Raw genomic sequence first — 114,513 nt, 5'->3', positions numbered from 1 at the left:
GCGACCACGGCCCTTTGTTCACCTGCAATTACCCTGGGAAACCCTGCATCCCGAGCTGGCCCAGTGGCTGCGTCAGCGCTCGCTGGCTGACGCCGAAAGCAGTAACAACCTGCCCCATGACCTGCCGGCGCCAGCGCCTTTTCCACAGTTGGCCGCACAAGCCCTGCACCTCAGCGCTGTGGATAAGTTACCTGCGCATCCCCTGGAACCTGCCCGCCACCGCCTCAACGTCGATGTACCCGGCCGCAAGTGGCAACAGATCGAAGCGTTCGGCGCCGCCCTGCAGTTTGCTGAAACACCCATGCACTGGCTGGACTGGTGCGCCGGCAAAGGTCACCTCGGCCGACGCCTGCTGCAACCTGGCCAACAACTGACCTGCCTGGAATACGACCCAGCCTTGATCGCCTCCGGCCAAGCCTTAAGCGACCACCACGGTTTGCCCGTCACCCATCGCCTGCAAGACGTGATGGCCGATGTGTCGATCGGCCCGGAATACACCCCTATCGCCCTGCATGCCTGCGGCGACCTGCACGTACGCTTGCTGCAATTGGCCAGCGCTGCCGGCTGCAAACAACTGGCATTGGCGCCTTGCTGCTACAACCGCATCAACGCCGACACCTACCAAGCACTGTCCGGCGCAGGCCGCGCATCGGCCTTGCAGTTGTCGATCGACGACTTGGGCCTGCCGCTGAGCGAGACCGTCACCGCAGGCAAACGGGTGCGCCAGCAACGAGACACCTCCATGGCCCGGCGCCTGGGCTTTGATCAGTTGCAACGGCAATTGCGCAACTGCGACGAATACTTGCCCACGCCGTCCCTGCCTGCCAGTTGGCTGGATAAACCCTTCGCCGACTATTGCCGAGAGCTGGCTGGCCTCAAGGGCTTATCCACAGGTGAGCAGGATTGGCTGGCGCTGGAGGCACACGGTTGGCGCCGCCTGGCCGAAGTCCGCAATCTAGAGTTGGTACGGGGTCTGTTTCGGCGGCCGCTGGAAATGTGGCTGGTGCTGGATCGGGCCTTATTCCTGTCAGAGCAAGGCTATAAGGTCGAGATAGGCAGCTTCTGTGAACCGGCGCTGACTCCGCGCAACTTGATGGTGCTGGCCGAGCGCGATTAGGGGGCAAATTTTCCTACGCGTGCCCTGTGGATAACTCTGTTGATGAATTCTTTACAGAAGCTGTAGCAATCAACGCTACAGGCCAAAAGCCACGCTGGTCATTTTTTGTTCACAAAATAAAACGCACACAAAACAGGCAGTTGCAGCACATTGAGAACGGCTCCACAAAATGGCTGTTTCGTGACAGTCGCAACCAACCGATTGTGCATAAGCATCTGGCGTTAAGCGTATAAACCGCGCTTTATGCGTTTCTTCTCGACGCTTTCAACAGCAGGCAAATTTCGTTGAGATCGTCACTGGCCATCCGCTTCGTCACGCTGTCCAGCGGGTCGGCAGCAAACGCCAACGCCTCGTTGATCGCCATATCGCGATGAACCTCCAACGGCGCTTTTCCCAGGCGTAGTTTGAACGCGTCGACCATGTCCAGGCTAAAAGCATTGCTCTCATCCAGTTGGTTGACCACCACATGCACACTGGGTGGGCGCTCGCCCTCAAGGTGCGGGGCCAGCAATAGATCCAGAGGGTCCAGCGTGCCAAGGCACGCAGCATCAGCTTGTACGATGACCAACACCACATCGGCAACGCTCAGGGCTTGATGAAAATAGACGTTATTACCGGCGGGCGTATCGATGATCACCGTGTGCTGCTCGCTCAAGCCCAAAGACGAGAGACGCCGCGCCAGCCAGATAGGCTCATGCTTGAGCCAGCGCTCCAGGCTTTCCTGCTGCTGGACGTCGGTATCGCCGAAGGTAATCACCTGGCAACCGGCAAAGCCCTGTTGTTGCAACGGGCTCCATTGCCCATGCTCCAGGCTGGTGCGCCCAATACCGGGCAATGTCGAACTGACGCCGAAGTGACGATGCAAGGCATTTTGCGGGTCCAGATCCAGCGCCACCACCGATTCGCCATGGCGCTGCAAACCGCTGCTCAAGGCCGTGACCAAGGTGCTACGCCCAACACCGCCATTCATCGACACCAGCGCCACGACTTTAGGGCGCAGCACGACGGTATCAGTGGATTGGGATTGTGGGTGGGCGCCTTCGTCGCCAGGAACGCTGCCAAAAAAGTGCATCCGCGCATCAATCCCTTGTGCATCGTGGGTGACATTTTTGCCGAACAACGCCAAAAGTTCATCGCTAAGGCTCATAGCCTGCTCCTCACGACGCAGCTCAAAGACGTGAAGGGCGGCAAGCAGTTCTCACCGGAGGTCTTCTTGAAGGCGTCGCAGTTAAAGCATTCTGTGACAGCAATGGTAAAGTGTCATTATTTTGATGTTTTTATTGGTTATTTTTTAGATGAACGGTAAATAGTCAATTTAATGACCAGCATCCGGACAGCTGAAACCCCTCTGTCGCCACCAAACTGGGTGGATGCACAGATTCTGTAGCTGGGATTGAAGGGATGGAGCCAGATGTCAGTTTGCGGACAATTGTGGGATGGAAATTGGCCCGGTTTAAAGGCCCTCGGCACACCCGGGGCCCCGGCTGTAGAGCACCCTTATGGCGATGAAAAAGCAGCGATCGCAAAAAAACATTCATTTCTGCAAAAATAGTCAGAATTCAGGGGTTTACAGAAGCTTGCCAATCGCTATAATCGTCGCCCTAACACGCCGGTATAGCTCAGTTGGTAGAGCAACTGACTTGTAATCAGTAGGTCCCGGGTTCGACTCCTGGTGCCGGCACCATATAAGACGAAGCCCTCGCAGAAATGTGAGGGTTTTGTTGTTTCTGGCGCTTGAATCTCGATCGTGCAGTGAAGTAGACCGGTTCCCCCCCCGCAGCTACTCCCTTTCACCAACCTCTCAACCTTTATGCGAAATTATGGGTGGCCAATAATTATGGCGCCCTCATAAAACAGATAATCACATCAGCCGCTAGCTCCCCCCTCCAACACCCTCGGCGTCACCCCCTTCGCCTTTCACTCCGACCAACCTCTGTTCCGCGTCAACAGCGGTGTTTCCCTGCATGAAGCCTTGCACCACGTTTCCGATTTACTCCACGTCGCCAAGTTGCTCGCAGAAGATGCGGCGATGACGAAGGAGACGGACCGTTATGCCTGGGCGTCGCATTATTTGCAGGAGATGAGCAAGGCGGTGATTGATGATGTAGTGAAGGTATTGGAGTCGCCCTGTAATAACGGGCAATAAGCAAAACGCCCCAGCGTGTGAATGCCGGGGCGTTCTTATTGGCGGTGTTAGGCCAACCGACCGCCTTTCCTGCGCAAGTACAGCATCTGCGCGCCCAGCCCAATGACGAGCGCCAGCGCAATACTGCCTTGCGCGCCAATCAGCACTGGCGAGTGCAGGTCGGTGACTATTGGGTGGCCGTCGGGGACTCGGCGCAATGTCTCGGAGACTGTGGGCACCATCAGGAAAAAAGCGGTCAGGCTCAAGAAAATGGTTTCCAGGTACGCGCGCGCTCGCCCCAGCCAGGCGATATGCCCCACGCCATAACCGGCCAGCAGCAGTGCAAGGGTAATGACGCCAATGATGTTGCTGACGGGTTGGTGCGCGACCAGGAACACAGTGAAGGCACCGATCAGCATCGACGCCAGGTAGAGCAAACCTGGCGTTGAGCGGGGGACGATGCGTCCGTGTCGAATGAACATATAAGCCGCCAGGGGAATGGCGGGCAGGCTGCCGAGGGTGTGTATCCAGCCAAGGGCGGAGATTCCGAACATTTGATGTGTTCCCATGTGATTGGATGATGTGCATAAACGATCAGTGCCGGAAACGGCCTCGACGGTTTCGTTTTGGTTGCATCAGCACGCTATGATCTCGGGAGTCAGCTTAGAGAAAGCGTGGGCAACCAGACATGATGAATCCCCTCGAAAATTTGATCATTCATCCGGAAATGAAGCTGGAAGGGCTTGCCAAGGGTGATTTGCTGTCTCAGGTTTTGGCGCAAATTCGCCTGACTGGAGACCGTGTTTACTCAACCGCGCTGAGCAATGCGCAATGCCTCGAACTCGACCGGCAGAGCGCTCATATTTGCGTGGTTCAGCAAGGTCGGCTACATCTCGAAGACGTCGATCAGCCGGCAGTGACGCTGGAGCAAGGCGATATCATCTTGCTTCCCCACAACCCTTCAGGGGTCAGGATCACCGCCTGTGATGGGCCGGCGGCGGTTGTGATCTGTCGGTTCTGGTTCGATGCGAGCAGTTTCCAGGCAATGCTGTTTGCCCTGCCCCGACTTATCCACATCCGAAAAACCCAGGCGGCAGATTGGGCGGAAGGCATCCTGCATTTCATGTTGCTTGAAGCCAATGACACGCAACCGGGCGGAGCGCTGATGATCTCGCGCCTTATAGATCTGACGGTTATTCGTATCCTGCGAACCTGGGTGCATCAAAACGCTGCTTCCGGTTGGCTGGGCGGGTTATCGGACGCACGTATAGCTCGGGCACTGAAAGCCATTCACGAAACGCCGGGGCGGCAGTGGCGTATCGATTCGCTGGCTGAAATTGCCGGCATGTCACGGTCCAATTTCTGCGACCGATTCAGCTCGCTGGTAGGACGCTCGCCGTTGCGTTACCAAAATGAATGGCGGTTAACACTGGCGAAAACGATGCTGGCGAAACACGACAGCCGCATCGGAGAAATCGGCTTTGCCATTGGCTATGAGTCCGAAGCGGCTTTCAGTCGCGCCTATAAAGCCTTTTTCGGTCGCTCGCCACGTGATGACAACGCCCCGAGCAGTAAAGGCCGGGGCGTGCTCTGATCAGTGCCCGGCGTTTTGAATCCGCCCAGTTGCTTGCCTCCCTCTATCTGCGCTACAGACCTTTTCGGTATAACCAAGATCTCTGCGTTGTGAACGGACTCCCATGAACGCCCTGAAGCTGATTTGCCTGCTCGTCATTTTCCCGCTGCTGCTGGCCGCCCTCGGTGGCTGGGAGCGCCAGCGTGCTGCCGAGTCAAACAGCGCATTGATCGATTACAGCGCCGACGTGGTCGTCGCCAAACTCCAATTGCGGAAGCTGGCGACGCAAGACCCGGCAGCTCAGGTCGACTTGGGCAAAGAAAAAATCAGCGTGCCGCTAGCACTCTCACGGCTGGATAAAATTGAAGCCGAGTTGCCCACTGCGCATCGCGTAAACCACGCGTTGCGTGCGCTGGCGCCGTGGGTGATTGGCCTTGGGCTGATCGCGGCCTTCATCGGTGTGGCCGCGCTGGCCGGCACGCACTGGGCGGGTTTGCGCGCGCAACAGTCGCGGGAAAAGTTGTTGCAGGTGTTCTCCCTCGGTAGCCGGCTGTTGCCTTATGTGCTGGTGAGCCATGTGATGGCAATGGCATCGACGGTAGCACTGGTGTTGAGTTTCGAAGGCTTGGCGTTGTGGCATATCGGCCGTCTGGGCAGTGGCGAGGTCAAGCTGATGGCCGTGCTGGGGGTGATTGCCGCGTTCAGCGTGTATTCGATCTGGCAGTTGCTCAAACAACTGCGGCACATGCTGGCGATGTTCGAACCCACGCCGGTTGAGATGTTCGGGCAGGTGGTGACGCCCGAGCAGGCGCCCGAGTTGTGGCGCCGTGTGCGCGAGCTGGCACACACACTGGGCGCGTTGCCGCCGGACCATATCGTGGTAAGCCTGACCCAGGGCTTTTATGTGACCTCCAGCCCAGCCACCGTGATGCCGGCCGAGACGCCGTTGAGCGGTCGCACCCTGCATGTGCCGTTGCTGTACCTGGGGCTGCTTAGCCAGGAGGAAATCGGCGCCGTGATCGGTCACGAGCTGGCGCATTTTGTAGGTGAAGACACTGAATACAGCCTGCGCTTCGTGCCGATCTACGACGGCGTCAATCGCAGCTTGGGCGCCTTGGTCGCAACGATGATGGTCAGCGACCTGATCCAGGGTTGGTTGATGCGGCCTTCGTTCATGTTCGGCGTGTTTTTCATGCAGCGTTTTGATCACGCGGTGAATCATTGGAGCCGAGAACGGGAGTTGTTGGCGGATGCCGCCGGGGCCCGGCTGGTGGGCAATGCAGCGGCCGCCTCGGCGTTGTTGCGGGTGTCGGTGTTGCATCCGCATGTCGAAGACTCATTAGGGGTGCTCTGTGAAGAAACCTCAGCAGTCGACCTGCCCGGCGCCGTGCTTGTTGCATTGCGAGGCAGTGAGTTGCAACTGCCGCCCGAGGCGCTGGAGATTCATCAGCCCCACCCTACCGATTCCCACCCTTCAAATGGCGAGCGCCTGCAAGCGTTGCAGGCGCACTTGGAGGACGCTGTGCGCAGCGCCCTTCGGGCCGTGGATGTCGACGCCGCCAATGCGCAAATCGACGCCTGTTTCAACGCGCCGCACTGCGTACGAGAACAGCTCTCCCGCGACTTGCTTGCCGTGTCGGTCTCCGAAAACACGGCCCACACCCACCTGCTGGAAACCATGGCCGCTTCGACCGAGGGCGAGCGTGCGCTGCATGAAGGTGGCCGTTGGCGCGGCACGCTGATGGCGGTGCTGGCCCTACCTTTTGTGTTGCTTGGGCTGGGCATCATGAGTCGGCCCTGGTTTGCTCCGGAACGCTTGAAGGGTACACCCTTGTCGGCCGTGGGCGCGGGGGCAGCGATCGGCAGCATCGCGTTGATCTTTCTGTGGATGGGCATCCGTCGCTTCAAGCGCGCACCGCAGACCGCGTTGCGCCTGACGCCGGAGCACTTTGTGTTCGCCAACCTGGCGCAGCCTTTACCGATCGAACACATCGCCAATGTCACACTGCAATTTGCCCAGGGGATCTGGGTGACCGTGGAGCTGACGCCGGAAGCACCGTTGCCCGAGCGACGTAAAACCGCGTTCGGTGTGCCCGGTGCGCGGGTCAACAAGAAGAAGCGCCAGGTACTGTTGCTGATGGCGCAGCTGTGTATCGACAACAAGAAAATCGAGCCCTTCGAAGGGCTGTCGCTGATGCTTGATTATGTGAACGCTTGTAACGCCCGCAAGATTTTGCAAAGCCGCCAGGACTAGGCCACAGGCATAAAAAAACCCCGAACCAGTCGGGGTTTTTTATCGCCTGGAAACAGGCGCGACGCCGGATCAATTAGAAAACGTTGATCGGGTAGTCGGCGAACAGGCGGATCTCGTTACCACCAACGTTGTAGTTGCTGGCGTTGTTGGAGACGCGCAACCAGGACGCACGAGCGCGCAGGCTCAGGTCTTTGGCTGGGCCGCTCTGAACGACGTATTTGAACTGGTTGAAGATTTCACGCTCGGTGCCACTGCCGCGGTTGGAACCGTCGTCAATGTTGGTGCCGCGCACGTAAGCGATGTTGTAGGTCAGGCCAGGCACGCCGAACGCACTGAAGTCCAGGCCGTAGCCTGCTTGCCAGGAACGCTCATCCTTGCCGTTGAAGTCGGACCAGTAGGAGTTGGCCAGCAAGATGGTGTTGCCACCGTCGCCGATGCCGCCAGCGTTGCGGTAGCCGCCGTACAGGTAGCCGGTGTCGCCGGTGCTGCGCTGGTGAGCGACGGTGAAGCTGTGCGGGCCAACAGCCCACGTGGCGCCCAAGCTCCAGATTTTGTTGTCGCGGGCGTCCGCATCACCTTGGTTTTCCAGGGCGAAGCTGCGGTCCAGCTTGGTTTTGTAGCCGTTGAAGTCAAAGGTCAACGATTGTTTCTCTGGCAGTGCCAGCACGTAGTTGACGTTGACGTATTGCTTCTTCAGCACGTCTTGCATGTTGGAGGCGTACAGAGCCGCCGACAGGCTTTCGGTGAATTTGTAGCTACCACCGATGTAGTCGATGCTTTTCAGGCCACCGCTGTCAGTGCCTTCGGCACTCTTGCGCGCTTCCTTGGTGAAGTGACCAGCGTCCAGTTGCAGGCCAGCGATCTCTTTGGAAACGATCGAGGTGCCAGTGTAGGTTTCCGACAACAGGCGAGAGTTGTCGTACTGCAGGACAGGCACGGCCGGGAACTGATCACCGTACTTGAGCACAGTGTTGGATACGCGGAACTTCACGGCAGCGCCGCCTTTGGACAGGTCACGTGCAGCTTCGCCGTCGGAACCTTGTTTGAAGAAGTCGATACCGCCCGCGCCACTGCGACCTTTACCACCGTCCAGACGGATAGCGTATTGGCCGATTGCGTCCACACCCACACCGACGGTGCCTTGGGTGAAGCCGGACTCGAACTTGCCGATGAAGCCTTGGCCCCATTCGGCTTTGTCTTGCTTGCCGTTTTTGTAATCACGGCTGATGTAGGCGTTACGTGCTGCGATATTCAGGTGGCTGTCTTCAACGAAACCCTTGGATTGCTCCTGGTCGTTTGCCATTGCCTGAGTTGCGCTCAAAATCCCCAGAGCGATCAGACCCATCCGTTGCTTCAACATTTCTTATATTCCTTATTACTGGTTGAGTACGCGCTGTGACACCAGGCTCCGTGTTGCTTTTCTGGTGTCGACTTTTTCCAGAAAAAAGAAGGCCCGCGGACGACTGAACTGCCGCGGGCCTTTTTTTATTGGATGAGTCATGGCGGTTAGCCACAGGCGTTGGGCGCAATCCTATGCGCGCGTTGAACTGTGTGTCAATTTCGTGAATCGTCTGTATTTAGGCGAAAAAAGTCTAAGGAGCGCTCTGCAGAGCCTTCGCGAAAGTCTGTAAAACCCTTCAGCCCGCCTAAAAAACACATCACGTAACATTTTTTGTACTCTGCATATTTGGTAATAGATAACGTGCGCAAATGCAAAGCATTACCATTAGCGCATCATTTTCTTTCCAAACCTTTCGGATACATGCCCCCATGTCTGCCTCTCGCCTGACGCCCATCACCCTAGGGCTTTCTGTTCTGCTGTCCTCTGGTTTTGCCTGTGCCGCCACCGTTTTGCCTGAAACCTCTATCAGCGCCGAAGCTGATGAAGACGACCCGCGCGTCAAGGAGACCAACACCGCCACCCGCACCGCAACCTCAGTGCGATATGTGCCCCAGGCCATCGACTCAGTGAAAACCGAAAGCCTGCGTTCCTACGGCACCAACGACCTGGGCCAGGCGTTAAGCGGTATTCCCAACGTGAGCAGCGGCGCGGATACACGCTTTGACAGCCTGCGCATCCGCGGTTTCGACGCGAGCAACGACTTTTATCTGGACGGCATTCGCGACGACAGCCAATACGTGCGCGACCTGCATAACATCGAGCGCATCGAAGTACTCAAAGGCCCGGCAGCGGTGCTTTATGGGCGAGGCGGCCAGGGAGGGATCGTCAACCGCGTGAGTAAATTGCCCCAGGCAGGCCACAAATCCAGCATCGAAGCCCAAGGCGGCAGTAATGATTTGCGCAGCCTGTATGCGGACCTCAGCACCGATCCCACCGATAACATCAGCCTGCGCCTAAACATGGGTAACCAGGACAACAACAGCTTTCGCGACGGCGTCAGTGGCAACCGCCAGCTGTTTGCGCCGTCCATGAGCTGGCAACTGACGCCCGATCTGAATTGGTTGGTGCAATACGAATACAGCCGTTACAACCGCACGCCGGATCGCGGCATTCCCGGGGTCAACGGTCGCCCGGCGGATGTGAGCCGCAGCGCCACTTACTTTGACAGCCGCGATTACATCGACGACAAATCCCAGTCCCTGCGTTCCAAGCTCGCTTATGAGCTAAACAACAATTGGCAACTGCGCCACACGCTCGGTGTATTCAAGCTCGATAGCGATTTCGACAACACCTACCAGACCGGCTACACCGCCTCGACGAAACAGGTGACACGCCAACGCTGGCAGCAGGACCTGAGCACCCGTAACGTCTTCAACAACCTGGAATTGGAAGGTGGTTTCGACACCTTCGGCCTGGAACACCGCCTGCTCACCGGCCTTGAGCTGGGCAGCCAACGCCGCGATCCCAAGCTGTACACCGCTACCGCCGTCGGCCGGGGTGGCCAGGCTGTACCGAGCCTGGACCTCAACCAGCCCAATCGCCACCTGAGCCACACCGGGCGCATGAGTCTTTCCAGTTACAACCACACTGAAGTCGAGAGCCGCGCCCTTTACGTGCAGGATCAACTGCGCCTCAACGATCAATGGCAAGTGCTGGCCGGCCTGCGTTACGACCACTTCGACGTCGACACCACCAGCAAAGTGCTCAACACCCAGCAGGACGTTCAGAGCCGCAGCACCAGCCCGCGCATCGGCGTGGTGTGGACGCCGGTGGAGCATCACTCGTTCTACGCATCCTGGAGCAAGACCTTCTCGCCAGCAGGCGGCGGCTTGATTGGCATCACTCCGAACGCTGCAGGCAGCGTCAACGACCTGAGCCCCGAGCTGACCCGGCAAAAGGAAATCGGGGTCAAGAGCGACTGGCTCGACGACCGCCTGAGCACCACCCTGGCCGTGTACGAACTGGAACTCTACAACCGCCGCACCACCGACCCGCTGGACCGCACTATCACCCTGCTGACTGGCGTACAACGTTCACGCGGCCTGGAGCTTACGGCCACCGGCAAGATCGTCGGTAATTGGTATATGCGCGGTGGTGTCGGCCTGCAGGATGCCAAGGTCGAGAAGGATAACAACGGCTTTGAAGGCAAGCGCATCAGCGATGTGGCCAAGCGCAATGCCAGCCTGTTTATCACATGGAAGCCGGAAATGGGCTGGTACGCGGAAACCGGGCTGACCCTGGTCGGTGACCGCTATGCCGACAACCTCAACACCGTGGTACTGCCAGGTTATGGCCGCTGGGATGCGTTGGCCGGTTTCCGCCATAAGGAATGGGATGTACGCGCGGCGCTGAACAACATCGCCGACAAAAACTACTACGCCTCGGCGACCAGCGCGGCGCAGATTCAGCCGGGCGAGCCACGTAGCCTCGTCGTTACAGGCACTTACAGCTTCTAAGTTTCACCGGGTCAATGTGGGAGCAGGCAAGCCAGCTCCTACATTTTGATCGCCGAGCTCTTCAGCTTTTCATCAGCTCACACAACACCCGCACTTCATCCTCACTCAACAACCCCACTGGGTACCGTTCACTTATCACGCTGCGTAGATCAGGTTGCCTGACCTGTCGCGAGCCGTTTGCCTTCAACCAGAGCGCCAGCGCATGGATCGCATCACCGTTGACCCGCGTCGGGTGGAACGGGCGCGTATAGATCAGGTTGATATCGGCATTCATTTCAGCGCTCTCTCCTACTGCGTGAGCGGCTAACTTACTCAAGGTTTGTGACAGAACTGTGCAGTCATCACCCTCGGTTACTGTGGCAACACCGATACAAGAGCTATGCCAATGTCCCGTGTTTATAGGCATTCGGACACAAAAAAGCCCGCGACCTTGCTGGGCCGCGGGCTTGCTGTGAGCACTATCAGGAGTGTGGCGCTAGGCCATCACCCAGATGTTGTTACAACTGCACTCAGTTTTTGTGCGGTGCCGGCTGTTGTTGGGTCAGGCAATGGATGTTGCCACCGCCCAGTAACAGTTCGCGGCCCGGCACCATCACCACCTCATGCTGCGGGAACAGGTTCTGCAGGATCTCTTTGGCCTGGCTGTCCAGCGGGTCATCGAAGCTTGGCGCGATGATGCCGCCGTTGACGATCAGGAAGTTGACGTAAGAGCCGGCCAACCGCACGGTTGGGTTACGCTCCTGGCTGCCATCCACCAAGTCGACACCGGCGCATTCTTCTTCAGTGGCATACAGCGGCCCCGGGATCGGCATTTTATGCACTGTGAACGAGCGCCCTTGGGCATCCGTGCTGCTTTGCAGCACGTCCATGGCGGCGTGGCAGCGCGCGTAGTTCGGGTCTTGCGGGTCATCGGTCCAAGCCAGCAACACCTCGCCCGGACGCACGTAGCAGCAGAAGTTATCTACATGACCATCGGTTTCATCGTTGAACAGGCCATCCGGCAACCAGATGATCTTATCCACAGCCAGATTGGCGCTGAGCACCGCTTCGATGGCCGCGCGATCGAGGTGCGGGTTGCGATTGCGGTTCAGCAGGCATTCTTCAGTGGTGATCAGCGTGCCTTCACCGTCGACATGAATCGAACCGCCTTCCAGCACAAAACCTTCAGTGCGGTAGCGCGGCGCGCGCTCGATCTCAAGGATCTTGCCGCCCACCTGCGAGTCACGGTTCCATGGCGCATAGAGGCCGCCGTCAAAACCACCCCAGGCGTTGAAATCCCAGTTCACACCGCGCACTTCGCCGCTGTGGTTGATGACGAAGGTCGGACCAGTGTCCCGTACCCAGGCGTCGTCGTTGGACATTTCCACCACGCGGATATTGGGCACGTCCAAATGCGCGCGGGCATTTTCATACTGACCGGCAGAAACGGCCACGGTCACCGGCTCAAAACGCGCAATAGCCTTGGCCACCGCCACGTGAGCCGCCTGCGCCGGCTTGCCGCCCAGGCGCCAGTTGTCCGGGCGCTCAGGCCAGATCATCCAGGCTTGGGTCTGTGGTGCCCATTCGGCAGGCATATGGAAGCCATCGGCGCGAGGTGTGCTGTGCAGGGTGGTCATGGCGATCAGGACTCCGAATGGGGTGATGGACGACTTTATAACGGATAAAAATCGGCCTTAAAAGCGATAAAAGATCATGGATGGTAAATATTACAAAAAACAGTCGATAACAATCGATTATCTACAACTGCTCATCCAGCACCTTCGACAGCATGTCGACAAAGAAATCCACGCTGTGTCTGGACGTGACCATCGGCGGCTTGATCTTCAGAATGTTGAGATAATCGCCGGTCGGCTGCATGAAAATCCCCAGTTCCCGCAGGCGGTCACACAGCAGCGCGGTTTCTTCGGTGGCAGGCTCCAGGGTTTGTCGATCACGAACCAACTCCAGGCCCAGATAGAAGCCGGAACCGTGAACGGCACCCACCAACGGGTGACGATCAATCAACTCTTCCAGGCGTGCCTTGAAATGCCCACCCACGACTTGGGCGTTTTCCCACAGTTTTTCTTCCTCCATCACATCCAGCACTGCCATGCCGATACGGCAACTGACCGGACTGCCCCCCGAGGATGAGAAGAAATACCCCTCGGCCTCCAGCGCCTCGGCGATTTCTCGCCGGGTGATCACCGCGCCCAGCGGTTGGCCGTTCCCCATGCCTTTGGCCATGGTGATGATGTCCGGCACCACGCCTTGCTCTTCAAAACCCCAGAAAAAATGCCCCATGCGGCCGTAGCCCACCTGCACCTCATCGGCGATGCACACACCGCCCTGGGCGCGCACCAATCCATACACCTGCTGCAAATAGCCCGGCGGCAGGGAAATACCACCCGCATTGCCGTACACCGGTTCACAGATGAAACCGGCCAATTGGCGTTTGCTCGCAGCGATTTTCGCCAGATTGTGCTCCACGCTTCGTACGTAATCCGGCGCACTGTCCTGCCCGCGGAACTCACCGCGATAGGTATTCGGCGCGGTCACCGGGTGTACCCAGTCCGGCCGGCTGATCAACGCCTTGGGGTTATCGGCAATCGAGGTGGACACCGCGTCTGCCGCCACCGACCAACCGTGGTAAGCCTCAAGCACGCTGAGCATGTCGCGCCCGCCGCTGTAGGCCCAGGCCAGGCGAATCGCCAGGTCATTGGCCTCGGTGCCGCTGTTGACCAAAAACACCCGGTCCATACCCTCCGGCGCCAACGCCAGCAGACGCTCGGAAAACTCGGCAATCGCCGCGTAGTGGAAGCGCGAGTTGGTGTTGAGCAGCGACCACTGGCGCGCCGCCACCGCCGCCATGCGCGGGTGACCATGGCCTAGTACGGCAACGTTGTTGAGCATGTCCAGGTAGGAACGGCCCTGCATGTCGATCAGATGATTGCGCCAACCGCGCTCGATACGCGGCGGGTCGACGTAATAATGCTTCTGCGAGCGAGCGAAACTGGCGTCTCGCCGGGCCAGCAGGGCATCGGGGTCCAACTCCGGCTCGGCATCACACGCCAGCCCAAGTAACGAAGCCGGTGAGGGGCACAAGGCCTGCCACGCCAACGCCCGAGAGGGTGTGCAGAACAACGGCGGCTCAAGATCGGCACGGCATAACTGTACGGTGAGTGGTGCATGGACCTCGCCCAGTACTTGCCCTTTCACCAGCACCGAGCCAGGCTTCAACGACGTTTTCACGCCCCATAAACGCACACTCAACTGGGCGTCATGCAAACACAGCAAGCCATCGGCGCCCTGGCGCAGCGTCCCGGCGAAAGGCGCTTCCAACACGGTACCGTGGGGAAGGTGCAACTCCACGTGAAGTGGGAATGTGTCCGGCTCGATAGCACTGTCGGGGCAAGTGCGCGACAACCGGTATTGGCCATATCGACTCGCCGCCAGCCCATGCACCGCCGCCGCTTCATCCAGCAGCCGTCGGTCTATACCGGGCAACGCCCAATTACCGGCCTCGAAGTGCGGGCTGAGCACGCCCAGGTCGATCAACGCGAACTCACGCCCCACCAGACCCGGCAGCAACGGGGCGAAGTCTTGGCTGGCAATCGGCGGCAATATCTCACCGACGCAACGCAGAATCGCCGCGTTCATCAACTCAAATGGCACCGACGTCGCCACATGGAAAATTTCCCACTCATGCTCGGCGTTTTTCAATAAGTAAGTGTTATCCGGGTCCAGGCGTTGCTGTTGTTCGCTGCTGAGCACCAGCACCGCCGCACGGGCGACGATCAGCGGCCACAGCGCCTGCAACTCCTCAGGCTGCAACGGTGTTACCGCGTGAAAGGCCTGGATCGCCGGCAGGATGGCAAAGGGATCGCCGTCAGCATGGTGTAACAGCGCCGCGCAGGTCACCGACAGGTCGGCAATACGCCAGGTGTGCACCAAGTCGCCGAAATCAATGACACCCTGGACCTGCCAATGCCGCTGGGCATCGCGCTGCCAGACGACGTTGTCATCGGTGATGTCCATGTGTACCGCTTGCCAAGGCAAACGCTGCGCCAAAGGTCGAATGTGCGCCTCAACCTGCTCGGCCACCTGCTCCAACGCGGCGCGATGGGGCAGGTTTTCCAAGGTTGCCAATAAGTGGGTGATCAGTTCCTGGGCGTGGCGCGGGTCCCATTGCAGGGTGCGCTCCAGGCCCGGATGCTCGAAACGGGCCAATTCGCGGCTCATCCGCCCGCACAGCTCACCAAAGCCTGCGATCACGTCGCGGCCAAGGTGCGGCTGATGGGTCAGGGGCTGGCCGTCGATATAGTCCAGCAGCCGCAGGTGCACCGTTTGCCCGTCGACGTTCACGGTCAGCAGCTCCTCACCCGTGCGGGCGCGGATAACCTTGGGTACGCGCACGTGCGCTTGCAGGTCATTGAGGGCCGCATGCTGCGCCTGCAGCTCAACAGCCGCGTAGTCACCCCGGCAAATTTTCAGAACAAACCGGCCACGTTCACTGTCGATTCTGTAGTTGAGGTCTTGTTGGCTGCCCAGCGACTGCAAGGCGCCAGTAAGGCCGTAATGCTGCTCGAGTAATCGCGCCGCGTGATCAACGCTCACTTGTGGGCAGGGCAAACTGGCACGATGGATCAACGTGGCGAGCAACATTGTGACGACCTCTGTTTTTTTAGGTGTCTATATCGCCATTGTTCGGGGGCGTTAATCAACCCCTCACGCATACCGCGCTTGCACCGGTCCGATTCACAACTCAAGCTATGCTTCATTCGCCCAATGTCCGTCTAAGGAAAAGGCCCTCGACATGCGCATTCTCATTACCGGCGGTGCGGGATTCATCGGCTCTGCCCTGATCCGACACCTGATCCAACACACCGAGCACGAAGTGCTCAACCTGGACAAGCTCACCTACGCCGGCAACCTGGAGTCGCTGACCAGCATCGCGTCCAATAGCCGCTATGAGTTCGTGCAGGCCGATATCATCGACCAAGCCACCGTCAGCGCCGTGCTGGCACGCTTTGAGCCCCAGGCAATCATGCACCTGGCCGCCGAGTCGCATGTCGACCGCTCCATTGACGGCCCGTCGGATTTTATCCAGACCAACATCGTCGGCACCTATAGCCTGCTGGAAGCCACGCGCGCCTATTGGCAGACGCTGGCAGAACCTGCCAAGAGTGCGTTCCGCTTCCACCATATCTCTACGGATGAGGTGTATGGCGACCTCCATGGTGTGGACGACCTGTTCACCGAAACCACACCTTACGCGCCCAGCTCGCCGTATTCCGCCAGCAAAGCGGCCTCCGACCACCTGGTCCGCGCCTGGCAGCGCACGTATGGCCTGCCGGTGCTGCTGACCAACTGCTCGAACAACTACGGGCCGTTCCACTTCCCTGAAAAGTTGATCCCGTTGGTCATCCTCAACGCCCTCGCGGGCAAGCCGCTGCCGGTCTACGGCGATGGCTTGCAGGTGCGCGACTGGCTGTTCGTCGAAGATCACGCCCGCGCGTTGTTGAAAGTGGTCACCGAAGGTGTGGTCGGCGAGACCTACAATATCGGCGGTCACAATGAGCAGAAGAACATCGACGTGGTGCGCGGTATTTGCAGCCTGCTGGAAGAGCTGGCACCACAACGCCCGGCCGGCGTGGAGAAATTCACCGACCTGATCACTTTCGTCAAAGATCGCCCAGGCCACGACCAGCGTTATGCGATCGACGCCAGCAAAATCGAACGCGAGCTGGGCTGGGTACCGAAAGAAACCTTTGAAACCGGCTTGCGCAAAACCGTGCAGTGGTACCTCGACAACCTGGAATGGTGCCGCAGGGTCCAGGACGGCAGCTATCAAGGTGAACGTCTGGGCAACACCGAGCCAAAAGACCTGATCGCATAACCAAGGCAACGCGCACTACAGCTAGGCATAATGCGCCTGTACCCACAGGCGCATGACTCCCATGACTCCACCCCTTCCGCGAAGACCCCGCTGGCGCAGCCTCGCCCTGTTGGCGTTGTGCCTGGCACCGCTGCTGTGGCCGCTGGAGCACTTGGCCGAGCGCTATTACCGCAGTGAACTGGCCGGGCAAAACCGCCAGACCCTCGACCTGTACGTCGCCAACCTGCTCGGCACCTTGCACCGCTATGAAGTGCTGCCGCAGATCCTCGGTGATCTACCCGCCCTGCGCACCGCACTGGATGCGCCTCAGGTGAGCACCAACCTGACCAACGCCAACCTGCTGCTCAAGGACGTCGCCGCCCAGGCCGGTGTGGAAGTGATGTACCTGATGGACACCACCGGCAAGACCCTCGCCGCGTCCAACTGGGACAAGCAAGACAGTTTTGTCGGCCGCAACTTCTCGTTCCGGCCCTATTTCAGCGAAGCCATGGCCGGGCGCCTGGGGCGGTTTTTCGGCCTGGGGACCACCTCGGCCAAGCGCGGTTACTTCTTCGCCGCCGCCGTGCGCGATGGTGACAAGATCATTGGCGTGCTGGTGGTCAAGGTCGACCTGGACCACACCGAAAGCCTATGGGGCAACACCCCGGAACAACTGCTGGTCACCGACCACAACGGCGTAGTGATCCTGACCTCACGCCCGCAATGGCGATTCCGCGCGACCCGACCGCTGACTGCCGAAGAACGCCAAGCCATCATCGCCATCCAGCCCTACCCGACCCGCGACCCACAACCGCTGACCCTGAGTTCCACCGCGTGGCTGCGCCAATCCACAGCCATCGCCGAAACCGGCTGGAACGTGGAGATCCTCGCGCCACGCTCGCTGATCAATCGCCCGGTGCGCACCGTGGTGGCCGTCGGTGGCGCCACGTTGCTGGTGGTGATGCTGTTGCTGGGTTTGATGATGCAGCGCCGTCGGCATTACCTGGAACGCATCGCCTTCGAAGCCAAGGCGCGCCGCGAACTGGAAATGCGTGTGGTCGAACGGACCAGTGACCTGGAGGGCCTTAACCGACGCCTGAAACAGGAAGTGCTGGAGCGCGAACACGCCCAACAGGAACTGGTGCGCGCCCAGGATGACCTGGTGCAAGCCGGCAAACTGTCGGCGCTGGGCACCATGTCGGCGAGTATCAGTCACGAACTCAATCAGCCCCTCGCAGCAATCCGCAGCTATGCGGAAAACGCCGAAATCCTGCTCGACCATGAGCGCACCAACGACGCTCGGGGCAATCTCAAGCTGATCAGCGAACTGACCGGGCGCATGGCCTCGATCATCGCCCACCTGCGCGCCTTCGCCCGGCGCGACCGCCATGCGCCGGAAAGCGTGGCCCTGCAACCGGCGCTGGACGATGCGTTGGCGTTGCTGGCCAAGCGGCGGCGGTCGATGGAAGTCGAGCTGATCCGCGACTTGCCGGAGGCGACGCTGTGGGTACAGGCTGGCGAAACCCGCCTGCGCCAAGTACTCGGCAACTTGCTGGCCAACGCCCTCGACGCCCTCACCGAAAAAGGCCCGCCGCGCAAACTCTGGCTGAGTGCCCAAACCACCGAACAGGGCGTCAACCTGTACATTCGCGACAACGGCCCGGGGTTTTGTATGGAAGCGTTAGGCCGCGCCAGCGAGCCGTTCTACACCACCAAGACCCGCACCCAGGGCCTCGGGTTGGGCCTGGCGATTTGTGACACCCTGATGCGCGCCTTTGGCGGCGAACTGCTGTTCGCCAACCACAAGGAAGGCGGCGCGCTGTTAACCTTGAAATTGCGTGCCGGCTCGCCGGGCGTCAGTCTGCAACCGTCCGAGGACCGCAGTGTATGAGTATCGAGAACCAGATTCAGGTGGTGTTGATCGACGACGATCCACACCTGCGTCAGGCCCTGTGCCAGACCCTGGACCTGGCTGGGCTGAAAGTCCTGCCCCTGGGTGAAGCTACCGGCCTCACCGCACGCCTGTCACGGGACTGGCCGGGCGTGGTGGTCAGCGATATCCGCATGCCCGGCATGGACGGCCTGGAGCTGCTCGCCGAACTGCACGGCCAGGACCCGGAGTTGCCGGTGCTGCTGATCACCGGCCACGGCGATGTGCCGCTGGCGGTGCAAGCCATGCGTGCCGGTGCCTATGACTTCCTGGAAAAACCCTTCGCCAGCGACGCCCTGCTCGACAGCGTACGCCGCGCCCTGGCCCTGCGCCGCCTGGTGCTGGACAACCGCAGCCTGCGCCTGGCCCTCAGCGACCGCCAGCAACTGAGCACGCGCCTGGTGGGGCACTCGCCGCAAATGCTGCGCTTGCGCGAGCAGATTGGCGCCCTGGCCGCGACCAGGGCCGATGTGCTGATCCTCGGCGAAACCGGCGCAGGCAAAGAAGTGGTTGCCCGCGCACTGCACGACCTGTCGAGCCGGCGCAGTGGACCGTTTGTGGCGATCAACGCCGGGGCGCTGGCCGAATCGGTGGTGGAAAGCGAGCTGTTCGGCCATGAGCCCGGCGCCTTTACCGGTGCGCAAAAACGCCGTATCGGCAAGTTCGAATTCGCCAACGGCGGCACACTGTTCCTCGATGAAATTGAAAGCATGAGCCTGGATGTTCAGGTCAAACTGCTGCGCTTGTTGCAGGAGCGGGTGGTAGAGCGGCTGGGCGGCAATCAACTGATCCCGTTGGATATCCGCATCATCGCAGCCACCAAGGAAGACCTGCGCCAGTCCGCCGATCAGGGCCGCTTTCGTGCCGACTTGTACTACCGCCTCAACGTTGCGCCACTGCGCATTCCGCCGCTGCGCGAGCGTGGTGAAGACGCGCTGATGCTGTTCCAGCACTTCGCCGACGAAGCCAGCAGCCGCCACGGCTTACCGCTGCACGAGCTGCAACCGGGCCAGCGCGCGCTGCTCTTGCGTCACAGCTGGCCGGGCAATGTACGGGAATTGCAGAACGCCGCCGAACGTTTTGCCCTCGGGCTGGAGCTGGCCCTGGATGCCACGGCGGACAATCCCTCCGCCAGCGTCCTGACCTCCACCCCGGGCGGTTTGAGTGAACAAGTCGAGCAGTTCGAGAAAAGCCTGATTGCCGCCGAACTGACCCGCCCGCATAGCTCCGTGCGCAGCCTCGCTGAAGCCTTGGGCCTGCCGCGCAAGACTCTGCACGACAAACTGCGCAAGCACGGCCTGAACTTCGCCGACAGCGGCAACCACAGCGCAGACGACGAATGACCCTGCCCACCCGCCAAGAGGCCCCCATGAGCCGCGATAGCCGTTACCTGGAATCCGTTCTTCACCACGACATCCCCCTCACCCGGGAAATGGGCCTCAAGGTGCTCGATTGGCAACACGGCCAGCTGCAGTTGCACCTGCCCTTGCAAGCCAATATCAACCACAAGAGCACCATGTTTGGCGGTAGCCTCTACCGCGGCGCAGTGCTGGCGGGCTGGGGCTGGCTACACCTGAAACTGCGCGAAGAAGGGATTGAAGACGGGCACATCGTGATCCAGGAAGGGCAGATCAGTTATCCGCTGCCGGTCACGCGGGATGCGACAGTGGCCTGCCAGGCGCCGGAGGAGAAGGTGTGGAAGCGCTTTGTGGCGACGTACAAGCGGTATGGCCGAGCGCGGTTGACACTGGAGACGTGGATTGTGAATGAGGGCGGTGAAGAGCGGGCGGTGGCGTTTACGGGCCAGTACGTCCTGCACCGCTAACCGTCACAACACAAAACAACTGTGGGAGCTGGCTTGCCTGCTCCCACATTGATCTATGCCAGACTCAAGATCTGGCCAGAGTCAGCAACCGCTCACGCCACGCGGCTTTCGCCGGCAGCGCCAGGAAAAACGGATTCAACAATGAAGCCCGCGCCGGATAACTAAACGGCTCACCACTCAGCTCCAACACTTCACCTCCCGCCCCTTCCAGCACACCTTGAGCCGCAGCAGTGTCCCACTGTGATGTCGGTGCCAGGCGCGGATAGCAATCCGCGCTGCCTTCGGCCAGCAGGCAAAATTTCAGCGAGCTGCCGATGTTCGCCAGCTTCAACTCACCCAACCCCTCGCTCAAACCGTCCAGCAAACGCTCCTGCTCAGGGCTCGTATGCCGACGGCTGGCAACCACGGTAAACGCCTCACCCGCTGCCGGAGTCTGGCGCACCTGAATCTGCTTGGGTGCCTCATTCACATCGGAACGCCACGCCCCGAGGCCCGCCCCACCGAAGTAGCAACGCCCGCTGGTGGGCATCGAAACCACGCCAAACACCACGCGACCTTGTTCGATCAAGGCGATGTTGACGGTAAATTCTTCGCTGCCGGAGATAAATTCCTTGGTGCCATCCAACGGGTCCACCAACCACCAGCGCTGCCAGCCGGCGCGCACGTTCTGGTCGATGTCGGCATCTTCTTCCGACAGCACCGGGATACTCGAGTCAAGAGCCGTAAGGCCTGCGAGGATCAGATGGTGAGCTGCCAGGTCTGCTGCCGTCACGGGCGAATCATCGGCCTTGGAGGTCACGGCCACATCGGCGCGCCAATACGGCAAGATGACTTCACCTGCCTGGCGAGCCAACTCAATCACAGGGGCGATAAACGGATGGCCTAAAAACAGTTCGCTCATGCGGTAAAAGCTCCACGCTGGGTCAACAGGTCACGCACCAGATACAAGGCGGCCAGGGCACGGCCTTCACTGAATTGCTCGTTTTGCGCCAGCATCGACAGCTCACGCAGATTGACCTTGTCCACACGCATCGGCTCAGGTTCATCGCCTTCCAGGCGCTCCTCGTACAGGTCAGTGGCCAGTACCACTTGGATTTTCTGGCTCATATAGCCAGGCGACAGCGAGAGTTCAGTGAGATGTTCCAATTGACGTGCGCCATAGCCTGCCTCTTCCTTGAGTTCGCGGTTGGCCGCCGCCAATACGTCCTCACCGGGCTCGATCAACCCTTTGGGCAAGGACAATTCATATTCGTCAGTGCCGCCGCAGTACTCTTCCACCAGCAGTGCGTGGTCGGCATCGATCATCGCCACAATCATCACCGCGCCGTAGCCGGCACCGCGGCCCACCAAGCGCTCGTAGGTCCGCTCAACGCCATTGGAAAAGCGCAATTGCACCTCCTCCACGCGGAACAAACGGCTACTGGCGACAATTTCGCGGGCGAGGACGGTGGGTTTCTGGCGCATGAGCGGCTCCTTGGCGTGATCGGGTTACTATACCGTGGCTTTTCCGATTGTCTGTGTCGGATATCTTTACTTACATGAGAACGCCCCATGCCCTCTTTGCCCTGGCACGCCATCGACACTGTCCTGCTGGACATGGACGGCACCCTGCTCGACCTGCATTACGACAACCACTTCTGGATGGAGCACTTGCCCCAGCGATACGCCGAACTGCACGGGGTGAGCCAGGCCATGGCCGAAATGGAATTGCAGCCACTGTTCGAGCGTAACGCCGGACAGTTGCAATGGTATTGCCTGGACTTCTGGAGCACTGAACTGAAGATTCCGGTACGCGAACTCAAGCTGGAGACCGCCCACCTGATCGCACTGCGCCCCGACGCGGATACCTTTCTGGCGGCGATCAAACAGGCCGGCAAGCGCGTGATCCTGATCACCAACGCTCATCGTGATTCGTTGTCTTTGAAGCTGGAACGCATTGAGCTGGCACCGTATTTCGAACGGTTGATCAGTTCCCACGACTACGGCTTCGCCAAGGAAAACCCGCAGTTCTGGGACGCCCTGCAAGCAGACATCAACTTCGACCCGGCCCGCAGCCTGTTTATCGATGACACCTTGCCGATCCTGCGCAGTGCACGGGATTTTGGCGTGGGGCATTTGCTGGCGGTGAAAGAGCCGGACAGTAAGAAAGGGCCAAAAGATACGGCAGAGTTTGCGGCCGTCGAGAACTACCGAGACCTAATTGCCGGACTCTAAACCAATGCGGGAGCGGGCTTGCTCGCGAAAGCGGTGGGTCAGTCAATACATACTCTGACTGACACTCCTCCTTCGCGAGCAAGCTCGCTCCCACATTTTGGCCTGCGTTTTACTCAGGAATACGCAGCGTCTGCCCTGGGTAAATTTTGTTCACATCTTTGAGCAACGGCTTGTTGGCCTCAAAGATTTTGTTGTACTTGTTAGCGTCGCCGTAGACCGTTTTAGAGATCGCGCTCAGGGTGTCACCGCTTTTCACCACGACAAACCGCGAGGCTACAACCACTGGGCCAGTAACAGTAATCTGGTCCTCTACGCTGGCAACCCCGGCAATATTGCCCGCGGCCAGAATGATTTTTTCTTTCTCTTCCTGGCTGGCAACTTCACCGGTGATCGTCACCTTGTCACCGTCAACGGTAGCGTGAACGTTCGGGTTACCCAGCCCCACATCTTCAATATGCTTTTTCAACTCATCGCTGGCGTTAGCGTTACCCGGCGTCAGTAGATCGATCAGCTTTTCGCCTGCTTCCTTCACAAAACTTAAAATACTCATGGTTTGCTCTCCTTGGGATTTGATTTCCAGATGCCCAAGACTAGACCAGTCCTACGGAGTTGGGTTCCAAATCGACCAAAGACCCAAACGCGCTAGAATCCCTCGCCATTGGAATAAGCCCGGAGCGAAGATGGACATCAAACAGCTGAAATTCCTCATCGCCCTCGACGAGACCCGTCATTTCGGCCAGGCGGCAGCGCGTTGTCACATCACCCAACCGACCCTGTCGATGCGCCTGCGCAGCCTCGAAGAAGAGCTGGACTTGCCCTTGGTCAATCGCGGCCAACGCTTTGAAGGCTTTACCGCGCCGGGCGAACGGGTATTGGCTTGGGCGCGGACCGTCCTGGCGGCCTATGACGGCTTGCAGGCCGAGGCGGCGGCCTGTCGCGGCAACCTGGTGGGTACGTTGCGCTTGGGCGTGGTGCCACTGTCGAGCTTCGACCCCTTGGCGTTGATGCAACAACTGCACAAAGAACACCCGAGCCTGCGCTTTGAACTCTCGGCATTAAGCTCCGAACAAATCCTCGAACAACTGGCGAGCAATCGCCTGGACCTGGGCGTGTCCTACCTGGAACGTCTGGACAACGAACGTTTCGACTCGCTGGCCCTGGGCGAAACCCGCATGGGCTTGCTCTACGACCAGCGGTTTTTCAGCTTTGGCGATAAGCCGTTGAGCTGGGAAGCGCTGATCGAACTGCCGTTGGGCATGCTCACCAGCGGCATGCACTTTCGTCAGTCCATCGACCACAACTTCCACAGCCGTGGACTCAATCCACAACCGCTGCTGCAAACAGATGCGGTCCATCAATTGTTACAAGCCGTGCACGGCGGCCTGTGCTGCGCCGTGATGCCTTTGGACGGTGGTCTCGATGCGCTGACCGAGCACCTGCGCCTGCAACCCATTGAAGACGCACACACACTGGCGCGCCTGGGGCTGATCATGCGTCGCAGCGCACCCCGCTCGGCCCTGGCGGAAGCCTGTTTTGCACTGTTTCAAAAATTGCAGCAAGACTCTTGATCGACGCCATCTATCGATAGATCAGTACTGATGATTAGACGCGACCCTTTGTCGCGCCTAGTCTAAACATTGATCAATCCGCCGGTGGTACTGCCCCATGAACGCCAAGCGCCCAGTCTGCGCGGCACCCGCCCTCGAAACGCCCGCGCCCGCCGCCAGCCAGAGCTACCAGTATTGCAATCTTGAACACACCGAATTCGCCAGCACGGCCTTGGCGGAAGAAGTGGCGTTGGCGATTGCCTACAACGACATCAGCCAGGCGGTGATGCTGGTAACGCCGACGGATCTGGAAGACTTCATTGTCGGCTTCAGCATCGGTAGCGGCATTATCACCGACGTTAGTGACATTTATGACCTGAAACTCAGCGGGTCAGGCTCAGCTCAATATGCTCAAGTGCAGATTTCAAGCCGCGCCTTCTGGAACCTCAAGCAGCAGCGCCGCCAGTTGGCAGGCACCAGCGGCTGCGGTTTGTGCGGCGTAGAAGCGGTAGAACAAGCCTTGCCAGACCTTCAGGTGCTGCCCGGCGCGCCATTGCCGCCCGCCGAATGGCTCGACGGCCTGCGCCAACGTATCAGCGCGTTCCAGCCCTTGGGCCAGTACAGCGGCGCGGTACATGCGGCGGTCTTTATGAACAGCCAAGGCGAATTGCTGATGGGCCGTGAAGACATCGGCCGGCATAACGCCCTGGATAAATTGATCGGCGCACTGATCCGCCAAAAAATTCCGACCGACGGCGGCCTGGCGATCGTCACTAGCCGCTGCAGCCTCGAACTGATCCAGAAAGTGCTGCGCGCAGGCATCCAGACCCTCGTCAGCCTGTCGTCGCCCACCGGCCTGGCCCTGCAATGGGCCCGCCGGCACAACCTCAATCTCATTCACCTGCCGCAAAAAAGTGCGCCGCGGGTCTACAGCCCCGCGATGGAGAACCAGCCGTGAGCAATCATCATCAAGCCGACCAAACCCCGACCCCGCGCTACAAGCCGTACAAAGGCCCGGCCGGCGGCTGGGGGGCACTGATCAGCGTGGCGCAAGCCTGGCTGACCAGCGACAACGCGCTGAAAAACCTGCGCATGATGCTCAAGACCAACCAGAATGGCGGCTTCGACTGCCCGGGCTGCGCCTGGGGTGATTCGCCGGAAAGCGGCATGGTCAAGTTCTGCGAAAACGGCGCCAAGGCGGTCAACTGGGAAGCCACCAAGCGCCGCGTAGACGCTGCGTTCTTCGCCAAGCACAGCGTCAGCGCACTGCTGGAGCAGAGCGACTATTGGCTGGAATACCAAGGCCGCCTGACCGAGCCGATGCGCTATGACGCCGAGACCGACCACTACAAGCCCATCAGTTGGGAAGCGGCATTCGACCTGGTCGGCAAGCACCTCAACGCACTGCCCAACCCGGACATGGCCGAGTTCTACACCTCGGGCCGGGCCAGCAATGAAGCGGCGTACCTGTATCAGTTGTTTGTGCGTGCCTACGGCACTAACAACTTCCCGGATTGTTCGAACATGTGCCACGAAGCCAGCGGCGTGGCCCTCGCGCAGAGCGTGGGTGTCGGCAAAGGCACTGTGACCTTCGACGACTTCGAACACGCCGATGCGATTTTCGTCTGGGGCCAGAACCCCGGCACCAACCACCCGCGCATGCTCGAACCGCTGCGCGAAGCGGTTAAACGCGGCGCCCAAGTGGTGTGCATCAACCCATTGAAAGAACGCGGCCTGGAACGTTTCCAGCACCCGCAACACCCACTGGAAATGCTCACCAACGGCGACAAACCGACCAACACTGCGTACTTCCGTCCGGCGCTGGGTGGCGACATGGCTATCCTGCGCGGTATGGCCAAGTTCCTGCTGCTGTGGGAACGCCAGGCCCAGGCCGAAGGCAAAGAAGCCGTGTTCGACCACGGTTTCCTCAACGAACACACGGCCAACGTGCTGGATTACCTGGGGCAGATCGACGACACCTCATGGGATGAAATCGTCGAGCAGTCCGGCTTGACCCTGGTTGAGATTGAGCAAGCGGCGCGCATGTACGCCAAAGGCAAGAACGTGATCATGTGCTGGGCGATGGGCATCACCCAGCACCGCCACTCGGTGCCGACCATCCAGGAAATCGCCAACCTGATGTTGCTGCGCGGCAATATCGGCCGCCCGGGCGCTGGCCTCTGCCCGGTGCGTGGCCACAGTAACGTACAGGGCGACCGCACCATGGGCATTAACGAGCGCCCACCGGTGGCGTTCCTCGACTCCCTCGAACGTCGTTTCCAATTCCAGGTGCCACGCGACAATGGCCACAACGTGGTCGAAGCCATTCACGCCATGCTCGAAGGTCGCTCTAAGGTGTTTATCGGCCTGGGCGGCAACTTTGCCCAAGCCACCCCGGACAGCCCGCGCACTTTCGAAGCGCTGCGTAATTGCGACCTGACCGTGCAGATCAGCACCAAGCTCAACCGCAGTCACCTGACCCACGGTAAAGACGCACTGATCCTGCCGTGCCTGGGCCGTACCGACATCGACATCCAGGCCGACGGCCCGCAAGCCGTGACGGTGGAAGACTCGTTCAGCATGGTTCACGGCTCCAACGGCCAACTGCAACCGCTGTCGAAGCTGATGAAATCCGAGCCCGCCATCCTCGCCGGTATTGCCGCTGCGACCCTGGGCAGCAAGCCGGTGGATTGGAACTGGCTGGTGGCCGACTACGGGCGCATCCGCGACCTGATCGCCGACACCATCCCAGGTTTCAAGGACTTCAACGAGAAGATCAAACACCCAGGCGGGTTCTATCTGGGTAACTCTGCCGGCGCACGCCGCTGGAACACCCCATCGGGCCGCGCCAACTTCCGCCCGAACATCCTGCCCAAAGACCTGATCCACGAACGCACCCACGCCACGGGCCGGGTGCCGGACCTGATCATGCAATCAATGCGCTCACACGATCAGTACAACACCACTATTTATGGGTTGGACGACCGCTATCGTGGGGTTAAAGGTCAGCGTGATGTGCTGTTCGTCAACGAAGCCGACATCATCCGCCTGGGCTTCAAACCGGGGCAGAAGGCCGACATTGTGTCGCTGTGGGAAGACGGTCGTGAGCGCCGCGTAAAGGGTTTCACCTTGTTGGCGTTTGATATTCCGGCGGGGCAGGCAGCCGCCTATTACCCGGAAGTGAACCCGCTCGTGCCGCTGGAAAGCACCGGGGATGGCAGCCATACGCCGACGTCGAAGTTCGTGGCGATTCGCCTCGAAGCGGCGAGTGACAATGGGCTGATCATGGCGCGTTCAGCGTAAATCTTCGGGCACAAAAAAGGCCGCTTTTGCATAAAAGCGGCCGTTCCGAAGTAGCTAAAGACCTGCAACAACAACTTAAGTTCCCCATACAAAACAGTAACTTATATAATTGTATACAACCGCTGCCACCGGTCGGATTTCGATTGTCAGCGTCTCGATACAACCTCAGGATCGCGCCGTCATCCTCTTGAGGTCTCCCTATGAAGTTCTCCTCGATTCTCTTGTTGTCCCTTGGCCTGGTCAGTGGCGCAGCCATGGCCGGTGGCACCACCGAAGCCGGTGTGGGCGGCGCATTGGGCGGGGTTTTAGGTTCGGTTGTCGGGCAGCAACTCGGCGGCAATACCGGTTCGACCATCGGCGCAGCCCTGGGTGGCGCGGGTGGCAGTGCGGTCGGCGCTGACAAGCGCAGCCGCGGCCAGGCGGCCATTGGCGGCGCGCTGGGTGCAGCAGGTGGCAACGTGGTCGGCCGCAGTGTCGGCGGTAGCACCGGCAGCCTGATCGGCGCAGCCGCCGGCGGTGGCGCGGGTGGCGCACTGGGCAACTACATGGGCAACCAGAGTAACGACGACGATCGGCGTTACCGTGGGCGCGATAACCGCCGTTATGACCGCGATGACCATCGTGGACGCGGCCATGCCTATGGCCATCGCAAGAACAAACACCACTATCGTGACTAAGCCCACGGCCTAAAGAGCACCGTAGCCCCCTGTAGGAGCCGGGTTTACCCGCGATAGCGTAGTGTCAGGCAAGCTATCTAAACCTGACCCACCGCTATCGCAGGCAAGCCACACACATTTGATCTCTATTGATCACAATGGCCGTGTCAGACCACCAACCGCTGCAAGGCCTCGCGCAACATCCCCGGAATCGTCACCGGCTGGTTCGACGCGCGATCCACAAATACATGCACAAACCGCCCCGCCGCACAGGCCTCTTCCTCGCCGGCCTTGAACACCGCCAACTCGTACTGCACTGAGCTGTTGCCCAACTTGCCCACCCGCAGGCCAATTTCTATGCGGTCAGGAAACGCGATCGACGCGAAATAATCACATGCCGAACTCACTACAAACCCCACGATCTCACCGTCGTGAATATCCAACCCCCCTTGTTCGATCAGGTAGGTATTCACCGCCGTGTCGAAAAAGCTGTAGTAGGTGACGTTGTTCACATGGCCATACACATCGTTGTCGTGCCAACGCGTGATGATCGGCTGAAAGTGACGGTAATCGGCGCGCTGGGGCATTGAGTCAGACATGTGCAGGTCTCGTGAAAGTGGGTTTACAGGTCATTCAAATGGGCCTCGGCCCACTCGCGTACCTCGGCGTACGGGTACTCCTCCAGCGCTGCAAAACCGGGAATACCCCGCGCTTTCAGCTTGGTAAACAACGGCACGCTGATACCGCCGAGGAAACGCGCCAGCCGCTCCGCTCCAGGCAGGTTCGTGGTGAGCTCATGATGCCTGTGGATAAAATCACCGCACAGCCCCATGAAGTTTTTATCCACAAGCGGCGGCAAGCTGGGTGGCGGTGGCAGATGCGCAACCTGGCCATGGCATACCGAGCAATGGCCACAGCGCTGGGGCGCGTTTTCATCCCCGAAATACTGCGCCAGGCGTTGCCCCAGACAATGCTCGGTGGCAAAAAGGTCGAGCATGGCGTGAATCCGCGCCACCTCTCCCACTTCGTGCTGCTTAAAGCCTGTGTATAACTCGGCGCTCAACGCCTGTGGATCGAAGTTGGTGTTCAACAAGCTGTAGACCTCCGTCATCTGCTTGCTTTCCAGCTCGATCAAGCCCTGCTCCTGGAAGTAATCCAGCGCTTTCACTACCCGACTGCGCTCGGCATTATGCTGCTGATACAACGCGTCGAAATCCACGGTTGCCCAGGTTTTCGCCCGCTTGCACACCTGGATAATCGCCGCGACAAACTGCTGCCGTTCGCCGGAAAACCGCGCCAGCAAAGCTTCGGGTTCGATCAGGTATTTGAAGCGGTATTCGGCATAAAACGCGTAGCGCGGCGCGATCACGCCCTTGAGTTCCAATTGCACCAGCAGCGTCTTGAGCGGCAGCTCGCGGATGTTGCTATGGTCCGACAACGACCTCAGCAAGAACTCCCACTGCCCATCGCCACGCGCCGCCTGCAATTCCTCCAGGACACGACGAATGCCGTCCTGCTCAGGCGTGTCGCCGTACACAAAGTTCTCCAGCACATTCAGGCTGTCACGGTTGGCCAGCACCAGGCAGTCGGACGGCTGCCCATCACGCCCCGCGCGACCGATTTCCTGGCTGTAGTTCTCAATGGATTTGGGCAGGTCAAAGTGCACCACATTGCGGATATCACTCTTGTCGATGCCCATGCCGAACGCGATGGTGGCAACGATGCAATTGGAACGCCCGCCCATAAAGCGCTGCTGGATACCCTCGCGTTTATCGTGGGGTAAACCGGCGTGATATGCCTCGGCCTGAATGCCGTTGCGGTTCAGGTGCTCGGCAATTTGCTCAGCGGTTTTTTGCAGGGTGACATAGACGATGCTCGGCTGATTGGCCCGCTCGCTCATCCACTCGACCAAGCGCCCGCGTTTGTCCGCACCACTGACCGGCTCAACCAACAAGTTGAGATTCGGCCGGTAGAAGCCCGTGGTGACCACATCGTCCGGCGCAATGGCGAACTTGGCCTGCATGTCGGCAATCACCTTGGGCGTGGCCGTAGCGGTCAACAGCAGCGCTTGTGGGATATTGAACTGACGCTGGTAGTCCGGCAGCTTCAAATAGTCCGGCCGGAAGTTGTGGCCCCACTCGGAAATACAGTGCGCCTCGTCCACCACCAGCAGTGAAATCTGCACGCTTTGCAGGAAGTTACGGAAGCGCTCGTTCTTCAAACGCTCTACGGAAATCATCAGGATTTTCAGCTCGCCGGAGCGCGCACGGGCCATCACCTCATTGGCCTCATCGCGGCTCTGGGCCGAATCGATACTGCCCGCCGAAATACCGTGGCGCTGCAGGAAACCCAACTGATCCTGCATCAACGCCAACAACGGCGACACCACCAGCGTCAGATGCGGCAGCAGCACCGCCGACAGCTGATAACACAGGGACTTGCCCGACCCTGTCGGGAAAATTGCGGCGGCCGAGCGCCCGGCCAGCACAGCGCTGACCGTTTCTTTCTGACCTAAACGAAACTGTGAAAAACCAAAGACCTGTTGGAGGGTGTCGTGCATAAGCTGTCACTCCATTGACCGCTGAGTTGGCTCAAAAACATAGCCCAAGGCATTCAGCGAATCGAGAAAGGTCGTGAGGAAAAAAGAGACAGGATGATACACAGAGTGGGGGATGGCCTAGGGCCGAAGTGGGATGCTTCGCTCGATTTTGTGAGATGAATACAAACCAAGTGTGGGAGCTGGCTTGCCTGCTCCCACACTTTAGAGCTGTGTTAAACCGGAATCAGCGATTCTGCACCCGCTCAATCGCCGTGTCATACACCGGATTGGCCTTCTGCTCTTTCGCCAATTGGTAGTGACGCAAGGCGTCCGAGAACTGCCCCGCCGCTTCGTAGATACGCGCAATGTTGTAGTAAGCCCCAGCACGTACGGTCGCAGCATTGGCGCCGGTAGCCAGCGCGATAGCCTTGCGATTGGCCCAGATCGACTCGGCCGTGTTGCCCGCTTTCTGATACGCCAGGCCCAAGTTGCCGTAGGCCTTACCGAAGCCATTGTCCAAGTCGATTGCCTGGCGGAACAGGTCAATGGCCTGGTCCAGATTGCCAGCCTGGTAGGCCGCTTCACCTTGCACGTTCAGACGCTTCGCATCAGTTTGTGCGGAGGAGCTGACGGCCACGGCTGTCACCGCAACGCTGTCATCCAGCAAGGCTTTGACTTCGTTGAGCACATTCGGCGCATCAACCGTCACATCGCTGAAATTGTTGATGTCCTGGAAGTCGCCGCTGCCGGTCATGCGGAACACGGTCCACAGGTTGCCGGTACGGTTTTTCGGTACGTAGTAGGTACGCACCAGAGACTGGCCCATGTACACAAACACCTTGGCTTCACTGTTGGACAGCTGGTTCGACCCCAGATGGCCACCGTTGGTGTAGTCATGCACGGCATAAACGTAGCTTTCGCCGTAGTGCTTTTTCTGCAGGGTGATGGTTTCCGGACCATAGCTGTCGGTGTCATCCACATCCAACTCGGCGTCGGTACCCTTCTGGTTATCGAAGTAAATATTGTTGCCAGGGAAAATCATGTGGGAGTCGAGGTCTGCCGGGGTCTTGCCCCAGGTCAGCACGACGCGCAGGCCGTCGAGATTTTCCATGACTGGGCTGACAGCATAAGTCATACCCTTGCACGGGCACTTCACCACCAGGTTGGAGTAACCAGGCTTCTTGATAATCAGCAAGTTGCTGGCGTCATCCGCAGCTTCGCTGGTCAGCGTCACTTGGCCCTGGGCGTTGGTACGGCCCACCACGTTTTGTGCACCGTTACGTTGCAGCAGTACTTCGGCGTCGGCGATTTTCTGGTCCTTGACCACGGCGCTGAGTACTTCAATCGGCAATTGCTCAGCCTGGATTGAAAAAGCCACCGCACACAATGACATCGCCGAGGCGATACGAAGCAAACCCATGCTCAACTCCCTTTAAGTAGTGGGCGGAATCGCCCTACAAGATTTCGCGGTGGAACATACGCTGAATTCAGAGCGTAGGCGCAATTTTTGTACAGAATGTGACATGGTTTTTATCCCACCTGCCCGCTGACGCATTGCGCTACAATCAGGCCTTGCGACCCAGGAGTACGCTGCGATGAGCGAACCGACGTTTGAGCAAAAACAGGATCACTACCACAAGATCCGTCGTTCCAACTACTTGGCCAGCTTGCGGCTGGAAGGGTTCGACACCCAACCGACCGATGTCGACAAGCCCTTGCCGACCCGTGAAGCAGTCCTTGCCAAGTACCGCAACACCTCGCGCTGATGCTCGACAAATACGGGGTGGGCCAGGATCCTTACTGCTATCCCGGTAGCAGCATCCTGCGCAACCGCCTCGACTTGCTCGACGAAACGCTCCTGCACCAGGCCGAGCGAGAATTATCCGAAATCGCCTTAGGCAACCTTCCCCTCTTCCCACCGCCCTACGACCTCGGCCGCCTGCAACACATCCACCGCACCCTGTTCGGAGACATTTACGACTGGGCCGGTGAGCTGCGCAGCGTCAACATCCAGAAAGGCGACACGCTATTCTGCACCCCGGAGCGCATTCCACCGGAAGCAGCGAAAATTATCCGCCACATGGAGCAGGCCAACTGGTATGTCGGTGTGAGCCAAGATGAATTGGTGGTGCAAATTGCCGAAGCCTATGGCGACCTCAACGTCATCCACCCCTTCCGCGAAGGCAACGGCCGCGCACAGCGGATTTTGTTTGAGCAAGTCATCGTGAATGCGGGGTTTTCGGTGAACTGGTGGTTGGTGAAAGATGCAGCGTGGATACCGGCGAATATTGATGCAGTGGCGTGTGATTACCGGGGGTTGGAGGCGATTTTTGAGCGGTGTATCAGTAGGCCTGTCAGCGCTTGATAGAACCGCAAACGGATAAACAATCTGTTTATTGCTCCAAATAACGCTCGCTTTTAAGGTTCGCTCCGTCGCTGCCAACTCAGCGACCGGGCTTGGTCACCCGAAAACAGCACACATAAGTGCCATTACTTGCTCTACGAACGTCTATCGTCTCGTAACACGCTGCCATGGCGGCTGTGTGTGGGACGTCTTCGGACGTGTCGGAGTGCTGTTTCCGGCTGGCCAACCCGCGCACAGTCCGCCACCCATCGTTTGGCCACGGTGATGTCGGTTACCTAACAGCAAACCGAGTACCTTCAAATGCAAATACCTGAAACGATGGATCGCTATCGTCACCTACGCACCAACTTCACCGACACCCACCCTCTCGTCATAGACACCGAAGCCAAAGCCGAAGACATCCAGTCCGCCGCACATCAGCGCATCCGTGCTGCCACCGACTTACTGGAAACCTTCTCCTGCCTGACCTTCGAACACGCCGACCTCAAAGACATTTCCCACATCACCAATGCCCTGTACCTGCTCGTCCAGGATGGCTGTGATTTACTGGAGGCGGCACAGCATGCTCAGCTACAACCTCAACAGCCATACACCTAAGCTGTAACCTTTTGTAGGAGCGAGCTTACCCGCGAAGATCGTCAACGATGACGCGGTAACTCTGTATAACCGTGGCGTACTTGAGCTCTTCGTGAGCAAGCTCGCTCCTACAACTGAACGCGTTAACAACCAAAAATCACTGCCAAGCCAAAAATCCCGGAAAACCCTGTAAGAAACCTCCAAAAGCCGAGACATCCCCTTCCGAAACTGCTTAAAACTCCTGCCCGCCCCTCTACAAAACTCACCTTTCTCTGACTGAAACTAGCGCCCTTTCAACAGCCCCCAGAAAATACCCGTGAACATCGAAAGGACTCAACATATCGGCCATTACGGGGTCACCTTCACGGTGCTACGTTTTGTCGTCTCGCCTGCCAATCACTCTGCACTGACAAACCTCTGCCTGTTGGAAGCAGGTGCGCCTGCAAATGAGGTGCGCCAAAGACTCGTAGATCTCTACAGAAAAATGCTTGCTCGAGATTTACCTTGCAAAATGACTGTTGCTATCTCCAAACCGCTGACCCGGCAACAAGCTGACTTACTCAACATTCGTGGGGAGATCGTTGCAGGATTAATCAGCGGCGCCGTGTCAGCACCAATGAGCCTTGCATCTCCTGCCGCTGGGTTCGCCTCTGGTGCAGCTGCCGGCCTAATTATTAAAGGGGTCATTCGCAGCTATCACGCCGGTGATGTGGTAATCGGCCTCGACGCACAGGTCAACGGCGGAATTGGTCCCCAGCGATCACTGTCGGCCATGGTCCGGCAGTTCCAGGGTGGCTAATGCAATGAATGAATACCTTCAATGGATCAACCTGCTGCCTCTTCTCGCACTGGCCGTCATAGTCGACAGAACAATAAAGAGGCCCTTACTCAGAAGATGGCTTGGACTCTGCCTATTGGTAGCGGGCCCAACGCTTCTGTTATATGCCACCTCCTGGATCAGAGAGGCACAGCTTGAAAGCCTGCCGATAGTCGCCTTCGTGACAGGCATCGGGTTATTGAGCACCCAAAATATCTATTGCAGGGCTAAAACCACTCACCCTTTATTCATCGCCCCAACCTTGAACCTTGCGCCGGGTTTTCCTGATGACCCGCTCATGCTCCATCTCTTGCAAATTTTGCATGAGGGTATCGGTCTGCCCAAACACAAAACCATCTCCCTCGACACGTCAGTCAATCACGATCTCGGGTGTAATCGTGTCGAAGCCAAGCAATTGATGGCATTACTGAAGCTGGATTTCGGTATGAGACTAGGTGACTACAACAGCAACCGCTACTTCAAGCGTCGCGGCTTTGATGCATATTTGCGATATGTGGAAAAAGGCAGCGCGAGAAAGCGCCCTCTAACCATCGAAATGCTCTACCAAGCCGTCAAAGCCAAGTACTGGGACACCCGGAAACTCGAAGCGAAGGCGTACCAGGAACCATGAATTTCTGCCTGCAATTAGTATGTTTTCTCGGGTTCTACCTGTTACTTCATTATCAAATTACTGACTGCCCCCTCAGAATGCCCTTCCTCCCTGTCCTTCGTATTCTTGATAGGTTTGGCACTCTTCATCACCCGAAACAAATACCGCCACCAACGCCCCCCTCACCCATTCCTGCGTGCCCCACCATGAATCTCGCCCCCAACTTCCCCGAAGACCCTGTCATGCAGCAACTCCTGCAACTGCTGCACGAAGAAATCGGCCTACCGAAACACAAGACCCTCCGCCTGCAAACCTCAATCAATTTCGACCTCGACTGCGACGGCAGTGAGGCCAAGCAACTGATGGAAGCACTGGAGCAGGAATTTGCGCTCGACCTGGGCGACTTCGACACTTATCGTTACTTCAACCCGCCGGGGTTTGATGTGTTTCTCAAGCGTCGGGCCAAGGGGCGCGGCGAAAAAGTGCCGCTGACCCTCAGCATGCTCTACCTGGCCATCAAGACCCACAGCTGGGATACGCAGACGCTGGAAAACCTGAGCTAAAACACTAAGGACCTTACATGGACGTAATGATGGGCCTGCTGGCCGCCCTGCTCTGGGGCGGCACGGATTTTCTCGTGGGCCTCAACGCCCGAGCCGTAGGCGTTAAACGCGCGGTGTATTTCGGCCAAGCCCTGGGCTTCCTGATCATGACCCTGCTGCTGGTCATTCTCCCAAGCTTGCTGTTCAAATCCCTGGAAGCTCCACTGAGCATCTGGCTCCTCGGCATCGCCGCCGCCCTGCTCACCGTCTCCGGCGCCCTGGCGCTGTCCAAGGCCTTCGCCCTTGGCAAAGCCGCCATTGTCGCGCCGCTGGTGACGTCCTACGGCGTGGTGACCACCTTGCTGTCCTGGGCCAGCGGTGAGCACATCAGCCTGACACAACTGGGCTGCATCGCCGTGTGCGTGATCGGCGTGATCCTCTCCAGTATCCACAAGGACAACGGCGTCCCCCACAACAACCCACGCCTGTCCATCGCCTACGCCATGCTCGCTGCTTTGCTGTATGGCACCAGCTTCTGGCTCCAAGGCCGCTATACATTGCCGGCGCTGGGGCCGATCACCATGCTGTGGTTGGGTTACCTGGTGGGCCTCTGCGTGCTGGTGATGATGGTGCTTAAGATCAAAGACGGCCTGAAGATCCCGCCGCTGAAAAACTGCGCGACGTTGACCGGGGCAAGCCTGATGAACCTGGGTGGATTCTCGGCGTTTTCGTGGGGGGCAATGGCCGGGTCGGTTTCGGTGGTGACGGTGATCAGTACGTTATCGGGTGGGATTGCGGCGATTTTGGGGTTTGTATTTTTCAAGGAGCGGCTGTCGGCCGTGCAAGTGCTGGGTGTGGTGTTGGTGCTGGTCGGCGCGGTGGTGTTGCACATCGCCGACTAAACCCTGCGCGCACAAAAAAGCCGCCTCTAGAGGCGGCTTTTTCACAACGGCTAAGTCTTACAACTTAGGACCCGCAGCCTTGATCGCATCGCTCACTTCAAACTTCTTGAAGTTCTCAACGAACAGACCCGCCAGCGCCTTCGCCGCTTCGTCGTACGCAGCTTTGTCAGCCCAGGTGTTACGTGGGTTCAACAGGCCTGTATCAACACCCGGTACGGCCAATGGCACGTCCAGGTTAACGGTGTCGAGGTGTTCGGTTTCAGCACCGATCAACGCACCGCTCTGGATCGCTGCGATTACGCCGCGAGTGGTCGGGATGTTGAAGCGTTTGCCGACGCCGTAGCCGCCGCCGGTCCAGCCGGTGTTGACTAGGTAGACCTTGGAGCCGAAGCCGCGGATGCGCTTGATCAGCAGCTCTGCGTATTCGCCGGCCGGGCGCGGGAAGAACGGTGCGCCGAAGCAGGTGGAGAAGGTCGACTTGATGCCGGTGCCGGAACCCATTTCGGTCGAGCCCACCAGAGCAGTGTAGCCGGACAGGAAGTGATAGGCCGCTTGTTCTTCGCTGAGGATCGACACTGGCGGCAGTACGCCGGTCAGGTCACAGGTCAGGAAGATCACCGCGTTTGGCTCACCACCGAGGTTTTTCTCGGAGCGCTTGGCAACGTGTTCCAGCGGGTAGGCGGCGCGGCTGTTCTGGGTAAGGCTGACGTCGGCGTAGTCGGCGTGCTTGGCATCGTCGATTACAACGTTTTCCAGCACGGCACCGTGCTTGATGGCTTTCCAGATAACCGGCTCGTTCTTCTCGGACAGGTCGATGCACTTGGCATAGCAACCACCTTCGATGTTGAACACTACGCCCTCGCCCCAACCGTGTTCGTCGTCACCGATCAGGTAACGGCTTTCGTCGGCGGACAGGGTGGTCTTGCCAGTGCCGGACAGACCAAAGAACAGGGTCACGTCGCCTGCTTCGCCGATGTTGGCGGCGCAGTGCATCGGCAGTACGTCGGCGGCCGGCAGCAGGAAGTTCTGCACCGAGAACATGGCTTTCTTCATTTCACCGGCGTAACGCATGCCGGCGATCAGCACTTTTTTCTGGGCGAAGTTGAGGATCACGCAACCGTCGGAGTTGGTGCCGTCACGCTCTGGCACGCATTCGAAGTTGGCCACGTTGAGTACTTGCCACTCTTCACGGCCGGCCGGGTTGTACTGGGCCGGGTTGATGAACAGGCAACGACCGAACAGGTTCTGCCAGGCAGTCTGGGTGGTCATCTTCACGGCCAGGTAGTGGTCTTGCGCAGCACCTACATGAACGTGGGAAACGAAATGCTCTTGCGCGTTGTTGAATGCCTCGACGCGAGCCCACAGGGCATCGAACTTGTCGGCCGGGAACTTGCGGTTGATCGGGCCCCAGGCAATGGAAGCCTGGGTGGACGGCTCTTCAACGATGAAACGGTCGACCGGCGAACGGCCGGTACGGTGACCGGTACGTACGACCAGCGCGCCGGTATCGGCAAGCTCGCCCTCACCACGGCTCAGGGCTTCTTTAACCAGATCGTCAACACTCAGATCGGTGTATACGGCGTTATTGGCTTGCGTCATGAGGTTCCCCGTCGGCCTAAGGCCGAGTGCTCCGAACGTTTTGTAGTAGAAAGTTGCGCACTACTACCGCGAAAAAAGTGGGCCGGATTATGCCAGAAAAGCCCAAAAAGAGTAGGGCCCTCCCGTCAGAACTGCGCTAATCCGGCGTTTGTCAGGTGATTTACCTGTGCTTAAACGTTTTAGTGGCGGGTATCGGAAGGGGTGTCGATGCCTGCTCCGGCGAACAATTGGGCTACATCAGCCGCATCGAACAGGTAGCGCTGGTTACAGAACTGGCAGTCGATCTCGATATTGCCACCGTGTTCCACCACCAGATTCTGCGCATCTTCCAGGCCCAGGCTGACCAAGGCATTGGCCGAGCGCTCACGCGAGCAACTGCAGCGAAAGCGCAGACCCTGTGCGTCAAATAGACGCACGGCCTCCTCATGGTAGAGGCGGTGCAGGATGGTTTCGTTGTCCAGACCCAGCAGTTCTTCAGCGGTCAGGGTACCGGCCAGGGCGGTCAGCTTGCGCCAGCTATCGGTGCGCTCATCGTCGTCCTTGATGCGGTCAGCCGGCAATTGCTGCAACAGCAGGCCACGGGCGCGCTTGCCATCGGCGTTGAGCCAGAACTTGGTGCCGACTTGCTGGGACATCACGAAATAGTTGGTGAAGCAGTCCGACAGGGTTTCACCGTCGAGGTCGACGATGCCCTGGTAGCGCTGGCCTTCCGTCGGATCGACGGTGATCGCCAGCACGCCGTTGGCCATCAGGTCGCTCAGGGTCGCGTCCGGGGCGATCCGATCGGCGTCGTAACGGGCCAAGCCACGGATTTCACGCTCGCTGGAGCATTCGATCATCAGCATCGGGACCGGGCCTTCGGAACGGGCCTGCAGGATCAGCAAACCGTCGAACTTCATGGTGCCTACCAGCAGCGCCGCCGCCGCCATCAGCTCACCGAGCAGTTGCGCGACCGGCTCCGGATAGGGGTGCTTGGCAAGGACTTCGGCATAGCTGCGCTCCAGCGAGACCAGTTCGCCGCGGGCGTCGCTGTCGTCGAAGATGAAGCGTTGGGTGAAGTCGGTATCCGGTAGATCAGTCATAGGTCTGGGTATCTGAATTGAAGAGTGTTGACGCAAAGATGGTGCAGTTTATGAACAATCCGGGTTTCTTCCAAGCCAAGCGACGGCTCGGGCGATTACCGGTGGCCTCAATCGTCGTTGCCGCTGCCGCGAAACTTGAACAGGTCGCGGCGCTGTTTTTTGCTGGGTTTGCCATCAGTCGTCATGCCCACAGCGCCTGCTTTGCGCATCGCCGCAGCATTTTCGCGTTTGGCGATACTGGCTTCTGTTTCGGTGTACAGCGCCTGCGCCTCGGGCGCGCCACGGCGCACGATGGAAAGTGCCTGGACCACAACGGTCTTTTCATCAAACCCGGTACGAATCTGAAACTCATCACCGACGCGCGGTTCCTTGCCCGGCTTGCAGCGTTCACCGCGATGGTGCACCTTGCCACTCTCGATGGCGGCCTTGGCCAGGGCACGGGTTTTATAGAAGCGCGCAGCCCATAGCCACTTGTCCAAACGGACCTTTTCTTCCTCTTCCTGCTTTTGAGCCACTTGAATTCCTCGCTTTGAAAAATGTCGCAACTTTACCGTTGAAACCCTTCGACGCATAAACCCCAAGGCTCACCTAAGATACGCCAAGCACCACGGGATTTGCGTGACTTTCCCTTACCCCCGATTGATTTCAGAGGCCTGAGAGATATCTGTCGCCATTTCCGGAATATTCTGCGTGAATACCGCGAAATCGGCGCCGAACCCTCGATAAAGGTTTGGGGATTGTCACAATCCATGCGCAGTTGGGCGTTACTGTCCTCGACGACTACGAAACATTTCTGAATGACCGGTTACCCATATTGAAGACATTTGACCATTTGACCGTTGTCGGTCTGCGTGAGTGGGTGGCACTTCCCGACCTGGGAGTGGCTGGCCTGCGCGCGAAGATCGACACCGGTGCCAGCACCTCGAGCCTGCATGCCACCGATATCGAGCCCTTTGAGCGCGACGGTGAGAAGTGGGTGCGCTTTACCGCGCACCTGGGCAGCGTGGTGCAACTGCGTCACCGCCGCTGCGAAGCGCCCCTGGTGACGATGAAAACCATCAAGAGCTCCAACGGCCATGCGCAGGTGCGCTACGTGATCAGCACCACCCTGGCACTGGGTGATCGGGTATGGCGGGTGGAATTCACCCTAGCCTGCCGCAAAGCCATGCGTTACCGCCTGCTGCTCGGCTCCAAAGCGTTGATTGACGGCCAGTTGGTGGTCAATCCCGGTATCAAGTACGTTCAAGACAAGCCGGTGTTCCCGGTCTCTACTATTTCTGCCCCAGGTGCTGCATGAAGATTGCTGTGCTGTCGCGAAACCCGCGTCTGTATTCCACCCGCCGCCTGGTCGAGGCCGGCACCGAACGTGGCCATGAAATGGTGGTGATCGACACGTTGCGTGCCTACATGAACATTGCCAGCCACAAGCCGCAGATCCACTACCGGGGCAAACCGCTGGAGGGGTTTGATGCAGTAATCCCGCGTATCGGCGCTTCGGTGACGTTTTACGGCTGCGCTGTGCTGCGCCAGTTTGAAATGATGGGGGTGTTCCCCCTGAATGAGTCCGTGGCCATCGCGCGCTCGCGGGACAAGCTGCGCTCGCTGCAGTTGCTGTCGCGCCGGGGCATCGGCCTGCCGGTCACCGGTTTCGCCCACTCCCCGGATGACATCCCCGACCTGATCGAAATGGTCAACGGCGCGCCGTTGGTGATCAAGGTACTGGAAGGTACCCAGGGCATCGGTGTGGTGCTGTGCGAGACGGCAACAGCAGCTGAGTCGGTGATCGAGGCCTTTATGGGCCTCAAGCAGAACATCATGGTGCAGGAATACATCAAGGAAGCTGGTGGTGCGGATATCCGCTGCTTCGTGGTGGGCGACAAGGTCATCGCAGCGATGAAACGCCAGGCCAAGCCAGGCGAGTTCCGCTCCAACCTGCACCGTGGCGGCAGCGCCAGCCTTATCAAGATCACCCCGGAAGAACGCATGACCGCGCTGCGGGCGGCCAAAGTGATGGGATTGAGCGTAGCGGGTGTGGATATCTTGCGATCCAACCATGGCCCCCTGGTGATGGAGGTGAATTCATCGCCGGGTCTGGAGGGGATTGAGACCACTACAGGTAAGGATGTCGCGGGGATCATCATTCAGCATCTGGAGAAGAATGGCGGGCCGAATATGACGCGGACGAAGGGCAAGGGATAAGCACTCGGTTAACCCGTGTGGGAGCAGGCAAGCCAGCTCCCACATTTGATTCGTGTTGTTTATCAGACCGCGTCTCTGGGCAACATCAAGCCTAGCGGCAACCGCACGCGCGCTTCCAGGCCACCCTCTTCCCGGTTACGCAATTCAACATTGCCGCCATGCATCGACGCGATCCGCCGAACAATCGCCAAACCCAGGCCAGTGCCCTTTCCACCCCGAGCACGATCGCCACGGGTGAAGGGGTTGAAGATACCTTCCAGCTCCGCCGGGTCGATACCGGCGCCACGGTCCATCACGCTCAACACTACATAGGGCGCGGTGCTGTCGCCTGACACATACGCCGCCACTTCCACATCCGAACCGGCGTGATGCAAGGCGTTGCCAATCAGGTTGTTCAGCAGGCGCTTCATCGACACCCGACGCAACGCAAACGGCTGGATCGGCTCCAGACGCATGCGTACCTGTTCGCCGTTCTGGTTGTAGGGCGCCACTACTTCACGGACCAAATCCGTCAGATCGACTTCCTCCACCACCTCATCACGGCCATCGCGGATAAACGCCAGGAACTGGTCGAGAATCGCGTCCATGTCCTCGATATCACGAACCATGTCGTCAGTCAGGTCGTTATGGTTGCCCATCAACTCAAGTGAAAGCCGCAATCGCGTCAGCGGCGTGCGCAGATCATGGGACACGCCCGCCAGCATCAGCTCGCGCTCGCGCCCCGCCTGTTCGACATCCTCCGCCATCTGGTTGAACGCGCCATACACCTCAGTCATCTCGCTGGGCGTATCGCTGACCGGCAGGCGCACACTGCGCCCTTGCCCCAATTGGCGTGCAGCAAACACCAGGCGTTTAAGCGGTTGATTGAGTTGGCGCACGAAAATCCATGCAGATGCCGTTGAAAGCAGCCCGATGGCCAGGAACCAGCCCAGCACGTTCCAGATCTTCTGCCCTCGCAACGGGTGCGGATACAACGGCACTTTCAGCCAATCCTGCCCCAGGCTCGGCGCTCGCACCCACAACGCGGGGGACACGTGCATGCGCAGGCGCACCTCGGTGTCTTCGCCCAACTCGGCCTGCATCTGGCGCTGGTAAATCTCACTGTAGGGCCAATGCTGCTCGCCCTCCGGCACGCCCGCCCCGGCTACACGAACCAGTGTGGCGGCCTTGGCGATCTTCTCGCGATTCTCAGGGTCTGCAGCCCAATAAGCCCGCAGCGTCAGGGCAACGCCGTGGCTGTACTGTCGATCCACCAGCACGTCTTCGTTCATCAGCAGATAAACCAGCGTGAGCGCCTTGGAAAACAGAACGACGATCAGCACCAGCCAAAGGGTGCGAGAGAAGAAACTTTGTGGGAACCACAGCGGGGTTTTCATAGGAGACAGCTAGACACCTTACAAGAACGAGCGGCGCTCGCAGAATTGCAGACGCCGGGCAGCCCGTCGACTCTCATGGAGCCAAACGCCGGGATGCCCGTGCCTGCAAAACATCGGTCACTTGGTTGCAGTGCCATCCGGCACAAACACATAACCCACGCCCCACACCGTCTGGATATACCGCGGCTTGGACGGGTCCGGTTCGATCATCCGGCGCAGACGGGAAATCTGCACGTCGATGGAGCGCTCCAGGGCGTCCCACTCACGGCCACGGGCCAGGTTCATCAGCTTGTCGCGGGTCAGCGGCTGGCGAGCATTCATTACCAGAGCCTTGAGCACGGCAAACTCGCCGGTGGTCAACATGTGCACTTCTTCGCCACGCTTGAGCTCACGGGTCGCCAGCGACAGTTCGTAGTCGCCAAAGGTGACGCTTTCGTCTTCGCTGCCTGGCGCGCCGGGTACTGGAGCAGCCTGGCGACGTAATACGGCTTTGACCCGGGCCATCAACTCATCAGGGTTGAACGGTTTGGCCAGGTAGTCATCAGCGCCCAATTCGAGGCCCTTGATGCGGCTCAGTTCATCGCCCTTGGCGGTGAGCATGATGATTGGAATCTGGTTGTTCGCGCCGCGCAGGCGTTTGCAGGCGGTCAGGCCGTCTTCGCCAGGCAACATCAGGTCGAGCACGACCAGGTTGAACACTTCGCGCCCCAACAGGCGGTCCATCTGCTCGGTGTTTGGCACCGCGCGGGCACGGTAGCCCTTGGAGTTGAAGAAACGCTCCAGCAGGCTGCTCAGCCCCGGATCGTCGTCAACGATGAGAATTTTTTCGCCTTCAGCAGTTTGTGCAGTGCTGCTCATTAGATGCTCCTCTTATCTCGGCGCGCATTATGGCGTAGCTGCCGTTATACGCACCGTGTGCATTGTTAGCAGATTTTTCCTCCAGTGCCAGTCAACCCGCGCCCTACAACCATCGGCAAGGTCCCCCCAAGGGCAGAACGCTGGTTATAATGCGGCGCCTTTGTGCAGGGCGACATCAGATATTTCCCGTTCACTGCACGGCTTTTTTTCACCCGTTCTCCGTGACTTTTTCGATTTCGAGGGTCAATAGGCTGCCTCTTGACCCAGGCAGCGGCGCCAGTCGGGCCGCTCAACCAGCCTTGCAAGGCCTTGTTTTCCGGGCCTGCGAGCTGCTTTCAGAATTTCAGGTGGTTTTATGGACAGCATCAACAGCCGCATCGCCGAGGAACTCGGTGTACGCCCGCAACAGGTCGAAGCGGCCGTCGCTCTACTGGATGAGGGCTCCACGGTGCCTTTCATCGCCCGTTACCGTAAAGAAGTGACCGGCAGCCTCGACGATATCCAATTGCGTCACCTGGAAGAGCGTCTGCGCTACCTGCGAGAACTCGACGAACGGCGCATCAGCATCCTCGCCAGCATCGAAGAACAGGGCAAGTTGACCCCACAACTTGAACGCGACATCAAGCTCGCCGACACCAAGACCCGCCTCGAAGACCTTTACCTGCCCTACAAACAGAAACGCCGCACCAAGGGCCAGATCGCCCTGGAAGCCGGCCTGGGTGACTTGGCCGATGGTTTGTTCAACGACCCATCGCTGACCCCGGACACTGAAGCCGCACGCTTCATCGACGCAGAAAAAGGTGTCGCCGACGTCAAGGCCGCGCTCGAAGGCGCCAAGTACATCCTGATGGAGCGCTTCGCCGAAAACGCCAGCCTGCTGGAAAAACTGCGTACGTACCTGAAGCAGGAAGCCACCCTCAGCGCCCGCGTGATCGCCGGCAAAGAGGAAGAAGGCGCCAAGTTCCGCGACTATTTCGAACACGACGAACCGCTCAAGAGCATGCCGTCCCACCGTGCGCTCGCCATTTTCCGTGGCCGCAACGAGGGCATTCTCAGCTCCGCGCTGAAAGTCGGCGACGAGCTGCCGGGCACCATGCACCCGTGCGAAGGCATGATCGGTCAACAATTCGGCATCCAGAATCAGAACCGTCCTGCGGACAAGTGGCTCGGTGAAGTCGTGCGCTGGACCTGGAAGGTCAAGCTCTACACTCACCTGGAAACCGACCTGCTCGGCGAGCTGCGCGACGGCGCCGAAACCGAGGCGATCAACGTCTTCGCCCATAACTTGCACGACCTGCTGCTGGCGGCGCCGGCCGGCCCGCGCGCAACCCTGGGCCTCGACCCGGGCCTGCGCACCGGCTGCAAGGTCGCCGTGGTCGACGCCACCGGCAAGCTGCTGGACCACGCGACGGTTTACCCGCACGTGCCGCATAACAAGTGGGACCAGACCCTCGCGATCCTGGCCGCTCTGTGCGCCAAGCACGCGGTAGACCTGATCGCTATCGGCAACGGCACCGCCAGCCGTGAAACCGACAAGCTGGCCGCTGAACTGATCAAAAAATACCCAGCTATGAAGATGACCAAAGTCATGGTCTCCGAGGCCGGCGCTTCGGTGTACTCGGCGTCGGAGCTGGCTTCCAAGGAATTCCCGGACCTCGACGTGTCGATCCGTGGCGCGGTATCCATCGCCCGCCGCCTGCAGGACCCACTGGCCGAGCTGGTGAAGATTGACCCGAAATCCATCGGTGTCGGCCAGTACCAGCACGACGTGTCGCAGCTGAAACTGGCGCGCGGCCTGGATGCAGTGGTGGAAGACTGCGTGAACAAGGTCGGCGTGGATGTGAACACTGCCTCGGTCGCGCTGCTGGCCCGTATCTCTGGCCTCAACACCACCCTGGCGCAGAACATCGTCACCCATCGCGACGAAAACGGTGCGTTCAAGACCCGCGCCGCGCTGAAAAAAGTCGCACGCCTGGGTGAAAAGACCTTCGAACAAGCCGCTGGCTTCCTACGTGTGATGAACGGCGACAACCCGCTGGATTCTTCGGCCGTTCACCCGGAAGCCTACCCGCTGGTGCAGCGTATTGCCGCCGAGACCGACCGCGACATCCGCTCGCTGATCGGCGACGCCGCGTTCCTCAAGCGCCTGGACCCAAAGAAGTACACCGACGAAACCTTCGGCGTTCCGACCATCACCGACATCCTGCAAGAGTTGGAAAAACCCGGCCGCGACCCGCGCCCCGAGTTCAAGACTGCGGAGTTCCAGGACGGCGTCGAAGACCTCAAGGACCTGCAACTGGGCATGATCCTCGAAGGTGTGGTCACCAACGTGACCAACTTCGGTGCTTTTGTGGACATCGGCGTGCATCAGGACGGTTTGGTACATATCTCTGCGCTTTCGGAGAAATTCATCAAGGACCCTCGCGAAGCGGTGAAAGCCGGTGACGTGGTCAAGGTCAAGGTCATGGAAGTCGACATCCCACGCAAACGCGTAGGCCTGTCGATGCGCATGAGCGACACCCCCGGCGAGAAAATCGACGGTGCCCGTGGTGCACGCCCAGGCTCAGCGCCTCGCCAGTCGCAGAACCGCTCCGAAAACAGCGCACCGCGCAAAGAAACAGCGACAGCTGCCCCGAGCAATAACGCCATGGCGTCGTTGTTCGCCAATGCCAAACAGCTGAAGAAACGCTGATGGAGATCCCAGCCGGTTTGACCCAGAGCGCGTTCAGCGAACTGATCGGCTGCCGCCTGCAACGCCTGGACGAGGGCGTTGCCGAGGTGGCCCTGACCCTGGAGCCGCAATTGCGCAACCGCGCGGGCAAGCTCCATGGCGGGGCGATTTTCAGTCTGGTGGACATTACGATGGGGCTGGCCTGCTCCAGCTCCCATGGTTTCGACCAGCAGAGCGCGACTATCGAGTGCAAAATCAACTACATCCGCGCCGTGTCTGACGGTGATGTGCTATGCACCAGCCGGGTGATTCATGCCGGTCGTCGCACGCTGGTGGTCGAGGCGGACGTGTATCAAGACGAAAGACTTGTCGCAAAAGCACAGGGCACCTTCGCTGTCCTATAGCTCCTCACCCTCGATTTGAGTTAATTTCGGCGCTGCAATAACAGCGTCGGAATTTTCTTGCTGCGCTATAGCCCAATTCATGGAGTGAAGTAGGCTTTTTCAAAGCGGGTCAAATCGACTCAAAACCAGGCGATAACGCCAGTTTTAACTTCACCCTTGTAGACCGTCCTGCCCACCCCCATATTGGGGCGACTGACGCGTGAAGGAATCCAACTTGAGCGAACTTCTCAACCGCCGCCTGGCCCTGCTCGGCAAGCGCGAACACCTCTCCCTGCTAGAGCAGTGCTTGCACGGCATCGAGCGCGAATGCCTGCGCGTCACCGGTGAGGGTCGCCTGGCGCAAACGCCGCACCCTGAAGCCCTGGGCGCCGCGTTGACCCACGAACAGATCACCACCGACTACTCGGAATCGCTGCTGGAGTTCATTACCCCAGCCCTGCCCAACCCGGCCGATACCCTGAGCAGCCTGGACAAGATCCATCGCTTTGCCTACAGCAAGCTTGGCAGCGAATACCTGTGGAGCCCCTCGATGCCGTGCCCGTTGCCGGCCGAGGAAGACATTCCGATCGCCTACTACGGCACTTCCAATATCGGACAGCTCAAGTACGTGTACCGCAAGGGCCTGGCCCTGCGTTACGGCAAGACCATGCAGTGCATCGCAGGCATCCACTACAACTTCTCACTGCCGGAACAGTTGTGGCCGCTGCTCAAGGAGACTGAAGGGTTTGTCGGCACCGACCGCGACTACCAGTCTTGCGCCTATATCGCGCTGATCCGCAACTTCCGTCGCTACAGCTGGCTGCTGATGTACCTGTTTGGCGCCTCACCGGCCCTGGACGCGGGTTTCCTGCGCGGCCGCTCACACCAACTGGAAGTGCTGGACGCCGACACCCTGTACCTGCCGTACGCCACCAGCCTGCGCATGAGTGACCTGGGCTACCAAAGTAATGCCCAGGCCGGCCTCACGCCTTGCTACAACGATTTAAACAGTTACACCGACAGCCTGCGCGAAGCGGTAGCAACGCCCTACGCGCCGTACGTCGAAGTCGGCACCCACAAGGACGGTGAGTGGGTGCAGCTCAACACCAACATCCTGCAGATCGAAAACGAGTACTACTCCAACATTCGCCCCAAGCGCGTGACCTACACCGGCGAGCGACCGATCCAGGCGCTGATGGCCCGTGGCATCCAGTACATCGAAGTGCGCTGCCTGGACATCAACCCGTTCCTGCCGATGGGTATCGACCTGCCGGAATCGCGCTTCCTCGACGCGTTCCTGCTGTATTGCGCGTTGAACGATAGCCCGCAACTGGCCGACAACGAGTGCGGTAACGCCACATCCAACTTCCTCAGCGTAGTCAAGGAAGGCCGCCGTCCGGGCCTGCAATTGCAGCGTCAGGGGCAGCCTGTGGACCTGAAGGAATGGGCGGCCGAGTTGCTGGAGAAGATTGCACCGTTGGCTGCCCTGCTCGATGAGAGCCATGGTATTCAGGAACACAGCCAGGCGTTGGACGCTCAGTTGGCGAAGGTCAAGGACCCGTCCCTGACGCCTTCGGCCCAAGTGTTGGCGGCGATGAGTGAGCGTAAAGAGAGTTTTGCGCAGTTCTCCCTGCATCAAAGCCAGGTGCATGCCGAGCATTTCCGTAAAGAGCCTTTGCCGGCCGAAGAGCAAGCGCGCTTTGAAGAACTGGCGCGTAATTCGCTGGCGCAACAGGCTGAGCTGGAACAGAACGAAGTGGGTGACTTTGACGTGTTTGTTGGCTCCTACCAAGCCAGCATCCTCTCCATCAGTAACTGACACCCAACCCCTGACTGATCGTTCCCACGCTCTGCGTGGGAACGATCAGATTAGTCGGCGCGTCGAAAGCGCATCTCCTCATAAGCTAATTCGAAAACGTTATTTATTTTCTGATTCTTAGATCATTTAGTCTCCTCAAACGCCGACCCTCGGCCGCCTGATTGAGGAGCTTCCCCTTGAAACTTTTAACCCCTCTGCGCCTCTTGGCCGCATTGTCCCTGGCCGGTGCCAGCCTGTTTGCCCAGGCGGCGGATGTAACCATTGCTTACCAAACCACCGTGGACCCGGCCAAAGTCGCCCAGGCCGACGGCGCGTATGAAAAAGCCACCAAGGCCAAGATTGATTGGCGCAAATTCGACAACGGCGCCGACATCATCGCCGCCATCGCCTCCGGTGACGTACAGATCGGCTACCTCGGTTCCAGCCCGCTGACTGCGGCCGTTACCCGCAAAGTGCCGGTAGAAACCTTCCTCGTCGCCACCCAGATCGGCGGCGCCGAGGCCCTGGTGGCCCGTAACGGTTCGGGGATCAACAGCCCGCAGGACCTGGTCGGCAAGAAAATCGCCGTGCCGTTCGTTTCCACCGGCCACTACAGCCTGTTGGCCGCGCTGAAACACTGGAACATCGCCCCCTCGAAAGTCACCATCCTCAACCTCGCGCCACCGGCAATCATCGCCGCCTGGAAACGCGGTGATATCGACGCAACCTACGTATGGGACCCCGCTTTGGGTGTGGCCAAGGAAAACGGCAAGGTGCTGATCACCTCCGGCGAACTGGCCAAATTCGGCGCACCGACCTTCGATGCGTGGATCGTGCGCAAAGACTTCGCCGAGAAACACCCGGAAATCGTCACTGCTTTCGCCAAGGTCACGCTGGATGCCTACGCCGCGTACCGCAAAGACCCACAAGCCTGGATCGCCGACAAAACTAACGTCGACAAACTGGTGAAGCTCTCCGGCGCCAAGGCCAGTGACATCCCGCTGCTGCTGCAAGGCAACGTCTACCCGCTGGCAGCTGACCAAGTGACCCTGCTGGGCGCACCGACCACCAAGGCGGTGACTGACACTGCTGCGTTCCTCAAGGAACAAGGCAAGGTTGACGCCGTGCTGCCGGACTACGCCCCTTACATCAGCGCCAAGTTCATCACTAACTGATTCAAGGAGTTCATTGCGATGGCCTTGCTACAACTGGAGCGCATCAGCGCACAGTACCCAGGCGCCACAGAACCGGTACTGTCTGACATTTCACTGGACCTTGGGCCCCAGCAATTGCTGGTGGCCCTCGGCCCGTCCGGCAGTGGCAAAACTTCGCTGTTGAACCTGATTGCCGGTTTTGTCGAACCGTCTGCCGGGCGCATCACCCTCGATGGCGTGCCGGTCAAAGGCCCCAGCGCGGAGCGTGGCGTGGTGTTCCAGGACGACGCCCTGCTGCCTTGGCAGGACGTGCTGGCCAACGTTGGCTTCGGCTTGGAGTTGGCCGGCATACCCAAAGCGCAACGCGAAATACGCGCCCGGGAAATGCTGGCGCTGGTAGACCTGGCCGGTTTCGACAGCCGGCGTATCTGGCAGCTCTCCGGCGGCCAGAAACAACGCGTGGGCCTGGCCCGCGCCCTGGCAGCAGACCCTCGGGTTTTGCTGATGGACGAGCCCTTCGGCGCCCTCGATGCCTTCACCCGCGAACAGATGCAGGAGTTGCTGCTGCAAGTGTGGCGGCGCACGGCCAAGCCGGTGTTCCTGATTACCCATGACATCGAAGAAGCGGTATTCCTCGCCACCGACCTGATCCTGCTCGCACCCAACCCTGGCCAAATCGTCGAGCGCCTGAGCCTGGACTTCGGCCAGCGCTACGCCGCCGGTGAATCGGCACGGGCGATCAAGTCCGACCCGCGCTTTATCGAAACCCGTGAACATGTGCTGGGCAAAGTGTTCTCCCAACGGCAGGTGTCCGCATGAGCAGCTACGAACTTCCCGCCACCGCCTCAAAGCCGGTGGCGCACGCGGTTATCCCGGTGCGTCGCAGCTTGAGCACACGTTGGATCAGCGTGCTGACCCTGGTCACCTTGCTGGCAATCTGGTGGGCGGTGACCGCCACCGGTTTGATCGAACCCCTATTCCTGCCACCGCCATCCGCCGTACTGCAAAAAGGCTGGCTGCTGGCGACCACGGGCTACATGGACTCCACTTTGTGGCAGCACTTGGGCGCGAGCCTCAGCCGTATCGGCCTGGGCCTGGGTTTTGCGGTTCTGACCGCCGTGCCGGTGGGCATCGCCATCGGTTCCAACCGTATTGCGCGCGGCATTCTCGACCCGCTGATCGAGTTCTACCGGCCGATTCCACCCTTGGCCTATCTGCCGCTGATCGTGATCTGGTGCGGCATCGGCGAGCTGTCCAAGGTGTTGCTGATTTACCTGGCGATCTTTGCGCCAATCGCCATCGCCACCGCAACCGGCGTGCGCACCGTCGACCCCGCCAAATTGCGTGCCGCGCAGTCGCTGGGGGCCACTCGCGCCCAACTGATTCGCCATGTGATTCTGCCGAGCGCCCTGCCTGACATCCTCACCGGCGTGCGTATCGGTTTGGGCGTGGGCTGGTCGACATTAGTCGCCGCCGAGTTGATCGCGGCCACCAGCGGCCTGGGCTTCATGGTGCAGTCGGCGGCGCAATTCCTGGTCACCGATGTGGTGGTGCTGGGGATCCTGGTGATCGCCCTGATCGCCTTCGCCATGGAAATGGGCCTGCGTGCCCTGCAGCGTAAACTGGTGCCGTGGCATGGCCAGGCACATTGAGTGAGAACAGCATGAGCAGCCTGACCGTTACCCCGCTAAGCACCGCCCTGGGCGCCCTGATCAGTGGCGTCGATATCACCCAGCCGTTGAACCTCAAAGACCGCGATGCCATTGAACAGGCGTTGCTCGCGCACTCGGTGCTGTTCTTCAGAGACCAGGCCATCAACCCGCAGCAGCAAGCACGGTTCGCGGCGAACTTCGGCGACCTGCATATCCACCCAATCTACCCCAACGTGCCGGAACAGCCCGAAGTGCTGATCCTCGACACCGCCGTGACCGACGTGCATGATAACGCCGTGTGGCACACCGACGTGACCTTCCTGCCGACGCCGGCTCTCGGCGCGGTGCTCAGCGCCAAGCTGTTGCCGGCGTTTGGTGGCGATACGCTGTGGGCCAGTGGCATTGCTGCGTATGAGGCGTTGTCCGAGCCGCTCAAACGCCTGCTCGATGGCCTCACCGCCACTCACGACTTCACCAAATCCTTCCCGCTGGAGCGCTTTGGCAACACTGCCGAAGACCTGGCGCGCTGGGAAGAAACCCGCAAGAAAAATCCGCCGCTGTCACACCCGGTGGTGCGTACGCATCCGGTGAGTGGCCGCAAGTCGCTGTTTGTCAGTGACGGGTTTACCACCAAGATTAATGAGCTGGAACCGGCGGAGAGCGAGGCGATTTTGAAGCTGTTGTTTGCTCATGCGACACGGCCGGAATTCACCATTCGCTGGCGCTGGCAGGAAAACGATGTGGCGTTCTGGGACAACCGCGTGACGCAGCATTACGCGGTGGATGATTATCGGCCGCAGCGGCGGGTGATGCATCGGGCGACGATTCTTGGAGATGTGCCGTTCTAGCGAGCAGATCATTCCCACGCTCTGCGTGGGAATGCAGCCATGGGCGCTCCGCGTCCGCTCTTGAAACCGTGACGCGGAGCGTCACAAGAGGCATTCCCACGCGGAGCGTGGGAACGATCATTACTCAGCGGTCGATGGCTTTTCCCACAAGTTAATCCCGCCTTCCTGCGCAAACCGATCGATTTCCGCCAGTTCTTCTGCGCTGAAACTCAGATTCTTCAACGCCCCGACGTTTTCAATGATTTGCTCTGGCCGGCTCGCACCGATCAGCGCACTGGTCACTCGCGGATCGCGCAGGGTCCAAGCCAACGCCAATTGCGCCAGACTCTGACCACGACGCTTGGCGATTTCATTCAAAGCACGCACATGGGCAATGTTCGCTTCGGACAAGTGCTTGGCCTGCAGCGAGCCGCCACCTGGGCGGTTCACCCGCGCATCAGCCGGTACACCATTGAGGTACTTGTCGGTCAACAAGCCCTGGGCCAGCGGCGTGAACGCAATCACACCGGCACCGAGTTCTTCGGTGGTATCCAGCAGGTCTTTTTCCACCCAGCGGTTGAGCAGGTTGTAGGCCGGCTGATGGATCAGCAACGGCACTTTCCACTCTTTGAGCAGCGCTGCTATTTCGCGGGTTTTTACGCCCGAATAAGACGAGATACCGATGTACAACGCCTTGCCTTGTTGCACGGCGGTGGCGAGGGCGCTGGCGGTTTCTTCCAGGGGGGTGTCGGCGTCAAAACGGTGGGAGTAGAAAATATCCACGTAGTCCACGCCCAGGCGTTGCAGGCTCTGGTCCAGACTCGCCAGTACGTACTTGCGTGAACCGCCGCCCTGGCCGTAAGGGCCGGGCCACATGTCCCAACCGGCCTTGCTGGAGATGATCAATTCGTCGCGGTAGTGCTTGAAATCTTCGCGCAGCAAACGACCGAAGTTGATCTCGGCGCTGCCGTAAGGTGGGCCGTAGTTGTTGGCCAGGTCGAAGTGGTTGATCCCTAGGTCGAACGCGGTGCGCAACAGGGCGCGCTGGGTGTCGATCGGGGTGCTGTCGCCAAAGTTGTGCCACAACCCCAGGGACAGTGCCGGTAGCACCAATCCACTGCGGCCTACGCGGCGATACGGGATAGATTCATAGCGGTTTTCGGCAGCAATGTACGTCATCGAATCCTCTCTGGGCTTAGGGCAAATAAGGCCTGGGAATAACCTTATTCCCAGGCCTTTTAACCAGCTGAATCGCTTAAGTCTGCCCTTCCGTTTTACAGCAATTTCCTACCAGAGTGGAACGACATAGCTGACATAGAAGCGGTTTTCATCTTGCACAGTGGCACCCGTAATATCCGGGCTGGCGTGAGCATTTTTCCAGGTCACGCCCAGGCCTTTGAGGGTGCCGGTCGGTACTTGGTAAGCCACCGCAATGTTACGTTCCCATTCGCTGGTGGTGCCCTGCACCGTGCGAATGTCATCACCGTGTGCATAAGCGGCGGAGAACGTCAGGCCGGTGAGGCCAAGCTTGCCGAAGTCATACTTGTACTGCGCCAGCCAAGTACGTTCACCCGCGTGCTGGAATTTGTTCAATTGCATGTTGGTCAGCGCCGGGGTGTCGGCACCTGAACCCGGACCCTGGCGGTTGTCGCCGCTGTTCAGGCCGGAGTCGAGGTACGGAAAGTCACTGTCGCCGCTGTTTTTCTGGATGCCCAAGCCGACGGTATGGCCGTCCAGGCTGTAGCTTTCAAGCAAGCTGGCGGTGGTTTGGTTGATGCGGCCCTTGCTCGTGCCGTCGCCGTAGAGACCGCTGGCGGAATAGTCTTTGTCGCCATCGGCGTTACCGCCCACACCCAAGCTGCGGAATACCCGCACATCGGTGTCGATCGCGCCTACCGACAAGGCGTCATGGCGTTTGGCACCGAGGAAGAACTGTTGGTAGTAATCCTCAAGGTTCGAATACCACAGGCTGACCGTGGTGTTCTGGATGCCGGTGTAGTCGGCCCCGCCGAAGAGAAAGCGATCGCTATCTTTAGTGCCACCGGCGGTGATCATGCCTTGGTCACTGGATTCGTTACGAATCTTGGTCTTGAAGATATCGCCGCCGGTGAAGGTGAAGTCAGAGACATCCTTGGACACCAGTTGCACGCCGGTGTTGGTCTGCTGGTACAGACGACCGTCGGTGTTGGCCAACACCGGGTTGTTGCCGTAGAGCGTGCCGACGCGTAGTTCATCCTTGGCAAAGCGCATCTTGAACGTCGGGCTCAATACACCGAACTGGTCAGCCGACTTGCCGTTGTCCAGCGGGAACATACTGCCGGGGTAACGGCCCTGATGATCCTTGTCGTTGAGGTCGCCACCGGAATCCAGTTTCAAACCGTAGAACGCCTGCAAGTCCAGGCCAAAACCGACTGGCCCTTCGGTGTAGCCGGACTTGAAGTTGAACTCGAAACCCTGGCCCCAATCACGAATGCTGTGGGCCTTGGCGGTGCTGTTCACCACATCACGCCCCTGCTGGTTGAGATAGCGATTGAGCAGGGTCACATCGGCATGGCTGTCATCGATAAAATCGGCGTGGGCGGACAGCATAAAGCTCGCCATGGCGGCACCCACCATAGGGCTTATTAACGTCTTCATTGTTACCGGTCTCCGTCACTGTTCTGAAATGAAAGCGTCAAACGCTTCACACAATTACGCAGTGGCCAGATGACAGTTCCGCGTCAAAGAGGGGCTTTGACGGATGAAATTAAGTTTAAGAAAGCCCCGTAGGACGGGGCTTTCAGGCTCTTTTGTGGGACTGGTGACTAGCGCACCAGGTGCAGGAACTGCAGGTGTCGCTCGTACTGGTCAAGGATGTCGTTGATGATCTGCTCCTTGGTGTAGCCCACCAGATCGTAGTCCTGGCTGCCCTCACTCAAGTGCACTTCCGCCCGATAATAGCGGCGGTTGTTGATCTCTTTTTTGCCCATGCCGCCCCGCGCAAACGACGGCGTAAAATAGCCGCGCATCTGTACCTGGTAGACAAACGGGCGCTCCTCGCCATGGCCGATTTCCAGGCTGACGCTGTCGTTGGCCGGGTCCGGTTGGGTCACGACATTCAGGCCTTTCTCGACAAACACCGCCGTCACTTCTTCGATCGCCGGGCGCACTGTCGATTCAAGGAAACGGTACACCTCATCTCGCGATGGGAAGTGCACGGCCTGACTCAAACGTTGGCGCCAGCCGCCTCGGCCCTTACGCGCAGCCGACACCGGTGCCAACGAATGCAGTTGGGCGATCTGCTTTTGCGACTCGAGATAGAAGGCCTTGTGCAGCCCCCACATCATCAGCAACAGGATCAGCGAGAACGGCAGCGAGGTCAGTACCACGGCGGATTTCAGCGAATCGATACTGCCGGCAAACAGCAACGCACTGGTGACCAATGCAGTCATCGCCCCCCAGAACACGCGCAGCCATTTCGGGCCGTCTTCATCGGCGTTGCCGCCTTTGGACGACAGGGTCGACAGCACTACAGTGCCGGAGTCAGCCGAGGTGACGAAGAACACGAAGCTGATAAACACCGTGACCGCGATTACCGTCTTGCTCCACGGGTAGGTTTCCAGCAGCAGGTAGAGGCTCATCGACGGGTCATCGATGGCCGACTGACCGAGCGCCGTCATCCCGTGGTTAAGCACTTGGTCGATGGCGCTGTTGCCGAAGATCGACATCCACGCCAACGTGAACCCCAACGGAATCAGCAGCACGCCAAACACGAATTCACGGATGGTACGGCCACGGGAAATACGCGCGATAAACAGGCCCACGAACGGCGACCATGCAATCCACCAGGCCCAGTAGAACACCGTCCAACCGCCCAGCCAGTCGCTGGGTTTGTCGTAGGCGTACACGTCGAAGCTCTTGGTCGGCAAGGCGCCCAGGTAGTCACCCAGGTTCTGAATCAGTGTGTTGAGCAGATGCTGGGTGGGGCCTGCGAACAACACAAACAGCAGCAGCGCACAGGCCAGCAGCATGTTGATGTCGGACATCACCCGCACGCCTTTGTCGACACCGGCGACTGCGACGAGGATCGCGGCACCCATCATCAGCGTGATCAGGCCGACCTGGATCCACTGGGTGTGGGCAATACCAAACAGGTAATCCAATCCGGAATTAAGGTGCAACACACCAAATCCCATGTCGGCACCCAGGCCGAACACCGTGGCGATGATGCCGAAACCGTCCACCGCGTAACCGATGGGGCCGTTGATGCGCTTGCCGATCAGCGGGTACAGCGCCGAACGCAACGCCAGCGGCAGGTTATGCCGATAGGCAAAATACGCCAGGGCCATGCCGACAAAGGCAAACACACCCCAGCCGTGCAGGCCCCAGTGCAGAAACAGAATCTGCATGGCTTGGCGTGCAGCGTCGGCGTTCATCGGCGCGCCCTGGGGCGGTTGCACCAGGTGCGTCAGCGGCTCGGAGACACAGAAGAAAAACAGCGTGATGCTGATCCCGGCGGCGAACAGCATGCCGGCCCAGGACAGGTAACTGAATTCGGGCTCGTCGTGGTCGGCACCGAGTTTTATCTTGCCGTAGCCCGATAGCGCGGTGACCACCACGAAGACCAGATACAGGGTCATCGCCAACATGTAGTACCAGCCGACCGTATTGGCCGCCCAGTTTTGCGCCGCCAGCAGCCAGGCACCGGCCTGTTGCGGGATAGCGATGACCGTGAGGCCGAACAGCAGAATGACGGTGGCGGCAAAGTAGAAAACCGGCGCATTCATGCGCACTTGGCCGCTGGATGGGGTGGACGATGCACTCATGAACGATGCACCCCGAGGAAGTGGGATGTGGCTGTCAATAACGGACTCAGCAAAGGTAAGCCTCCTGTTGTGAGCGGGCAGCGAACCACCGGATTTAACTTGAACGAGCATTCAAGTTAAACATGGATAAGCGGTCCGGGACTAATCGCAGGGCTGAGTGGTAGACAATTCCTACACTAGCTCAAGGAAAGGTATGACGGGTGGGGATGGCAAAACGTTCAGTGATTACTGAACGTAATACGCCTGATCATTCCCACGCTCTGCGTGGGAATGCAGCCTTGGACGCTCTGCGTCTGCTTTGAAGTCGTGACGCGGAGCGTCACGAGAGGCATTCCCACGCAGAGCGTGGGAACGATCAAATACTATTTCTGCGCCCCATCCTCATGCTGCAAATTCGCCTGGGTGATGTTCGCCCCTGCCGGCACGCTGCGGGTCAGCCATACATTCCCGCCAATCGTCGAACCCTTGCCGATGGTGATGCGCCCCAGGATCGTCGCCCCGGCATAGATCACCACGTCATCCTCAACAATCGGGTGCCGTGGATGGCCCTTCTGCAATTGCCCATCTTCATCTGCCGGGAAACGTTTGGCGCCCAGGGTCACCGCTTGGTAGATACGCACACGCTCGCCGATGATCGCGGTCTCGCCAATCACCACACCCGTCCCGTGGTCGATAAAGAAACTCGGGCCAATTTGGGCGCCCGGGTGGATATCAATACCCGTGGCCGAGTGAGCAATTTCCGCGCTGATCCGTGCCAGCAACGGCAAGCCGGCACGATACAAATGGTGGGCCAGACGATGGTGAATCACCGCCAGGATTCCCGGATAGCAGAGCAGCACTTCATCCACACTGCGCGCAGCCGGGTCGCCGTGATAGGCGGCCAACACATCGGTATCCAGCAGGCTGCGTAGCGAAGGCAAGGCCAGGGCGAAATCCTGGATCAGCCGAATGGCAAGCGCATCGACTTCGCTGTCATCCTTGGCGCCCTGGCGTGCGGCGTAACGCAACTCCAGACGGGCCTGGGCGAGCAAGGCATTCAATGCAACATCCAGGGTATGGCCGACGTAAAAATCTTCACTTTCTTCACGCAGGTCCACCGGCCCCAGGCGCATCGGAAACAGTGCCCCGCACAACGCTTCGAGAATCTGCGCCACCGCTTCACGCGACGGCAACTCGCGGCCGCCATGCTCACCACTCAACCGGCCATTGCGCGTTCGCCACTGGTCCCGGGCGTCGCGCAGTTGGCTGACGATGGTCTGTAATTGCCAATGACTGGAACGCTCACTCACGGTATTCACTCCTGACGAAATGGCCATCACTTTACGGTATGCACCCTGGCCGCCCTTAAGAACCAATGGTGTGATATTAAGAACTATCCGGAATAAGCGATTGGCGGTTGCCCGATGAAAAGTGCCTGCCTATAGTCGCCCCATCACTTAGCCACCGTGCGTAGCCATGATCAAACAACAGCTCGACCGCTTTAACCGTCTGGAACTGCTCGGCGGCGCCACCGCCCTGGAAAAACTCGAGCGGCTGTCGGCCTGGCTGGGCAGGGATATCTACGTCAAGCGCGACGACACCACGCCGCTGGCCATGGGCGGCAACAAGCTGCGCAAACTTGAATACCTGGCCGCCGATGCCATCGCTCAGGGGGCCGACACGCTGGTGACCGCCGGCGCGATTCAGTCCAACCACGTACGCCAGACTGCCGCCCTCGCCGCCAAACTCGGTTTGGGTTGCGTTGCCCTGCTGGAAAACCCCACCGGCACCGAAGACCCGAACTACCTGAGCAACGGCAACCGTCTGCTGCTGGAGCTGTTCGACGCCAAGGTGGAATTGGTGGAAAACCTCGACAACGTCGACGACCAACTCAACGCTCTCGCCGACCGTCTGCGCAGCAACGGCAAGAGACCGTACCTGGTGCCTATCGGTGGCTCGAATGCGCTGGGCGCCTTGGGGTATGTACGCGCAGGCCTGGAACTGGCCGGGCAGATCGAAGACAGCGGGATTAAATTCGCCGCCGTGGTGCTGGCGTCCGGCAGTGCAGGCACCCACAGTGGCCTGGCACTGGCCTTGAGTGAAGTGCTGCCGAACTTGCCGGTGATCGGCGTCACCGTGTCGCGCACCGACGAAGCCCAGCGCCCGAAAGTACAAGGCCTGGCCGAGCGCACTGCCGAGTTGCTGGGTGTGGATATCCCCGAGGCGTTCAAGGTGATCCTGTGGGACGAATACTTCGGCCCACGCTACGGCGAGCCCAATGCCGGCACCCTGGCGGCAGTCAAGCTGCTTGCCAGCCAGGAAGGCCTGCTGCTGGACCCGGTCTACACTGGCAAGGCCATGGCCGGCTTGCTGGATGGTATCGGGCGTCAGCGGTTTGAGGACGGTCCGATCATTTTCCTGCACACCGGGGGCGCGCCAGCGCTGTTTGCTTACGGCGCCGCATTCAACTGAATGAACGCGGGTTAAATGTGGGAGCTGGCTTGCCTGCTCCCACATTTGATGTTCATTGCTAACAACCAGTTATTCCAGATGGAAATAACAAATTGTTTTTATATTATTTTCAAGTCTTAAAAAGCGGCTTTATAGTCGCGCCGTAAGCGAAGACGCGCATCGCGCTTTAAGGCAGGATACGACTACTGCGTCACCTGCTTCGCTCAACATAAAAAACACAGGGGCTCTTCATGACTATTTCTGTATTCCGTCGCACATTATTAGTTGGCACTTTGGGTCTGGCGCTCGGCGCGGGTTGGTTGGGCCAGGCAGTTGCCGGCGAGCAGTTGGACAACATCAAGAAGGCTGGCGAGATCAAGGTTGGCCTGGAAGGCACCTACCCGCCGTTCAGCTTTGTCGGTGAAGACGGCAAACTCACCGGTTTCGAGGTCGAGTTCTCCGAAGCTCTGGCCAAGAAGCTGGGCGTCAAGGTCAAGCTCAGCGCTACTCCGTGGGACGGCATCCTCGCCGCCCTGGAATCCAAGCGCCTGGACGCGGTGATCAACCAGGTGACCATCTCGGAAGAACGCAAGAAGAAGTACGACTTCTCCAAGCCTTACACCGTTTCCGGTATTCAAGCGCTGACCCTGAAAAAGAACGTCGGCACCATCAAGACCGCCGACGACCTGGCCGGCAAGAAAATCGGCGTAGGCCTGGGTACGAACTACGAGCAATGGCTCAAGGACAACCAGCCTAAAGCCATCATCAAGACCTATAACGATGACCCAACCAAGTTCCAGGACCTGCGCATCGGCCGTACCGACGCCATTCTGATCGACCGTCTGGCGGCTCTGGAATATGCCAAAAAAGCCACCGACACCGCCGCCTCTGGTGATGCTTTCTCCCGCCAGGAAGCCGGCATTGCCCTGCGCAAAGGCGAGCCTGAGTTGCTCGCTGCTGTGAACAAGGCCATCGACGAACTGCGTGCCGACGGCACCTTGAAGAAGCTGTCCGAGAAGTACTTCAACGCTGACGTCACTCAATAATGGAAGCAGGTTTCCAACTCGCGCTGGACTCCGCGCCCTTTCTGCTCAAGGGCGCGTACTACACGGTGATTCTTAGCCTCGGCGGGATGTTTTTCGGCTTGCTGCTGGGCTTCGGCCTGGCCTTGATGCGCTTGTCACGTTTCAAGCTGGCAAGCTGGATCGCCCGGGTCTATGTGTCGTTCTTTCGCGGCACGCCCTTGCTGGTGCAGCTGTTCCTGATCTACTACGGCTTACCGCAAGTGGGCATCGAGCTGGATCCGATTCCGGCGGCCTTGATCGGCTTTTCGCTGAACATGGCCGCCTACGCCTGTGAAATCCTGCGCGCCGCCATCGCCTCCATCGAGCGCGGCCAGTGGGAAGCTGCAGCCAGTATCGGTATGACCCGTGCGCAGACCCTGCGCCGGGCCATCCTGCCACAGGCCATGCGCACGGCGTTGCCGCCGTTGGGCAACAGCTTTATTTCGCTGGTCAAGGACACGGCGCTGGCCGCTACCATCCAGGTGCCGGAGCTGTTCCGTCAGGCCCAATTGGTGTCTGCGCGGACCTTCGAAATCTTCACCATGTATCTCTCCGCCGCCCTGATCTACTGGATCCTGGCGAGCATCCTGGCGCATTTTCAAAATCGCCTGGAAGACCGGGTCAACCGGCATGACCTGGAGTCTTGAAGCATGATTGTGGTTGAAAAACTGACCAAACAATTCAAGGGGCAGGTGGTACTCAACGGCATCGACCTCGAGGTCAAGGAAGGCGAAGTCGTCGCCATCATTGGCCCCAGCGGTTCCGGCAAGACCACCTTCCTGCGCTGCCTGAATTTACTCGAAGAACCCACCAGCGGCCGCATCAAGGTGGGTGACATCGAGATCGACAGCAGCAAGCCGCTCAACCAGCAACAAGGCCTGGTGCGGCGCTTGCGCCAGCACGTCGGCTTTGTGTTCCAGAACTTCAACCTGTTCCCCCACCGCACCGCGCTGGAAAACGTCATCGAAGGCCCGATCGTGGTCAAGAAGATGTCGCGCGAAGCGGCGACCGAGCTGGGTCGCAAGCTGTTGGCCAGGGTCGGCCTGGCGGGTAAGGAAGCGTCGTACCCTCGGCGCTTGTCCGGTGGTCAGCAACAGCGCGTAGCGATTGCCCGTGCGCTGGCCATGGAGCCGGAGGTGATCCTCTTTGACGAGCCCACCTCGGCCCTCGACCCGGAATTGGTCGGCGAAGTGCTGGCGACTATCCGCAGCCTGGCCGAAGAAAACCGCACCATGGTCATCGTCACCCACGAGATGAGCTTTGCCCGTGATGTGGCGAACCGGGTGATCTTCTTCGACAAGGGCGTCATCGTGGAACAGGGCGAAGCCAAGGCGTTGTTTGCCAACCCCAAGGAAGAACGCACGCGACAGTTCTTGAGCAAGTTTTTGGCCCACTGACTCTCTTTGTGGGAGCTGGCTTGCCTGCTCCCACACAAGCGCGCTCCTACAGGGAGTACTTATTACCCCCCGTAAAACAACCCGCCACCCCCCCCTTAAAATCCCTCCTCCAGTCAGACTCTTCTGAATCTGCTCCAACCCACCGTTTAGCCTTTTGCCGCCATTGACGCCTCCTGCCCAACCCTCTTATCTAGCGCCCAGAGGATTGGATCCTATCCCGGCTATTCACTGAATCGTTCCTTTCGGCACCTCGCGCACAACTGCGCTTCGGGCGCCGGAACGATTGCTGCTGGCTGCATCAAGGAGATTACTTATGACGCGCATACTCACCGCCCCGACTTTGCCCCAGGCCGTTCGAAACGGCATCAATGCCCTGGCCGCCACACAACTGCAGGTCGACATCGCCCCCTACACCGGCATGGATGAGGGCGACGTGATCGAGCTGTTCTGGAACAACTGCTTTGCCGCTGCACGGCGGGTGACCTCATGCAAGGTCGGTACGCCCACCCATCTGCGAATCCCCGAGAGTTTTGTGCAAGACGGTCTGGCACGCGTTCACTATCAGGTCATGCAGATCGGCCACGGCCCTGCACGCTCGGCGGTTACCACTGTGCGGGTGAAGACCAACTTCCCAGGCGGCCAACCTTCGAACCTGTACAACGATGAAAACCAGAACCTCTCGCCCATCAGCCTGCCCGAAACCATCCGACGCTACGGCGTCAACGGCAGCCAGGTAAGGCGCGGCATCCCGCTGACCATCGAGCCTTACCTGAACATGGCCACCGGCGACGCCATTACCCTGCGTTGGGGTGACGTGCGTGTGGACCTGCCGAAAATCCAGGCCAAAGGCGTCGGCCTGGCGGTGCAGGTGTGGGTGTCCTCGGCGGTGATTATCGAGGCCGGCGACGACTGCCGCCTGGACGTGACGTACTGCATTCTTGATCGCGTCGGCAATAATTCACGCTGGGCCCCGGCCCGCACCTTGAACATCGCCGCCTGCTCGCCCCAGGCGCCAGCCCGCCCGGCCGGGCCCGCGTCGACTTATCAACCGCGTGCCCCCGGTTCTCCTTGCGAACCGGGGTGACAGCCCTTCTATGCATATTCCAATAAGTTAGTTTATTTAAAGAATTAACACGCTTAGGGTATATGCACCGGACCACCGGACATCTCTGATTTTTCTGTTTTTATTTCATTGAATGCGAGGTCGGTATGGTCAGAATTACCCCGGTGCATAACGCCAGGGCATTACGTGCAGCCAAGGAGCGGCGCTGATGTCTAACTTGGCTCTAACCCCCCCCCAGAGTGATCTGGATGTAGCCCCACTGCTGTTGCCGGCTGCGGTGCTGCGCAACGACACCGAAGCGTTGAGCGCAGCCCATGAATTGGCTCAGGCCGCGCGCCTGCAAGCCGCGAAGCGCGATCAGCAACGCAAGTTGCCGTGGGCGCAGATTGAACAGTTCACCCGCAGCGGGCTGGGCAGTATTTCAATTCCCCGCGAATACGGCGGCCCACAGGTATCGTTCGTCACCCTGGCCGACGTGTTCGCGATCATCAGTGCGGCAGACCCGGCCCTCGGGCAGATCCCGCAGAACCATTTCGGCATCCTGCACCTGTTGCAAGGCGCAGCCACCGAGCGCCAGAAAAAGCAGCTGTTCCAAAGCGTGCTCGACGGTTGGCGCATCGGTAATGGCGGCCCGGAACGCGGTACCAAGAACACCCTGGAGCTCAAGGCACGCATCACCGCCGAAGGCGACGGGTATGTGATCAGCGGCCAGAAGTTCTATTCCACCGGCGCGCTGTTTGCGCATTGGGTCGCGGTAAAAGCGCTGAACGATGACGGCAAGCAGGTCATGGCGTTTGTGCGCCGTGGCACCGAAGGGCTGCGCATCGTTGACGACTGGTCGGGCTTCGGCCAACGCACCACCGCCAGCGGCACTGTGCTGCTGAACCAGGTGCCGGTCGACGCCGAATTGGTCGTCGAAAATTGGCGTATCGGCGAAACCCCTAATATCCAGGGCGCCGTCTCGCAACTGATCCAGGCGGCCATCGACGCCGGCATCGCTCGTGGCGCTCTTGATGACACCATCGCGTTCGTACGTGAGCGCTCGCGCCCATGGATCGACGCCAAGGTCGAGCGGGCCAGTGATGACCTGTATGTGATCGCCGATATCGGCAAGTTGAAAATCGAACTGCACGCCGCCGAGGCGCTGCTGCGCAAGGCCGGTAAGCTGCTGGACGAGATCAGTGCGGCGCCGATCACCGCGCAATCCGCCGCCCGTGCGTCGATTGCCGTGGCCGAGGCGAAAGTGCTGACCACCGAAGTGTCGCTGCTGGTCAGCGAAAAACTCTTCGAACTGGCCGGCAGCCGCGCCACCCTCGCCGAATTCAACCTCGACCGTCACTGGCGCAACGCCCGGGTGCACACCCTGCACGACCCGGTTCGTTGGAAATACCACGCCATCGGTGCCTATCGTTTGAACGGCACGTTACCTGCTCGTCACTCCTGGATTTAACCGACCAGACCTCTGGAGAACAAAATGACTGTCTCTACTCTCGTCGCGGTTATCACCAGCGACGAACAAGCCCTTATTGTCGCCAGCGACCTGGCCGAAGACTTGCGCCGCGACAGCGCCCAACGCGACCGCGAGCGCCGTCTGCCCCTGCCTGAACTGGACGTATTTTCGCGCTCCGGCCTGTGGGGTATCAGCGTGCCAAAGGAACACGGCGGCGCGGGTGTGTCCAACGTCACACTGGCCAAGGTCATCGCGCTGATCGCCCAAGCGGATGCCTCGCTGGGTCAGATCCCGCAAAACCATTTCTACGCCCTCGAAGTGCTGCGCGTGAATGGCAGCCCCGCGCAGCAAAAACGCTTGTATGCCGAAGTCCTCGCCGGCCAACGCTTCGGCAATGCCCTGGCGGAACTGGGCACCAAGACTGCCCACGAACGCGTGACCTCCATCACCCGCGACGGCGACGGTTTCCGTATCAGCGGCCGCAAGTTTTACTCCACCGGCGCGATCTATGCGCAACGCATCCCCACCTCGGTGGTGGATGAACACGGCGTGCAGCAACTGGCGTTCGTGCCGCGCGACAGCGAAGGCTTGACCGTGATCGACGACTGGAGCGGCTTCGGCCAGCGCACCACCGGCAGCGGTTCGGTGGTGTTCGACAACGTGTGGGTCGCCGCCCAGGACGTGATCCCATTCCAAAGCGCCTTCGAGCGTCCGACCACCGTCGGCCCGCTGGCACAAATTCTTCACGCCGCCATCGACACCGGTATCGCCCGCGCCGCCTTTGAAGATGCGTTGCACTTTGTGCGCACCAAGACCCGCCCGTGGATCGATTCCGGCAACGACAAAGCCACCGAAGACCCGCTGACCCTCAAAAGCTTCGGCCACCTGAGCATCCGCCTGCACGCTGCCGAAGCGCTGCTGGAACGCTCCGGTGAATTCCTCGACCGCGCCCAAGCCGACAGCAACGCCGAGACCGTCGCCGCCGCCTCGATTGCCGTCGCCGAAGTTCGCGCCTTGAGCACCGAAATTTCCCTGGCCGCCGGCAGCACCCTGTTCGAACTGGCCGGCAGCCAAGCGACCCTGGCCGAACACGGCCTTGATCGACACTGGCGCAACGCCCGCGTGCACACCCTGCACGACCCGGTGCGCTGGAAGTACCACGCGGTGGGCAATTACTACCTCAACGATGAAAACCCGCCACTGCGGGGGACCATCTGAATGGCCAAGAAAAAGATCCTGCTCAATGCCTTCAACATGAACTGCATCGGGCATATCAACCACGGCCTGTGGACGCATCCACGGGATACATCCACCCAGTACAAGAGCATTGAGTACTGGACTGATTTGGCGAAAACACTGGAGCGTGGACTATTCGACGGCTTGTTCATCGCCGACATCGTCGGTGTGTACGACGTCTATCAAAACTCCATCGACGTACCGCTCAAGGAGTCGATCCAGTTGCCGGTCAATGACCCGTTGCTGCTGGTGTCGGCAATGGCTGCCGTCACCAAGAACCTCGGCTTTGGCCTCACCGCCAACCTCACCTACGAGCCGCCCTATCTGTTCGCCCGGCGCATGTCCACACTCGACCACCTGAGCCGGGGCCGGGTGGGCTGGAACATCGTCACCGGCTACCTCGACAGCGCCGCCAAGGCCATGGGCCTCACCGAGCAGGTCGAGCATGACCGCCGTTATGACCAGGCCGATGAATACCTGGAGGTGCTGTACAAACTCTGGGAAGGCAGTTGGGAAGACGACGCGGTGGTCAACGACCCACAAGCACGGGTCTATGCGCAGCCGGGCAAGGTGCACAAGGTTGAGCACCACGGCGAGTTCTACCAAGTGGAGGGTTATCACCTGTGTGAACCGTCGCCGCAGCGTACGCCGGTGCTGTTCCAGGCCGGCAGTTCAGACCGTGGTTTGCTGTTCGCCGGGCGGCATGCCGAGTGCGTGTTTATCAGCGGACAGAACAAGGCCGCCACTAAAGTCCAGGTGGACAAGGTGCGCGCCAGCGCCGTGGAAGCCGGGCGCAACCCGGATGACATCAAGGTGTTCATGGGCCTCAACGTGATCGTGGGCGCCACCGAAGAGCTCGCCTGGGCCAAGCACGCCGAGTACCTGAACTACGCCAGCCCGGAAGCAGGTGTAGCGCATTTCTCGGCGTCCACGGCGATCGACTTTGCCCAGTACGAACTGGACGAACCGATCCAGTACGTGAAGAGCAACGCGATCCAGTCGGCCACCAAGAACCTGCAAAACAACGACTGGACCCGGCGCAAATTGCTCGAGCAGCACGCCCTCGGTGGTCGCTACATCACCCTGGTCGGCTCGCCTGAGCAGGTGGCTGATGAACTGGAGTCGTGGATCAGCGAAACAGGGCTGGATGGTTTCAACCTGACGCGGATTGTCACGCCGGAAAGCTATGTGGACTTCATCGATCTGGTGGTGCCGGAGTTGCAAAAGCGTGGGTCGTATAAGACCGCCTATGACACCGGCACGTTGCGCGAAAAAGTCTTCCACAACAGCGCCCGCCTACCCGAACAACACACCGGCTCCACCTACCGACACTAACTGATCGTTCCCACGCTCTGCGTGGGAATGCAGCCCGGGACGATCCGCGTCCCAAGAGCGGACGCAGAGCGTCCAGAGAGGCATTCCCACGCGGAGCATGGGAACGATCTCAGTGGTTGAAACCTACACCTTATGACTGGAAACCCATTATGAAAAAGACACTACTCACCCACCCAGTCAAAGCACTGGCCCTGGCTTTTGGTTTATTCAGCTCGGCGGTGTTCGCCGCCGACGCGCCACTGAAAATCGGCACCACCGCCGCCTTCGCGATTCCCCTCGAAGCCGCCGTTGCAGAAGCGGGCAAGCAAGGCCTGAAAGTTGAACTGGTGGAGTTCACCGACTGGATCGCACCGAACGTCAGCCTGGCCGCCGGCGACATCGACGTGAACTACTTCCAGCACATCCCATTCCTGGAAAACGCTAAAGCTGCCGCAGGTTTCAACCTGGTGCCGTACGCGCCGGGCATCATCAACAACGTTGGCCTGTACTCGAAGAAGTTCAAAAGCCTCAACGACCTGCCTCAAGGCGCCAGCGTGGCGATTGCCAACGACCCGATCAACAGCGGCCGCGGTCTGCAACTGCTGGCCAAGGCCGGTTTGATCACCCTCAAGCCTGGCGTGGGCTACAAGGCCACCGAAGAAGACATCGTCAGCAACCCGAAGAAGATCAAGATTCTGCAAGTCGAGGCCGTGCAACTGGTACGCGCCTATGACGACGCCGACCTGGTGCAGGGCTACCCGGCGTATATCCGCCTGTCCAAGACCTTCGATGCAGAGTCGGCGTTGCTGTTCGACGGCCTCGACCACCCGGAATACGTGATCCAGTTTGTGATCCAGCCGAAAAGCAAAACCGACCCGCGCGTGATCAAGTTCGTCGACATCTACCAGCATTCGCCGGTGGTACGCGCCGCCCTGGATAAATCCCTCGGCAAACTCTACCAAGTCGGCTGGGAAGGCTAAGCATGAGCGCCGCCAACTCTCAACTGCGCGACCTGGGCTTAGCGCCCAGGGACGCCGAGCAGACAGAACTGCACCCTGATTTGAACCGCGCCCACGTGCGCTTTATCAACCTGGGCAAGACCTACGACGGCACCGTGCATGCATTGCAAGGCATTGACCTGGCGATCCAGCGCGGCGAAGTGTTCGGCATCATCGGCCGCAGCGGCGCCGGTAAGTCTTCGCTGATCCGCACCATCAACCGCCTTGAGCAACCCAGCAGCGGGCGTGTGCTGATCGATCAGGTGGACATCGGCGACTTCGACGAAGACCGTCTGGTGGCACTGCGTCGGCGCATCGGCATGATCTTCCAGCACTTCAATTTGATGTCGGCCAAGACTGTGTGGCAGAACGTCGAGTTGCCGCTCAAAGTCGCCGGCGTGCCCAAGCCGCAGCGTGAACAAAAAGTACGCGAGCTGCTGGAATTGGTAGGGTTGCAGGACAAGCACAAGGCCTACCCGGCGCAGCTTTCCGGCGGGCAAAAACAGCGCGTGGGCATCGCCCGCTCGCTGGTGCACGACCCCGAGATTCTGCTGTGCGACGAGGCCACCTCGGCCCTCGACCCGGAGACCACGCAATCGATCCTCGGCCTGCTGCGTGAGATCAACAAGCGTCTGGGCCTGACCATCGTGTTGATCACCCATGAGATGGCCGTGATTCGCGACATCTGCGACCGCGTCGTGGTGCTCGAACACGGGCGCATCGTCGAGCAAGGCCCGGTGTGGCAAGTGTTTGGCAACCCGCAGCACGACGTCAGCAAAACACTGCTGGCGCCGCTGCAACATGGCTTGCCGGAAGAATTGCAAAGCCGCTTGCAGGCCCTGCCCTCATCATCTGAGGCGTCAGTGGTGCTGCGCTTGAAGTTCACCGGCAGCGACACCGATGAACCGGACCTGGCCGCGCTGTTCAGAGCCCTGGGCGGTCGCGTGCGCTTGCTGCAGGGTGGTGTGGAACGGATTCAGGGGCATGCGCTGGGGCAACTGCTGCTGGCGGTGAATGGCTCTCCTCACGACGCCGAAGACCTGTGCAAGCGCGCCGCGCGCTGGGCGCAAAACGTGGAGGTGCTGGGCTATGTGGTTTGATCGTTTATTGCAGGGCGCCATCGACACCTTGTTGATGGTCGGTGTGTCATCGCTGATCGCGTTGCTGGTGGGGATTCCGTTGGCGGTGTTTTTGGTCACCAGCGACAAGGGCGGCATCTACCAGGCACCGGCGCTGAACCGCGTGCTGGGCGCGTTTGTGAACCTGTTCCGCTCGATTCCGTTTCTGATTCTGATGGTGGCACTGATCCCATTTACCCGGCTGATCGTCGGTACCACCTATGGCGTGTGGGCTGCTGTGGTGCCGCTGACCATCGCCGCTACGCCATTCTTTGCGCGCATCGCAGAAGTGAGTCTGCGCGAGGTCGACCACGGTTTGATCGAAGCCGCGCAGGCCATGGGCTGCCGCCGCTGGCACATCATCTGGCACGTGTTGTTGCCGGAAGCGCTGCCGGGGATTGTGGGCGGGTTCACCATCACCCTGGTAACCATGATCAACTCGTCGGCCATGGCCGGGGCGATTGGCGCGGGTGGTTTGGGGGATATTGCGTACCGGTACGGCTATCAGCGGTTTGATACGCAGATCATGCTGACCGTGATCGTGCTACTGGTGATTCTGGTGGCGGTGATTCAGTTGGGCGGCGATCGGTTGGCGCGGGTGCTGAACAAGCGGTGAGGTATAGTCGGGCCATCTCAGCGCCCGGTAATACCCGCCATGACTCTCAAGCCCGACGACCTCAACCAGATCACCTCCACCACCCTCGGCCACTACAACAAGGTGGCCGAGGATTTCCGTGAAGGCACCCGCGATCACGATGTGAGCCAGAACATCGACGCATTGCTGCGGCATATCCAGGGTACAGCGCCGTTTACCGTATTGGATTTTGGCTGCGGGCCTGGGCGGGATTTGCAGACGTTTACCCGTATGGGGCATATCGCCGTGGGGCTGGATGGCTCCGAACGGTTTGCGCAGATGGCACGCGAGGACAGCGGTTGTGAGGTATTGCAGCAGGACTTCCTGAAGCTGGACCTGCCTCCCGAGCGCTTTGACGGGGTATTTGCCAACGCGGTGCTGTTTCATATTCCCAAGCAGGAATTGCCGCGTGTGCTGAAACAGCTGCATGGGGCGTTGAAGCCGGGGGGCGTGTTGTTCAGCTCCAATCCGCGGGGTGAGAATCAGGAAGGGTGGAATGGGCCCCGGTACGGGTCTTATCACGACCTGGAGGCGTGGCAGGCGCTGCTGACAGCGGCCGGGTTTGTAGAGTTGGAGCATTACTATCGGCCAGCGGGGTTGCCACGGGAGCAGCAGCCTTGGTTGGCGAGTGTGTGGCGTAAAACATAGAGATGTGTTGGCTGATCTGGCCCCATCGCAGGCAAGCCAGCTCCCACAGGGGAATGCATTCCAAGTGTGGGAGCTGGCTTGCCTGCGATTGAGGCCTGCGCGGCGCTACTGATCCACCTGATACACCACAGGTTTGTGCCCCACCAGCAACGCCGTCACACTGCGCCCAGCGTACCCCTCTCTTCCTTCTGCAGAAAAATTCGCCACCAACCGCGTGCCATCGGCAAACGTGGTCTCCTGCACCTGCCGATCCGTCGTCAGCCAACGAAACCCCGTCATAGCCTGGGTTGCCAAACGCTGATGCAACGGGCGGAAAAAAACGTCCTGGCGCTGGATCACCGGCAACCGCTGCTTGAGGGTCGCGGCACTCAGGTGATACAGCGGCGGCACGTTGTAGAGCAATTGGGTCAGCTCATTCTCAGCCTGCACATTGCTCAGTTTGAGGCTGTCGAACAGCCAGTGGTGGGTGGTAATCACAGAACCGTGGAACACCGTCTGGTAAAGCGGCAGGCGCATCGTCGGCTCGAAATACACCGTGCGAAACGGTTCTTTCAACGGAACGGGTTTGAAGAACACCGTCGGCTGCTCCGGCGGGTACCAGTTGCCTACGTAATAGGGCGACTGCTTGTCCTTGGTCATTTCACGGTCGCCCCAACCCATCACCGGCGTCTGCATGCCATGGGCGAACAAGATGCCTTGGGTGGTGATGGCATTACCGTCCTCGGAACCGGCGGGCAGCTTGAGCACAGTATTGAGCCAACGGGACGCATCGATATTGCCTTCGGCGTTTTGCGCCTGGGTCATTGGGGCGCCGTCACGGTAGCTGTCAAAAACCATGCTGGTGGCGTAGGCATCAAGGAACCAGGCGTTAAAGCCCGCCCTGGCTTGGACTGCTTGCACCCGCGCTTCCAGCAAAGGCCGTACGCAGCGGGGGTCGGTGTAGTGACCGGATTGCTGGAAGCCGGTTTTCAGCTTGCCGTCTTTCAACACAATCGCGCAGTTGCGATAGGCCTTGCTGCCCAGGTGGGCGGTGGTCCAGTCCGGGTTTTCGGTGGCGGATAACGCGGTTTCATAGGAGTCGTAGGGCGCCATCAGGTAACCCGCGTCGACACCTGCGCGAATCGCCTCGGGGTGCCAGAGGCCGCCTTCCCAGCCTTCGCCCAAGGTCAGCAGTAAACGCTGGAGCCCGGCGTCCTTGAGGGATTTAACGGTCTTGGCCGACAGGGTGCTGCCCCAGGCCTCAGGGGTGTTGCTCAAAGCTCCCGCAAACGCCACAGACAATTCATGGCGCAGCTCACCGTAGCGGGCGGCGAGGCGTGTCATGTCCGGTTCATCCACTTGCCAAGCCTGTCGGGCCTTCTTGTTGATCGCCGCGTTGAGGCTGCGCAGCAACACGGTCTGCTCATAGCGATTCAACGCAGTGGTCTGCGCCAGGACCTTTGCGGCTTCCTTATCCAACAAACCCTTGAGTTCATGACCGCGCAAGCGCTCGAGCAGCAGCGGCCAATCACGCACATCATCCAACCCCAGCAGGTCATTGCCCCACAGATACACATGGCTGGCGCCCAGCAGTTTTTCAGCCTCGGGCGTTTGCCGCAGTTTGTCTGCCAACGGTTCATAACGGCCCTGCTCCACCAGCCACTGGAGATAACGCTTGGCACCGGCCAATGGGTCGGCGCCGCCCAGGTGCAGGCTGAGGGTCATGGGTGCCGTAGGTTCAAGACGGGTAAATTCATGGGCCAAGGAAAGCGCCAGCCCCTCACCGTCGGCCTGCCACTGCAAACGGTTGTTGTAAGGGTTGGTCAGCAGCCAGCTCAAGGTGAAGCTGCCGTGATCCACGCCCCACAACGGCAGGCTAAGGTCCTGCGTGGTGTTGACCTCGCCCTGCTCCAGCAAAAACGCCTTCCACACGGTATTGCCTGCGGGTACGTAATGCCCTTCGGCCAAGGGCCAGATCAAGCCTTTTCCCATGGCCTGGGCGGGTTGATGCAGCAGGGGCAATTCGCCCGGCTCGCGTGCATTGATAGTCAGGTGAAGGTCGCGCTGCTCAAGGCGCGCGGTCAGGCGATAGGCGCCGCTGTCCCATTGCCAAGTGGCCTGCTCAGCAGCGGCCTGCAGTTCGCTGACGGCATGCGCCGTAATACCGTTGGAGGCCTGCACCGAGGCCTCACCGGCTGGCGTGACGCGCAGCGCCAGCGTGGCGGGGTCGAGGTCGACGCGCCACAGGGCGTTTTCCAACACCGTATCGGCAAAGGCCAAAGGCGAAAGCAGCAGGCTAAATATCAGAAAAATAAAGCGCATGACGCAGGCCTTCCAAACAGGAACAGGCCCGGAGGGTAAAACAAATAGCGGCAGGAAAATGTCTCGAAAGTGTTTCCAAGAGCCTTCCCACATCCTTGCAGGAAGGCTTAACAGGTCAAACCTCTTGTTTTTTCGGCTCGCGAATCTTGTACCAGGCCACATACAGCGCCGGCAGGAACAGCAGCGTCAGCAAGGTCGCGATGATGATCCCGCCAATCATCGCGTAAGCCATCGGCCCCCAGAACACTTCACGGGCGATGGGGATCATGCCCAGGCTGGCTGCGGCTGCGGTGAGCAGGATCGGCCGGCGCCGATGCTCGGTGGCTTCCACCACGGCATCCCACGGCGTGTAACCCGCCAGCTCAAATTCATGGATCTGCGTCACCAGAATCACCGAGTTGCGGATGATGATGCCGATCAGCGCCAGAATACCCAGGATCGCCACAAAGCCCATGGGCGTACCCGTCGGGATCAGCGCCAGCACCACGCCGATGAGTCCCAACGGCGCGACACTCGCCACCAGGAACATTTTCTGCACGCTGTGCAGTTGAATCATCAGGAACGTGGCCATCAGAAACAGCATCAGCGGCACCACCTTGGCGATAGGCCCCTGGGCCTTGCCGCTTTCTTCCACGGTACCGCCAGTGGCGACCTTGTAGCCCACCGGCAGGCCCTCGCTGAATTTCTCAATGGTCGGCGCCAGCTGTTTCACCAAGTCGGTGGGCTGCATCTCATCGCGCACCGAGGCCTTGATGGTGATGGTCGGTTTGCGGTCACGGCGCCACACCAGCGGCTGCTCCAATTCATAGCGCACGGTGGCAAAAGCCAGCAGCGGAATCGAGGTGCCGTTGGGCGTGACGATCTGCAGGTTCTGCAAGGTTTCCGGCGTACCACGCTCGGCATCTTCGGCACGGCCGACCACGTTGATCAGGTAAATATCGTCGTGCACCTGGGTCACCGAAGCGCCGCTGACCACGCTGTTCATCAGTTGCGCCACGTCTTCCGATGACAGCCCCAGTTGCCGCGCCTTGTCCTGGGCAATGTCGACCCGCAGCACTTTGCCCGGCTCGTTCCAGTCGTAGATGATCTCGCCCATGTGGGTGTTCTGATCGAGCAGGGTCGCCAGTTCGATGGCGTGCTTGCGTACCTGGTCGATGTCTTTGCCGGAGACGCGATACTGAATCGGCCGCCCAACCGGTGGGCCCATTTCCAGCGGCTGCACAAAGCCACCAATGCCGACAAAATCATCGCGCAGGTGCTTTTGCAGACGCTCAATCAAGGCGCCGCGCTCTTTCAGGCCCTTACTCACAATGACCAGCTGCGCGTAGTAGGGGTTTTCCAGTTGCTGGTCGAGGGGCAGATAAAAACGAATCGCGCCCTGGCCGATGTAGGTACTCCAGCGCGCGATATCCGGGTCGTCCTTGATGATCGCTTCAAGTCGATCGACGACTTTGCGGGTTTCATTGATCGAAGCGTTTTGCGGCAGGTCGAGGTCGACCAGAATTTCCGGGCGGTCCGACGACGGGAAGAACTGGTTCTGCACAAACTGCATGGAGAACACCGACGCCACAAACAGCGCCACGGTGATGCCGATCGCCCACCAGCGGTTGCGCATGGCCCAGAGCATGCCGCCATTAAACACACGGCCAATGCGCCCAGGCTCGGCGTCATGCGGCTTCACGTTGGCGCTGAGGATATGCACGCCAATCACCGGCGCAAACAGCACCGCCACCACCCACGACACCAACATGGCCACGGCAATCACCGCGAACAGGGTGAACGTGTATTCGCCCGCCGAACTGGCGTTGAGGCCGATCGGCACGAAACCGGCCACGGTCACCAGCGTACCGGTGAGCATCGGGAACGCCGTAGAGGTGTAGGCGTAAGTGGCGGCCTGCTCCTTGGTTTCGCCTTTTTCCAGGCGCGTGATCATCATCTCCACCGTGATCATCGCATCGTCCACCAGCAAGCCGAGGGCGATGATCAGCGCGCCCAGCGACACGCGCTGCATGGTGATGCCGCTGTACTCCATAAACACAAACACCAGCGCCAGCACCAACGGGATCGAGCACGCCACCACCAACCCGGCGCGCATGCCGAGGCTGACAAAGCTCACCACCAGCACGATGATCACCGCTTCAAACAGCGCGCTGGTGAAGCCGCCGACGGCCTCCTCCACCACCTCCGCCTGGTCGGAAACCTTGTGCACGCCGACGCCCACCGGCAGGTCAGCCGTCAGCTCGTCCATGCGTTCGTGCAGAGCCTTGCCGAACGACTGGATATTGCCGCCCTTCTGCATGGCAATGGCCAGACCGATCGCCGGTTTACCGTTGAAGCGAAACAGCGGCCGCGCAGGATCGACGTAGCCACGGCTGATATCGGCGATATCTGCCAGCCGGTAGAAACGGTCATTGAGCCGCAGGTTGACGTTGGCCAGGTCCTTCTCCGAAGCGAACTGCCCCGAGGTGCGCACGGAAATCCGCTCCGGCCCGGCCTCGATCACCCCGGCCGGGGTCACGGCGTTTTGCGATTGCAGGCTTTGTACGACTTGGCGCTGATCAATGCCCAGTGCCGCGAGTTTGCGCGTGGAGAAGTTCAGGTAAATCACTTCGTCCTGCTGGCCGATCATCTCGACCTTGCCCAGCCCCGGCACCGAACGAATCTCGGCGCGCACCTGCTCTACATAGTCGCGCAGTTGGCGCATCGACAGGCCGTCACCGGTAAAGGCGTACACCGAGCCGAACACATCACCGAACTCATCGTTAAACGACGGCCCCTGCAACCCCTGGGGGAAGGTGCCGCGAATATCGTCGATCTTCTTGCGCACCTGGTACCAGATCTCGGGAATGTCCTTGGCGCTGGTGGTGTCCTTGAGGAACACAAACACCGTGGACTCACCCGGCCGGGTGTAGCTTTTCACGTAGTCGAGGGAGTCCAGCTCTTCGAGTTTTTTCTCGATGCGGTCGGTGACCTGCTTGAGGGTTTCTTCCTGGGTCGCGCCCGGCCAGCGGGTCTGAATCACCATGGTCTTGATGGTGAACGAGGGATCTTCCTCACGGCCCAGGTTCATGTACGAGAACACGCCCATCAGCAGCGCGACGAACATCAGGTACCAAACGAAGGACTGATGCTTGAGGGCCCAGTCGGATAAGTTGAAGCTCCCTTTCATCGCGGGCTGTCCTCGTCGATTTTGACTTTTTGCCCAGGTTTCAGGCTGTTCACGCCAGCGGTAACGATGCGCTCGCCGGGTTTGACGCCGCCGTTGAGAGAGGCACTGTCGGCGTCGCGGCTGATCAGCGTGACGTCGCGCGGTTGCACGGTTTGGCTTTGGGTGTCGAGGAGCCAGATGCGGGTCTTGCCGTCGACTTCCTGCAAGGCACTGAGGGGCACTTCGATGCGTGGCGCGATGGCCGTGCTCAAGGTCACGCTGATCGCCGTGCCAAGGCGAAACGCAGCAGGCGTTTCGGCCAGGGTCAGGCGGGCGCGGCGAGTGCGTGTGGCGCTTTGAGCCTGGGGCTCAATCTCGCGCACGATGGCGGTAGTGTTGACGCTCGGGTCGAGCTGCCCGGCAACCAGGAACACCACGTCCGGTGGCAGGCGTTCGGCCAGCCCGGCGGGCAGGTCGATCACCGCTTCCTTGATATCCGGGCGGGCCAGGGTCACCACTTGCTGACCGGCATTGACCACCTGGCCGGCCTCGGCGCTCCAAGCGGTGACGATGCCGGCGTGGTCGGTGCGCAGTTCGGCGTAATTGAGTTGGTCTTTAGCTTGGTTGACTGATGCTTGGGCTTGATCAAGGGAGGCTTGAGTGGTTTTCAGGTCAGTCTGGGCCACATCCAGTTGAGCTTGAGCGCCGACACCACGGTTGAACAACTCCTGCTGGCGACGGGCGTTGGCTTGGGCATTGATGAACTGCGCTTGCACGCGGGCAAGATCGCCTTGGGCGACACGCAGTTGGTTTTGTTGATCGGTGGGGTCGAGCACCGCGAGCAAGGCGCCCTTCTGCACCTCGGCACCCACATCCACGGCGCGGCGGGCGATGCGGCCGGGCACGCGAAAACCCAAGTTGCTTTCGTAGCGGGCCTGGATGGTACCGGCGAAGCGGCCAAGGTTTTCCTGGTCTTCGGCCTTCACTTCCATGGACAACACCGGGCGCACAGGTTCGGCTGGTGGTTCTTGCTTGGAGCAGGCCACCAGCAACAAGCTGGCGGCGAGTATGACCGTCAGGCGCTTCATGGCTGAACTCCTTGCTGGGCGATCTCGACGATCATCCCCGGATGGAGCAATTGCCCACCGGCCACCACGACTTTTTCGCCACCTTTAAGGCCATCGCTAATAATCACCTTGCCGGTGAGGTAGCGCGCCACAGTGACCTTGTGCAGTTGCGCCTGGCCATCGCCGTCAATCAGCCACACGGCGGGTTCGTTGAGGTCTTTGGTCAACGCCGACCACGGCAATTCGATGCTGGGCTTGGCCGGGCCATTGGCGGTGGCACTCACCACCGAACCCAGTTCCATGCCTTTGGGCAAGGCTTGCAGGGCGATTTTCACTTGTACGGTGCCGGTATTGGCGGCCACGGCGGGGGTGACTTCGCGGACTTTGCCCACGGCCTTGATGCTGGGGTTATCCAGCAGGCTGACGGTGATCGGCGCATCCGGCGGCGGCTCCACCAGCAGCGATTCATAGACATTGAACACCGCATCGCGCTCGCCATCGCGGGCCAGGCTGAAAATCGGCACGGTGGCCTGCACTACCTGGCCGACTTCGGCCTGGCGCGCGGTAATCACGCCAGGCGCCTCGGCGATCAGCGAGGTATAGCCGAGTTGTTCGCGGGCATTGGCCAACTGGGCCTGGGCGGCAGTCAGCGCGCTTTGGCTACTGCGTAGCGCGGCCTGGGCGGCGTCGTATTCGCTGCGGCTGGTGTAGCCCTTGGGCAGCAGTTTTTCCTGGCGCACAAACGCGGCAGCCGTCTGCTTGACCCGCGCCTGCTCGGCCACGACCTGAGCCTGGGCGGAATCGACGTTGGTCTGCAAATCCTTGGGATCGAGCTTGGCCAGCACTTGCTTGGCGCTCACCCGGTCACCCACATCCACCATGCGTTGGATGATCTTGCCACCCACGCGGAAGGATAAATCGGTTTGCACACGAGCCTGGATGTCCCCCGTCAGGGTGACCGCCGCGGCAAAATCCGTCGATTGCACGGTCTGCACAAACACCCGTGAATGTTCTTTGGGTTCGGCCTTTTTCTCACCACAGCCGCTCAGTAGCGTCAGTAGGCCAAGTCCGAAGATAAGTGTGAAAGTACGACCGCCCATGCAGGCTCCTTTTGCGTGACGCGATGTGCCAGAGTGTATGCGATTGTGAGCTTAGATCAGGGTTCCTTATCTGCATGGAGGATCCCATACTCCAAAGGTTCCCACGCTGACTAAATGCCCATGCTCAAGACCCTCGCGGTAGCCAACTACCGCTCGATCAATAAATTAGTGGTGCCCCTGGACCGACTGAACCTGGTCACCGGCCCCAATGGCAGCGGCAAGTCCAACTTGTACCGCGCCTTGCGCCTGCTGGCGGAAACCGCCCAGGGCGGGGTGATCAATGCGCTGGCGCGTGAAGGCGGGCTGGATTCTACGTTCTGGGCCGGGCCGGAAACCATCAACCAACGCATGCCCAATGGTGAAGTGGCGGTACGGGCGGCGGTTCCACAGCCCAATAAACGCTTGCGACTGGGGTTCGCCGGCGAAGATTTCAGCTACGCCATCTCCTTGGGCTTGCCGCCAAAAGCTATGTCCGCTTTTATCCTGGACCCGGAGATCAAAAAAGAATGCATCTGGGCCGGCCACCTGTACCGACCGGCCAGCCTGCTGGTGCAGCGCTCAGGCCCAATGATCCGCGCCCGCGACGGTCGCGCCTGGGATGTTTTGGCCCAACACACGCCGGAGTACAGCAGCCTGTTCGACCAGGTCGGCAGTTTACGCGGTTCGCCGGAAGTGCTGGTGCTGCGGGAAAGCATTCGTCGCTGGCGCTTCTATGATCACTTTCGCAGCGACGCCGATGCACCCGTACGCCAACCGCAGTTGGGCACGCGCACGCCGGTGCTGCATCACGATGGGCGTGACCTGGCGGCGGCGTTGCAGACCATCCGCGAAATTGGCGATCCCGAGGCCTTGCAACGGGCGGTAAGCGATGCGTTTCCGGGGGCGCGCCTGGAAATCCAGCCGTTGCAGGGTGCGCGCTTTGCCATTGAGTTTTATCAGGAAGGTTTGCTGCGGCCGTTATCAGCGGCGGAGTTATCGGACGGCACCTTGCGTTACCTGCTGCTGATCGCGGCACTGCTGACGCCGAGGCCACCGACGATGATGGTGCTGAACGAACCGGAGACCAGCTTGCATCCGGATTTGCTGCCTGCGTTGGCGCGCTTGATTATTCAGGTGTCCCAACACTGTCAGGTGTGGGTGGTGTCCCACGCCAGTCGGTTGATTGCGGCGTTGCAACAGGATGAAGGGTGTAATTCGATTGTGTTGGAGAAGGTGCTGGGGCAGACCCAGATTGTTGGGCAGGGGATTTTGGATGCGCCGGCTTGGCAATGGCCCGAATAGGTGTTGCCTGTACCGGCCTCATCGCAGGCAAGCCAGCTCCCACATTTGAATGTATTCACACATCAAACTGTGGGAGCTGGCTTGCCTGCGATAGCTATATCAGCCCTGCCACTTACCGCCCTCAACAATCACACTCTCAGGCTTGGTGTCATCGCTCAGCTCTTTACGCACGTACTGGTCGTAAAGCTTGAGCAAAAACTTCTCCTCACCCAGCTTCGCCAACTCGGCATTCACCCAGTCGCGCAGTTCGATATTGCCCTTCTTCACCGCCGGAGCAATCGGCGCTTCATCACCGAGTTTCTGATCCAGCACGCGGTAGCCCGGGTTCTGCTTGGCCCAGCTGAACAGCACCAGGTTGTCTTGCGCGTAAGCATCACCACGGCCAGCGGACAACGCTTGCAACGACTCGGAGTTTTTCTCGAACTTGAGCAGTTTCCAATCCGGGTGGTTCTTGGTCAGCCAGATATCGGCGGTGGTGCCGGTGGTCACGATGGTGGTGCGGGTGGCCAAGTCATCCAGGCTTTTCACCGCGCTGTCCTTCGGCACCAAAGCCTGTACCGCAACTTTCAGGTTGGGGTTGGTGAAGTCCACCGCTTCTTTGCGCTCAGGCGTCACGGTCATGTTGGCGAGGATCAGGTCGACCTTGTCGCTTTGCAGGAACGGAATACGGCTGGCCGGTTCCACGGCAACGAACTCAACCTTGTTTTCATCACCCAGCAAGTCCTTGGCAAATTGGCGGCCGATGTCGGTATCAAAGCCAACATAACGACCCGCTTCGTTCACAAAGCCGAACGGCGGTTTGTCGGTAAACACGCCGACGATCAGCTTGTCGCGCGCCTTGATTTTGTCGATGTAGCTCGCCGCAGCAGCAACTGGTTTTGCGGGCTCTTCGGCCTTTTTATTGCAGCCAGCCAGCAATGCGAGGGCAAACAATGGGAATAACAACTTGGCAGTTTTCATATCAGCTCCAGTTCCTTGGTTTTCTTGGGCAGTGTTGAAACAAAGGAGAACTTCTCCAGGAACTGCTGCGCGCGTGCGGTTTGCGGGTTCGTAAAGAATTCTTCGGGGGTGTTTTGTTCGAGGATGCGACCGGCCTCCATAAACACCACGCGGTCGGCGACCGCGCGGGCGAAGGCCATTTCGTGGGTGACGATCAGCAAGGTCATGCCATCGCGCGCCAAGCCCTGGATCACTTCCAGCACCTCCTTGACCATTTCCGGGTCGAGGGCGGCGGTGACTTCATCAAACAGCATCACCTGGGGGTTCATGCACAGCGAGCGGACGATAGCGATGCGCTGCTGCTGGCCGCCGGAGAGCTGACGCGGGAAGGCGTCGCGCTTGTCGGCAAGGCCTACGCGCTCCAGCAATTTTTCTGCCTGGTCGCGGGCTTCGCGCGGGTCGCGCTTTTGCACTTTCAGCGGGCCGAGCAGGATGTTGTCGAGCACGCTCATGTGCGGGAACAGGTGGTAGCTCTGGAACACCATGCCGATGTCCTGGCGCACTTGGCGCCAGTCGGTGGCCTTGTTCAACAACTCTTTACCGGCGAAGCGCAGGCTGCCGCTGTGGGCCACTTCCAAACCGTTGAGGCAGCGCAACAAGGTGCTTTTGCCGCAACCGCTGGGGCCGAGGATCACCACCACTTCGCCGCTTTGCACACTCAGGTCGATGCCCTTGAGCACCTGCTGTTCGCCGAAAAATTTATTGAAACCCTGGAACTCGATCAATCCACTCATGCTTGGGCCCAGCGCCGTTCCAGCACCTTGGAGGCGGCCGACAACGGGTAGCAAATAAAGAAGAAAAACAGGAATAGCACGCCGTAGATCAGTACCGACTCATAGGTGCGTTCGATGATTTGCTGGCCGACCTTGATCACGTCCACCACGCCGATCAGCACCGCCAGCGAGCTGGTCTTGATGATCCGCGTGTAGACGTTGATGGTCGGTGGCGTCATGCGTTTCAGCGCCTGGGGCAGCAGCACGTAGCCGTACAACTGCGGGTCGGACAGGCCAATCGACAACCCAGCCTCACGCTGGCCTCGCGGCAGCGAATGCAACGCACCGCGCACCACTTCGCCCACCTCGCTAGCGCCCCACAACGACAGCACCAGCACTGCGCACCAGAAGCTCGGGATGCTCAACCCGAAGAAAATCGGCAGGCCGAAAAACAGCAGGTACAACCACACCAGCACCGGAATCGCCCGGAACAGCTCCAGGTAAATCCGCAGCACCAGGTTGATCGCCTTGTTATTCAAGGTGCGCAGCACGCCATACAACACGCCGCCAACGGTGCTGAAGGCGATGCTCAAAAAAGAAATCGACAGGGTTTGCGCAGCGCCCTTGCCCAACTGCGGCAACGACACCCACAACAACTCAAGACCCGAACTGGCCATGCTGGAGCCTCCTTTCCAGGCGGCTGAGCAGCAGCGACAGCGGCAAAAACAGCAGCACGCAAATCAACGTCAGCACGGCGAGCATTTCGTAGGTCTTGTAGTAGAGGGCGATGTAGCTCTTGATGGTGTAGAGAATCTCCGGCACCGCCACGGCGGAGACCACGGTGGTCTCCTTGAGCAGGAAGATGAAATTGGCGAACAGCGCAGGCAGGCTGAGGATGCCGGCCTGGGGCAGGATCACGTGGCGCAACAACTGCCAGTCAGACAAGCCGATGGATTTGCCCGACTCGATCTGCGCCAACGGCACCGCTTCCACACCGGCGCGCAGCACCTCGGTGAGGTAGGCGCCACCCAGAAAGGTCATGGTGATGATAGCCGCCCAGAACCCAGAGATATTGAAACCCAGGGCCGGCAAGGCGAAGTACACGAAGAACAGTTGGATCAGCAGCGGCGTGTTACGCGCCAGCTCCACATACAACGCCACCAGGCGCGACAGGTACGGCGTGCGAAACACCAGCAGCGCCGCGTTGATCAGCGCCACCAGCAACGAGGTGGCAATGGCGATCAGGCCCACTTGCAGCGTCACCCCCACGGCCTTGAGAAACGCCGGCAAGGTGCTGAGGATAAATGCGAAATCGAAGGTCATTTGCAGTCCATATCGCCGCAAGGGTAATGCAGCGAGCGCAGTTCAATCCGGCGTGGGTAACGCCGGGTAGCGCGAACTTTAAAGGTATAAAAAGTAAAATTTAAATACCCAAATAGCATATTGATATCACCCAAAAAGATAACCCCCGGATTCGCGGGTTTGCTGGGTGACGGCTATGGTAGGGGGTCAATGATTCGAGGGAACGAATGATGAACGAAGCGAAACCGATTGATCCGCAGGAGCTGGTGAAGTGGTTGGTGGCGTTGAGCAGAGCCATTCACCCTGATCGTTCCCACGCTCTGCGTGGGAATGCAGCTCAGGACGCTCTGCGTCCGCTCTAACGTCGTGACGCGGAGCGTCACAGGAGGCATTCCCACGCAGAGCGTGGGAATGATCATTTCAGGGCGGCCATAAAAAACGCCGACGCTATAAAAGCCGTCGGCGTTCAAACCTTGAAGGGGGTTTGGGGTTACATCAGAACGCAGGCACTACAGCGCCGTTGTACTTCTTGTCGATGAAGGCTTTGACTTCCGGGCTGGTCAGGGCTTTGGCCAGTTTCTGGATAGCGTCGCTGTCCTTGTTGTCTGGGCGGGCGACCAGGAAGTTCACGTATGGCGACTTCGAGTCTTCAATGATCAGTGCGTCTTTGGCTGGGTTCAGGCCAGCTTCCAAGGCGTAGTTGGTGTTGATCAAGTCCAGGTCAACCTGGTCCAGCACGCGTGGCAGCAGGGCCGATTCCAGCTCTTTGAATTTCAGGTGTTTCGGGTTGCTGGCGATGTCTTTCGGCGTGGCCAGGGCATTGGTCGGGTCTTTCAGGGTGATCACACCAGCCTTCTGCAACAGCAACAGAGCGCGGCCGCTGTTGGAGCCTTCGTTCGGGATGGCAACGGTGGCGCCATCTTTGAGCTCAGAAATATTTTTGATCTTTTTCGAGTAACCGCCGAACGGTTCAACGTGCACGCCGACCACGGTGACCAGGTTGGTGCCCTTACCCTTGTTGAAGTTTTGCAGGTACGGCAGGGTCTGGAAGTAGTTGGCGTCCAGGCGCTTCTCGGCCACTTGCACGTTTGGCTGTACATAGTCGGTGAAGACTTTGATTTCCAGGTCCACGCCTTCTTTGGCCAGGGTCGGCTTGATCAGCTCAAGGATCTCGGCGTGCGGAATTGGGGTCGCGGCTACGACCAGTTTCTCGTTGGCTTGCGCAAAGCTTGCAGTCAGGGCAGCCGCCAGTGCGGTAAACAACAGAACCTTTTTCATGCAGTGTCCTTATCGGAATTCCGGGGGCGTCTCTGACGACCATTTTTATGAGGTGTGCCAGCGAAGTGCTATCGCGGCGTGGGAGTGACAATACCTAGATTTTTTATTCCCGAACAATATCTTTTATTCACGTTGATATTCCATTTTGTTCATACAGAAATTTACGCAATATGTCCTGCTCCGCAGGGCTGGCGCTCTCGAAAATCCGCTGCACTTGCTCCAGCGGCGAACCCGCCACCGGCAAATTCAGATGCTCGGGCAAAATCTCATCGCCGCTGCTGACCAGTAACGCAAAGTGAATAACGTTTTCCAGCTCGCGGGTATTGCCCGGCCAACTGTGGTGTTCCAGCACGTGCTGGGCGGCATCGCTGATCAGCGGCACCGGCAGGTCCAGACGCTGGCTGTAGATGCCAAGAAAATATTCAGCCAGGGATAGGATGTCGCCGACACGCTCGCGCAGCGCAGGCAGGTCCAGTTGACCTTCGCTCAAGTAGTGGAACAAACGCTCATGAAACTTGCCTGCCGCCACGGCCTGAGCCAAGTCGATGCTGGTCGCCGCGACCAGGCGCACGTCCACCGGGCTTGGCTGATGGGCACCGACGCGGGTGACTTCGTGGTTCTCTAGGGCCGCGAGCAATTTGACCTGGATCGGCAACGGCAAATCGCCGATCTCATCCAGGTACAAGGTGCCGCCGTTGGCCGAACCAAACCACCCCGCCCGGCTGCTGGCCGCACCACTGTGACTACCTGCGGCATAGCCGAACAACTCCGCATCGGCGTAAGTGGGGCTGATCGCACCACAATTGACCGAGACAAACAGCCCGGTACGATCGCTGCCACGGTGGATATGCCGCGCCAGCAACTCTTTACCGCTGCCGGTCTCGCCACGAATCAGCACGGGCAAGGCACGCGGTGCGAGGCTTTCCAGGTCTTCGCGCAGTTGGCGCGAACGCGGGTCGACGAATACCAGCGCCTTGGCGCGGATGCTCAACGGGCTTTTTTCGGCGTCGGGGAAGGTCAGCAGTGGCTGACCGTAGGTTTCATGCAGACTCATGGCAGGCTCCCGCCCCAAATCCACTCAGGGACGGGGCGTTGAAAAATTTTTAGGCACTGCGCCGAGCATGATGCTCGAGGCGGTTTTGCAGGCGATAGAGGTAAGCGAAGCCCTGCTCCCAGCGCTGGTGACCGGACTTCACATTGATATGGCCGGCACCGGACAAAATGCCGGCTTCGGCGCCCCAGTAACGCGCCAATTCCAGGGCCCGGGGGGCGCTGACGGCGCTGTCGTTGTCGGAACTGACGACCTGGCTGGGAAACGGCAACAGATGGGTCGGAATCGGCGCAAAGTTACGTAAGGCCGGTGAGCAGGCAGGGCGTTCGACATCCGCCGGGGCCACCAGCAAGGCGCCGCGTACTTGACGCAAAAACTGCACGGGAGCGGTGGCAGCCCAATGGGCAACGGTGATGCAGCCCAGGCTGTGGGCGATCAGGATAACGGGAGTACTGTCGGCGGCGATGGCCTCGGCCAGCGCGGCCACCCAGTCTTCGCGGCGCGGGGTCAGCCAATCGGCCTGCTCCACGCGCGCACTGTTGGGCAGGCTGTTCTGCCAATGACTTTGCCAATGATCTTCTGGCGATCCTTGCCAGCCCGGCACGATCAGATAACGAATCGACTCGCTGTGCATGGGTGTGCCCTCCTGCAGCGTTTAACGTTGCTGAACAGTATAGGGACGCGGTTTATATTCGTTAAGGAATAAGAAGCTATTTATTAATAACCAAAAACTCAAAAACACCCAGAATCAAAAATGTGAGCGCTGGCTTCACATTGTGGATCGCGGCGTTTGTTAAATCGCAGGCAAAAAAAAGGCCGCACCCTGCCAAGGAGACGGCCAAAAAATTGTCGAGGCATTTGAAACTAACGTGCAGTAATCACCGACAGCTTGGTAATCCCCGCGCGCTCGATAGACGCCATGGCTCGCGCCACTTCGCCGTAGTTCACTCCATCATCGGCCTGCAGTTGCACCCGCACATCGGGGTCCTTGGCCTTGGCCGCCTGCAGGTTGAATTCCAGCAAGTCCGGCTGGATTTCGTCCTTGTTGATAAACAGTTTGCCGGCGCCATCGATGCTTACCACCAGCGGGTCCTTCTGCTCCACCGGGGCCACAGCCTGGGTCTTGGGCAGGTTGATTGGAATCGCGTTGGTCAGCAGCGGCGCGGTGACGATAAACACCACCAGCAGTACCAGCATCACGTCCACCAACGGTGTGACGTTGATTTCGCTCAGCACCTCATCGCTGTCTTGCGTGGAGAAGGCCATCTCAGGACGCCTCCTTCACTTTTTGCGGGTTGCCGGCAGCGGTTTTGTTCAGCGTCGGGTGCAGCAGTACTCGGAAAGAGTTCTTCTGCGCCAGGCTGTAGAAGTCGTGGGCAAAGTCGTCCAGGTCGGCAGCCGTCAGCTTCAGGCGACGCAGGAAGTAGTTGTAAACCAGCACCGCAGGCACCGCGACGGCGATACCCACGCCGGTGGCGACCAGTGCCGCACCAATCGGGCCGGCCACGGTTTCCAGGCTGGCGGAACCGGCCGCGCTGATCCCCTTCAGCGCTTCCATGATCCCCCACACGGTGCCGAACAGGCCGATAAACGGCGAGGTGCTGCCGATACTGGCGACCACGGCCAAACCGGTTTCCAGGGAGCGACGCTCACGTACGATCTGCTGGCGCAGGGCGCGTTCGAGACGGTCCTGGTGATTAATCGCCTGACTCAAGTCCGCAGCGTGCGGCGCATCGCCCACCTGGATCGCGGCATAACCGGCCTGGGCCACCCGTGCCGCAGCGCCGGGCTGGGTTTCAGCCAGTTCGGCGGCAGAGTCGAGACTCGACGCCGCCCAGAACTGTTTGTGGAATTTGCGATCCTGCGCCTTGAGGCGACCGAACTGCACGCCCTTCAATAAAGCCAGGCCCCAAGTGGCGACCGAAAAGACCACCAGCAGCCAGATCACCGCGCTTTCGATGGATTCAAGTGGAGATGCTAATGCCATGATGTTTTCCCTCTGTGCAGGTCGCGGCGTGTCCAACACACCGCAGCCGAATAGTTAGTGAATCTTGAAATCGATCGGTACGCTGACCCAGCCGTCCTGCGCCACTTCGCCCTGCTTGGCCGGCACGAAGCTCCAACGCTTCACGGCGGTCAGTGCGGCGTCGTCGAGTTGCTGGCGACCGCTGCTTTTCTGAATCTGGATCTCACCCGGCTTGCCGCTGGCCAGTACATGCACCCGCAACAACACCGTGCCTTCCCAACCCCGGCGCTGGGCCAGTGACGGGTATTCGGGCGCCGGATTTTTCAAGTAAGCGGCGTTGGCCGAAGCCGGTGTAACCGGCGCTGGCGACGGCGGAGCTGGCGGTGCAGGTGGCGCTGGAGTCGGTGGTGCGGGCGGCTGCTCGACCGGTTTCGGTGCGGGCTTGGGCTCAGGCTTCGGCACGGGCTTTGGTTTGGGTTTTGGAATCGGTTTAGGCGGCGCCGGTTTGGCGGCCAACTCATCCACGACCGGTGGTGGTGGCTCGACCACAGGCGGCGGTGGTGGTGGCGGCACAGGCGGTGGCGGTTCAACCACCGGCGGCGCCGGCTGAGAAAATTCGATGGTCATCGGCGGAATTTCCGGCGGCACAATCGGCAGCACCGGGGTGGGCTTCTGGCTCACCCAATAGATCACCGCACCGTGCAGGGCCAGCACCAGCAACCCCAGCAGAATCCCTTCGCGACGACTCGAGAAGCGCTTCGGGGCTTGCTGCAAACGCTGTTGCCCCAACGGCGCGCGGTGCGGCCGGCCAAGGTCGACCAACTCACCACTCGGTGCCTGGCGCCACTGCGCCTCTTGTGCACTGGCGGCGGTCTGGACATTGCCCATTGATTCACTCCCTACGGTTTTGAAACAAAAAAACCGACAGGCCTGCGTGGGAGGCCGTCGAGGGCTGAATCATCGGGGCCAGACGCTTATCTCTTAAAGTAATCTTTAAAGTTATACATAGACCTAAATTGAATAAACGAAACATCCAGAAACGTCAAAGCCACGTCCTGCGTGGCCTAGAGCAAAGGCGCTGTTTTTCAATGCTTTTAAGGCATACAAAATATTCCGCAAAGGCATGGATCAGCGTGGGCTGTTTGCGCATAAATTGAGCAATTGGTCCTGCAACGCCTGCCCCGCCGCACCCAAGCCACTGCGGCCATACAACGCCAGCCGTACGCCCTGTATCGCCGGCAAACCACTGTCTTCGCCCAGCACCACATGCCCGACCTGCACCACCCGTTGCGGCAACAAGCTGATGCCTAACCCCGCCGCCACCGCCGAACACACGCTGGCCAGGCTGGCGCTGGAATAGCCGATGCGCCAACGCCAGCCGCCCACTTCCAGGTGATGGAGCATTTCATTGCGATACAAGCCGCCCACCGGAAACGCCACCAATGGCAGCGGGTCACGGCTAAGGGACGGCGTGCTACGGCTGTCTACCCAACACAACGGTTCCGGCCACGAGGCCACGCAGTCGTCGCTGTCACCCATCTGCTTGACCAGCAGCACGTCGAACTCGCCGCCACGGTACTGGCGCTGCAATTCAGGGCCGAGGCCACTGGTGACTTCCAGGCGTACCCGTGGGTAAGCCACGACAAACGCCGACAGCAACGGCATCAGTCGTTCGGCGGCAAAATCCTCCGGCACGCCGAGGCGCAACACGCCGTCGCTTTGCTGGTTGATCAACACGTCGGCGGCCTCTTCATGCAATGCGAGGATGCGCCGTGCATAGGCCAGCAAGCGTTCACCTTCTGCGGTGGCCACCACACGGCGCTGATCGCGATCCAGCAACTGGCACGCCACCACCTCTTCCAGGCGGCGGATCTGTTGGCTCACGGTGGATTGGGTCAAGTGCAGGCGCTCGGCGGCGCGGGTGAAATTGCCGCAGTCCACTACGGCGACAAAACTGCGCAACAGCACGGGATCGAACATGGGCGTCACCATTCTGTTTACCACTGGTTAGCATGGTTATATTTAATTTCAGAATACCTTGGCGGCTGCCCATACTTCACCCTCCATCCTGCCCAGAGGGACTTTCATGAGCGACGATCAACAGTATCTGCAACGCGCTATCGCCCTGGCCCACGCCAACGTGGCTCAAGGTGGCCGGCCGTTTGGCGCGGTGCTGACGCGCAACGGCGACGTACTGGTGGAAGCCGTGAATGAAATCCACCTGACCCAGGACCCCACCGCCCACGCCGAGTTATTGGCGATCCGCGCGGCGAGCCGACAGCTCGGCGCGCGCCTGGAGGGTTGCGTGATCTACGCCAGCGGCCAGCCCTGCCCGATGTGTCTGAGCGCCATGTACCTGTGCGGCGTAGAACGGGTGGTGTTTGCCGCCAGCAATGAAATGGCCGAGCCTTTCGGCCTGTCGACGGCGACGATTGGTCAACAGCTCGGCTTGCCGCTGAACGAGCAACGCCTGCCAAGCCAGCACCTGCCAGACCCAGCCATGACCCACCTGTACCACCAGTGGAAAACCCTGCATGACCCTCAATAAATCCCTCGCCGGCTGGGGCCTGCTGGTGGTGCTCGGCCTGAACCTGCGGCCGCTTCTCAGCTCCATCAGCCCACTGTTGGGCGAGATTCGCCAGGCCACCGGCTTGAGCTTCCAAAGCAGCGCCCTGCTCACCAGCCTGCCGGTGGTGTGCATGGGCCTGGTGGCGCTGGTCGGCATACGCGTGGAAGCGCGACTGGGCGAACGGCGCGGCATCGCCCTGGGCTTGATGATGATTCTGCTGGCGTGCCTGGCGCGCTGGCTGATGGGGCAGGCGTCGACGCTGCTGGTCACCGCATTGCTTGGCGGTGCCGGTGTGGCGCTGATTCAGGCGTTGGTGCCGGCGATGATCAAGCGCGAATTTCATCACCGTGTGCCGGTGGCGATGGGCGTGTACTCAGCGTCGTTGATGGCGGGGGGCGGATTAGCGGCGCTGCTCAGCCCCGTGGTAGCCACGCATTTTCAGCAATGGCAGGCGGGGTTGGGCATTTGGCTGCTACCGGCGTTAGCTGCGTTGTTGCTGTGGGTTTTTTTACCGCTGGGTGCGGCAAAGAGCGCCACAGTGATCCCCGCGTTCAAGGGCCTGCGCAATCGCCGCGCCTGGTTGTTGGCGCTGTACTTCGGCCTGGTGAATTGCGGCTACATGAGCATGGTGGCGTGGCTACCCGCCTACTATCAGCAACTGGGCTGGGGCGTGTTGCCCAGCGGGTCGTTGCTGGCGTTCATGACTATTTTCCAGGTGATCGCTGCGCTGTTGATGCCGGTGCTGGCGCAACGCGGTATCGACCGACGCCCACTGCTCGGTATCAGCCTGCTGGCGCAGACTGTGGGTTACCTCGGCCTGTTGCTGGCGCCGCTGCACTTTCCGCATCTGTGGGTGGCATTGGCCGGCTTCGGCCTGGGCGCGTGTTTTGCCCTGAGCCTGCTGCTGACCCTCGACCACCATCGCGACCCTCGGCAAGCCGGGCAACTGGCGGCCTTCGTGCAAGGCGTGGGCTTTTTGATCAACGCGATTTCGCCGTGGATGACCGGCTGGCTGCGCGAACTCACCGGCAATTTCGCCAGCGCCTGGGTAGTGCTGACGGTGACGGCGGTGGCGATGCTGGTGGTGACGCGAGTATTCAGCCCGACCACCTACCGCACCGCCGCCGTGCCCGGTTAGAAGTCGTAACGCCCTGTCACACCCAACGTGCGGGGCGTGCCCAGCAGGCCTTCATAGCCGCCATTCGAGGCGGTCCACAGGGTGGTGTAGTAGGTTTTGTCGAAGGCGTTTTTCAGCCACAACGACACATCCCACTGCCCCTGTTGATAGTTGCCGCGCAGGCCCGTCGACAGGTTAACCACCGCGTAGGCAGGAATCTGCCCGTAGCTGGAATCCTCAACCGTGCCCACGGCCTTGGAGCGGAACGCATAGCTGGCGGTCACGTAAGGTTCTAAGCCGTTATCCAGGTTCCACTTGTACTCACCGTTTGCGTTGGCGATCCACTTCGACGCACCGACCACTTGATGGCCCGTCAGGTCGCATGACGCCGGTGCACCTGGACGCAGGCTCACTTCCGGCGGGCACGGCGCATCCTTGTAAGACAGGTAACGCACATCGTTGAACGAGCCGTTGAGGTTCAGCGTCAGGCCCTTGATCGGCACCAAGGTGCTTTCCACTTCAACGCCACGCGAGCGCACCGACCCGGCGTTGGTCAGGTACTGCACACGGTTGTCCTGGTCGTAGGCATTGGTCTGGTAGCCGTTGACCTGGGTCCAGAACAGGTTGGCATTGAGCTGCAAGCGACGGTCCCACAGCGTGCTCTTGAAGCCGAGTTCGGCGTTATTGGCGCGCTCGGTGCCGATCAGCAATGAGTCGGCCCCGGCAGTCGGCGCAGACCCCACCGCCAAGTTGACCCCGCCGGATTTTTCGCCGTGGGACAAGGTCGCGTAGCCCAGCAGGTTTTCGTTGAAGTGATAGCTGAGGTTCAGCAGCCCCGACGGCGTGGCGCTGTACTGATTGAGGTCGCCCGAGTCATACGCACCGGCACGCCCACGCCGCGCGGTGGCCGCAGCGCCCGTGACTGTCGCGCCACCCACCGGGGCATTGCGAGTGACCCAGGCGCTTTTCTCTTCATAGGTGCCGCGCAAACCGGCAGTGAAATCCAGACGTTCGGTCAGGTGCCAAGTGCCTTGGGCGAACAGCGCAAAACTGTCGGTGCGGATATGCCCGTTGCCGACGCTGCTCACATTATTCAGCGCGCCGGTGGGCGTGCCGTTCCAGATATCGGCCTTGGGTCCGTAATAGGCGAAGGATTTGTTATCCAGCGAGTTGCCGAAGTAATAGGCACCTAGCACGTAATCGAAGAAACCACCGGTAGGCGAGGCCAACCGGAACTCCTGGGACCACTGTTTATCTTCCACCGACACGCCGGCGTTGTAGGCTGCCGGCACGTTGAGACCGTCATCGTTGCGTGGGGTGAAATTCCACCAGCGATAGGCGCTGACCGAGGTCAGGGTGAAGTCACTTGGCAGGGTCCAGTTGGCCTCCAGCGACGTGCCGCCCTGGAACACAGTGACGTGCTGGTCGCTGTCCAGGTTGACCTTGCGCTGGGTGCCATCTACCAATGTCGCCCCCGCCGCCGCTGCCCGGGATTGATAGAGGTTGGTACCGTTGATGGTCGGCCCGGTGCTGTACAGCACGCGGGTGCCGGCGCTGGAATCTTCCTCGTTGTAGTCACCAATCCAGCGCGCGTTGAACGTCTCGCTGGGCTTGTACAGCAGTTGCCCACGAAAGCCCTGGCGTGAGCCGCCGTTGAGATCATGGCCGTCGTATTCGTTCTTGATGTCGCCATCGCTGCGCGTGCGATAGGCCGAGAAGCGCCCCGCCAAATCCTCTGTAAGTGGGCCGGAAAGGGTGCCCTTGGTCTGGAAATAACCGTCCTCGCCCAACGAGGTTTCGATGCTGCGCTCCGGGGTAAAACTCGGCGCGCGGGTGCTGATATTGATCACACCCGCCGTGGTGTTTTTGCCGAACAACGTACCTTGCGGTCCCCGCAACACCTCAAGCTGCTCGATGTCCATCAAGTCAAACACCGCCATCCCCGGCCGCCCGAGGTACACGTTGTCGATGTACAGCCCCACGCTGCCTTCCAGGCCATCGCTGGCCGGGTTGTTGCCCAGGCCGCGAATCGACACGCTGGATTGACGCGCATGCATATAGGCGACGTTGACGCTGGGCACCAGTTGCTGCAAATCCTGAATCCGATAAATCCGCTGGCTCTCCAGCGCCTGGCCGCCGATCACACTCATGGGCGTCGGCACTTCCTGGGCGCTTTCGGTACGCCGCCGGGCGGTCACGGTGACCGTCTCAAGCTGGCCGCTGGCATTTTCGCCCTTGCTTGCCGGCGCGGGTGTTTCGGCGGCCTGGGTCGGCGACCAACTGGTGCTACCGGCCACCAACATGGCCAGGGGCAAGGACTTCAACAGACTCATAAGCGGCTCCGGAACCCGGAAATATCCAACAACCGATATTCCCTTAGGTTATTTATTTATGTTTTTACGAACATTTACTGCATAAGAGATAGCCTTTATAAGGAGTCGACCTAATGCATAGCCAATGCATTTCCCCGATATTTTTGATGTGAAAAATGCATATCGATTTGCGCCAGCTTCGCCACTTCATCGCCCTCGCCGAACAACGCAGTTTTGTCGCGGCGGCGTTGGCCGTGAACCTGTCGCAATCGGCGTTCAGTCGCAGCATCCAGGCGTTGGAACACAGCGCCGGTTGCCAACTGGTAGATCGCGGGCGCAAGGACCTGGCGCCGACCAAACAAGGCCAGGTACTGCTCGAACATGCGCGGCGTCTGGTCAGCGGCGCGCAGCAACTGGCCAACGAGATCAGCCAGTTCAATGGCCTGGAGGCGGGTGAGTTGCGCTTCGGCTGTGGCCCGGCACCGGCGGCCGGGTTGATCCCCCGCGCCATCGGCAGTTTTATCGGGCGTTACCCCAAGGCCCGCGTACAGTTCCAGGTGGATGACTGGCAAAGCCTGAGCAAACGCCTGCTGAGCGAAGAGTTCGAATTCTTCGTCGCCGACACCCGCCACTTCGAAGCCAACCCCGACTACCACACCCACCGCCTGCGCGCGCGCCGTTGGTATTTTTGCTGCCGCGCCGGTCACCCGTTGGCCGGGCGCGACAGCGTGAGCGCCGCCGAACTGATGAGTTACCCGCTGGCCGTGACCATTCGCCCGCCGAACCTGCGCAAGGTCATCGTCGACCTCAGCGGTCGCCCCGATTACCTGCCGAATGTGGAATGCGAAAACGGCTATAGCCTGATGGGCGTGGTGTTGCGCTCCGACGCTATCGGTATCGTCAGCGCCAACAGTGACGTGTTGCACATGGCGAGGGGTGAGCTGGTGTGTTTGAAGATTGATGGGCTGGCTGAGGACCTGGAGGAACGGTATACCCGCTATGGCATCGTCAGCCGTGCGGGGTATCGGTTGTCACCGTTGGCGGAGGCGATGATCGAGCAAATCAAACAGATTGATGAGCAAGATGAGGATGTGTGCGCGCTGGAGAATGTCGCTGTTTGACCTGGCGCTATCGCTGGCAGCCGCACCCATGCACTCACTGCATAAAACCCAGTCCCCGAATGCACTTGCCAGCACCCCATCCGAGCGGCGAAAAACGCTGCCTGTCCTCCGTTCGGTGAAACCCCATGTCTCAACCAAAACCCGTGCGCAACGTGCTGTACATCATGTGCGACCAACTGCGCCGCGATTACCTGTCGTGCTATGGCCACGCCCATTTGCACACGCCGAATATCGACCGGCTGGCCGCTGCCGGTGTGCGTTTCAGCCGCGCCTACACCCAAGGCACGATTTGCGGGCCGTCGCGGATGTCGGCGTATACCGGGCGTTATGTCAGCAGCCACCAGGTAGCGTGGAACGCAGTACCACTGCCGCTGGAAGAGCTGACGATTGGCGATTATCTGCGCCCCCACGGCATCCGCACTGCGTTAGTGGGCAAGACTCACGCCACGCCGAATCTGGATGCCTTGCAGCGCTTGAACATCGACCCCGACAGCGCCCAGGCCGAGCCGCTGAATGAAGTCGGGTTCGATGCCTATTTCCGTCACGACGGCATCTATCCCGACAGCCCGCTGTTCGACGACAAACGCGAGTCCGCGCCCTACACCCACTACCTGCGCGAGCAAGGCTACAGCGGCACCAACCCGTGGCATGAATGGGCCAACGCCGCAGAGGGCGAAGGCGGCGAAGTGCTCAGCGGCTGGCACATGCGCAACGCCGGGTTGCCCGCACGCGTGGCGCAAGAACATTCGGAAACCGTCTACACCACTGACCGCGCCATCGACTTTATCGACGAGCAAGGTGAGCAACCGTGGTGCCTGCACCTGTCCTACATCAAACCGCACTGGCCCTATATTGCACCGGCGCCGTATCACGCGCTGTATGGCGCAGAGCACATCCAAGCGCCCATTCAACCTGGAAACGCCAGCGACCACCCGGTGTACCAAGCGTTCCGGCAGCATCAGGAGAGTTTGAATTTTTCCCGTGACGAGGTGCGGCTCACGGTAATTCCAACCTACATGGGCCTGATCAAACAGATCGACGATCAATTGGGGAAGTTGTTCGACTTTCTGCAAAGCAACGGCCGCTGGGACGACACGCTGATCGTGTTCACCAGCGACCACGGCGACTTCCTCGGCGATCATTTCCTCGGCGAAAAAGAATTTCTGCTGGAGCCTGCCGTGGGCGTTCCATTGATCGTGCGCGACCCACGCGCCAGCGCCGATATCAGCCGTGGCACAGTGGACGCGCGTCTTGTCGAAACCATCGATGCCCTGCCGACCTTCCTCGATGCCTTAGGCCTGCCCGCTGCCGACCATCGCCTAGAAGGCCGCTCGCTGATCCCGCTGCTGCACGGTGAACACACCCCCTGGCGCAACTATGCCATCGCCGAATACGACTACGCCTTCCAGGCCCCGGCCCGCGAGCGCCTGGAGCAACCCATCGACCGCTGCCGCATGACCATGGTGCGCAGCGAGCGCTGGAAATACCTGGCCTATGACGGCTTCCGACCGCAACTGTTTGACCTGGAAAACGACCCGCAGGAATTACACGACCTGGGCACCGATCCGGCGTATGCCGAGGTACGCGAGACCCACCTGGGTTATCTGTTCGAATGGTTGCGCGGGCTGAAGCGACGCACCACCATCAGCCACACAGAAATCGATCTACGTGGCCAACGGTTTCGTTATGGTGAGCCGGAGGCGGAGAAAGTGGTGCAGATAGGCGTCTGGTAAACACCACATTTGGACCTGTGCTCGCTTAAAGACCTTTGGTGGTTTTGCTGGTTTGCCCTTGCACGCCCACCGGCACATCACCCTTGAGCGTGACCCGACGCACGATGCGCTCCTGAGTACCGTAGTCGTCCACCGCGTAGTGCTGGGTGGCGCGGTTATCCCAAATCGCTACATCGCCCGCGCTCCAGCGCCATCGCACGGTATTTTCCAGACGGGTAACGTGGCTTTGCAGTAGGTTGAACAACTGTGTCGAATCCGCCTGGGAGTAGCCTTTCAGGCGCTTGACGAAGTGCCCCAGCAACAAGGTTTTCTCGCCGCTGACCGGGTGCACACGCACCACCGGGTGCTCGGTTTCGTACACCGTCGAGGTAAATATTTTGCGGTACTCCTCAAGCTTTTCCGCCGACACATCCGGCTTGCGTCCGGCGTAGTCGTATTCGTTGCTGTGCACCGCCCACAGGTTGTCCGCCAACACTCGCAGCTCGGCGCTGAGGTCGTTGTAGGCACTGGCGGTGTTGGCCCACACCGTGTCACCACCGGACTTGGGCGCCAGCACCGAACGCAAGATCGAGGCTTTCGGGTAGGCGTCGACGAAGGTCACGTCGGTGTGCCACGAGTTGGCACGCTGGCCACGGGTGCCATCGAGCTCCAACAGGAATCGCGTGCCGTCACGCACCGGTACCGTCGGGTGGGCAATCGGCTCGCCGAGCAGGTGAGCAAAGGCTTCCTGGCGCTGGTCATCGAGGTGGGTTTGCTCACGAAAGAAGATCACTTTGTACTGCACCAGCGCCTGCTGGATGGCCTCGACGGTGGCGGCATCCAGGTCACCGGACAGTTTGATGCCACGGATCTCGGCGCCGATGCGGCCGGCAACCGGGTGGATGTCCAGCGCTTGGGCGATGGGTTGAACAGCTAATGCGGCGTTGCTCATTGTGATGACCCTCTGGTGCCTGCTGATGATGGGGACGCTTTCCAGCAACGCTCTATTCATATGCAATTTAGGTCTAGCAAGTGAACAAATGCTTCGTTGACGGAATAAGAGCTTGCATTTAAAACCTCAGCTCCCTCGGTCGCAAATGCCTTCGACCTATTTTTCAGATGCCGGGAAAGCATATGGATCTTCGCCAACTGCGGTACTTCATCGCCCTCAACGAACACCGCAGTTTTGTCCGCGCGGCGGACGCGATGGGCATCACGCAACCCGCGTTCAGCCGCAGCATCCAGGGGCTGGAGCAAGAGTTCGGTTGCGTGCTGGTCGACCGCGGCAACAAGGATTTGCGCCCCACGCCCGAGGGCCAGGTGGTGCTGCAACACGCCCTGAGCCTGGTACATGGCGCCGCCTTGCTGAGCAGTGAAGTCACGCGCATGACCAAACTCGACGCCGGCGACCTGCGCTTTGGTACCGGCCCGGCGCCTGCGGTAAAACTGGTGCCGGATGCGGTGGCGCGCTTTATCAGCGCCCACCCGAAAATCCGCACCAGTTTCCAGGTGGATAACTGGGAAAAACTCAGCCGCGCCCTGAGCCGTGAAGAGATCGAATTTTTTATCGCCGACATTCGCCAGTTCGAAAACGATCCGAACTTCCAGACCCGTGCGCTGACGCCCAAGCGCGGGGTGTTTTTCTGCCGCCCAGGGCACCCGTTGCTGGCCAAGGACAGCCTGTCGACCAACGACATGTTTGACTACCCGCTGGCGTCGCCGCTGATCTCCCAGGGCATTCGCAAACTGTTGGCGAACCTCAGCGGGCGCATGGATTTTTCGCCGAGTATTCAGACCGAGCATTTTCCGGCATTGGTGAAGATCGTGTTGCAGTCGAACGCGATCGGCGTAGGCACCGAAGAAGCATTTGCCGAAGACATCGCCAGGGGCGCGCTGGTGCTGCTGCACTGGCGCAACCTGCCGCAGAACTTGGAGACCATGAGTGCGCGGTGCGGGATTGTCAGCCGCACCGGCTCACGCTTGTCGCCGGCGGCGAAGGCGATGATTGAGACGTTGGTGGAGGTGGACCGCCAGGAGGTTAGTGTGGCGGTTTAAAGGACCTCATTGATCATTCCCACGCAGAGCGTGGGAATGATCGGGTCGCCAAAAACCTTAGAGCCCGGCAGCCGCCAGATTCGGCGCCACCCAATCACTCACCTGAAACGACTTGCGAATCAGCTTTTCTTTCGAAGCCAAATCCACCGCATCCTGCAATTTTCCAAGGAACACCGGGTCCAGAGTCGATGGAAAAATCTCGCTGAGTTTCTCGTTTTTCAAATCACTGCTCAGGATCACCGGTGGATAACTCGCCAGTCCCGACACCAACTCGATGTAAGCCTGCTTGTTGTTGTCATCGGTCAGCCATTGCACAGCCTGCTGTTGGGCCTTGAGCAGTTGGGTGATGACCTCGGGATGCTCATCGACAAATTTGGCGCTGCCCACCAGCACCGCCTGGATGCTGCCCGCTCCTCCGAGATCCTTGGTGGTCAGCGGCAGCTCAGCCAAGCCCTTGGCTTGCAATGCACTCAAGTTCGCACCGCCCCAGGTGGCATCAATCTGCTTGGCGGCCAGCGCGGCACCGGCAGCGTTGAAGTCCAGGTTGATAACTTTCAGGTCTTTCTCACTCAAGCCCTGGCTGGCCAACGCGCTGTCGAATGACAACTGGCTGGCCGTGCCACGAAACACCGCAACGCGTTTGCCCTTGAGGTCTTGCAACGTCTTGATACCGGAACCCGGCACCACACCGAGGTACTGTTTCACGTCGCGTGCCGTGGCACTGAGCAAGCGAGTATCCAGGCCATTGGAGCGGCCGATGATCGCCGCCAGATCGCCAAGATAGGCTAGGTCCACCTGGCCATTGGCGAAGGCTTCATTGATCACCGGGCCTGCGCCCTTGAAGTAATTCCACTGGATCTTGATGCCCTGATCGGCGAAGGCTTTCTCAAAGATCTGCTGTTGGCGCAACACGTCCGTTATACCGCCGCCGCTGTGCTGACTGCCCGCGCTGAGATCGGGCACGGCAATCCGGATTTCCTTGAGGTCGGCAGCGTGTACCAACCCGGCCAGGGCGGTGCCCGCGAACAGGGTGATCAGACGTTTGAAGGGCAGTTTCATAAGCGCAGCTCCTTGTGGGCGAGGGTCGCCTGGGGAGCAGAAAGTAGGCACAACCGAGTCAAAACTTTAAATACTATAAATTCACAATTTAATAGCTTTTTGGACTATGCGAGCTAAAACGCAGGCTCCAGAGGGCTATGCATAAACAGCATCGAAAATATTCTCCGAATGCATTGGATGCGCATTGAGCTGCGGCTTTAAATGACTTTTCTTATCCCTCAATCATCTTGATTACGTTTTTATAAGATCAAAATCACATAACGCCCTCGGCGACAACGGAGGTCCTCCATGGCCCGAATTTCACTTTTGAGCCTACCTCTCGCGGCCCCCTCCAACGGCACTGCGCCGCGCTGGCCGAAGCTGGGCGAGCGCCTACTGCCGTGGCTGCTGCCGCTGGCGCTGTTTGCGCTGTGGTGGCTGGCCAGTCGCAATCATTGGATGAGCGAACAGATTCTGCCGCCGCCGTCGCTGGTATGGAGCAGCGCGGTGGAGTTGGCTGGCGGCGAGTTGTGGAGCCACCTGGCGATCAGCTTGCAACGCTTGTTCTGGGGGTTGCTGGCCGGTATCGGCGCCGGGGCTTTACTCGGTGCTCTGTTGGGTTTCAGTGCACGGGCCGAGCGCCTGATATTCCCGACGTTCAGCGCGCTGTCGCAAGTGCCGACCCTGGCCTGGATCCCGCTGTTCATGGTGTTTTTCGGCATTGGCGAAACCTTGAAACTGGTAGTGCTGGTGAAGGCGATTGTGGTGCCGGTCACCCTGCATACCCTGGTGGGCGTGCGCGACGCCCAGCCCAATTTGCGTGAAGCCGCACGCGTGCTGCGCCTGCCCACTCACCTTTTGATTCGCCGCCTGATCCTGCCCGCCGCGCTGCCGGCATTCATGGCCGGGGTGCGCCTGGCGCTGGCAGCCGGATGGACGTCGTTGCTGGCGGTGGAGTTGCTGGCCTCCAGCGAAGGCATCGGCTACCTGATGGTGTGGGCGCGGCAGTTGTTCATGCTCGATATCGTTTTCGTGTGCATCGTGGTCATCGGCGTACTGGGTGTGGTGATGGATCGCGGCATCGGCTGGCTGGACCGCAAATGGGTGCACTGGCCGCACCCGGCCACCGCGCAGATTCGTCGCGGCCCGCGCTATCAAGGCTGGCAGCACCTGCAACCGTGGTTGCCACCGCTGCTGTTGTTCGCGCTGTGGCAAACAGCGACACACCACGGTTGGGTCGACCCGAACATTCTGGTCAGCCCGTGGGCGGTGCTGCAAACCACCGCAGCGGGCGTCTTGGATGGCAGCCTTTGCGGCGCCCTTGGCAAAAGCCTCGGGCGCACCTTGGGTGGGTTGATTCTGGGCGGCGGCTTGGGCTTCGTCATGGGGCTGTGGCTGGGGCTGTCGCGGCGCAGTGAGCGGGTACTCGGCCCGACCCTGGCCGCGCTGCGCCAGATCGCGATTTTTGCCTGGGTGCCGTTGCTCACCGCCTGGTTTGGCCTGGGCGAATTGGCTAAATGGGTGTTTATCGCCCTCGCCGCCTTCTTCCCGTTGTTTATCGCCACCCAACGCAGCGTGCTGAACCTGTCGCCGCAGCTGCGCGAGGCGGCGCAAGTGCTGCGCCTGAACCTGTTCCAACGGCTACGGCGACTGGTGTTGCCAGGCGCCGCAGCGGGCATTTTCGCCGGCCTGCGCCTGAGCCTGATCTATGCCTGGCTGGGCACCATCGGCGCGGAATATTTCATGCCGTCCAACGGCGGTATCGGCAGCCTGATGATCGGCGCCCAACAACTGCTGCGCATGGACCTGATCATGAGCGGCATGCTCTTGGTCGGCCTTACCGGCGCAGCCCTCAACCTTATCGGCCAACGCATCGAAACCCGCGCCACCCGCTGGAGACACGCATGAACGCACCTATCGTCAGCTTCAACCATGTGGGCAAGACCTTCGATGTCGACGGCTTCGAACTGGAGGCCATTCGTGAATTCAACCTGGAGATTGCCGAGGGCGAATTTGTCGCTATCGTCGGCTCCAGCGGTTGCGGTAAATCCACCCTGCTGCGTCTGCTGGTGGGCCTTGATACGCAGTTTCGCGGCGAGATCCAAGTCGACGGCAAAGCCGTCAGCGGCATCGGTGGCGAGCGTGGCATTGTGTTCCAGGAACACCGTTTGTTCCCCTGGCTGACGGTGGCGGAGAACATCGGCCTGGGCCTGGTCAACGAGCCGCTAAGCGAAGCCGAGCGCAACCGGCGCATCAGCGATTTTATCGAGCTGGTAGGCCTCACTGACTTCACCCGCGCTTATCCGCATCAACTGTCCGGCGGCATGGCGCAACGGGTGGCGATTGCCCGTGGTTTGGTGGCGAGCCCACGCATTCTGTTGTTGGACGAGCCGTTCGGCGCCCTCGATGCATTGACCCGCCAACAGATGCAGGACGAACTGTTGGCAATCCGCGCTCGCGCCAAGATCACCACGGTGCTGGTGACCCACGATGTGGAAGAGGCGATTTTCCTCGCCGACCGTGTGGTGGTGATGGAGCCCCGCCCCGGGCGGATCAAGCAAGTGGTGGACATCGCCCTACCCCATCCGCGCCAGCGCAGCAGTTTCGAATTCCACCAATTGCGCGAAGAACTGCTGCACGAACTGATCAGCGACGACCACTACCAGCCGCCGCTGCGCGAGCAGATCCGCGACCTGCCGCTGGCCTTCATTGCCTGCTAAAAAACCGCCTGCCAGAAAAGGAGTGCCTTAATGCCGCAACGTCCCAATTTCCTTGTGATCCTGGCCGATGACATGGGTTTCTCCGACCTCGGCGCGTTTGGCGGGGAAATCTCCACGCCGCACCTCGACGCCCTGGCGCTGAACGGCCTGCGCCTGACCGACTTTCACACCGCACCCACCTGCTCACCCACCCGCTCAATGCTGCTGACCGGCACCGACCACCATATCGCCGGTATCGGCACCATGGCCGAGGCACTGACCCCGGAGCTGATCGGCAAACCCGGTTACGAGGGCTACCTCAACGATAAGGTGGTAGCCCTGCCGGAACTGCTGCGCGAGGCCGGTTACCAGACCTTGATGAGCGGCAAATGGCACCTGGGCCTGACCGCCGAACTGGCGCCGCATGCCCGTGGCTTCGAGCGTTCGTTCTCGCTGTTGCCGGGGGCGGCCAACCACTATGGTTTCGAGCCGACCTACGATGACACGACGCCCGGCCTGCTCAAGTCCACCCCGGCGCTGTACATCGAGGACGACACCTTCGTCGAGCAACTGCCAGAGGGTTTCTACTCATCGGATGCGTTTGGCGACAAGCTGCTGCAGTACCTCAAGGAGCGCGACCAGGCGCGGCCGTTCTTCGCCTACTTGCCGTTTTCCGCGCCGCATTGGCCGTTGCAGGCCCCCGCGGACATCGTCGATAAATACCGTGGCCGCTACGACGCAGGCCCCGAAGTGCTGCGCCTGGAGCGCCTGGAAAAACTCAAGGCACTGGGGCTGATCGACGCCGATGTGGAGCCGCATCCGCTGATCGAACTGAACACCCAATGGGCCGCCTTGAGTGACGAACAGCGCCAAGTGTCGGCGCGGGCGATGGAAGTGTATGCGGCGATGGTCGAGCGCATGGACTGGAACATCGGTCGGGTGGTGGAGTACCTGCGCAAGCAGGGGCAACTGGATAACACCTTCATTGTGTTCATGTCCGACAACGGCGCGGAAGGTGCGCTGCTGGAAGCTTTCCCCAAGTTCGGGCCAGAACTGCTGACCTACCTGAACCAGCATTACGACAACCGCCTGGAGAACATCGGGCGCGCCAACTCCTACGTCTGGTATGGCCCGTCGTGGGCGCAGGTGGCGACCGCGCCGTCACGGCTGTTCAAGGCGTTTACCACTGAGGGCGGAATTCGCGTGCCAGCGCTGGTGCACTACCCCCGGCTGTCGCTCAAGGGTCGCATCAGTCACGGGTTTGGCACGGTGATGGATATCACGCCGACTATTCTGGATTTGGCCGGTGTGCGCCACCCTGGGAAACAGTGGCGCGGCAAGCCGGTGGCACCGTTGCGGGGTAAGTCGTGGCTGGGCTTCTTGTCCGGCGAAACCGCCGAGGTGCACGACGAGCACACCGTCACCGGCTGGGAGCTGTTCGGCCGCCGCGCGATTCGCCAGGGTCAGTGGAAAGCCGTGTACATCCCCGGCCCTGTGGGGCCGGCGACTTGGCAGCTGTATGACTTGGGCCAAGATCCGGGAGAGATCCATGACTTGGCCTTGAGCCACCCGGACAAACTGGCGACGTTGATCGGCCACTGGCAGCAGTACGTGGACGAAACCGGCGTGATACTCAGCGCATCGCCGTTTCAGCCGGATTGAGCTGGGCGTCGGGGCGCTCCTGGCGCTCAAGTCGATTGGCCCGGGCGAACGTGCCGAAATCATTGAAGCGCACACCCATCTGCGCCATCACTTTGTGCGCCACCTTGGCCGTCATCTGCCGGATGTAAAACGGCTCCTTCACCACAAAATGGTGGATGCCGTGGGTGCTGCCGAAGTTGAAGCAGAACGCTTGCAACGGCCACATCCACCACGGGTTGAGCACCTGGGTTTGCTGGATCACATTGCCCAGCTCCACATCGCCGTAGTAGTGCATGTTGGAGCTGACAAAGTGCAGGCAAAAGGTGCGCAGCACGTTGGGGCCGATGATCACCACGGCGGCGATATCGATCACCTGCATCATCTGTAAGGTGCCGGCGGACCATTCAATCGGCGTGCCCATCAGGCTGGCGATGCCATTCGCCGCATGGAAGCCGAGAAACACATACCACGCGCCCCAATGCAGCAACGCCAGCGGCGCATACACCAGCAGCGAGCGCTTGAGAATCTTGAGTTTGTGGTTCCAGGTCTTGGCGCGCAGCATGCGAATAAACGCCGACATCACGTTATCGCCCACCATCAGCAAACGCGCGAAGCCCCAGGGCTCACCGTTGGTGATGGCGCGCTCTTCCATATCGGTCTCGGTGCCGGAAACCTTGTGATGGTTAAGGTGCAAATGGCGACGTATCCACGGGTTGATGGTGCTCGGCCTCGCCAGCCACACCAGCCCCATCATCAGGTTGTGCGGCACGCGCTGTTTGCGAAAGTACATGCTGTGGATCAGGTCGTGTTCCAATTCGTGGGTCAGCGAGGCGAGGAAGGCGTTGAGCAACAGGCAGGCCCACCACGCCATATGCCCGGTGATGTAGAGGGCCGCCGAGCCGAGCATGCCGACTAACGCAAACGCCAGGATGCCCGCGCCCAGCGCGTCCTGATGCAGCAGCCAGGGGTGTTGCTGGCGCAACCTGACGCCTTCGGCCAGCACCACTTCACGGATTTGCGCTGAACGTTGTTGCGCGTTCATCTGTTGGGGACTTGCAGAAGTACCGTCCATGCTTCCATCCTCTGGTTATTGATGTGTCTATCCTGCCCCAAGCGATCCGGCAGGACGCTAGCTCCGGACGCCAACCTGTTGACCGCAAGCGCCAATCGCCATGACTGAACCCACCTCCCTCGCCAGCTGGACCCGCGCCTTGCGCAAACAGCTCGACGCCCTGGACCTCGACAGCGCGGCGCTGTGCGCCCAGGCCGGGCTCGACCCGCAACTGATGGACGACCCCAACGCGCGCTACCCGTTGTCCGCTACCACGCGCCTGTGGGAGCTGGCGGTACAGGCCAGCGGCGATCCGGCGATTGGTTTGCGAGTGTCGCGGTTTGTCAGCCCCACCACCTTTCATGCGCTGGGCTATGCCCTAGTGGCCAGCGGCAGTTTGCGCGAAGTGTTCGAGCGCATCGTGCGCTATCACCAGGTGGTCAGCGATGCCCTGACGCTGGAGCTTAGTCGAGACGGCGAGCGCTATCGTTTTCGCCTGCTGCAACCCACGGGGAGCCCGGCGCCGGCGCGAGAGGCCATCGATGCGTTTGCGGCGATCTACGTGCGCACCTGCCGCAACCGTCTAGGCCGCGACTATGCGCCGCTGGCGGTGTACTTGCAGCGGCCGGAACCGGCTGATCCCAAGCCATGGCACAGCGTGTTTCGTGCGCCGGTGTTTTTTGGTGCCCAAGAAGATCGGCTGGAATTTGCGGCCCATGACTTCGACAGCCATCTGGATGACGCCAACCCGGAGTTGGCCGAACACAATGAAACCGTGCTCAAGCGCACCCTCGCCCAACTGCAACCGCTGACCTGGGAGCGCAAGGTGCGCAGGGTCATTGAGGCGCAACTGCCGGATGGCGAGCCGAGTGCCGAACGGGTTGCCCAGGCGCTGCACCTGAGCCTGCGCAGCTTGCAGCGGCATCTGGCGGATGAAGGGTGTCGGTTTGATGCGTTGCTTAATGAGTGCCGGGAGAATTTGGCGTTGTTGCACCTGCGAGACCCACAGTGTTCGTTGGCCGAAGTCAGTCATTTGCTGGGGTTTGCCGATACCAGCAGTTTTAATCGGGCATTCAAGCGGTGGACGGGGATCACGCCAGGGCAATTTCGGGATGGGTTGCGATAGATGGATTTGTGGTGGTTATGAGGGCCATATCGCGGGCAAGCCCGGCTCAAATGTGGGAGCTGGCTTGCCTGCGATGGCGCCAAATCAATCAGCGCGCACGATCGCGCCGCAATAATTTCTTAACCCGTGCCACTAATGCCTTGGCCTCAAACGGCTTGAGCAAATAATCATCCTCATGCAGCTCCAACCCGCGCAAGCGGTCCTCAATCCCGCCCGGCGTGGTCAAGAACAACACCGGCGTTTCACCCTTCAACCGAATCGCCTGCTGCAACTTCCAGGCATTCAACCCGGGCAGCATCACATCCAGGATCACCAGGTCGTACTCGGTGCTTTCAACAAAGCGCAACGCCGCCATGCCATTGGCCGCGACTTCCACGGTGTAGCTGGCCTCGTTCAAGCCTTGGGCCATCCGCAGCGCCTCGTCGGATTCATGTTCCACTAACAGCACGCGCATAACACACCTCGATTAATCAGGCATGCAGGCTAACACTCTCAGGTGTGCGCCGCCTCACGCAGCCGCTGTATGTCGAGAATCTCAATCTCGCCATAGCCCAAACGCACGACGCCTTGAGCTTGCAGGTCCTTGAGCAACGCATTGGCAGTCTGGCGCGACAGGCTCAACATCGCCGCCAGGTCTTCCTGGGGCAGTTGCAGCACGCGGCGCGAGTGTTCGATGTCGCCATAGCCTTCAACGATCATCAATAACCGATGGGCCAATCGAACCGACGCAGGCATCAGGCTCAGTTGCTCGATGTTGATAAAGCTCAGGCGCAGTTTCTGGCTCATCAGCAACGCCAGGTCGCGCCAATACTGCGGGGTTTCATCGAGAATGCTCAGCAGTGCCTGCTGCGGCACCTGCAACAGCGTGCACGACCCCACGGCGCAGGCGTCATGGGTACGCGGTAAGCCGTCGAACAGGCAAATTTCGCCGAACCAGTAAGGCAACTCCACCAGGCTCAATATCGCTTCCTTGCCGTGCTCATTCACCGCGCTGATGCGCAGGCTGCCGTCGAGCACCGCATACAAGCCACAGGGCGGGTCGCCGCGTTTGAACAGGTATTGCCCCGCCGTCAGCTGCCGCAGCCGGGCCTGGGCCAGCAAGCTATTCTGAAACGCTACAGGCAGGTGGCTGAACCAATGACCGGTGGCCAGCTGTGGGTGCCATTTCTCTGCGTCCATGAGAACTCCGAAGATTGTCGCCCAGCTGACAGTCAGTCGCAGGCTGACAGGGCATGATCAAACATCCTACAGGAGGAACAACAATGAAAAGCCTCGTCGACCACCTCAGTCAATACGCCGCCTACCACCGCGACCCGCGCAATATTGCCAGCCACTTTATCGGCATCCCGCTGATTGTGGTGGCCGTGGCGGTGCTGCTATCACGCCCCGAATGGGCGGTGGGCGGGCTCTGGCTCTCGCCGGCAGTGATTTTGGCGCTGTTTTCGGCGTGGTTTTACCTGCGCCTGGAACTGGCGCTGGGCGTGCTGATGACGGTGCTGATGGGCTTGTCGGTATGGGCGGGGCATGTGCTGGCGGCGCAAAGCACAATGGTGTGGCTCAGCAGCGGCATCGGGATGTTTGTGGTGGGCTGGGTGATTCAGTTTGTCGGGCACTACTACGAAGGTAAAAAGCCGGCGTTTGTGGATGACGTGTCGGGGCTTATCGTCGGGCCGCTGTTTGTGGTGGCTGAGTTGGCGTTTCTGGTGGGGTTGCGGGGGGATTTGAAACAGCAAATTGAGGCGCGGTCCGGGCCGGCGGCTCGCCGGGTTGATCGTTCCCACGCTCTGCGTGGGCATGCAGCCCAGGACGCTCCGCGTCCCAAAGCGTGACGCAGAGCGTCACAAGAGGCGTTCCCACGCGGAGCGTGGGAACGATCTTTATGTCAGGCTTTTTGCCACACCTTGGGTTTGAAGAACAGGGTCTCGCCACGGGCCAGGCCGGTCAGGCTGTCGTGGTCTTTCACCACTTCGGCTTCGATCAGCTCGCTTTGGCCTTCGACCTTCAAGGTCACCCGAGTCGTTGCACCGAGTGGGCGGATATCCCGCACCTCAGCCGCATGGTGATCTTCCAGTTCATGGCGCGACAGCGACACTTCATGCGGACGGAACAACACGTGGTTGTCTTCACCCAGGTGCAGACGGTTCGAATCACCGAGGAAGTGGTAAACAAAGTCGCTGGCCGGGTTTTCGTAGACTTCACCCGGTGAGCCGATCTGCTCGATCACACCCTTGTTCATCACCACGATACGGTCGGCGACTTCCATGGCCTCTTCCTGGTCGTGAGTCACGAACACCGAGGTCAGGTTGATGTCTTCGTGCAGGCGCGCCAGCCAGCGGCGCAGCTCTTTACGCACCTTGGCGTCGAGGGCGCCGAACGGTTCGTCCAGCAGCAACACTTTTGGTTCTACCGCCAGTGCACGGGCCAGCGCGATACGCTGGCGCTGGCCACCGGAGAGTTGCTCCGGGTAGCGATCGGACAGCCAATCCAATTGCACCATGTTCAGCAGTTCGTGAACCTTGCTCGCGATCTGGCTTTCAGTCGGGCGCTGGTTTTTCGGCTTCATGCGCAGGCCGAAGGCGACGTTGTCGAACACGGTCATGTGGCGGAACAGCGCGTAGTGCTGGAACACAAAACCGACGTTGCGATCACGCACGTCGTGGCCGGACACGTCTTCACCGTGGAACACGATGCTGCCGGCATCCGGGGTTTCCAGGCCGGCGATGATGCGCAGCAAGGTGGTCTTGCCGCAGCCGGACGGGCCGAGCAACGCCACCAGCTCGCCACTCTGGATATCCAGATTGATGCTGTTCAGGGCCTTGAAGGCGTTGAAATTCTTGCTGACATTACGGACTTCGATCGACATGACTTATTCCTCAGCCGCACCGGCGCGCAGGCGATTTATACGGTTCTCGCTCCACTGCTTGAGCAGCAGGATGAAGAGCGCCAGGATCAGCAACAGACTCGCCACCGCAAACGCGGCAACGTGGTTGTATTCGTTGTAGAGAATCTCGACGTGCAGCGGCAGGGTATTGGTCACGCCGCGAATGTGGCCGGACACCACCGACACCGCGCCGAACTCACCCATCGCCCGTGCAGTACACAACACCACGCCGTAGATCAGGCCCCATTTGATGTTCGGCACGGTCACATGCCAGAACATCTGCCAGCCATTGGCGCCCAGCAGGCGCGCTGCCTCTTCTTCCTGGGTGCCCTGTTCCTGCATCAGCGGGATCAGCTCACGGGCTACGAAGGGCACGGTGACGAAGATGGTCGCCAGCACGATGCCGGGCAAGGCGAACACGATCTGGATGTCATGCGCTTGCAGCCATGGGCCGAAGAAACCCTGGGCGCCGAACATCAGCACATAGACCAAACCTGCGATCACTGGCGATACCGAGAACGGCAGGTCGATCAGCGTCACCAGGATGCTCTTGCCACGGAACGAGTACTTGCTCACGCACCAGGCGGCGCTGACCCCGAACACCACGTTGAGCGGCACTGAAATCGCCACGGCGATCACCGTGAGTTTCAGCGCCGACAGCGCGTCGGGTTCGAGGATCGCCGTGAAGAACGCGCCGAGGCCATTCTTCAAGCCCTGGGTCACCACGATCAGCAGCGGCAGTAGCAGGAACAGCGCGAACACCAGCCAGCCAAGGCTGATCAGGATGCGTCGGGACACCGCGCTGCCACGACGGGCAGCGTTGGCCGAGGACGCGGCGGAAATAGACGATTGGGACATGTTCCGCGCCTCCTTATGGACGTTCGATGCGCCGCTGCAACAAGTTGATCAGCAGCAGCAGGACAAAGGAAACCACCAGCATCAGCACGCCGATAGAGGTGGCGCCGCGGTAGTCGTACTGGTCGAGTTTGACCATGATCAGCAGCGGCAGGATCTCGGTTTTCATCGGCATGTTGCCGGCGATGAAAATCACCGAACCATACTCGCCGACACCGCGGGCGAAGGCCAGCGCAAAGCCGGTCAGCCAGGCGGGTAGCAACGCGGGGACGAGGATGTAGCGGAATACCTGCAACGGCTTGGCGCCCAGGCAGGCAGCGGCTTCTTCGATTTCCCGGGGGATATCGGCCAGTACCGGCTGCACCGTGCGCACCACGAATGGCAGCGTGACGAAGGTCAGTGCCAGGGTGATGCCCAACGGGGTGTAGGCGATCTTGAAGCCCAAGTCCGCAGCAAACTGGCCGACCAGACCGTTGGGTGTGTACAACGCGGTCAGCGCGATACCGGCGACGGCGGTGGGCAGCGCGAACGGCAAGTCGATCATCGCATCGATGATCTTGCGGCCGGGGAAGGTATAGCGCACCAGCACCCAGGCCAGCAGCGTGCCGATCACACCGTTGATGATCGCGGCGTACAACGCCGTGCCGAAGCTCAGTTTCAACGCCGCCAGCACGCGCGGGGCGGAAATGATGGCCCAGAACTGTTCCCAGGTGAGTTGAGCGGCATGTACAAACATCGCCGCGAGGGGGATGAGTACGATCAGGCTGAGGTACACCACGGTGTAGCCCAGCGTCAGCCCGAAGCCGGGTATGACGGGGGAAATACGACGCGACATAAGAGTCCTTGGTTAGCGGAACGGACACGCAAAGCCCGCAGGTGAATGCGGGCTCTGTGGGCTGCTTAGTTCACGGCTTACTGCGCCGTGTAGATCTGGTCGAACACGCCACCGTCATTGAAGAATTTCGGTTGGGCAGTTTTCCAGCCGCCGAAGTCTTTGTCGATAGTCACCAGGTCCAGTTTCGGGAACTGCTGAGCGTATTTGGCGGCAACTTTTGCATCGCGTGGGCGGTAGAAGTTCTTCGCCGCAATCTCCTGGCCAGCCGGGCTGTACAGGTGTTTCAGGTATTCAGTCGCGATCTCGGTGTTGCCCTTTTTCTCGGCGTTCTTGTCGACCACGGCCACCGGCGGCTCGGCCAGGATCGACAGGGAAGGCACGACGATGTCGAACTTGTCAGCGCCGCCATCTTCTTTCAGGGCCAGAAAGGCTTCGTTTTCCCAAGCCAGCAACACGTCACCTTGACCGTTGTTGACGAAGGTGATGGTCGAGCCGCGAGCACCGGTGTCCAGCACAGGCACGTGTTTGAACAGCTCTTTCACGTATTCCTGGGCCTTGGCTTCGCTGCCACCGGCTTTCAGGCCGTAGGCCCAGGCGGCGAGGAAGTTCCAGCGTGCACCGCCGGAGGTTTTCGGGTTCGGGGTAATCACCGAGACGTCTTTCTTGATCAGATCGCCCCAATCCTTGATGCCTTTAGGGTTGCCCTTGCGCACCAGGAACACGATGGTCGAGGTGTACGGGGTGCTGGCGTCCGGCAGACGGGTTTGCCAGTTTTCCGGCAAGGTCTTACCCAACTTGGCGATTTCGTCGATGTCGCCGGCCAGGGCCAGGGTCACTACGTCGGCGCGCAGGCCGTCGATCACCGCCCGGCCTTGTTTGCCCGAACCACCGTGGGATTGCTGGATCTTGACGTTGTCACCTGGGTGCGACTGTTTCCAGAAGTTGGTGAACTCAGCGTTGTAGTCCTGGTACAGCTCACGGGTAGGGTCGTACGAGACGTTGAGCAACTCGTAGTCCTTGGCAACGGCGGAACCGGCAAACACGGCACTGGCCAGTGCAGCCAGGGCGTAACGGCGAATCGACGACATAGAAGGCTCCTGAAATTCTTGGGTGTTGGCTTTTTCTTATAGTTGCGGGTCTAGCTAGCATGCGAATCGCCGGTGGTGCTTAAGCCGGTTTGTTACCTGGGTTCTGCAAACGGAATTTTTCTTTGCGTTCGATCTGAACCACTTGGGCGTTGTGCACAGTGATTTCCACCGCGCCAAACCGCAGATCGCGCAAGGCGCTCTGGATCTCACGCAAAATAGCTGCTTCGTCCTGGCCGTCGACGCTACGTAGAGATGCGCTCATGGTCTCGCTCCTGAAATGAATAGTGCCTCGCAGTGGCGGCACTGCTTGTGGCGTGAGGGCGATAGTAGATAAGCGGGGATATTCTTAAAAATACTATTTAAGAATGTTTATATAACCAGAAAGAATTTTCTGGCAGGACGTGGGGTTGCGAGGGGTTTCAGCGTGAAAATACTGATACATGGTCACTGCTGAACCCTGTGGGAGCTGGGCTTGCCCGCGATGGCGGTGTGTCAGGCACTGTATATTTCGACTGAAAGTCCCTCATCGCGGGCAAGCCCGCTCCCACATTTTGAGCGCATTTCAAATTCGGATGGCGGGCGCCCTCGCCCAATCAATCTCCTGAGCCGGCATCGGCCGCCCAAACCAATACCCCTGCCCCATATCGCACTCCTGATCCAACAGGAACCGCGCCTGGTCCATCTGCTCAATGCCTTCTGCTTGCACCTGCATGCCCATGCTTTTGGCCAGAGCAATCACTACACGCACGATAGCCGCGTCATCCTCATCCCACGGCAACCCGGCGACAAAGCCCTGGTCAATCTTGAGCTTCTGTACCGGCAAGCGCTTGAGGCGCAGCAGCGAGGAATAGCCGGTGCCGAAGTCGTCGATGGCCAGGCGTATGCCAAGCTCACGTAGGCGGTGCATCTGCTCAAGGGCCACTTCGGGGTCGTGCATCACCGCGCTTTCGGTGACCTCCAGTTCAAGGAAGGCCGGATCAAGGCCGGTAGCGTGCAGCACTTGGGCGACTTGCTCGTACAGCTCGCGCCGGGCAAACAAACGGCTGGAGACATTAACGGCAATAAAGCTCAGTGGCACACCGTCAGCCAGCCATTGGCACATCTGGCGGCAGGCCTGATCCATGACCCAGGCGTCGATGTCGGCAATCAGCCCGGTGCGCTCAGCGATGGGGATAAATTCGCCAGGCGGCACCAGACCGCGCCCCGGGTGTTGCCAGCGCACCAGCGCTTCGACGCCAATCAGGCGGCTGCCTTGCAGGTCATGCACGGGTTGGTAATAGACGCGCAGCTCTTGCTGATCGAGGGCACGACGCAGTTCACCGGCGATTTCCACGCGGTTCTGGGCGTGAGCCGTCAGCTCTTCGGTGTACAACGCATAGCCTTCACGACCGGCGCTCTTGGCCTTGAATAGCGCGGAATCCGCGTTGCGCAGCAGTTGCTCGGCGCTCAGGGCGTCGCTGGGGAACAGGCTGATACCAACGCTGACGCTGATAAACAGTTGATGGCCGTCAAAAATGAACGGCTGCTTCATTGCATCAAGAATGCGTTGTGCCAGTGCGGCCGCCTGCACCACTTGTGGACAACTTTCCGCCAGCACCGCGAATTCGTCCCCACCCAGGCGTGCCAGGGTCACTCCGGAGCCGAACAGGCCTTTGAGCCGCTCGCCGACTACCTTGAGCAACTGGTCGCCGACGTTATGACCGAGGCTGTCGTTGATGATTTTGAAGTGATCCAAGTCCAGCAACAGCAAAGCGCAGCCGCGTTTGTGCGCTTGCGCCGAGGCCAGTGCCTGCTCGGCGCGGTCGGTGAACAACAGGCGGTTGGGCAGGTCGGTCAGCGGGTCGTGGTGAGCGAGATGCGCCAGCTCGTGCTCGGAATCCTTGATGGCGCTGATATCGGAAAACACCGCGACGTAATGGCTGACGTTGCCTTGATCATCGTGGATCACGCGGATGGTTTGCCACTGTGGATAAATTTCACCGCTTTTGCGTCGGTTCCAGATTTCGCCGCTCCATTCACCCGTGCTTCCCAGGGTCTGAAACATTTGCTGGTAAAAATTCGACGAATGGCGCCCTGATTTGAACAGACTTGGCCGCTCCCCGATGACGTCTTCGCGGCGATAGCCGGTGATCTCCATAAACGCCCGGTTGACGTGCACGATCAGCCCCTGGGCGTCGGTGACCAGCACCCCTTCGCGGGTGCAATCAAACACGGCAGCAGCCTGTTGCAGGCGCTCGCGGTTTTCTTTCAAGGGTTGTTGCAGTTGATGGGCACGAGCAAAACGGGCGCACATCAGATAAATAGCCAGCGCGCTGAGGGCCACCCAAACATAGCCGCGTATCTGCAGCCAGTGCCCTAACTCCTGCGGCTCATCGAGAAAGTTGATCAATAGTTGGTTGCTGAGCTGGAGCCACACAATGGAAACCAGCAGGTATACCAGCCCCGTACGTAGGGCACCTCGGTATGAAAACAGCATATGGTCAGTAATCCTTACCAAAAAAACAGCATCGCCCTACAAAGGCTGCGGATTATAGAATAAGAAACATCCAGTCACTCCTATCTGAAAGGGTGGCTGGTTTTATCTGTGGGCTTAGTGATAATGCGTGAGCTGTTTTTTTCTTTATCTGAGGGCCATACAGCCTATGTGGTACAACGGTTTTCTTGACCTGTCAGCCTGGCAACTGGTGGCAGTCACGCTGTTGATGACCCACGTGACCATCGTTGGGGTCACCGTCTATCTGCACCGTTATTCAGCCCACCGCTCCCTGGAGCTTAACGCCGGCCTGAAACACTTCTTCCGCTTCTGGCTGTGGCTGACCACGGCGCAGAACACCCGCGAGTGGACCGCCATCCACCGCAAACACCACGCCAAATGCGAAACCGTCGACGACCCGCACAGCCCGGTCATTAAAGGTCTGTCCACCGTGCTGCGCAAAGGTGCCGAGCTGTACCGTGCCGAGGCGGAAAACCCCGAGACCCTGCGTATCTACGGCAAGAACTGCCCGGACGACTGGATCGAACGCAAAATCTACACGCCCTACCCGCTGCTGGGCGTGGCGATCATGGGCGTGATCGACCTGCTGCTGTTCGGCACCATCGGCATCACCATCTGGGCGATCCAGATGATGTGGATTCCCTTCTGGGCTGCCGGCGTGATCAACGGCCTGGGCCATGCCGTGGGCTATCGCAACTTCGAATGCCGTGACGCAGCGACCAACCTGGTGCCGTGGGGCATCATCGTCGGCGGCGAAGAGCTGCACAATAACCACCACACCTACCCCAACTCGGCCAAGCTGTCGGTGAAAAAATGGGAGTTCGACCTGGGTTGGGCGTGGATCAAGGTGTTCAGCTTCCTGCGCCTGGCCAAGGTGCAGCGCGTCGCGCCTATTGCCCACCGCGTGGAGGGCAAGGGCCATCTGGACATGGACACCGCCATGGCGATTCTCAACAACCGCTTCCAGATCATGGCCCAGTACCGCAAGTTGGTCATCGGCCCGCTGGTCAAGCAGGAGCTGGAGAAAGTCGATCATTCGGTACGCCACCAGTTCCGCCGTGCCAAGCGCCTGCTGTCGCGTGAAACCAGTTTGCTGGATGACCGCCACCATGTGCGTATCCAGAGCATGCTGGAACACAGCCAATCGCTGAAAGTGATCTACGAGAAGCGTCTGGCGCTGCAACAGATCTGGCTCAAGACCAGCTCCAATGGCCACGATATGTTGGCCGCGATCAAGGAATGGGTGCACGAGGCCGAAGCCAGCGGTATCCAGTCCCTGCGCGATTTTGCCCACCAATTGAAAACCTACTCACTGCGTCCCGCGGCGGTCTGACTGGGTGCCCGCTCGCC

Annotated in this window: 102 protein-coding genes, 1 tRNA gene and 1 pseudogene (1 of these 104 only partly in view); 56 read left to right on the top strand and 48 right to left on the bottom strand. The window is 59.9% G+C overall.

Going from position 1 to position 114,513, the window contains the following annotated elements:
* On the top strand, window positions 1–1,117 hold the 3' portion of the coding sequence (locus BFL40_RS00605; RefSeq protein WP_071482587.1) for a methyltransferase. Its footprint begins 71 nt before the window's first position; 1,117 of the gene's 1,188 nt are visible here — the last part of the coding sequence; its start codon lies beyond the left edge, outside the window; the stop codon is at window positions 1,115–1,117.
* 241 nt (window positions 1,118–1,358) lie between these two features.
* On the opposite strand, the gene bcsQ is transcribed toward BFL40_RS00605, so the two are convergent.
* Window positions 1,359–2,264, bottom strand: a complete 906-nt coding sequence (gene bcsQ / locus BFL40_RS00600) for a cellulose biosynthesis protein BcsQ (RefSeq protein ID WP_071482586.1) — start codon at window positions 2,262–2,264, stop codon at window positions 1,359–1,361.
* 461 nt (window positions 2,265–2,725) lie between these two features.
* Between bcsQ and BFL40_RS00595 the strand changes: the two genes are divergently transcribed.
* Together BFL40_RS00595 and BFL40_RS00590 are read left to right on the top strand one after the other, a co-directional pair.
* Window positions 2,726–2,801, top strand: a tRNA-Thr gene (locus tag BFL40_RS00595).
* 207 nt (window positions 2,802–3,008) lie between these two features.
* Window positions 3,009–3,263 (top strand): annotated as a pseudogene (locus tag BFL40_RS00590) (DUF3077 domain-containing protein); the annotation flags it as partial.
* A 47-nt stretch (window positions 3,264–3,310) separates the two neighbouring features.
* On the opposite strand, the gene BFL40_RS00585 reads toward BFL40_RS00590, so the two are convergent.
* Entirely contained in the window at window positions 3,311–3,796 is a 486-nt protein-coding gene (locus tag BFL40_RS00585) for a hypothetical protein (protein WP_071482584.1), read from the bottom strand.
* Window positions 3,797–3,930: 134 nt separating this feature from the next.
* Here BFL40_RS00585 and BFL40_RS00580 point away from each other — a divergent pair, with 134 nt between their 5' ends.
* Together BFL40_RS00580 and BFL40_RS00575 are read left to right on the top strand one after the other, a co-directional pair.
* On the top strand, window positions 3,931–4,836 hold the full coding sequence (locus tag BFL40_RS00580; RefSeq protein ID WP_071482583.1) for an AraC family transcriptional regulator: 906 nt from the start codon (window positions 3,931–3,933) through the stop codon (window positions 4,834–4,836).
* Window positions 4,837–4,939: 103 nt separating this feature from the next.
* Window positions 4,940–7,069 carry a M48 family metallopeptidase gene (locus BFL40_RS00575; RefSeq protein WP_071482582.1) on the top strand — a complete coding sequence of 710 codons (2,130 nt, stop codon included), beginning with the start codon at window positions 4,940–4,942 and terminating at the stop codon, window positions 7,067–7,069.
* Window positions 7,070–7,142: 73 nt separating this feature from the next.
* On the opposite strand, the gene BFL40_RS00570 is transcribed toward BFL40_RS00575, so the two are convergent.
* A complete protein-coding gene (locus BFL40_RS00570; RefSeq protein WP_071482581.1) occupies window positions 7,143–8,429 on the bottom strand; it encodes an OprD family porin in 1,287 nt (428 codons plus the stop codon).
* Between the two features lie 410 nt (window positions 8,430–8,839).
* Here BFL40_RS00570 and BFL40_RS00565 point away from each other — a divergent pair, with 410 nt between their 5' ends.
* Window positions 8,840–10,927 carry a TonB-dependent receptor gene (locus BFL40_RS00565; RefSeq protein ID WP_071482580.1) on the top strand — a complete coding sequence of 696 codons (2,088 nt, stop codon included), beginning with the start codon at window positions 8,840–8,842 and terminating at the stop codon, window positions 10,925–10,927.
* 61 nt (window positions 10,928–10,988) lie between these two features.
* Here the strand turns inward: BFL40_RS00565 and BFL40_RS00560 are convergent, their stop codons facing one another.
* The 3 genes from BFL40_RS00560 to BFL40_RS00550 form a co-directional block, all read right to left on the bottom strand.
* The gene (locus tag BFL40_RS00560; protein ID WP_071482579.1) at window positions 10,989–11,201 is read right to left on the bottom strand and encodes a hypothetical protein; all 213 of its coding nucleotides are present in this window, start codon (window positions 11,199–11,201) and stop codon (window positions 10,989–10,991) included.
* Window positions 11,202–11,436: 235 nt separating this feature from the next.
* Entirely contained in the window at window positions 11,437–12,543 is a 1,107-nt protein-coding gene (gene aguA, locus BFL40_RS00555; protein ID WP_071482578.1) for an agmatine deiminase, read from the bottom strand.
* Between the two features lie 121 nt (window positions 12,544–12,664).
* A complete protein-coding gene (locus BFL40_RS00550) occupies window positions 12,665–15,568 on the bottom strand; it encodes an aminotransferase (RefSeq protein ID WP_071482577.1) in 2,904 nt (967 codons plus the stop codon).
* A 151-nt stretch (window positions 15,569–15,719) separates the two neighbouring features.
* Between BFL40_RS00550 and rfbB the strand changes: the two genes are divergently transcribed.
* The 4 genes from rfbB to BFL40_RS00530 all read left to right on the top strand — a co-directional run bounded on the left by rfbB (window position 15,720) and on the right by BFL40_RS00530 (window position 20,536).
* Complete coding sequence (gene rfbB, locus BFL40_RS00545) at window positions 15,720–16,802, top strand: dTDP-glucose 4,6-dehydratase (RefSeq protein ID WP_071482576.1); 1,083 nt, start codon at window positions 15,720–15,722, stop codon at window positions 16,800–16,802.
* A 61-nt stretch (window positions 16,803–16,863) separates the two neighbouring features.
* On the top strand, window positions 16,864–18,672 hold the full coding sequence (locus tag BFL40_RS00540) for a sensor histidine kinase (protein ID WP_071482575.1): 1,809 nt from the start codon (window positions 16,864–16,866) through the stop codon (window positions 18,670–18,672).
* Window positions 18,669–20,054: a sigma-54-dependent transcriptional regulator gene (locus BFL40_RS00535; protein WP_071482574.1), complete on the top strand. Its 1,386-nt coding sequence runs from the start codon at window positions 18,669–18,671 to the stop codon at window positions 20,052–20,054. The genes BFL40_RS00540 and BFL40_RS00535 overlap by 4 nt, the downstream gene beginning before the upstream one ends.
* Before the next feature lie 26 nt (window positions 20,055–20,080).
* Entirely contained in the window at window positions 20,081–20,536 is a 456-nt protein-coding gene (locus BFL40_RS00530) for a YiiD C-terminal domain-containing protein (RefSeq protein ID WP_071482573.1), read from the top strand.
* 64 nt (window positions 20,537–20,600) lie between these two features.
* Here the strand turns inward: BFL40_RS00530 and cysQ are convergent, their stop codons facing one another.
* On the bottom strand, window positions 20,601–21,437 hold the full coding sequence (gene cysQ, locus BFL40_RS00525; protein ID WP_071482572.1) for a 3'(2'),5'-bisphosphate nucleotidase CysQ: 837 nt from the start codon (window positions 21,435–21,437) through the stop codon (window positions 20,601–20,603).
* Complete coding sequence (gene nudE, locus BFL40_RS00520; protein WP_071482571.1) at window positions 21,434–22,000, bottom strand: ADP compounds hydrolase NudE; 567 nt, start codon at window positions 21,998–22,000, stop codon at window positions 21,434–21,436. Before nudE ends, cysQ begins: the two co-directional genes overlap by 4 nt.
* An 87-nt stretch (window positions 22,001–22,087) precedes the next feature.
* Between nudE and yrfG the strand changes: the two genes are divergently transcribed.
* The gene (gene yrfG / locus BFL40_RS00515) at window positions 22,088–22,750 is read left to right on the top strand and encodes a GMP/IMP nucleotidase (protein WP_071482570.1); all 663 of its coding nucleotides are present in this window, start codon (window positions 22,088–22,090) and stop codon (window positions 22,748–22,750) included.
* A 109-nt stretch (window positions 22,751–22,859) separates the two neighbouring features.
* Here yrfG and lysM read toward each other — a convergent pair whose 3' ends face one another.
* Window positions 22,860–23,300 (bottom strand): peptidoglycan-binding protein LysM, encoded by a 441-nt coding sequence (gene lysM / locus BFL40_RS00510; RefSeq protein WP_071482569.1) that lies wholly within the window; start codon window positions 23,298–23,300, stop codon window positions 22,860–22,862.
* Window positions 23,301–23,430: 130 nt separating this feature from the next.
* On the opposite strand from lysM, the gene BFL40_RS00505 reads away from it, so the two are divergent.
* The 4 genes from BFL40_RS00505 to BFL40_RS00490 all read left to right on the top strand — a co-directional run bounded on the left by BFL40_RS00505 (window position 23,431) and on the right by BFL40_RS00490 (window position 28,277).
* Window positions 23,431–24,318, top strand: coding sequence for a LysR family transcriptional regulator (locus BFL40_RS00505; RefSeq protein ID WP_071482568.1), 888 nt, complete (start codon window positions 23,431–23,433; stop codon window positions 24,316–24,318).
* A gap of 97 nt (window positions 24,319–24,415) precedes the next feature.
* Entirely contained in the window at window positions 24,416–25,255 is an 840-nt protein-coding gene (gene fdhD, locus BFL40_RS00500; protein ID WP_071482567.1) for a formate dehydrogenase accessory sulfurtransferase FdhD, read from the top strand.
* Window positions 25,252–27,600, top strand: a complete 2,349-nt coding sequence (locus BFL40_RS00495) for an FdhF/YdeP family oxidoreductase (RefSeq protein ID WP_071482566.1) — start codon at window positions 25,252–25,254, stop codon at window positions 27,598–27,600. The genes fdhD and BFL40_RS00495 overlap by 4 nt, the downstream gene beginning before the upstream one ends.
* A 200-nt stretch (window positions 27,601–27,800) precedes the next feature.
* Complete coding sequence (locus BFL40_RS00490; protein WP_071482565.1) at window positions 27,801–28,277, top strand: glycine zipper domain-containing protein; 477 nt, start codon at window positions 27,801–27,803, stop codon at window positions 28,275–28,277.
* Between the two features lie 146 nt (window positions 28,278–28,423).
* On the opposite strand, the gene BFL40_RS00485 is transcribed toward BFL40_RS00490, so the two are convergent.
* The 3 genes from BFL40_RS00485 to BFL40_RS00475 all read right to left on the bottom strand — a co-directional run bounded on the left by BFL40_RS00485 (window position 28,424) and on the right by BFL40_RS00475 (window position 32,215).
* The gene (locus BFL40_RS00485) at window positions 28,424–28,855 is read right to left on the bottom strand and encodes an acyl-CoA thioesterase (protein WP_071482564.1); all 432 of its coding nucleotides are present in this window, start codon (window positions 28,853–28,855) and stop codon (window positions 28,424–28,426) included.
* Window positions 28,856–28,878: 23 nt separating this feature from the next.
* Window positions 28,879–30,816, bottom strand: coding sequence for a RecQ family ATP-dependent DNA helicase (locus BFL40_RS00480; protein WP_071482563.1), 1,938 nt, complete (start codon window positions 30,814–30,816; stop codon window positions 28,879–28,881).
* A 223-nt stretch (window positions 30,817–31,039) separates the two neighbouring features.
* Window positions 31,040–32,215 carry a tetratricopeptide repeat protein gene (locus tag BFL40_RS00475; protein WP_071482562.1) on the bottom strand — a complete coding sequence of 392 codons (1,176 nt, stop codon included), beginning with the start codon at window positions 32,213–32,215 and terminating at the stop codon, window positions 31,040–31,042.
* Window positions 32,216–32,390: 175 nt separating this feature from the next.
* Between BFL40_RS00475 and BFL40_RS33525 the strand changes: the two genes are divergently transcribed.
* From BFL40_RS33525 to BFL40_RS00445, 7 genes are all read left to right on the top strand, one after another.
* On the top strand, window positions 32,391–32,561 hold the full coding sequence (locus BFL40_RS33525) for a YhfG family protein (protein ID WP_139213517.1): 171 nt from the start codon (window positions 32,391–32,393) through the stop codon (window positions 32,559–32,561).
* Window positions 32,561–33,160, top strand: coding sequence for a putative adenosine monophosphate-protein transferase Fic (locus tag BFL40_RS00470; protein WP_071482561.1), 600 nt, complete (start codon window positions 32,561–32,563; stop codon window positions 33,158–33,160). The genes BFL40_RS33525 and BFL40_RS00470 overlap by 1 nt, the downstream gene beginning before the upstream one ends.
* 300 nt (window positions 33,161–33,460) lie before the next feature.
* A complete protein-coding gene (locus tag BFL40_RS00465; protein WP_071482560.1) occupies window positions 33,461–33,757 on the top strand; it encodes a hypothetical protein in 297 nt (98 codons plus the stop codon).
* 295 nt (window positions 33,758–34,052) lie between these two features.
* Window positions 34,053–34,535, top strand: a complete 483-nt coding sequence (locus BFL40_RS00460) for a hypothetical protein (protein WP_071482559.1) — start codon at window positions 34,053–34,055, stop codon at window positions 34,533–34,535.
* 4 nt (window positions 34,536–34,539) lie between these two features.
* On the top strand, window positions 34,540–35,184 hold the full coding sequence (locus tag BFL40_RS32660) for a DUF1493 family protein (protein WP_074851658.1): 645 nt from the start codon (window positions 34,540–34,542) through the stop codon (window positions 35,182–35,184).
* Between the two features lie 185 nt (window positions 35,185–35,369).
* The gene (locus BFL40_RS00450) at window positions 35,370–35,726 is read left to right on the top strand and encodes a DUF1493 family protein (RefSeq protein ID WP_071482558.1); all 357 of its coding nucleotides are present in this window, start codon (window positions 35,370–35,372) and stop codon (window positions 35,724–35,726) included.
* Between the two features lie 17 nt (window positions 35,727–35,743).
* Window positions 35,744–36,607 carry an EamA family transporter gene (locus BFL40_RS00445; RefSeq protein ID WP_235864707.1) on the top strand — a complete coding sequence of 288 codons (864 nt, stop codon included), beginning with the start codon at window positions 35,744–35,746 and terminating at the stop codon, window positions 36,605–36,607.
* A gap of 57 nt (window positions 36,608–36,664) precedes the next feature.
* Here the strand turns inward: BFL40_RS00445 and BFL40_RS00440 are convergent, their stop codons facing one another.
* The 3 genes from BFL40_RS00440 to BFL40_RS00430 form a co-directional block, all read right to left on the bottom strand.
* Window positions 36,665–38,206 carry a phosphoenolpyruvate carboxykinase gene (locus tag BFL40_RS00440; RefSeq protein WP_071482557.1) on the bottom strand — a complete coding sequence of 514 codons (1,542 nt, stop codon included), beginning with the start codon at window positions 38,204–38,206 and terminating at the stop codon, window positions 36,665–36,667.
* A gap of 179 nt (window positions 38,207–38,385) precedes the next feature.
* Entirely contained in the window at window positions 38,386–39,288 is a 903-nt protein-coding gene (gene hslO, locus BFL40_RS00435) for an Hsp33 family molecular chaperone HslO (RefSeq protein WP_071482556.1), read from the bottom strand.
* A gap of 107 nt (window positions 39,289–39,395) precedes the next feature.
* On the bottom strand, window positions 39,396–39,803 hold the full coding sequence (locus BFL40_RS00430) for an RNA-binding S4 domain-containing protein (RefSeq protein WP_071482555.1): 408 nt from the start codon (window positions 39,801–39,803) through the stop codon (window positions 39,396–39,398).
* Window positions 39,804–40,102: 299 nt separating this feature from the next.
* Here BFL40_RS00430 and rimB point away from each other — a divergent pair, with 299 nt between their 5' ends.
* Window positions 40,103–40,585: a retropepsin-like aspartic endopeptidase RimB gene (gene rimB, locus BFL40_RS00425; RefSeq protein ID WP_032884940.1), complete on the top strand. Its 483-nt coding sequence runs from the start codon at window positions 40,103–40,105 to the stop codon at window positions 40,583–40,585.
* Window positions 40,582–41,487, top strand: a complete 906-nt coding sequence (rimK, locus tag BFL40_RS00420) for a 30S ribosomal protein S6--L-glutamate ligase (protein WP_003187674.1) — start codon at window positions 40,582–40,584, stop codon at window positions 41,485–41,487. Before rimB ends, rimK begins: the two co-directional genes overlap by 4 nt.
* Window positions 41,488–41,549: 62 nt before the next feature.
* Here rimK and BFL40_RS00415 read toward each other — a convergent pair whose 3' ends face one another.
* The gene (locus BFL40_RS00415; RefSeq protein ID WP_071482554.1) at window positions 41,550–42,863 is read right to left on the bottom strand and encodes an ATP-binding protein; all 1,314 of its coding nucleotides are present in this window, start codon (window positions 42,861–42,863) and stop codon (window positions 41,550–41,552) included.
* A 117-nt stretch (window positions 42,864–42,980) separates the two neighbouring features.
* Window positions 42,981–43,721 carry an osmolarity response regulator transcription factor OmpR gene (gene ompR / locus BFL40_RS00410; protein ID WP_053255745.1) on the bottom strand — a complete coding sequence of 247 codons (741 nt, stop codon included), beginning with the start codon at window positions 43,719–43,721 and terminating at the stop codon, window positions 42,981–42,983.
* A gap of 355 nt (window positions 43,722–44,076) precedes the next feature.
* Here ompR and BFL40_RS00405 point away from each other — a divergent pair, with 355 nt between their 5' ends.
* The 7 genes from BFL40_RS00405 to tauD all read left to right on the top strand — a co-directional run bounded on the left by BFL40_RS00405 (window position 44,077) and on the right by tauD (window position 52,227).
* The gene (locus BFL40_RS00405; RefSeq protein ID WP_071482553.1) at window positions 44,077–46,413 is read left to right on the top strand and encodes a Tex family protein; all 2,337 of its coding nucleotides are present in this window, start codon (window positions 44,077–44,079) and stop codon (window positions 46,411–46,413) included.
* On the top strand, window positions 46,413–46,796 hold the full coding sequence (locus BFL40_RS00400) for a PaaI family thioesterase (protein WP_071482552.1): 384 nt from the start codon (window positions 46,413–46,415) through the stop codon (window positions 46,794–46,796). Before BFL40_RS00405 ends, BFL40_RS00400 begins: the two co-directional genes overlap by 1 nt.
* 214 nt (window positions 46,797–47,010) lie before the next feature.
* Window positions 47,011–48,594 carry a glutamate--cysteine ligase gene (gshA, locus tag BFL40_RS00395; protein ID WP_071482551.1) on the top strand — a complete coding sequence of 528 codons (1,584 nt, stop codon included), beginning with the start codon at window positions 47,011–47,013 and terminating at the stop codon, window positions 48,592–48,594.
* A 176-nt stretch (window positions 48,595–48,770) separates the two neighbouring features.
* Window positions 48,771–49,748 carry a taurine ABC transporter substrate-binding protein gene (tauA, locus tag BFL40_RS00390; RefSeq protein WP_071482550.1) on the top strand — a complete coding sequence of 326 codons (978 nt, stop codon included), beginning with the start codon at window positions 48,771–48,773 and terminating at the stop codon, window positions 49,746–49,748.
* Between the two features lie 18 nt (window positions 49,749–49,766).
* Window positions 49,767–50,546: a taurine ABC transporter ATP-binding subunit gene (tauB, locus tag BFL40_RS00385; RefSeq protein WP_071482549.1), complete on the top strand. Its 780-nt coding sequence runs from the start codon at window positions 49,767–49,769 to the stop codon at window positions 50,544–50,546.
* Window positions 50,543–51,379 carry a taurine ABC transporter permease TauC gene (gene tauC, locus BFL40_RS00380; RefSeq protein WP_071482548.1) on the top strand — a complete coding sequence of 279 codons (837 nt, stop codon included), beginning with the start codon at window positions 50,543–50,545 and terminating at the stop codon, window positions 51,377–51,379. Before tauB ends, tauC begins: the two co-directional genes overlap by 4 nt.
* Window positions 51,380–51,390: 11 nt before the next feature.
* Window positions 51,391–52,227 (top strand): taurine dioxygenase, encoded by an 837-nt coding sequence (gene tauD / locus BFL40_RS00375; RefSeq protein ID WP_071482547.1) that lies wholly within the window; start codon window positions 51,391–51,393, stop codon window positions 52,225–52,227.
* A 120-nt stretch (window positions 52,228–52,347) separates the two neighbouring features.
* Here the strand turns inward: tauD and mgrA are convergent, their stop codons facing one another.
* From mgrA to epsC, 4 genes are all read right to left on the bottom strand, one after another.
* Window positions 52,348–53,385: an L-glyceraldehyde 3-phosphate reductase gene (mgrA, locus tag BFL40_RS00370; protein ID WP_071482546.1), complete on the bottom strand. Its 1,038-nt coding sequence runs from the start codon at window positions 53,383–53,385 to the stop codon at window positions 52,348–52,350.
* Window positions 53,386–53,493: 108 nt separating this feature from the next.
* On the bottom strand, window positions 53,494–54,822 hold the full coding sequence (locus tag BFL40_RS00365; RefSeq protein ID WP_083374580.1) for an OprD family outer membrane porin: 1,329 nt from the start codon (window positions 54,820–54,822) through the stop codon (window positions 53,494–53,496).
* Between the two features lie 188 nt (window positions 54,823–55,010).
* The gene (gene betT, locus BFL40_RS00360) at window positions 55,011–56,972 is read right to left on the bottom strand and encodes a choline BCCT transporter BetT (RefSeq protein WP_218027751.1); all 1,962 of its coding nucleotides are present in this window, start codon (window positions 56,970–56,972) and stop codon (window positions 55,011–55,013) included.
* Window positions 56,973–57,373: 401 nt separating this feature from the next.
* Window positions 57,374–58,300: a serine O-acetyltransferase EpsC gene (gene epsC, locus BFL40_RS00355; RefSeq protein WP_071482543.1), complete on the bottom strand. Its 927-nt coding sequence runs from the start codon at window positions 58,298–58,300 to the stop codon at window positions 57,374–57,376.
* Between the two features lie 166 nt (window positions 58,301–58,466).
* Between epsC and BFL40_RS00350 the strand changes: the two genes are divergently transcribed.
* The 12 genes from BFL40_RS00350 (at window position 58,467) to BFL40_RS00295 (ending at window position 70,363) form a co-directional block, all read left to right on the top strand.
* The gene (locus tag BFL40_RS00350; RefSeq protein ID WP_071482542.1) at window positions 58,467–59,462 is read left to right on the top strand and encodes a D-cysteine desulfhydrase; all 996 of its coding nucleotides are present in this window, start codon (window positions 58,467–58,469) and stop codon (window positions 59,460–59,462) included.
* Between the two features lie 230 nt (window positions 59,463–59,692).
* On the top strand, window positions 59,693–60,487 hold the full coding sequence (gene tcyJ / locus BFL40_RS00345) for a cystine ABC transporter substrate-binding protein (protein ID WP_071482541.1): 795 nt from the start codon (window positions 59,693–59,695) through the stop codon (window positions 60,485–60,487).
* Entirely contained in the window at window positions 60,487–61,152 is a 666-nt protein-coding gene (gene tcyL / locus BFL40_RS00340; protein WP_071482540.1) for a cystine ABC transporter permease, read from the top strand. The genes tcyJ and tcyL overlap by 1 nt, the downstream gene beginning before the upstream one ends.
* Before the next feature lie 3 nt (window positions 61,153–61,155).
* Window positions 61,156–61,902, top strand: coding sequence for an L-cystine ABC transporter ATP-binding protein TcyN (gene tcyN / locus BFL40_RS00335; protein ID WP_071482539.1), 747 nt, complete (start codon window positions 61,156–61,158; stop codon window positions 61,900–61,902).
* 313 nt (window positions 61,903–62,215) lie between these two features.
* Entirely contained in the window at window positions 62,216–62,986 is a 771-nt protein-coding gene (locus BFL40_RS00330) for a hypothetical protein (RefSeq protein WP_071482538.1), read from the top strand.
* A 187-nt stretch (window positions 62,987–63,173) separates the two neighbouring features.
* Window positions 63,174–64,415 (top strand): SfnB family sulfur acquisition oxidoreductase, encoded by a 1,242-nt coding sequence (locus tag BFL40_RS00325; protein ID WP_071482537.1) that lies wholly within the window; start codon window positions 63,174–63,176, stop codon window positions 64,413–64,415.
* 24 nt (window positions 64,416–64,439) lie between these two features.
* Window positions 64,440–65,633 (top strand): SfnB family sulfur acquisition oxidoreductase, encoded by a 1,194-nt coding sequence (locus BFL40_RS00320; protein ID WP_071482536.1) that lies wholly within the window; start codon window positions 64,440–64,442, stop codon window positions 65,631–65,633.
* Window positions 65,634–66,986, top strand: coding sequence for an LLM class flavin-dependent oxidoreductase (locus tag BFL40_RS00315; protein ID WP_071482535.1), 1,353 nt, complete (start codon window positions 65,634–65,636; stop codon window positions 66,984–66,986).
* A gap of 149 nt (window positions 66,987–67,135) precedes the next feature.
* Window positions 67,136–67,945, top strand: coding sequence for a MetQ/NlpA family ABC transporter substrate-binding protein (locus BFL40_RS00310; RefSeq protein WP_071482534.1), 810 nt, complete (start codon window positions 67,136–67,138; stop codon window positions 67,943–67,945).
* A 2-nt stretch (window positions 67,946–67,947) separates the two neighbouring features.
* Window positions 67,948–69,063 (top strand): methionine ABC transporter ATP-binding protein, encoded by a 1,116-nt coding sequence (locus BFL40_RS00305; RefSeq protein WP_071482533.1) that lies wholly within the window; start codon window positions 67,948–67,950, stop codon window positions 69,061–69,063.
* Window positions 69,053–69,697 (top strand): methionine ABC transporter permease, encoded by a 645-nt coding sequence (locus tag BFL40_RS00300; protein ID WP_071482532.1) that lies wholly within the window; start codon window positions 69,053–69,055, stop codon window positions 69,695–69,697. The genes BFL40_RS00305 and BFL40_RS00300 overlap by 11 nt, the downstream gene beginning before the upstream one ends.
* A 39-nt stretch (window positions 69,698–69,736) precedes the next feature.
* Window positions 69,737–70,363, top strand: coding sequence for a class I SAM-dependent methyltransferase (locus tag BFL40_RS00295; protein ID WP_071482531.1), 627 nt, complete (start codon window positions 69,737–69,739; stop codon window positions 70,361–70,363).
* 105 nt (window positions 70,364–70,468) lie between these two features.
* Here the strand turns inward: BFL40_RS00295 and BFL40_RS00290 are convergent, their stop codons facing one another.
* From BFL40_RS00290 to BFL40_RS00275, 4 genes are all read right to left on the bottom strand, one after another.
* Window positions 70,469–72,664, bottom strand: a complete 2,196-nt coding sequence (locus tag BFL40_RS00290) for a glycoside hydrolase (RefSeq protein ID WP_071482530.1) — start codon at window positions 72,662–72,664, stop codon at window positions 70,469–70,471.
* 115 nt (window positions 72,665–72,779) lie between these two features.
* Entirely contained in the window at window positions 72,780–75,833 is a 3,054-nt protein-coding gene (locus tag BFL40_RS00285; protein WP_071482529.1) for an efflux RND transporter permease subunit, read from the bottom strand.
* A complete protein-coding gene (locus BFL40_RS00280) occupies window positions 75,830–76,900 on the bottom strand; it encodes an efflux RND transporter periplasmic adaptor subunit (protein WP_071482528.1) in 1,071 nt (356 codons plus the stop codon). The genes BFL40_RS00285 and BFL40_RS00280 overlap by 4 nt, the downstream gene beginning before the upstream one ends.
* Entirely contained in the window at window positions 76,897–77,979 is a 1,083-nt protein-coding gene (locus BFL40_RS00275; protein WP_071482527.1) for an efflux RND transporter periplasmic adaptor subunit, read from the bottom strand. The genes BFL40_RS00280 and BFL40_RS00275 overlap by 4 nt, the downstream gene beginning before the upstream one ends.
* A gap of 120 nt (window positions 77,980–78,099) precedes the next feature.
* Here BFL40_RS00275 and BFL40_RS00270 point away from each other — a divergent pair, with 120 nt between their 5' ends.
* Window positions 78,100–79,260: an AAA family ATPase gene (locus BFL40_RS00270; RefSeq protein ID WP_071482726.1), complete on the top strand. Its 1,161-nt coding sequence runs from the start codon at window positions 78,100–78,102 to the stop codon at window positions 79,258–79,260.
* A gap of 99 nt (window positions 79,261–79,359) precedes the next feature.
* Here BFL40_RS00270 and BFL40_RS00265 read toward each other — a convergent pair whose 3' ends face one another.
* Genes BFL40_RS00265 through BFL40_RS00250 form a run of 4 tightly spaced genes read right to left on the bottom strand, consistent with a single transcriptional unit; the run spans window position 79,360 to window position 82,295 of the window.
* The gene (locus tag BFL40_RS00265; RefSeq protein WP_071482526.1) at window positions 79,360–80,220 is read right to left on the bottom strand and encodes a transporter substrate-binding domain-containing protein; all 861 of its coding nucleotides are present in this window, start codon (window positions 80,218–80,220) and stop codon (window positions 79,360–79,362) included.
* Complete coding sequence (locus BFL40_RS00260; protein WP_071482525.1) at window positions 80,217–80,993, bottom strand: amino acid ABC transporter ATP-binding protein; 777 nt, start codon at window positions 80,991–80,993, stop codon at window positions 80,217–80,219. The genes BFL40_RS00265 and BFL40_RS00260 overlap by 4 nt, the downstream gene beginning before the upstream one ends.
* On the bottom strand, window positions 80,990–81,649 hold the full coding sequence (locus BFL40_RS00255) for an amino acid ABC transporter permease (RefSeq protein ID WP_071482524.1): 660 nt from the start codon (window positions 81,647–81,649) through the stop codon (window positions 80,990–80,992). Before BFL40_RS00255 ends, BFL40_RS00260 begins: the two co-directional genes overlap by 4 nt.
* Window positions 81,630–82,295 carry an amino acid ABC transporter permease gene (locus tag BFL40_RS00250; protein WP_071482523.1) on the bottom strand — a complete coding sequence of 222 codons (666 nt, stop codon included), beginning with the start codon at window positions 82,293–82,295 and terminating at the stop codon, window positions 81,630–81,632. The genes BFL40_RS00255 and BFL40_RS00250 overlap by 20 nt, the downstream gene beginning before the upstream one ends.
* A gap of 209 nt (window positions 82,296–82,504) precedes the next feature.
* Between BFL40_RS00250 and BFL40_RS34230 the strand changes: the two genes are divergently transcribed.
* A complete protein-coding gene (locus tag BFL40_RS34230) occupies window positions 82,505–82,636 on the top strand; it encodes a hypothetical protein (protein ID WP_256254324.1) in 132 nt (43 codons plus the stop codon).
* A 133-nt stretch (window positions 82,637–82,769) separates the two neighbouring features.
* On the opposite strand, the gene BFL40_RS00245 is transcribed toward BFL40_RS34230, so the two are convergent.
* The 7 genes from BFL40_RS00245 to BFL40_RS00215 form a co-directional block, all read right to left on the bottom strand.
* Window positions 82,770–83,552, bottom strand: a complete 783-nt coding sequence (locus tag BFL40_RS00245; protein WP_071482522.1) for a MetQ/NlpA family ABC transporter substrate-binding protein — start codon at window positions 83,550–83,552, stop codon at window positions 82,770–82,772.
* Between the two features lie 127 nt (window positions 83,553–83,679).
* Entirely contained in the window at window positions 83,680–84,606 is a 927-nt protein-coding gene (locus BFL40_RS00240) for a sigma 54-interacting transcriptional regulator (protein ID WP_071482521.1), read from the bottom strand.
* A gap of 49 nt (window positions 84,607–84,655) precedes the next feature.
* Window positions 84,656–85,237 (bottom strand): alpha/beta hydrolase, encoded by a 582-nt coding sequence (locus tag BFL40_RS00235; RefSeq protein WP_071482520.1) that lies wholly within the window; start codon window positions 85,235–85,237, stop codon window positions 84,656–84,658.
* 230 nt (window positions 85,238–85,467) lie between these two features.
* Window positions 85,468–85,869: an ExbD/TolR family protein gene (locus BFL40_RS00230; protein ID WP_060755558.1), complete on the bottom strand. Its 402-nt coding sequence runs from the start codon at window positions 85,867–85,869 to the stop codon at window positions 85,468–85,470.
* A gap of 1 nt (window position 85,870) precedes the next feature.
* The gene (locus BFL40_RS00225) at window positions 85,871–86,593 is read right to left on the bottom strand and encodes a MotA/TolQ/ExbB proton channel family protein (RefSeq protein WP_139213569.1); all 723 of its coding nucleotides are present in this window, start codon (window positions 86,591–86,593) and stop codon (window positions 85,871–85,873) included.
* A gap of 51 nt (window positions 86,594–86,644) precedes the next feature.
* Entirely contained in the window at window positions 86,645–87,457 is an 813-nt protein-coding gene (locus BFL40_RS00220; protein WP_071482518.1) for an energy transducer TonB, read from the bottom strand.
* Window positions 87,458–87,697: 240 nt separating this feature from the next.
* On the bottom strand, window positions 87,698–88,549 hold the full coding sequence (locus BFL40_RS00215) for a LysR family transcriptional regulator (RefSeq protein ID WP_071482517.1): 852 nt from the start codon (window positions 88,547–88,549) through the stop codon (window positions 87,698–87,700).
* A gap of 106 nt (window positions 88,550–88,655) precedes the next feature.
* Here BFL40_RS00215 and BFL40_RS00210 point away from each other — a divergent pair, with 106 nt between their 5' ends.
* On the top strand, window positions 88,656–89,117 hold the full coding sequence (locus BFL40_RS00210) for a nucleoside deaminase (protein WP_071482516.1): 462 nt from the start codon (window positions 88,656–88,658) through the stop codon (window positions 89,115–89,117).
* Window positions 89,104–90,276 (top strand): CynX/NimT family MFS transporter, encoded by a 1,173-nt coding sequence (locus BFL40_RS00205; RefSeq protein WP_071482515.1) that lies wholly within the window; start codon window positions 89,104–89,106, stop codon window positions 90,274–90,276. The genes BFL40_RS00210 and BFL40_RS00205 overlap by 14 nt, the downstream gene beginning before the upstream one ends.
* On the opposite strand, the gene BFL40_RS00200 is transcribed toward BFL40_RS00205, so the two are convergent.
* Window positions 90,273–92,588, bottom strand: coding sequence for a TonB-dependent receptor (locus BFL40_RS00200; RefSeq protein WP_071482514.1), 2,316 nt, complete (start codon window positions 92,586–92,588; stop codon window positions 90,273–90,275). The genes BFL40_RS00205 and BFL40_RS00200 overlap by 4 nt on opposite strands.
* A gap of 155 nt (window positions 92,589–92,743) precedes the next feature.
* Between BFL40_RS00200 and BFL40_RS00195 the strand changes: the two genes are divergently transcribed.
* Together BFL40_RS00195 and BFL40_RS00190 are read left to right on the top strand one after the other, a co-directional pair.
* The gene (locus BFL40_RS00195; RefSeq protein ID WP_071482513.1) at window positions 92,744–93,688 is read left to right on the top strand and encodes a LysR family transcriptional regulator; all 945 of its coding nucleotides are present in this window, start codon (window positions 92,744–92,746) and stop codon (window positions 93,686–93,688) included.
* A 125-nt stretch (window positions 93,689–93,813) separates the two neighbouring features.
* Window positions 93,814–95,421, top strand: coding sequence for an alkaline phosphatase family protein (locus BFL40_RS00190; RefSeq protein WP_071482512.1), 1,608 nt, complete (start codon window positions 93,814–93,816; stop codon window positions 95,419–95,421).
* Between the two features lie 25 nt (window positions 95,422–95,446).
* Here BFL40_RS00190 and BFL40_RS00185 read toward each other — a convergent pair whose 3' ends face one another.
* Window positions 95,447–96,352 carry a TauD/TfdA dioxygenase family protein gene (locus tag BFL40_RS00185; RefSeq protein WP_071482511.1) on the bottom strand — a complete coding sequence of 302 codons (906 nt, stop codon included), beginning with the start codon at window positions 96,350–96,352 and terminating at the stop codon, window positions 95,447–95,449.
* A gap of 182 nt (window positions 96,353–96,534) precedes the next feature.
* Between BFL40_RS00185 and BFL40_RS00180 the strand changes: the two genes are divergently transcribed.
* Window positions 96,535–97,455: a LysR family transcriptional regulator gene (locus tag BFL40_RS00180; RefSeq protein WP_071482510.1), complete on the top strand. Its 921-nt coding sequence runs from the start codon at window positions 96,535–96,537 to the stop codon at window positions 97,453–97,455.
* Window positions 97,456–97,512: 57 nt separating this feature from the next.
* On the opposite strand, the gene BFL40_RS00175 is transcribed toward BFL40_RS00180, so the two are convergent.
* Window positions 97,513–98,514 carry an ABC transporter substrate-binding protein gene (locus tag BFL40_RS00175; RefSeq protein WP_071482509.1) on the bottom strand — a complete coding sequence of 334 codons (1,002 nt, stop codon included), beginning with the start codon at window positions 98,512–98,514 and terminating at the stop codon, window positions 97,513–97,515.
* Between the two features lie 288 nt (window positions 98,515–98,802).
* Here BFL40_RS00175 and BFL40_RS00170 point away from each other — a divergent pair, with 288 nt between their 5' ends.
* From BFL40_RS00170 to BFL40_RS00160, 3 genes are read left to right on the top strand one after another with little or no spacing between them, the layout of a single operon-like run.
* Window positions 98,803–100,401 (top strand): ABC transporter permease, encoded by a 1,599-nt coding sequence (locus BFL40_RS00170; RefSeq protein WP_071482508.1) that lies wholly within the window; start codon window positions 98,803–98,805, stop codon window positions 100,399–100,401.
* Window positions 100,398–101,213: an ABC transporter ATP-binding protein gene (locus BFL40_RS00165; RefSeq protein WP_071482507.1), complete on the top strand. Its 816-nt coding sequence runs from the start codon at window positions 100,398–100,400 to the stop codon at window positions 101,211–101,213. Before BFL40_RS00170 ends, BFL40_RS00165 begins: the two co-directional genes overlap by 4 nt.
* A gap of 30 nt (window positions 101,214–101,243) precedes the next feature.
* The gene (locus BFL40_RS00160) at window positions 101,244–102,854 is read left to right on the top strand and encodes an arylsulfatase (protein WP_071482506.1); all 1,611 of its coding nucleotides are present in this window, start codon (window positions 101,244–101,246) and stop codon (window positions 102,852–102,854) included.
* Here the strand turns inward: BFL40_RS00160 and BFL40_RS00155 are convergent.
* Window positions 102,826–103,905 carry a fatty acid desaturase gene (locus BFL40_RS00155; RefSeq protein ID WP_071482505.1) on the bottom strand — a complete coding sequence of 360 codons (1,080 nt, stop codon included), beginning with the start codon at window positions 103,903–103,905 and terminating at the stop codon, window positions 102,826–102,828. The genes BFL40_RS00160 and BFL40_RS00155 overlap by 29 nt on opposite strands.
* 100 nt (window positions 103,906–104,005) lie before the next feature.
* On the opposite strand from BFL40_RS00155, the gene BFL40_RS00150 reads away from it, so the two are divergent.
* On the top strand, window positions 104,006–105,010 hold the full coding sequence (locus tag BFL40_RS00150) for an AraC family transcriptional regulator (RefSeq protein WP_071482504.1): 1,005 nt from the start codon (window positions 104,006–104,008) through the stop codon (window positions 105,008–105,010).
* Between the two features lie 88 nt (window positions 105,011–105,098).
* On the opposite strand, the gene BFL40_RS00145 is transcribed toward BFL40_RS00150, so the two are convergent.
* Both BFL40_RS00145 and BFL40_RS00140 read right to left on the bottom strand, forming a co-directional pair.
* Complete coding sequence (locus tag BFL40_RS00145; protein WP_071482503.1) at window positions 105,099–105,464, bottom strand: response regulator; 366 nt, start codon at window positions 105,462–105,464, stop codon at window positions 105,099–105,101.
* A gap of 38 nt (window positions 105,465–105,502) precedes the next feature.
* A complete protein-coding gene (locus BFL40_RS00140) occupies window positions 105,503–106,189 on the bottom strand; it encodes a Crp/Fnr family transcriptional regulator (RefSeq protein WP_071482502.1) in 687 nt (228 codons plus the stop codon).
* An 83-nt stretch (window positions 106,190–106,272) separates the two neighbouring features.
* Between BFL40_RS00140 and BFL40_RS00135 the strand changes: the two genes are divergently transcribed.
* On the top strand, window positions 106,273–106,839 hold the full coding sequence (locus BFL40_RS00135) for an Mpo1 family 2-hydroxy fatty acid dioxygenase (RefSeq protein WP_071482501.1): 567 nt from the start codon (window positions 106,273–106,275) through the stop codon (window positions 106,837–106,839).
* 53 nt (window positions 106,840–106,892) lie between these two features.
* On the opposite strand, the gene BFL40_RS00130 is transcribed toward BFL40_RS00135, so the two are convergent.
* The 6 genes from BFL40_RS00130 to dibA form a co-directional block, all read right to left on the bottom strand.
* Window positions 106,893–107,873: a sulfate/molybdate ABC transporter ATP-binding protein gene (locus tag BFL40_RS00130; RefSeq protein WP_071482500.1), complete on the bottom strand. Its 981-nt coding sequence runs from the start codon at window positions 107,871–107,873 to the stop codon at window positions 106,893–106,895.
* A 3-nt stretch (window positions 107,874–107,876) separates the two neighbouring features.
* A complete protein-coding gene (cysW, locus tag BFL40_RS00125; protein ID WP_071482499.1) occupies window positions 107,877–108,749 on the bottom strand; it encodes a sulfate ABC transporter permease subunit CysW in 873 nt (290 codons plus the stop codon).
* Window positions 108,750–108,762: 13 nt separating this feature from the next.
* Window positions 108,763–109,581 carry a sulfate ABC transporter permease subunit CysT gene (gene cysT, locus BFL40_RS00120; protein ID WP_071482498.1) on the bottom strand — a complete coding sequence of 273 codons (819 nt, stop codon included), beginning with the start codon at window positions 109,579–109,581 and terminating at the stop codon, window positions 108,763–108,765.
* 77 nt (window positions 109,582–109,658) lie between these two features.
* The gene (locus BFL40_RS00115; protein WP_016975030.1) at window positions 109,659–110,669 is read right to left on the bottom strand and encodes a sulfate ABC transporter substrate-binding protein; all 1,011 of its coding nucleotides are present in this window, start codon (window positions 110,667–110,669) and stop codon (window positions 109,659–109,661) included.
* Between the two features lie 79 nt (window positions 110,670–110,748).
* Complete coding sequence (oscA, locus tag BFL40_RS00110; RefSeq protein ID WP_010565387.1) at window positions 110,749–110,931, bottom strand: sulfur starvation response protein OscA; 183 nt, start codon at window positions 110,929–110,931, stop codon at window positions 110,749–110,751.
* A gap of 300 nt (window positions 110,932–111,231) precedes the next feature.
* Entirely contained in the window at window positions 111,232–113,145 is a 1,914-nt protein-coding gene (gene dibA, locus BFL40_RS00105) for a phosphodiesterase DibA (RefSeq protein ID WP_071482497.1), read from the bottom strand.
* 166 nt (window positions 113,146–113,311) lie between these two features.
* Here dibA and desA point away from each other — a divergent pair, with 166 nt between their 5' ends.
* Window positions 113,312–114,496, top strand: coding sequence for a delta-9 fatty acid desaturase DesA (gene desA / locus BFL40_RS00100; RefSeq protein WP_071482496.1), 1,185 nt, complete (start codon window positions 113,312–113,314; stop codon window positions 114,494–114,496).
* Window positions 114,497–114,513: the final 17 nt, after the last annotated feature.

This window comes from Pseudomonas costantinii, assembly GCF_001870435.1.
In the GTDB taxonomy this organism is placed as follows: Bacteria; Pseudomonadota; Gammaproteobacteria; order Pseudomonadales; family Pseudomonadaceae; genus Aquipseudomonas; species Aquipseudomonas costantinii.
The sequence above is the reverse complement of the archived record's forward strand: the minus strand, read 5'-3'. Positions and strand labels throughout refer to the sequence as shown.

Coding starts and splice junctions, on each gene's coding strand:
- bcsQ (WP_071482586.1), bottom strand. CDS start 2,264: ATGAGCCTTAGCGATGAACTTTTGGCGTTGTTCGGCAAAAATGTCACC.
- BFL40_RS00585 (WP_071482584.1), bottom strand. CDS start 3,796: ATGTTCGGAATCTCCGCCCTTGGCTGGATACACACCCTCGGCAGCCTG.
- BFL40_RS00580 (WP_071482583.1), top strand. CDS start 3,931: ATGATGAATCCCCTCGAAAATTTGATCATTCATCCGGAAATGAAGCTG.
- BFL40_RS00575 (WP_071482582.1), top strand. CDS start 4,940: ATGAACGCCCTGAAGCTGATTTGCCTGCTCGTCATTTTCCCGCTGCTG.
- BFL40_RS00570 (WP_071482581.1), bottom strand. CDS start 8,429: ATGTTGAAGCAACGGATGGGTCTGATCGCTCTGGGGATTTTGAGCGCA.
- BFL40_RS00565 (WP_071482580.1), top strand. CDS start 8,840: ATGTCTGCCTCTCGCCTGACGCCCATCACCCTAGGGCTTTCTGTTCTG.
- BFL40_RS00560 (WP_071482579.1), bottom strand. CDS start 11,201: ATGAATGCCGATATCAACCTGATCTATACGCGCCCGTTCCACCCGACG.
- aguA (WP_071482578.1), bottom strand. CDS start 12,543: ATGACCACCCTGCACAGCACACCTCGCGCCGATGGCTTCCATATGCCT.
- BFL40_RS00550 (WP_071482577.1), bottom strand. CDS start 15,568: ATGTTGCTCGCCACGTTGATCCATCGTGCCAGTTTGCCCTGCCCACAA.
- rfbB (WP_071482576.1), top strand. CDS start 15,720: ATGCGCATTCTCATTACCGGCGGTGCGGGATTCATCGGCTCTGCCCTG.
- BFL40_RS00540 (WP_071482575.1), top strand. CDS start 16,864: ATGACTCCACCCCTTCCGCGAAGACCCCGCTGGCGCAGCCTCGCCCTG.
- BFL40_RS00535 (WP_071482574.1), top strand. CDS start 18,669: ATGAGTATCGAGAACCAGATTCAGGTGGTGTTGATCGACGACGATCCA.
- BFL40_RS00530 (WP_071482573.1), top strand. CDS start 20,081: ATGAGCCGCGATAGCCGTTACCTGGAATCCGTTCTTCACCACGACATC.
- cysQ (WP_071482572.1), bottom strand. CDS start 21,437: ATGAGCGAACTGTTTTTAGGCCATCCGTTTATCGCCCCTGTGATTGAG.
- nudE (WP_071482571.1), bottom strand. CDS start 22,000: ATGCGCCAGAAACCCACCGTCCTCGCCCGCGAAATTGTCGCCAGTAGC.
- yrfG (WP_071482570.1), top strand. CDS start 22,088: ATGCCCTCTTTGCCCTGGCACGCCATCGACACTGTCCTGCTGGACATG.
- lysM (WP_071482569.1), bottom strand. CDS start 23,300: ATGAGTATTTTAAGTTTTGTGAAGGAAGCAGGCGAAAAGCTGATCGAT.
- BFL40_RS00505 (WP_071482568.1), top strand. CDS start 23,431: ATGGACATCAAACAGCTGAAATTCCTCATCGCCCTCGACGAGACCCGT.
- fdhD (WP_071482567.1), top strand. CDS start 24,416: ATGAACGCCAAGCGCCCAGTCTGCGCGGCACCCGCCCTCGAAACGCCC.
- BFL40_RS00490 (WP_071482565.1), top strand. CDS start 27,801: ATGAAGTTCTCCTCGATTCTCTTGTTGTCCCTTGGCCTGGTCAGTGGC.
- BFL40_RS00485 (WP_071482564.1), bottom strand. CDS start 28,855: ATGTCTGACTCAATGCCCCAGCGCGCCGATTACCGTCACTTTCAGCCG.
- BFL40_RS00480 (WP_071482563.1), bottom strand. CDS start 30,816: ATGCACGACACCCTCCAACAGGTCTTTGGTTTTTCACAGTTTCGTTTA.
- BFL40_RS00475 (WP_071482562.1), bottom strand. CDS start 32,215: ATGGGTTTGCTTCGTATCGCCTCGGCGATGTCATTGTGTGCGGTGGCT.
- BFL40_RS33525 (WP_139213517.1), top strand. CDS start 32,391: ATGAGCGAACCGACGTTTGAGCAAAAACAGGATCACTACCACAAGATC.
- BFL40_RS00470 (WP_071482561.1), top strand. CDS start 32,561: ATGCTCGACAAATACGGGGTGGGCCAGGATCCTTACTGCTATCCCGGT.
- BFL40_RS00465 (WP_071482560.1), top strand. CDS start 33,461: ATGCAAATACCTGAAACGATGGATCGCTATCGTCACCTACGCACCAAC.
- BFL40_RS32660 (WP_074851658.1), top strand. CDS start 34,540: ATGAATGAATACCTTCAATGGATCAACCTGCTGCCTCTTCTCGCACTG.
- BFL40_RS00450 (WP_071482558.1), top strand. CDS start 35,370: ATGAATCTCGCCCCCAACTTCCCCGAAGACCCTGTCATGCAGCAACTC.
- BFL40_RS00445 (WP_235864707.1), top strand. CDS start 35,744: ATGGACGTAATGATGGGCCTGCTGGCCGCCCTGCTCTGGGGCGGCACG.
- BFL40_RS00440 (WP_071482557.1), bottom strand. CDS start 38,206: ATGACGCAAGCCAATAACGCCGTATACACCGATCTGAGTGTTGACGAT.
- hslO (WP_071482556.1), bottom strand. CDS start 39,288: ATGACTGATCTACCGGATACCGACTTCACCCAACGCTTCATCTTCGAC.
- rimK (WP_003187674.1), top strand. CDS start 40,582: ATGAAGATTGCTGTGCTGTCGCGAAACCCGCGTCTGTATTCCACCCGC.
- BFL40_RS00415 (WP_071482554.1), bottom strand. CDS start 42,863: ATGAAAACCCCGCTGTGGTTCCCACAAAGTTTCTTCTCTCGCACCCTT.
- ompR (WP_053255745.1), bottom strand. CDS start 43,721: ATGAGCAGCACTGCACAAACTGCTGAAGGCGAAAAAATTCTCATCGTT.
- BFL40_RS00405 (WP_071482553.1), top strand. CDS start 44,077: ATGGACAGCATCAACAGCCGCATCGCCGAGGAACTCGGTGTACGCCCG.
- BFL40_RS00400 (WP_071482552.1), top strand. CDS start 46,413: ATGGAGATCCCAGCCGGTTTGACCCAGAGCGCGTTCAGCGAACTGATC.
- tauB (WP_071482549.1), top strand. CDS start 49,767: ATGGCCTTGCTACAACTGGAGCGCATCAGCGCACAGTACCCAGGCGCC.
- tauC (WP_071482548.1), top strand. CDS start 50,543: ATGAGCAGCTACGAACTTCCCGCCACCGCCTCAAAGCCGGTGGCGCAC.
- tauD (WP_071482547.1), top strand. CDS start 51,391: ATGAGCAGCCTGACCGTTACCCCGCTAAGCACCGCCCTGGGCGCCCTG.
- mgrA (WP_071482546.1), bottom strand. CDS start 53,385: ATGACGTACATTGCTGCCGAAAACCGCTATGAATCTATCCCGTATCGC.
- BFL40_RS00365 (WP_083374580.1), bottom strand. CDS start 54,822: ATGGTGGGTGCCGCCATGGCGAGCTTTATGCTGTCCGCCCACGCCGAT.
- betT (WP_218027751.1), bottom strand. CDS start 56,972: ATGAATGCGCCGGTTTTCTACTTTGCCGCCACCGTCATTCTGCTGTTC.
- BFL40_RS00350 (WP_071482542.1), top strand. CDS start 58,467: ATGATCAAACAACAGCTCGACCGCTTTAACCGTCTGGAACTGCTCGGC.
- tcyJ (WP_071482541.1), top strand. CDS start 59,693: ATGACTATTTCTGTATTCCGTCGCACATTATTAGTTGGCACTTTGGGT.
- tcyL (WP_071482540.1), top strand. CDS start 60,487: ATGGAAGCAGGTTTCCAACTCGCGCTGGACTCCGCGCCCTTTCTGCTC.
- tcyN (WP_071482539.1), top strand. CDS start 61,156: ATGATTGTGGTTGAAAAACTGACCAAACAATTCAAGGGGCAGGTGGTA.
- BFL40_RS00330 (WP_071482538.1), top strand. CDS start 62,216: ATGACGCGCATACTCACCGCCCCGACTTTGCCCCAGGCCGTTCGAAAC.
- BFL40_RS00325 (WP_071482537.1), top strand. CDS start 63,174: ATGTCTAACTTGGCTCTAACCCCCCCCCAGAGTGATCTGGATGTAGCC.
- BFL40_RS00320 (WP_071482536.1), top strand. CDS start 64,440: ATGACTGTCTCTACTCTCGTCGCGGTTATCACCAGCGACGAACAAGCC.
- BFL40_RS00315 (WP_071482535.1), top strand. CDS start 65,634: ATGGCCAAGAAAAAGATCCTGCTCAATGCCTTCAACATGAACTGCATC.
- BFL40_RS00310 (WP_071482534.1), top strand. CDS start 67,136: ATGAAAAAGACACTACTCACCCACCCAGTCAAAGCACTGGCCCTGGCT.
- BFL40_RS00305 (WP_071482533.1), top strand. CDS start 67,948: ATGAGCGCCGCCAACTCTCAACTGCGCGACCTGGGCTTAGCGCCCAGG.
- BFL40_RS00300 (WP_071482532.1), top strand. CDS start 69,053: ATGTGGTTTGATCGTTTATTGCAGGGCGCCATCGACACCTTGTTGATG.
- BFL40_RS00295 (WP_071482531.1), top strand. CDS start 69,737: ATGACTCTCAAGCCCGACGACCTCAACCAGATCACCTCCACCACCCTC.
- BFL40_RS00290 (WP_071482530.1), bottom strand. CDS start 72,664: ATGCGCTTTATTTTTCTGATATTTAGCCTGCTGCTTTCGCCTTTGGCC.
- BFL40_RS00285 (WP_071482529.1), bottom strand. CDS start 75,833: ATGAAAGGGAGCTTCAACTTATCCGACTGGGCCCTCAAGCATCAGTCC.
- BFL40_RS00280 (WP_071482528.1), bottom strand. CDS start 76,900: ATGAAGCGCCTGACGGTCATACTCGCCGCCAGCTTGTTGCTGGTGGCC.
- BFL40_RS00275 (WP_071482527.1), bottom strand. CDS start 77,979: ATGGGCGGTCGTACTTTCACACTTATCTTCGGACTTGGCCTACTGACG.
- BFL40_RS00270 (WP_071482726.1), top strand. CDS start 78,100: ATGCTCAAGACCCTCGCGGTAGCCAACTACCGCTCGATCAATAAATTA.
- BFL40_RS00265 (WP_071482526.1), bottom strand. CDS start 80,220: ATGAAAACTGCCAAGTTGTTATTCCCATTGTTTGCCCTCGCATTGCTG.
- BFL40_RS00260 (WP_071482525.1), bottom strand. CDS start 80,993: ATGAGTGGATTGATCGAGTTCCAGGGTTTCAATAAATTTTTCGGCGAA.
- BFL40_RS00255 (WP_071482524.1), bottom strand. CDS start 81,649: ATGGCCAGTTCGGGTCTTGAGTTGTTGTGGGTGTCGTTGCCGCAGTTG.
- BFL40_RS00250 (WP_071482523.1), bottom strand. CDS start 82,295: ATGACCTTCGATTTCGCATTTATCCTCAGCACCTTGCCGGCGTTTCTC.
- BFL40_RS34230 (WP_256254324.1), top strand. CDS start 82,505: ATGAACGAAGCGAAACCGATTGATCCGCAGGAGCTGGTGAAGTGGTTG.
- BFL40_RS00245 (WP_071482522.1), bottom strand. CDS start 83,552: ATGAAAAAGGTTCTGTTGTTTACCGCACTGGCGGCTGCCCTGACTGCA.
- BFL40_RS00240 (WP_071482521.1), bottom strand. CDS start 84,606: ATGAGTCTGCATGAAACCTACGGTCAGCCACTGCTGACCTTCCCCGAC.
- BFL40_RS00235 (WP_071482520.1), bottom strand. CDS start 85,237: ATGCACAGCGAGTCGATTCGTTATCTGATCGTGCCGGGCTGGCAAGGA.
- BFL40_RS00230 (WP_060755558.1), bottom strand. CDS start 85,869: ATGGCCTTCTCCACGCAAGACAGCGATGAGGTGCTGAGCGAAATCAAC.
- BFL40_RS00220 (WP_071482518.1), bottom strand. CDS start 87,457: ATGGGCAATGTCCAGACCGCCGCCAGTGCACAAGAGGCGCAGTGGCGC.
- BFL40_RS00215 (WP_071482517.1), bottom strand. CDS start 88,549: ATGTTCGATCCCGTGCTGTTGCGCAGTTTTGTCGCCGTAGTGGACTGC.
- BFL40_RS00210 (WP_071482516.1), top strand. CDS start 88,656: ATGAGCGACGATCAACAGTATCTGCAACGCGCTATCGCCCTGGCCCAC.
- BFL40_RS00205 (WP_071482515.1), top strand. CDS start 89,104: ATGACCCTCAATAAATCCCTCGCCGGCTGGGGCCTGCTGGTGGTGCTC.
- BFL40_RS00200 (WP_071482514.1), bottom strand. CDS start 92,588: ATGAGTCTGTTGAAGTCCTTGCCCCTGGCCATGTTGGTGGCCGGTAGC.
- BFL40_RS00195 (WP_071482513.1), top strand. CDS start 92,744: ATGCATATCGATTTGCGCCAGCTTCGCCACTTCATCGCCCTCGCCGAA.
- BFL40_RS00190 (WP_071482512.1), top strand. CDS start 93,814: ATGTCTCAACCAAAACCCGTGCGCAACGTGCTGTACATCATGTGCGAC.
- BFL40_RS00185 (WP_071482511.1), bottom strand. CDS start 96,352: ATGAGCAACGCCGCATTAGCTGTTCAACCCATCGCCCAAGCGCTGGAC.
- BFL40_RS00180 (WP_071482510.1), top strand. CDS start 96,535: ATGGATCTTCGCCAACTGCGGTACTTCATCGCCCTCAACGAACACCGC.
- BFL40_RS00175 (WP_071482509.1), bottom strand. CDS start 98,514: ATGAAACTGCCCTTCAAACGTCTGATCACCCTGTTCGCGGGCACCGCC.
- BFL40_RS00170 (WP_071482508.1), top strand. CDS start 98,803: ATGGCCCGAATTTCACTTTTGAGCCTACCTCTCGCGGCCCCCTCCAAC.
- BFL40_RS00165 (WP_071482507.1), top strand. CDS start 100,398: ATGAACGCACCTATCGTCAGCTTCAACCATGTGGGCAAGACCTTCGAT.
- BFL40_RS00160 (WP_071482506.1), top strand. CDS start 101,244: ATGCCGCAACGTCCCAATTTCCTTGTGATCCTGGCCGATGACATGGGT.
- BFL40_RS00155 (WP_071482505.1), bottom strand. CDS start 103,905: ATGGACGGTACTTCTGCAAGTCCCCAACAGATGAACGCGCAACAACGT.
- BFL40_RS00150 (WP_071482504.1), top strand. CDS start 104,006: ATGACTGAACCCACCTCCCTCGCCAGCTGGACCCGCGCCTTGCGCAAA.
- BFL40_RS00145 (WP_071482503.1), bottom strand. CDS start 105,464: ATGCGCGTGCTGTTAGTGGAACATGAATCCGACGAGGCGCTGCGGATG.
- BFL40_RS00140 (WP_071482502.1), bottom strand. CDS start 106,189: ATGGACGCAGAGAAATGGCACCCACAGCTGGCCACCGGTCATTGGTTC.
- BFL40_RS00135 (WP_071482501.1), top strand. CDS start 106,273: ATGAAAAGCCTCGTCGACCACCTCAGTCAATACGCCGCCTACCACCGC.
- BFL40_RS00130 (WP_071482500.1), bottom strand. CDS start 107,873: ATGTCGATCGAAGTCCGTAATGTCAGCAAGAATTTCAACGCCTTCAAG.
- cysW (WP_071482499.1), bottom strand. CDS start 108,749: ATGTCCCAATCGTCTATTTCCGCCGCGTCCTCGGCCAACGCTGCCCGT.
- cysT (WP_071482498.1), bottom strand. CDS start 109,581: ATGTCGCGTCGTATTTCCCCCGTCATACCCGGCTTCGGGCTGACGCTG.
- BFL40_RS00115 (WP_016975030.1), bottom strand. CDS start 110,669: ATGTCGTCGATTCGCCGTTACGCCCTGGCTGCACTGGCCAGTGCCGTG.
- oscA (WP_010565387.1), bottom strand. CDS start 110,931: ATGAGCGCATCTCTACGTAGCGTCGACGGCCAGGACGAAGCAGCTATT.
- dibA (WP_071482497.1), bottom strand. CDS start 113,145: ATGCTGTTTTCATACCGAGGTGCCCTACGTACGGGGCTGGTATACCTG.
- desA (WP_071482496.1), top strand. CDS start 113,312: ATGTGGTACAACGGTTTTCTTGACCTGTCAGCCTGGCAACTGGTGGCA.